The organism is Nocardia sp. NPDC058658 (assembly GCF_042716665.1).
GTDB lineage: Bacteria > Actinomycetota > Actinomycetes > Mycobacteriales > Mycobacteriaceae > Nocardia.
This window is the reverse complement of sequence record NZ_JBHXRR010000008.1, coordinates 1-115,343: the sequence shown is the minus strand read 5'-3', so window position 1 is coordinate 115,343 and position 115,343 is coordinate 1. Positions and strand designations below refer to the sequence as shown.

At 67.0% G+C, this 115,343-nt stretch carries 102 protein-coding genes and 2 pseudogenes (1 of these 104 running past the window's edge); 63 read left to right on the top strand and 41 right to left on the bottom strand.

The genetic code is table 11. The features are described 5' to 3' along the window. The 3 genes from car to ACFWUP_RS14750 form a co-directional block, all read left to right on the top strand. Positions 1-808, top strand: the final stretch of a protein-coding gene (gene car / locus ACFWUP_RS14760; RefSeq protein WP_379234409.1) for a carboxylic acid reductase. 2,633 nt of this gene lie to the left of the window's left edge; only the last 808 of its 3,441 coding nucleotides appear in the window; the start codon falls outside the window, past its left edge; its stop codon occupies positions 806-808. 501 nt (positions 809-1,309) lie between these two features. After that, complete coding sequence (locus tag ACFWUP_RS14755) at positions 1,310-1,789, top strand: DUF4334 domain-containing protein (protein ID WP_379234407.1); 480 nt, start codon at positions 1,310-1,312, stop codon at positions 1,787-1,789. After that, complete coding sequence (locus ACFWUP_RS14750; RefSeq protein WP_379234406.1) at positions 1,786-2,415, top strand: TetR/AcrR family transcriptional regulator; 630 nt, start codon at positions 1,786-1,788, stop codon at positions 2,413-2,415. Before ACFWUP_RS14755 ends, ACFWUP_RS14750 begins: the two co-directional genes overlap by 4 nt. A 58-nt stretch (positions 2,416-2,473) precedes the next feature. On the opposite strand, the gene ACFWUP_RS14745 is transcribed toward ACFWUP_RS14750, so the two are convergent. Beyond that, on the bottom strand, positions 2,474-3,139 hold the full coding sequence (locus ACFWUP_RS14745; protein WP_379234404.1) for a TetR/AcrR family transcriptional regulator: 666 nt from the start codon (positions 3,137-3,139) through the stop codon (positions 2,474-2,476). Positions 3,140-3,327: 188 nt separating this feature from the next. Here ACFWUP_RS14745 and ACFWUP_RS14740 point away from each other — a divergent pair, with 188 nt between their 5' ends. The 6 genes from ACFWUP_RS14740 (at position 3,328) to ACFWUP_RS14715 (ending at position 8,970) form a co-directional block, all read left to right on the top strand. Beyond that, a complete protein-coding gene (locus ACFWUP_RS14740) occupies positions 3,328-4,776 on the top strand; it encodes a flavin-containing monooxygenase (RefSeq protein ID WP_379234402.1) in 1,449 nt (482 codons plus the stop codon). After that, positions 4,773-6,446, top strand: coding sequence for a GMC oxidoreductase (locus tag ACFWUP_RS14735; protein WP_379234400.1), 1,674 nt, complete (start codon positions 4,773-4,775; stop codon positions 6,444-6,446). The genes ACFWUP_RS14740 and ACFWUP_RS14735 overlap by 4 nt, the downstream gene beginning before the upstream one ends. Then, positions 6,443-6,994: a DUF4334 domain-containing protein gene (locus tag ACFWUP_RS14730; protein WP_379234398.1), complete on the top strand. Its 552-nt coding sequence runs from the start codon at positions 6,443-6,445 to the stop codon at positions 6,992-6,994. The genes ACFWUP_RS14735 and ACFWUP_RS14730 overlap by 4 nt, the downstream gene beginning before the upstream one ends. A 52-nt stretch (positions 6,995-7,046) precedes the next feature. Beyond that, positions 7,047-7,349, top strand: a complete 303-nt coding sequence (locus ACFWUP_RS14725) for a hypothetical protein (RefSeq protein ID WP_379234396.1) — start codon at positions 7,047-7,049, stop codon at positions 7,347-7,349. An 8-nt stretch (positions 7,350-7,357) separates the two neighbouring features. Continuing rightward, complete coding sequence (locus ACFWUP_RS14720) at positions 7,358-7,636, top strand: hypothetical protein (RefSeq protein ID WP_379234394.1); 279 nt, start codon at positions 7,358-7,360, stop codon at positions 7,634-7,636. Between the two features lie 89 nt (positions 7,637-7,725). Further along, positions 7,726-8,970 (top strand): MFS transporter, encoded by a 1,245-nt coding sequence (locus ACFWUP_RS14715; RefSeq protein WP_379234393.1) that lies wholly within the window; start codon positions 7,726-7,728, stop codon positions 8,968-8,970. A gap of 264 nt (positions 8,971-9,234) precedes the next feature. On the opposite strand, the gene ACFWUP_RS14710 is transcribed toward ACFWUP_RS14715, so the two are convergent. Beyond that, the gene (locus ACFWUP_RS14710; RefSeq protein WP_379234391.1) at positions 9,235-9,618 is read right to left on the bottom strand and encodes a hypothetical protein; all 384 of its coding nucleotides are present in this window, start codon (positions 9,616-9,618) and stop codon (positions 9,235-9,237) included. A gap of 299 nt (positions 9,619-9,917) precedes the next feature. Here ACFWUP_RS14710 and ACFWUP_RS14705 point away from each other — a divergent pair, with 299 nt between their 5' ends. From ACFWUP_RS14705 to ACFWUP_RS14690, 4 genes are all read left to right on the top strand, one after another. Next, on the top strand, positions 9,918-10,466 hold the full coding sequence (locus ACFWUP_RS14705) for a DUF1062 domain-containing protein (RefSeq protein ID WP_379234389.1): 549 nt from the start codon (positions 9,918-9,920) through the stop codon (positions 10,464-10,466). Between the two features lie 129 nt (positions 10,467-10,595). Further along, complete coding sequence (locus tag ACFWUP_RS14700; protein WP_379234387.1) at positions 10,596-11,393, top strand: class I SAM-dependent methyltransferase; 798 nt, start codon at positions 10,596-10,598, stop codon at positions 11,391-11,393. A gap of 38 nt (positions 11,394-11,431) precedes the next feature. Beyond that, positions 11,432-11,908, top strand: coding sequence for an SRPBCC domain-containing protein (locus tag ACFWUP_RS14695; protein WP_379234385.1), 477 nt, complete (start codon positions 11,432-11,434; stop codon positions 11,906-11,908). Positions 11,909-11,980: 72 nt separating this feature from the next. Then, positions 11,981-12,670 (top strand): GNAT family N-acetyltransferase, encoded by a 690-nt coding sequence (locus ACFWUP_RS14690; RefSeq protein WP_379234383.1) that lies wholly within the window; start codon positions 11,981-11,983, stop codon positions 12,668-12,670. Here the strand turns inward: ACFWUP_RS14690 and ACFWUP_RS14685 are convergent, their stop codons facing one another. The 3 genes from ACFWUP_RS14685 to ACFWUP_RS14675 form a co-directional block, all read right to left on the bottom strand. After that, positions 12,671-13,777, bottom strand: coding sequence for a glycosyltransferase (locus ACFWUP_RS14685; protein WP_379234380.1), 1,107 nt, complete (start codon positions 13,775-13,777; stop codon positions 12,671-12,673). Positions 13,778-13,852: 75 nt separating this feature from the next. Beyond that, complete coding sequence (locus tag ACFWUP_RS14680; protein ID WP_379234378.1) at positions 13,853-14,509, bottom strand: CPBP family intramembrane glutamic endopeptidase; 657 nt, start codon at positions 14,507-14,509, stop codon at positions 13,853-13,855. A gap of 24 nt (positions 14,510-14,533) precedes the next feature. Further along, positions 14,534-15,277: an NAD-dependent deacetylase gene (locus ACFWUP_RS14675; protein WP_379234376.1), complete on the bottom strand. Its 744-nt coding sequence runs from the start codon at positions 15,275-15,277 to the stop codon at positions 14,534-14,536. A 133-nt stretch (positions 15,278-15,410) separates the two neighbouring features. Between ACFWUP_RS14675 and ACFWUP_RS14670 the strand changes: the two genes are divergently transcribed. Next, entirely contained in the window at positions 15,411-16,148 is a 738-nt protein-coding gene (locus ACFWUP_RS14670; protein WP_379234374.1) for a hypothetical protein, read from the top strand. 5 nt (positions 16,149-16,153) lie between these two features. Here the strand turns inward: ACFWUP_RS14670 and ppk2 are convergent, their stop codons facing one another. Continuing rightward, entirely contained in the window at positions 16,154-17,089 is a 936-nt protein-coding gene (gene ppk2 / locus ACFWUP_RS14665) for a polyphosphate kinase 2 (RefSeq protein ID WP_379234372.1), read from the bottom strand. A gap of 136 nt (positions 17,090-17,225) precedes the next feature. Between ppk2 and ACFWUP_RS14660 the strand changes: the two genes are divergently transcribed. The 8 genes from ACFWUP_RS14660 (at position 17,226) to ACFWUP_RS14625 (ending at position 26,665) form a co-directional block, all read left to right on the top strand. Beyond that, the gene (locus tag ACFWUP_RS14660) at positions 17,226-18,401 is read left to right on the top strand and encodes an ROK family protein (protein ID WP_379234370.1); all 1,176 of its coding nucleotides are present in this window, start codon (positions 17,226-17,228) and stop codon (positions 18,399-18,401) included. A gap of 131 nt (positions 18,402-18,532) precedes the next feature. Beyond that, positions 18,533-20,008, top strand: coding sequence for a sugar porter family MFS transporter (locus ACFWUP_RS14655; RefSeq protein WP_379234368.1), 1,476 nt, complete (start codon positions 18,533-18,535; stop codon positions 20,006-20,008). A 34-nt stretch (positions 20,009-20,042) separates the two neighbouring features. Beyond that, positions 20,043-21,062 carry a carbohydrate kinase family protein gene (locus ACFWUP_RS14650; RefSeq protein ID WP_379234366.1) on the top strand — a complete coding sequence of 340 codons (1,020 nt, stop codon included), beginning with the start codon at positions 20,043-20,045 and terminating at the stop codon, positions 21,060-21,062. Next, positions 21,059-23,383 carry a glycoside hydrolase family 65 protein gene (locus ACFWUP_RS14645; RefSeq protein WP_379234365.1) on the top strand — a complete coding sequence of 775 codons (2,325 nt, stop codon included), beginning with the start codon at positions 21,059-21,061 and terminating at the stop codon, positions 23,381-23,383. The genes ACFWUP_RS14650 and ACFWUP_RS14645 overlap by 4 nt, the downstream gene beginning before the upstream one ends. Continuing rightward, positions 23,380-24,111, top strand: coding sequence for an HAD family hydrolase (locus tag ACFWUP_RS14640; RefSeq protein ID WP_379234364.1), 732 nt, complete (start codon positions 23,380-23,382; stop codon positions 24,109-24,111). The genes ACFWUP_RS14645 and ACFWUP_RS14640 overlap by 4 nt, the downstream gene beginning before the upstream one ends. Positions 24,112-24,278: 167 nt before the next feature. After that, positions 24,279-25,349 carry a metallophosphoesterase gene (locus tag ACFWUP_RS14635; RefSeq protein WP_379234362.1) on the top strand — a complete coding sequence of 357 codons (1,071 nt, stop codon included), beginning with the start codon at positions 24,279-24,281 and terminating at the stop codon, positions 25,347-25,349. Positions 25,350-25,380: 31 nt separating this feature from the next. Continuing rightward, on the top strand, positions 25,381-25,998 hold the full coding sequence (locus ACFWUP_RS14630) for a class I SAM-dependent methyltransferase (RefSeq protein ID WP_379234360.1): 618 nt from the start codon (positions 25,381-25,383) through the stop codon (positions 25,996-25,998). 181 nt (positions 25,999-26,179) lie between these two features. Further along, a complete protein-coding gene (locus tag ACFWUP_RS14625) occupies positions 26,180-26,665 on the top strand; it encodes a hypothetical protein (RefSeq protein ID WP_379234358.1) in 486 nt (161 codons plus the stop codon). Between the two features lie 82 nt (positions 26,666-26,747). Here the strand turns inward: ACFWUP_RS14625 and ACFWUP_RS14620 are convergent, their stop codons facing one another. Continuing rightward, a complete protein-coding gene (locus ACFWUP_RS14620; protein WP_379234356.1) occupies positions 26,748-27,215 on the bottom strand; it encodes a hypothetical protein in 468 nt (155 codons plus the stop codon). Between the two features lie 443 nt (positions 27,216-27,658). Here ACFWUP_RS14620 and ACFWUP_RS14615 point away from each other — a divergent pair, with 443 nt between their 5' ends. Beyond that, positions 27,659-28,279: a DUF6461 domain-containing protein gene (locus ACFWUP_RS14615; protein ID WP_379234354.1), complete on the top strand. Its 621-nt coding sequence runs from the start codon at positions 27,659-27,661 to the stop codon at positions 28,277-28,279. A gap of 7 nt (positions 28,280-28,286) precedes the next feature. Here the strand turns inward: ACFWUP_RS14615 and ACFWUP_RS14610 are convergent, their stop codons facing one another. From ACFWUP_RS14610 to ACFWUP_RS14600, 3 genes are all read right to left on the bottom strand, one after another. Beyond that, positions 28,287-29,225: a sigma-70 family RNA polymerase sigma factor gene (locus ACFWUP_RS14610; RefSeq protein ID WP_379234352.1), complete on the bottom strand. Its 939-nt coding sequence runs from the start codon at positions 29,223-29,225 to the stop codon at positions 28,287-28,289. Positions 29,226-29,235: 10 nt separating this feature from the next. After that, entirely contained in the window at positions 29,236-30,420 is a 1,185-nt protein-coding gene (locus tag ACFWUP_RS14605; protein ID WP_379234350.1) for an NAD(P)/FAD-dependent oxidoreductase, read from the bottom strand. A 79-nt stretch (positions 30,421-30,499) separates the two neighbouring features. After that, positions 30,500-31,348 (bottom strand): alpha/beta fold hydrolase, encoded by an 849-nt coding sequence (locus tag ACFWUP_RS14600; protein WP_379234348.1) that lies wholly within the window; start codon positions 31,346-31,348, stop codon positions 30,500-30,502. A gap of 57 nt (positions 31,349-31,405) precedes the next feature. Here ACFWUP_RS14600 and ACFWUP_RS14595 point away from each other — a divergent pair, with 57 nt between their 5' ends. Further along, on the top strand, positions 31,406-32,011 hold the full coding sequence (locus tag ACFWUP_RS14595) for a TetR/AcrR family transcriptional regulator (RefSeq protein WP_379234346.1): 606 nt from the start codon (positions 31,406-31,408) through the stop codon (positions 32,009-32,011). Between the two features lie 66 nt (positions 32,012-32,077). Here the strand turns inward: ACFWUP_RS14595 and ACFWUP_RS14590 are convergent, their stop codons facing one another. Together ACFWUP_RS14590 and ACFWUP_RS14585 are read right to left on the bottom strand one after the other, a co-directional pair. Further along, a complete protein-coding gene (locus tag ACFWUP_RS14590; RefSeq protein ID WP_379234345.1) occupies positions 32,078-32,485 on the bottom strand; it encodes a hypothetical protein in 408 nt (135 codons plus the stop codon). Between the two features lie 39 nt (positions 32,486-32,524). Beyond that, on the bottom strand, positions 32,525-33,337 hold the full coding sequence (locus tag ACFWUP_RS14585) for an alpha/beta fold hydrolase (RefSeq protein WP_379234343.1): 813 nt from the start codon (positions 33,335-33,337) through the stop codon (positions 32,525-32,527). Positions 33,338-33,592: 255 nt separating this feature from the next. Between ACFWUP_RS14585 and ACFWUP_RS14580 the strand changes: the two genes are divergently transcribed. Beyond that, entirely contained in the window at positions 33,593-34,321 is a 729-nt protein-coding gene (locus tag ACFWUP_RS14580) for a helix-turn-helix domain-containing protein (RefSeq protein ID WP_379234341.1), read from the top strand. 24 nt (positions 34,322-34,345) lie between these two features. Here ACFWUP_RS14580 and ACFWUP_RS14575 read toward each other — a convergent pair whose 3' ends face one another. Then, positions 34,346-35,230 (bottom strand): alpha/beta fold hydrolase, encoded by an 885-nt coding sequence (locus tag ACFWUP_RS14575; protein ID WP_379234340.1) that lies wholly within the window; start codon positions 35,228-35,230, stop codon positions 34,346-34,348. 133 nt (positions 35,231-35,363) lie between these two features. Between ACFWUP_RS14575 and ACFWUP_RS14570 the strand changes: the two genes are divergently transcribed. Then, positions 35,364-36,014: a winged helix-turn-helix transcriptional regulator gene (locus ACFWUP_RS14570; RefSeq protein ID WP_379234338.1), complete on the top strand. Its 651-nt coding sequence runs from the start codon at positions 35,364-35,366 to the stop codon at positions 36,012-36,014. A 106-nt stretch (positions 36,015-36,120) separates the two neighbouring features. Here the strand turns inward: ACFWUP_RS14570 and ACFWUP_RS14565 are convergent, their stop codons facing one another. Then, positions 36,121-37,074 carry an endonuclease/exonuclease/phosphatase family protein gene (locus ACFWUP_RS14565; protein WP_379234336.1) on the bottom strand — a complete coding sequence of 318 codons (954 nt, stop codon included), beginning with the start codon at positions 37,072-37,074 and terminating at the stop codon, positions 36,121-36,123. Positions 37,075-37,217: 143 nt separating this feature from the next. Between ACFWUP_RS14565 and ACFWUP_RS14560 the strand changes: the two genes are divergently transcribed. Together ACFWUP_RS14560 and ACFWUP_RS14555 are read left to right on the top strand one after the other, a co-directional pair. Further along, entirely contained in the window at positions 37,218-38,579 is a 1,362-nt protein-coding gene (locus ACFWUP_RS14560) for a M20/M25/M40 family metallo-hydrolase (protein WP_379234334.1), read from the top strand. A gap of 10 nt (positions 38,580-38,589) precedes the next feature. Further along, positions 38,590-39,117: a YbhB/YbcL family Raf kinase inhibitor-like protein gene (locus ACFWUP_RS14555; RefSeq protein ID WP_379234332.1), complete on the top strand. Its 528-nt coding sequence runs from the start codon at positions 38,590-38,592 to the stop codon at positions 39,115-39,117. 50 nt (positions 39,118-39,167) lie between these two features. On the opposite strand, the gene ACFWUP_RS14550 is transcribed toward ACFWUP_RS14555, so the two are convergent. The 3 genes from ACFWUP_RS14550 to ACFWUP_RS14540 form a co-directional block, all read right to left on the bottom strand. Beyond that, positions 39,168-40,991 (bottom strand): AMP-dependent synthetase/ligase, encoded by a 1,824-nt coding sequence (locus ACFWUP_RS14550; RefSeq protein ID WP_379234330.1) that lies wholly within the window; start codon positions 40,989-40,991, stop codon positions 39,168-39,170. A 131-nt stretch (positions 40,992-41,122) separates the two neighbouring features. Further along, positions 41,123-41,809, bottom strand: a complete 687-nt coding sequence (ribA, locus tag ACFWUP_RS14545) for a GTP cyclohydrolase II RibA (RefSeq protein WP_379234328.1) — start codon at positions 41,807-41,809, stop codon at positions 41,123-41,125. A gap of 79 nt (positions 41,810-41,888) precedes the next feature. Next, positions 41,889-43,367, bottom strand: coding sequence for a PfkB family carbohydrate kinase (locus tag ACFWUP_RS14540; protein WP_379234326.1), 1,479 nt, complete (start codon positions 43,365-43,367; stop codon positions 41,889-41,891). A 306-nt stretch (positions 43,368-43,673) separates the two neighbouring features. On the opposite strand from ACFWUP_RS14540, the gene ACFWUP_RS14535 reads away from it, so the two are divergent. After that, positions 43,674-44,072, top strand: a complete 399-nt coding sequence (locus ACFWUP_RS14535) for a hypothetical protein (protein ID WP_379234324.1) — start codon at positions 43,674-43,676, stop codon at positions 44,070-44,072. Here the strand turns inward: ACFWUP_RS14535 and ACFWUP_RS14530 are convergent. From ACFWUP_RS14530 to ACFWUP_RS14520, 3 genes are read right to left on the bottom strand one after another with little or no spacing between them, the layout of a single operon-like run. Then, complete coding sequence (locus ACFWUP_RS14530; protein WP_379234323.1) at positions 44,060-45,214, bottom strand: quinone-dependent dihydroorotate dehydrogenase; 1,155 nt, start codon at positions 45,212-45,214, stop codon at positions 44,060-44,062. The two genes, ACFWUP_RS14535 and ACFWUP_RS14530, sit on opposite strands and share 13 nt — an antisense overlap. 7 nt (positions 45,215-45,221) lie before the next feature. After that, positions 45,222-45,473: a DUF5703 family protein gene (locus ACFWUP_RS14525; RefSeq protein WP_379234321.1), complete on the bottom strand. Its 252-nt coding sequence runs from the start codon at positions 45,471-45,473 to the stop codon at positions 45,222-45,224. Next, the gene (locus tag ACFWUP_RS14520) at positions 45,473-46,480 is read right to left on the bottom strand and encodes a hypothetical protein (RefSeq protein WP_379234319.1); all 1,008 of its coding nucleotides are present in this window, start codon (positions 46,478-46,480) and stop codon (positions 45,473-45,475) included. The genes ACFWUP_RS14525 and ACFWUP_RS14520 overlap by 1 nt, the downstream gene beginning before the upstream one ends. Positions 46,481-46,646: 166 nt before the next feature. On the opposite strand from ACFWUP_RS14520, the gene ACFWUP_RS14515 reads away from it, so the two are divergent. From ACFWUP_RS14515 to ACFWUP_RS14505, 3 genes are read left to right on the top strand one after another with little or no spacing between them, the layout of a single operon-like run. Continuing rightward, complete coding sequence (locus ACFWUP_RS14515; RefSeq protein ID WP_379234317.1) at positions 46,647-47,003, top strand: hypothetical protein; 357 nt, start codon at positions 46,647-46,649, stop codon at positions 47,001-47,003. Between the two features lie 6 nt (positions 47,004-47,009). Beyond that, complete coding sequence (locus ACFWUP_RS14510; protein ID WP_379234315.1) at positions 47,010-47,543, top strand: hypothetical protein; 534 nt, start codon at positions 47,010-47,012, stop codon at positions 47,541-47,543. 1 nt (position 47,544) lies between these two features. After that, positions 47,545-49,641 (top strand): MMPL family transporter, encoded by a 2,097-nt coding sequence (locus tag ACFWUP_RS14505; protein WP_379234313.1) that lies wholly within the window; start codon positions 47,545-47,547, stop codon positions 49,639-49,641. A gap of 13 nt (positions 49,642-49,654) precedes the next feature. Here the strand turns inward: ACFWUP_RS14505 and ACFWUP_RS14500 are convergent, their stop codons facing one another. Then, on the bottom strand, positions 49,655-50,230 hold the full coding sequence (locus ACFWUP_RS14500) for a TetR/AcrR family transcriptional regulator (protein WP_379234311.1): 576 nt from the start codon (positions 50,228-50,230) through the stop codon (positions 49,655-49,657). Positions 50,231-50,291: 61 nt separating this feature from the next. Beyond that, on the bottom strand, positions 50,292-51,017 hold the full coding sequence (locus ACFWUP_RS14495; protein ID WP_379234309.1) for an SDR family NAD(P)-dependent oxidoreductase: 726 nt from the start codon (positions 51,015-51,017) through the stop codon (positions 50,292-50,294). A 105-nt stretch (positions 51,018-51,122) separates the two neighbouring features. Here ACFWUP_RS14495 and ACFWUP_RS14490 point away from each other — a divergent pair, with 105 nt between their 5' ends. Continuing rightward, on the top strand, positions 51,123-51,962 hold the full coding sequence (locus ACFWUP_RS14490) for a LysR family transcriptional regulator (RefSeq protein WP_379234307.1): 840 nt from the start codon (positions 51,123-51,125) through the stop codon (positions 51,960-51,962). A 202-nt stretch (positions 51,963-52,164) separates the two neighbouring features. Here the strand turns inward: ACFWUP_RS14490 and ACFWUP_RS14485 are convergent, their stop codons facing one another. The 4 genes from ACFWUP_RS14485 to ACFWUP_RS14470 form a co-directional block, all read right to left on the bottom strand. After that, on the bottom strand, positions 52,165-53,043 hold the full coding sequence (locus ACFWUP_RS14485; protein ID WP_379234305.1) for a heme ABC transporter ATP-binding protein: 879 nt from the start codon (positions 53,041-53,043) through the stop codon (positions 52,165-52,167). A 133-nt stretch (positions 53,044-53,176) separates the two neighbouring features. Further along, positions 53,177-54,298, bottom strand: a complete 1,122-nt coding sequence (locus tag ACFWUP_RS14480; RefSeq protein WP_379234303.1) for a FecCD family ABC transporter permease — start codon at positions 54,296-54,298, stop codon at positions 53,177-53,179. 79 nt (positions 54,299-54,377) lie between these two features. Continuing rightward, a complete protein-coding gene (locus ACFWUP_RS14475) occupies positions 54,378-55,391 on the bottom strand; it encodes a hemin ABC transporter substrate-binding protein (RefSeq protein WP_379234301.1) in 1,014 nt (337 codons plus the stop codon). Between the two features lie 17 nt (positions 55,392-55,408). Continuing rightward, complete coding sequence (locus tag ACFWUP_RS14470; RefSeq protein WP_379234299.1) at positions 55,409-56,386, bottom strand: aldo/keto reductase; 978 nt, start codon at positions 56,384-56,386, stop codon at positions 55,409-55,411. A 295-nt stretch (positions 56,387-56,681) separates the two neighbouring features. Between ACFWUP_RS14470 and ACFWUP_RS14465 the strand changes: the two genes are divergently transcribed. From ACFWUP_RS14465 to ACFWUP_RS14430, 8 genes are all read left to right on the top strand, one after another. Then, the gene (locus ACFWUP_RS14465) at positions 56,682-57,611 is read left to right on the top strand and encodes an undecaprenyl-diphosphate phosphatase (protein WP_379234592.1); all 930 of its coding nucleotides are present in this window, start codon (positions 56,682-56,684) and stop codon (positions 57,609-57,611) included. A 96-nt stretch (positions 57,612-57,707) separates the two neighbouring features. Next, complete coding sequence (locus ACFWUP_RS14460) at positions 57,708-58,424, top strand: histidine phosphatase family protein (protein WP_379234297.1); 717 nt, start codon at positions 57,708-57,710, stop codon at positions 58,422-58,424. 50 nt (positions 58,425-58,474) lie between these two features. Further along, positions 58,475-59,062 carry a DUF3090 domain-containing protein gene (locus tag ACFWUP_RS14455; protein WP_379234295.1) on the top strand — a complete coding sequence of 196 codons (588 nt, stop codon included), beginning with the start codon at positions 58,475-58,477 and terminating at the stop codon, positions 59,060-59,062. 4 nt (positions 59,063-59,066) lie between these two features. Continuing rightward, entirely contained in the window at positions 59,067-59,864 is a 798-nt protein-coding gene (locus ACFWUP_RS14450; RefSeq protein WP_379234293.1) for an SCO1664 family protein, read from the top strand. Between the two features lie 361 nt (positions 59,865-60,225). Beyond that, complete coding sequence (locus tag ACFWUP_RS14445) at positions 60,226-60,531, top strand: alanine--tRNA ligase-related protein (protein WP_379234291.1); 306 nt, start codon at positions 60,226-60,228, stop codon at positions 60,529-60,531. Then, entirely contained in the window at positions 60,471-60,635 is a 165-nt protein-coding gene (locus ACFWUP_RS14440) for a hypothetical protein (protein ID WP_379234605.1), read from the top strand. Before ACFWUP_RS14445 ends, ACFWUP_RS14440 begins: the two co-directional genes overlap by 61 nt. A gap of 60 nt (positions 60,636-60,695) precedes the next feature. Continuing rightward, positions 60,696-61,247 carry a dihydrofolate reductase family protein gene (locus ACFWUP_RS14435; RefSeq protein WP_379234289.1) on the top strand — a complete coding sequence of 184 codons (552 nt, stop codon included), beginning with the start codon at positions 60,696-60,698 and terminating at the stop codon, positions 61,245-61,247. Between the two features lie 97 nt (positions 61,248-61,344). Continuing rightward, entirely contained in the window at positions 61,345-61,599 is a 255-nt protein-coding gene (locus ACFWUP_RS14430) for a hypothetical protein (protein WP_379234287.1), read from the top strand. A gap of 51 nt (positions 61,600-61,650) precedes the next feature. On the opposite strand, the gene ACFWUP_RS14425 is transcribed toward ACFWUP_RS14430, so the two are convergent. Both ACFWUP_RS14425 and ACFWUP_RS14420 read right to left on the bottom strand, forming a co-directional pair. After that, positions 61,651-62,493, bottom strand: coding sequence for an alpha/beta fold hydrolase (locus ACFWUP_RS14425; RefSeq protein ID WP_379234285.1), 843 nt, complete (start codon positions 62,491-62,493; stop codon positions 61,651-61,653). Continuing rightward, on the bottom strand, positions 62,490-62,906 hold the full coding sequence (locus ACFWUP_RS14420) for a helix-turn-helix domain-containing protein (RefSeq protein WP_379234283.1): 417 nt from the start codon (positions 62,904-62,906) through the stop codon (positions 62,490-62,492). Before ACFWUP_RS14420 ends, ACFWUP_RS14425 begins: the two co-directional genes overlap by 4 nt. Before the next feature lie 295 nt (positions 62,907-63,201). Here ACFWUP_RS14420 and mshC point away from each other — a divergent pair, with 295 nt between their 5' ends. From mshC to ACFWUP_RS14390, 6 genes are all read left to right on the top strand, one after another. Continuing rightward, positions 63,202-64,440: a cysteine--1-D-myo-inosityl 2-amino-2-deoxy-alpha-D-glucopyranoside ligase gene (gene mshC / locus ACFWUP_RS14415; RefSeq protein ID WP_379234281.1), complete on the top strand. Its 1,239-nt coding sequence runs from the start codon at positions 63,202-63,204 to the stop codon at positions 64,438-64,440. Positions 64,441-64,568: 128 nt separating this feature from the next. Then, entirely contained in the window at positions 64,569-66,641 is a 2,073-nt protein-coding gene (locus tag ACFWUP_RS14410; protein WP_379234279.1) for a heavy metal translocating P-type ATPase, read from the top strand. 79 nt (positions 66,642-66,720) lie between these two features. Further along, a complete protein-coding gene (locus ACFWUP_RS14405; protein ID WP_379234277.1) occupies positions 66,721-67,497 on the top strand; it encodes a universal stress protein in 777 nt (258 codons plus the stop codon). Positions 67,498-67,566: 69 nt separating this feature from the next. Then, positions 67,567-69,015 carry a glucose-6-phosphate dehydrogenase gene (zwf, locus tag ACFWUP_RS14400; protein ID WP_379234275.1) on the top strand — a complete coding sequence of 483 codons (1,449 nt, stop codon included), beginning with the start codon at positions 67,567-67,569 and terminating at the stop codon, positions 69,013-69,015. A 114-nt stretch (positions 69,016-69,129) separates the two neighbouring features. Continuing rightward, entirely contained in the window at positions 69,130-70,548 is a 1,419-nt protein-coding gene (locus tag ACFWUP_RS14395; RefSeq protein ID WP_379234273.1) for a hypothetical protein, read from the top strand. Between the two features lie 2 nt (positions 70,549-70,550). Beyond that, on the top strand, positions 70,551-71,381 hold the full coding sequence (locus ACFWUP_RS14390) for an Abi-alpha family protein (RefSeq protein ID WP_379234271.1): 831 nt from the start codon (positions 70,551-70,553) through the stop codon (positions 71,379-71,381). A gap of 21 nt (positions 71,382-71,402) precedes the next feature. Here ACFWUP_RS14390 and ACFWUP_RS14385 read toward each other — a convergent pair whose 3' ends face one another. Together ACFWUP_RS14385 and ACFWUP_RS14380 are read right to left on the bottom strand one after the other, a co-directional pair. Beyond that, positions 71,403-72,059 (bottom strand): enoyl-CoA hydratase-related protein, encoded by a 657-nt coding sequence (locus ACFWUP_RS14385; protein ID WP_379234269.1) that lies wholly within the window; start codon positions 72,057-72,059, stop codon positions 71,403-71,405. A gap of 12 nt (positions 72,060-72,071) precedes the next feature. After that, the gene (locus tag ACFWUP_RS14380) at positions 72,072-72,680 is read right to left on the bottom strand and encodes a TetR family transcriptional regulator (RefSeq protein WP_379234267.1); all 609 of its coding nucleotides are present in this window, start codon (positions 72,678-72,680) and stop codon (positions 72,072-72,074) included. 214 nt (positions 72,681-72,894) lie between these two features. Here ACFWUP_RS14380 and ACFWUP_RS14375 point away from each other — a divergent pair, with 214 nt between their 5' ends. Then, the gene (locus ACFWUP_RS14375; RefSeq protein WP_379234265.1) at positions 72,895-73,440 is read left to right on the top strand and encodes a TetR/AcrR family transcriptional regulator; all 546 of its coding nucleotides are present in this window, start codon (positions 72,895-72,897) and stop codon (positions 73,438-73,440) included. A 4-nt stretch (positions 73,441-73,444) separates the two neighbouring features. On the opposite strand, the gene ACFWUP_RS14370 is transcribed toward ACFWUP_RS14375, so the two are convergent. The 3 genes from ACFWUP_RS14370 to ACFWUP_RS14360 are packed head-to-tail and all read right to left on the bottom strand — an operon-like array spanning position 73,445 to position 77,424. Further along, positions 73,445-75,304 (bottom strand): Na+/H+ antiporter, encoded by a 1,860-nt coding sequence (locus tag ACFWUP_RS14370; protein ID WP_379234263.1) that lies wholly within the window; start codon positions 75,302-75,304, stop codon positions 73,445-73,447. Positions 75,305-75,332: 28 nt separating this feature from the next. Next, positions 75,333-76,649, bottom strand: coding sequence for a threonine/serine exporter family protein (locus ACFWUP_RS14365; RefSeq protein ID WP_379234261.1), 1,317 nt, complete (start codon positions 76,647-76,649; stop codon positions 75,333-75,335). Between the two features lie 52 nt (positions 76,650-76,701). Next, on the bottom strand, positions 76,702-77,424 hold the full coding sequence (locus tag ACFWUP_RS14360) for a histidine phosphatase family protein (protein ID WP_379234259.1): 723 nt from the start codon (positions 77,422-77,424) through the stop codon (positions 76,702-76,704). A 183-nt stretch (positions 77,425-77,607) separates the two neighbouring features. Here ACFWUP_RS14360 and ACFWUP_RS14355 point away from each other — a divergent pair, with 183 nt between their 5' ends. Next, positions 77,608-78,339 carry a DsbA family oxidoreductase gene (locus tag ACFWUP_RS14355; protein WP_379234258.1) on the top strand — a complete coding sequence of 244 codons (732 nt, stop codon included), beginning with the start codon at positions 77,608-77,610 and terminating at the stop codon, positions 78,337-78,339. 24 nt (positions 78,340-78,363) lie between these two features. Here the strand turns inward: ACFWUP_RS14355 and ACFWUP_RS14350 are convergent, their stop codons facing one another. Beyond that, positions 78,364-79,389, bottom strand: a complete 1,026-nt coding sequence (locus ACFWUP_RS14350) for a glucose 1-dehydrogenase (RefSeq protein WP_379234256.1) — start codon at positions 79,387-79,389, stop codon at positions 78,364-78,366. A gap of 329 nt (positions 79,390-79,718) precedes the next feature. Here ACFWUP_RS14350 and ACFWUP_RS14345 point away from each other — a divergent pair, with 329 nt between their 5' ends. From ACFWUP_RS14345 to ACFWUP_RS14310, 8 genes are all read left to right on the top strand, one after another. Further along, positions 79,719-80,510 carry an N-acetylmuramoyl-L-alanine amidase-like domain-containing protein gene (locus ACFWUP_RS14345; RefSeq protein WP_379234254.1) on the top strand — a complete coding sequence of 264 codons (792 nt, stop codon included), beginning with the start codon at positions 79,719-79,721 and terminating at the stop codon, positions 80,508-80,510. 21 nt (positions 80,511-80,531) lie between these two features. After that, positions 80,532-81,089 carry an isochorismatase family protein gene (locus tag ACFWUP_RS14340; RefSeq protein WP_379234252.1) on the top strand — a complete coding sequence of 186 codons (558 nt, stop codon included), beginning with the start codon at positions 80,532-80,534 and terminating at the stop codon, positions 81,087-81,089. A gap of 17 nt (positions 81,090-81,106) precedes the next feature. Next, the gene (locus ACFWUP_RS14335; protein ID WP_379234250.1) at positions 81,107-81,652 is read left to right on the top strand and encodes a class I SAM-dependent methyltransferase; all 546 of its coding nucleotides are present in this window, start codon (positions 81,107-81,109) and stop codon (positions 81,650-81,652) included. Between the two features lie 9 nt (positions 81,653-81,661). After that, the gene (locus ACFWUP_RS14330) at positions 81,662-82,060 is read left to right on the top strand and encodes a MerR family transcriptional regulator (RefSeq protein ID WP_379234249.1); all 399 of its coding nucleotides are present in this window, start codon (positions 81,662-81,664) and stop codon (positions 82,058-82,060) included. A 39-nt stretch (positions 82,061-82,099) separates the two neighbouring features. Beyond that, a complete protein-coding gene (locus tag ACFWUP_RS14325; RefSeq protein ID WP_379234247.1) occupies positions 82,100-82,543 on the top strand; it encodes a helix-turn-helix transcriptional regulator in 444 nt (147 codons plus the stop codon). A gap of 10 nt (positions 82,544-82,553) precedes the next feature. Beyond that, positions 82,554-82,964 (top strand): VOC family protein, encoded by a 411-nt coding sequence (locus tag ACFWUP_RS14320; RefSeq protein WP_379234245.1) that lies wholly within the window; start codon positions 82,554-82,556, stop codon positions 82,962-82,964. A gap of 58 nt (positions 82,965-83,022) precedes the next feature. Next, complete coding sequence (locus ACFWUP_RS14315) at positions 83,023-85,395, top strand: ATP-binding cassette domain-containing protein (protein WP_379234243.1); 2,373 nt, start codon at positions 83,023-83,025, stop codon at positions 85,393-85,395. Positions 85,396-85,480: 85 nt separating this feature from the next. Then, positions 85,481-85,897, top strand: coding sequence for a GNAT family N-acetyltransferase (locus ACFWUP_RS14310; RefSeq protein WP_379234241.1), 417 nt, complete (start codon positions 85,481-85,483; stop codon positions 85,895-85,897). Between the two features lie 5 nt (positions 85,898-85,902). Here the strand turns inward: ACFWUP_RS14310 and ACFWUP_RS14305 are convergent, their stop codons facing one another. After that, a complete protein-coding gene (locus tag ACFWUP_RS14305; protein ID WP_379234239.1) occupies positions 85,903-86,841 on the bottom strand; it encodes an SMP-30/gluconolactonase/LRE family protein in 939 nt (312 codons plus the stop codon). 392 nt (positions 86,842-87,233) lie between these two features. Here ACFWUP_RS14305 and ACFWUP_RS14300 point away from each other — a divergent pair, with 392 nt between their 5' ends. After that, positions 87,234-88,034, top strand: coding sequence for a carbonic anhydrase (locus ACFWUP_RS14300; protein ID WP_379234237.1), 801 nt, complete (start codon positions 87,234-87,236; stop codon positions 88,032-88,034). A gap of 19 nt (positions 88,035-88,053) precedes the next feature. Here the strand turns inward: ACFWUP_RS14300 and ACFWUP_RS14295 are convergent, their stop codons facing one another. Both ACFWUP_RS14295 and ACFWUP_RS14290 read right to left on the bottom strand, forming a co-directional pair. Further along, the gene (locus ACFWUP_RS14295; RefSeq protein ID WP_379234235.1) at positions 88,054-88,434 is read right to left on the bottom strand and encodes a DUF4234 domain-containing protein; all 381 of its coding nucleotides are present in this window, start codon (positions 88,432-88,434) and stop codon (positions 88,054-88,056) included. A gap of 236 nt (positions 88,435-88,670) precedes the next feature. Further along, positions 88,671-89,261 (bottom strand): TetR/AcrR family transcriptional regulator, encoded by a 591-nt coding sequence (locus ACFWUP_RS14290; RefSeq protein WP_379234233.1) that lies wholly within the window; start codon positions 89,259-89,261, stop codon positions 88,671-88,673. A gap of 79 nt (positions 89,262-89,340) precedes the next feature. Between ACFWUP_RS14290 and ACFWUP_RS14285 the strand changes: the two genes are divergently transcribed. The 3 genes from ACFWUP_RS14285 (at position 89,341) to ACFWUP_RS14275 (ending at position 93,746) form a co-directional block, all read left to right on the top strand. Then, entirely contained in the window at positions 89,341-90,621 is a 1,281-nt protein-coding gene (locus ACFWUP_RS14285) for a YhgE/Pip domain-containing protein (RefSeq protein WP_379234231.1), read from the top strand. Between the two features lie 19 nt (positions 90,622-90,640). After that, positions 90,641-92,455, top strand: a complete 1,815-nt coding sequence (locus tag ACFWUP_RS14280) for an AMP-dependent synthetase/ligase (RefSeq protein WP_379234229.1) — start codon at positions 90,641-90,643, stop codon at positions 92,453-92,455. A 133-nt stretch (positions 92,456-92,588) separates the two neighbouring features. Further along, positions 92,589-93,746, top strand: a complete 1,158-nt coding sequence (locus ACFWUP_RS14275) for a fatty acid desaturase family protein (protein ID WP_379234227.1) — start codon at positions 92,589-92,591, stop codon at positions 93,744-93,746. A gap of 52 nt (positions 93,747-93,798) precedes the next feature. Here the strand turns inward: ACFWUP_RS14275 and ACFWUP_RS14270 are convergent, their stop codons facing one another. The 3 genes and pseudogenes from ACFWUP_RS14270 to ACFWUP_RS14260 form a co-directional block, all read right to left on the bottom strand. After that, entirely contained in the window at positions 93,799-95,598 is a 1,800-nt protein-coding gene (locus ACFWUP_RS14270) for an acyl-CoA dehydrogenase (protein ID WP_379234225.1), read from the bottom strand. A 508-nt stretch (positions 95,599-96,106) separates the two neighbouring features. After that, on the bottom strand, positions 96,107-96,412 hold the full coding sequence (locus ACFWUP_RS14265) for a hypothetical protein (RefSeq protein ID WP_379234223.1): 306 nt from the start codon (positions 96,410-96,412) through the stop codon (positions 96,107-96,109). A gap of 47 nt (positions 96,413-96,459) precedes the next feature. Beyond that, positions 96,460-97,080 (bottom strand): annotated as a pseudogene (locus ACFWUP_RS14260) (epoxide hydrolase); the annotation flags it as partial. Position 97,081: 1 nt separating this feature from the next. Between ACFWUP_RS14260 and ACFWUP_RS14255 the strand changes: the two are divergent. Next, positions 97,082-97,246: pseudogene (locus tag ACFWUP_RS14255) on the top strand (CGNR zinc finger domain-containing protein); the annotation flags it as partial. Positions 97,247-97,354: 108 nt separating this feature from the next. Here the strand turns inward: ACFWUP_RS14255 and ACFWUP_RS14250 are convergent. Continuing rightward, positions 97,355-98,554, bottom strand: coding sequence for a PucR family transcriptional regulator (locus ACFWUP_RS14250; protein ID WP_379234221.1), 1,200 nt, complete (start codon positions 98,552-98,554; stop codon positions 97,355-97,357). Positions 98,555-98,846: 292 nt separating this feature from the next. On the opposite strand from ACFWUP_RS14250, the gene ACFWUP_RS14245 reads away from it, so the two are divergent. Continuing rightward, on the top strand, positions 98,847-115,208 hold the full coding sequence (locus ACFWUP_RS14245; RefSeq protein ID WP_379234219.1) for an amino acid adenylation domain-containing protein: 16,362 nt from the start codon (positions 98,847-98,849) through the stop codon (positions 115,206-115,208). The last annotated feature ends 135 nt before the right edge of the window (positions 115,209-115,343 follow it).

The following is a 115,343-nucleotide window of genomic DNA, read 5'->3' as shown; positions in this document are numbered from 1 at the left end:
TCGCCTGGCGCTGACAACCACCCGCAAGCCGGTGAGTTACCTGTCGACGGTGGCCGTCGCGGCGCAGGGGGAGTCCTTCGCCGAGGACGGTGACGTGCGAACCATGAGCCCGGTTCGCCGACTGGACGACAACTACGCCAACGGTTACGGCAACAGCAAGTGGGCGGGCGAAGTTCTGCTGCGTGAGGCAGCCGAGCGCTTCGGGCTACCCGTCACGGTCTTCCGCTCCGACATGATCCTGGCGCACAGCCACTTCCGTGGCCAGCTCAACGTCCCCGACGTCTTCACCCGGCTCCTGCTCAGCCTGCTCGTCACCGGGCTAGCTCCGAAGTCGTTCTACCGCACCGATTCCCACGGACAACGTCAACGTGCCCACTACGACGGCCTACCAGCCGACTTCGTCGCCACCGCGATCACCGAACTCGGCGCCGCCGCGACAAGCGGCTACCGCACCTACGACGTCCTCAACCCCCACGACGACAACATCTCCCTCGACGTCTTCGTCGACTGGCTGACCGAAGCAGGCCACCACATCGACCGCATCGACAACTACGACGAGTGGTTCACCCGCTTCGAAACCGCCCTGCGCACCCTCCCCGAACCCCAACGCAAAAACACCCTCCTCCCCGTCCTGGCGGCCTATCGCCACCCCGGCCGCCCCCTACCCGGCTCGGCGCTCCCCGCCGACAACTTCCGAACCGCCGTCCGCGCCGCACAACTCGGCCTCGACCACGACATCCCGCACCTACCAGCAGATCTGATCACCAAATACGTCCGCGACCTCACCGACCTGGGGCTCCTCGAGTAGCCCACGGGACTGGCTGAGCGACAGCCGACGAGGATCAGCCCAGCCAGCCGCGCACGACTCTCTGGCGCTCGCTGTCGGGTAGGGGAGGTGCTTTACCCAGCGGGTGAGTAGAGCTCGTAGGTGGGGGAGCGGGGCTTGTCGGTTGCGCCGGTGGCGGAGGGGAGACCAAGGGGCGCTGGGACTTTGATTCGTGCTCATGATGAGGACAGGGGGTGGATCTGGGGTGGTCATTGCAAGAAATTAATCATGATACGTACATATGCGCATCAAAACATGAATCTCACCCTGGTCTTGAGGCCAAGCATCAGCACACAATCAACTCCTAAAGAAGCATCGAGGCCAGGGGTGGGGCTCGTCGCTGGAGAAGTGCCGGCATGTGTGCGATGGGGGCCGGGGTATAGGCGGGTGTCGCGGCCGCGATGCGGTTGATGAACTGTCGGGTTCGGAACTATGGTCGAATGCGGAACCGGATGGTTCTGGAATATGTGAGACGAGGGCTTGATGAGCGCGGACAAACCACGGTGGCAGCAGCTCAGGGAGCAAGCCGACGTCACGACCGCCGATCTGGATCAGCTGTGGACCCGGCTACGCCCGGCCCGTGCCGAGGACATCCTCGGTGAATGGCGTGGCGATGCCTTCCAGACCGGTCACCCGCTGTGCCGCGCGCTGCCCGCCAGCCGCTGGTACGGAAAGAATTTCCTCGCCCTCGACGACGCGAAGCCGCTGATCTGTCGGGACGAGGACGGTGGCCTGTTCTCGAATATCGAACTGGGGCAGGGCGAAGCGACCCTGTGGAACATCGAGTTCCGCGGCGAGATCACCGCGACCATGGTCTACGACGGCCGCCCGGTGTTCGACCACTTCAAGTGGCTCGACGACACCACCCTGATGGGCATCATGAACGGACGCCCCGACGTGGTCCTCGCCGAGGGCGAATATTTCTACTTCCTGCTCGAGCGGGTCTCTTCGGATATCTCATGACACTTCTCTACAACGACGTCGAGGGCGCCGAGACGCCGGCCCGAACCCAGCGACGACTCACGGTGCTCGGTGCCGCGCGTGCGGTCTTCGTCGTCCAGGGCTACCACGGTGCGAGCATGGACGACATCAGCGTCCGGGCCGGCATGAGCAAGCCCGTGCTGTACACGCACTACGCGAGCAAGCTCGACCTGTACCTGGCTGTGCTGCAGGGCTATCTGGATCGAATGGTCGACGGCATCCGCGATGCGCTGGCCGACGCACACGGGCAGGAGGACAAGGTGCGCCGCGCGGTGCTGGCCTACTTCGACTTCGTCGACGAGGACGCAGGCGGGCACACCCTGGTCTTCGAGTCGCCGGTACCGAGCGAACCGTGTGTGCGGTGGCGGGTGCGCGATGCCATGGGTGAATGCGCGGTGCTGGTCAGCGCCGAGCTCCGCGCGGCGGGCATGGATGACGTTCGCGCGTACGCATGCGCGTTCGGTGTGGTCGGTGCCAGCCACCTCGCGGCCAGGCATTGGCTCGACGCGGGTCGTCCGATCCCGAAGGGGGAAGCCGTCGACACCGTCGTCGCTTTGTGCTGGAACGGCTTGTCCGGGGTGCAGACCAACGAAAGTAATCCGGCGTAATCGTACAATCCGCCTCCGAATAGTCAGATAACTGATTTTCGGACGTCGTTTTGGGTGATTACGCCGGGTCTGCCGCTGCCGGCAGCGGGCTTCCGTCGAGCAGTTCATCGCTCGGTAGCTGTCCGACGAGTACGGCCAGCGCCCGCTTCCATCGGCGCAGCACCGCTTCGCGTTCACCGAGTGTGCCGGTGAGCATGGCGGTCATCGACAGCCCGGTGAGCAGGTCGATGGTGAACTCGACCAGGACTTCGGCGCGGGGATCCGAGGCGTACGGTTCGCCGAGCACTTCGAGGTAGAGCCTGCGCATTTCGGTGAATACGCGACGTTCCTCGGTGACGAGTCGGTCGCGGAGTTCGGTGTCGGTGCGCGCGGCGACCCACAGGTCGAGCGCGGTGTAGAAGGTGGGGCTGTTGAGGTCGCGCCAGGCCAGGTCGACGACCGATTGCAGGCGGTCGCGGCCGGGTGGGAGGAGTTCGGCTTCGCGCCGGAACTGTTCGAGCCGGGTGTCGACGACCTGGGTGGTGGCGGCGATGAGCAGTTCGGCCCTGGTGGGGAAGTGGTGCTGCACGGTGCCGCGGGCGAGTCCGGCGCGTTCCTGGACCGCGCTCACGGTGGTTGCCGCGTAGCCGCGTTCGAGCAGGCATTCGGCGGTGCAGGCCAGGATTCGCGCGCGGGTGGTTGCCCGGCGTTGCGCCTGGGTGCGGCGTGGTGGTTGCACGGTCACCTGAGAAATCGTACGTGCTGCCGACAAGATTCGGCGGAATTAGTAAAATGTGTCGGCAGTCACCTCTTGACGGTGGTGGATCGAGCTGATGCAATCAAGAAACCGTACGCAGTAACTGTTTATTGCGGGCACCTACCGTTCAGCGACGACACCGACAGCTGTGCCCGTCTCGTTCTAGAAGGGATCGCATGACCCCGTCCATCGCAGTGATCGGCAGCGGATTCGGCGGCCTCGCAGCCGTGATCGAACTGAAGAAGCGCGGCTTCGACGACATCGTCGTGTTCGAGAAGGCCGACGATGTCGGTGGTGTCTGGCGGGAGAACACCTATCCCGGTGCCGCCTGTGATGTGCCGTCGCCGTTCTACTCGTACTCCTTCGAGCCGAATCCGCGCTGGCCGCACCGTTTCTCGCGCCAGCCCGCGATTCTCGACTACATCAGGCATGTCGCCGAGAAATACGATGTGCGCCGCCATATCCGCTTCGGTACCGAAGTGCTGGGCGCCGCGTTCGATGACGAGACCGGGAAGTGGACGGTCCGGCTCGGCGGCGGGGATGTGGTGGTGGTCGACGTGCTGGTGTCGGCGGTGGGTCAGCTGTCGCGGCCCGCGCTGCCGTCGATCCCGGGACGGGACACTTTCGCAGGCAACAGTTTTCACTCCGCCGAGTGGGACCATGACGTCGATCTGACGGGCAAGCGGGTTGCCGTCGTCGGCACCGGGGCGAGTGCGATCCAGTTCGTCCCCGAGATCCAACCGCAGGTCGAGAAGCTGACGCTGTTCCAGCGCAGTGCGCCCTACATCGTTCCGCGCATGGATCGTGAGTTCTCCGCGCGGCATCAGCGGGTCTTCGAGAAGCTGCCGGTGACCGAGCTCGCCGAACGCGGTACCTGGTACGGCGTGGTCGAAGGTCTCAGCGTCGCCTGGGTTTACGCCGAACCGCTCGCCGCCGCGATCAAGGCGATGTCGAAGTGGCATATGCGTAGGCAGACCAAGGCCAAGCCGGGTCTGTTCGAGAAGGTGTGGCCGGACTATCCGGTGGGTTGCAAGCGGATCCTGTTCTCCGGCAACTATCTTCCGGCGCTGGCTCAACCGAATGTGGAGGTGACCACCGACCGGATCGCCGAGATCACCGAGTCGGGGGTGCGTACTGCCGATGGACGCGACCATGAGGTCGACGTGATCATCTGGGGGACCGGTTTCAAGACCACCGAATTCCTGGCACCGATGACTATCACCGGTGCACAGGGCCGAGAACTCGCGCAGGAGTGGGACAGCGGTGCGCACGCCTACTTCGGCATGACCGTGCCGCGGTTTCCGAACCTGTTCGTCATGTACGGCCCCAACACCAATACCGGTGGTGGCTCGATCATCTACTTCCTCGAGGCGCAGGCGAAGTACCTCGGCGACTATGTCGCCCATCTCGCGGCGTCGGGTCGCGCGCTGACCGTGCGTCCGGATGTGGAGCGGGCCTACGACGATCGGATCCAGGCGCAGCTGACCGGCAGCGTGTGGAGTCGGTGCTCGTCGTGGTATCGCCAGGCGGACGGCCGGATCACGACCAACTGGCCACTGCTCGGCATCCAATACAAGCAGCAGGCGCGGTTCGACCCCGCCGACTATGAGGTGATGGCGCGGTGAGTGACTACGACTATGACGTGATCGTCGTCGGTTCCGGTTTCGGTGGGAGCGTGACCGCGCTGCGGTTGACCGAAAAGGGTTACCGGGTAGGTGTTCTCGAATCGGGCCGGCGCTGGAATGCCGAGGATTATCCGAAGACCAACTGGAACATTCCCAAGGCCATCTGGGCGCCGCGCCTCGGCCTCACCGGACCGCAGCGGATCAGCGCGCTCGGCAAGTGCCTGGTGTTCAGTGGTTCGGGTGTGGGCGGCGGGTCGCTGATCTATGGCAACACGCTCTACGAACCGTTGCCGGAGTTCTATCGCGACAAGGCGTGGGCGCACATCACCGATTGGAAGTCCGAGCTCGCCCCGTATTACGACCAGGCCGCGCGGATGCTGGGCGTGGTCGAGAATCCGCGGGTGGGGCCGAAGGACGATGTGTTGTTGCAGGTCGCGCGGGATCTGAAGGTCGCCGACACTTTTCATCGCACCCGGGTGGGTGTGTTCTTCAACGAGGGTTCCGAAGGCGTCGAGGTCGACGATCCGTATTTCGGTGGTGCGGGTCCGCGGCGGGCGGGCTGTATCCACTGCTCGGAGTGCTTCACCGGCTGCAAGCACAATGCCAAGAACACGACCACGCTGAATTACCTGCACCTGGCGGAAAGCAATAGCGCACAGGTACATCCGCTGACGACGGTGACCTCGGTGGCGCCCGATGGTGCGGGTGGTTATCGCGTCGAGACGGTGGCATCGAATGGTTTTGTGCGCAAACAGCGGCGCACGTTCTCCGCGCAGCAGGTGGTGTTCGCGGCGGCGGCGCTGGGCACGCAGAAGTTGCTGCACACGTTGCGTGGTGACGGCACGCTGCCCGAGCTGTCCTCGCGGGTCGGTGAGCTGACCCGCAGCAATTCCGAGGCGATCATCGGAGTCACCAGTAAGTCGCGGCGTGACTTCGCGCAGGGCGTGGCGATCACGTCCTCGATTCATCCGGAACCGCAGACGCACGTGGAGGTGTGCACCTACGGCAAGGGACAGAACGCGCTGTTCTTGCAGACGGTGCCGATGGTTGACGGTGGGGCGTTCCGGTTCCTGCGGTTGCTGCTGACGATGGTGTTGCACCCGATGCAATTCTTGCGTTCGCAGAACGCGCACGGTGCTTCGGAGCGGTCGGTGATCCTGCTGGTCATGCAGTCGCTCGACAATTCGCTGACCTCGTATATGAAGGGCAAGCGGTTGGTGACCAAACAGGGCAGCGGGCAGCCGAGTCCGGAGTGGATTCCGCTGGCTCACGACATCGCCCGCCGATACGCGGCCGAATCCGACGCCATCACCGGCAATATCGCCACCGACATCTTCAATATTCCCGCGACCGCGCACTACATCGGTGGTTGCACGATCGGTGACTCCCGTGAGACCGGCGTGATCGACCCGTACCAGCGCGTGTACGGCTATCCCGGCCTGCACATCGCCGACGGCAGTGCGATCACCGCCAACCTGGGGGTGAATCCGTCGCTCACCATCACCGCGCAGGCCGAGCGTGCGATGGCGTTCTGGCCGAACAAGGGTGAGCCGGATCCGCGACCTGACCTCGGTGCGGCCTACGAGCGGATCAACCCGGTCGTTCCTGTTCGTCCCGCTGTGCCCGCTTCCGCTCCCGGTGCGCTGCGACTGCCTGAAGGATTCGCATGACGGACGCACTCATCGCACTCGAACCCGCCTGCTCCAGGGAAGCGGCGCTGGCCCTGTTCGACAGCCTCGCTCCGGTGTCGGAGCTCAGCGGCCGGTGGCGTGGACGTGAGCTGTCCACCGGGCACCCAATGGATGGGCTGCTCGTGGCGTCCGGGTGGTACGGCAAGCAGTTCGACGGTGTCGACAGTGTGCATCCGCTGCTGTTTCGCGACAGCGCCGGTGATGTGTTCGCTGTCGATCCGCGACGAGTGCCGTTGGGCCTGGTCGGCAAGGTGCCGACCGCGGTGGTCGAGCGGGGTCGGGGATTGCTCGGGGTGTTGAAACCGGCGTTGCGCAGTCGCCGATACCGGGCCCGGCTGCGGGCGGTCGAACACCGTGGCGTGGTCACCACGGCGATGGTGTACGACCATCTGCCGATCATCGATGTGTTCCGGCGGGTCGATGACGACACCGTATTGGGCCTGATGGACTACCGGAACTTCCCGGATCCGTACTTCTTCGTGCTGGTTCGCGAGAACACGCAGGATGGAGCCCGTTTGCCCGAGTGAATCGGGGGTACGCGCCGGATGGGGAGGACCTTCGCTGAAAGGAGGACGTGCCATGACCGATTACGTCGACCCCCATCAACACAAGTTCCCCGATACCGAACGCACGACGCGCTCGCATGCGGGGGAGTTGGTTCAGGACTCCCTGAATTGGCCGGGACTGCTGCTCGTCGGCATCGGCATCGTGATGCTCGCGGCCACGCTGACAGCCGCCGGTTCCGGATTTGTCGGATGGGCGGTGATCGCCGGCATCCTCACCGGCGTGTGTTTGCTGTTCGGGGTGGGGATCGTCCTCGCTGAGCATCGCCGGATCAAGGTCGGTGAGGGTCTGCATCTGACCGATCCGTGTGGACACTGAGGCCGCCGATGGACGAGCCCGGACTGATCACCGTCGACCATTCGCATCTGTTTCCCGGTGTGGTGGTGCGTGCTGATCGAATGGCCGACGAGTTCGATGTGGTGTTCTCCGACGGGGTGCGCACCGAGGCGGGGATTCTGCGTGACGACAACGGGGGCGCGGCGCTCGATGTCGTCGGTTACGCGACCGCCGCGGGGACGATGCTGCCCGGCCGGATCTGGCCGATCACCTCGATGGAGGATGTCGGGTCCGCGGTGGACATCAAGCTCGGGCCCTACCTGCGCTAGCGAGGTGAACCAGGCCGGTTCGTCCTCGCTGGACCTTTCTGTGCCCGACAGCTGGACCGGCGTCCATCAATGGCGCACTGTTGGTTCTCATGAGCGAGCATCCCGCGCAACGGCGCATTCTGGCCGTGTTGGTCGCGGCGCAGATCTTCAGCGGGGCGGGGCTCGCCGCGGGTATCACCGTCGGTGCGTTGCTGGCGCAGGACATGCTCGGCTCCACCGGGTGGGCGGGTTTGCCCGCGGCGATGTTCACGGTGGGGTCCGCTGCGGCGGCGGTCGCGGTGGGGCGGATTTCGCAGCGGGCCGGGCGGCGGGCCGGGCTGACGTTCGGATACCTGACCGGTGCGCTCGGGAGTTTCGGGGTGGTGGCGGGTGCGGTGACCGAGAGCTTGCCGCTGCTGTTCGTCTCGATGGTCGTCTATGGAGCGGGCACGGCGACCAGTCTGCAAGCTCGCTATGCCGGTGCCGATCTGGCCCAACCCAAGCATCGGGCACGGGCGATCAGCACGGTGCTGGTGGCGACGACGGTCGGTGCGGTGGTCGGGCCCAATCTGACGACGCCGATGTCGGATCTTGCTGTGCGGTGGGGCATTCCGAGTTTGTCGGGGCCGTTCGTGCTGTCCGGGGTGGCCTATCTGCTCGCCGGGCTGGTGTTGTGGGTGCTGTTGCGGCCGGATCCGCTCGTGCTCGCCAAGGAAATCGCCGAGGAACCTACCGAGGTTGTCGCGACGGCCGTGACGGCGCGGTGGTCGGCGCCGATCGTGGCCGGGACGACGGTGATGGTGGTGACTCAGTTGGTGATGGCCGCGGTGATGACGATGACTCCTGTCCACATGCAGAATCACGGGCACGGCGTCGGCGCGGCGGGGTTCGTGATCGCGGTGCATGTGGCGGGGATGTATCTGCCGTCGTTGCTGTCGGGGATGCTCGTCGACCGGTTCGGGGCGGGGCTGGTCGCGGTGGTAGCGGCCGCGACGTTGGTTGCGGCCGGATTGGCGGCCGCCCTTGCTCCGCCGAGTTCGGTGGGAGCCCTGGCAGTGGCACTCGGGTTGCTGGGGGTCGGCTGGAATCTGGGGTTGGTCGCGGGGACGACGATGATCGCGGACGCGACGCCGGTCGCGACCCGCGCTCGTACGCAGGGCACGGTCGATGTGGGGATCGCGATCGCGGGTGCCGGAGGTGGGCTCGGGTCCGGGGTGATCGTGGCGTTCGCCGATTACCCCGGTCTGGCGTATCTCGGTGCGGGGATCGCACTGCTGATCGTGCCCGCGCTGGCCTGGGCGGCCCGTCGGCCTGCGGTGCGCGACGAGGGCCGGGTCGTGCCGGTAGAGAGCTGATGGCCGTCTGCCGAGCGGGACCGTTGTGCTGATCGCGGTACGCTCGCCGCGTCGGGCAGGTCGGACCGTGGGATGATCTGAAGATGCAAGGTCAGACGAGTACCGCCCGGTTGTTGACGCTGTTCGGCGGCGTCGCCATCGTGATGCTGATGGTCAACTGGAGTCTGCTGCGCGCCGTCGCGTTTGCGGCGATCTGGGCGGTGGCTGCGGGCGTGCTCGTCCTGCGCGACCGGCGCCGCGGGACCGCCGCGGGGGCCCGACAGTTCAGACTCCGGCGAGCGCTGACGCCAGATCCGGCACATCCAGAGCCTGCACGGCCTGCTGCCGCACGTCAGGACAGTGCTTCAGCGTCACCGTATCGATCACCGCGCGATTACGCGCCACCGCGACATTGATCCCCCCACTGCGCACCGCCCAGTTCTGCACCGTGCCATTGAACGAAACCCGCGCCACCGAGGCCCCTTGCGCCCGCCAAGTGTCCAGATCCGGCGCCATCATCTCGCACAGATGCACAGCGGCCGCATCGGAGATCTCTGGCGCGCTCGCGTCCGACGGCGGCAACCCGGGATCAGGCGCCTCGGTACTGGTAGCGCACCCGGCGACAACCAACAGCCCGATCAACGCGGCCCGTCGCAAATGTGTGAACACGGATTTGTCCCTCCGGTAAAGGTTGTTCTTGCTCAGTGCGAATGCCCGCCTCGACAAGGGTCAAACAGCGGACATCTGGAAACCGGTGGGGGAGGCGGAGTTTCGTGCTGACGATTGGCGCTCGAAAATCAGTGGCTCAGCGCCACTGTGCGCACCTACCATGCTGTCGAATCAGATCGTCGAGTCGAGGACGTGCCGTTGTACATCCTGTGAGACCTCCCGAGCAGTGAATTTCGCGCGTCGCGCATATGCGCCGCGCGCCTTCGCTGTGGACTTCTCACCGAAACGGGTGTACTTCTATGCTCAAAATCTGGGTGGTCGCGCCCACCTGCCTGCCGCTCGTCCACCGCCGTTGCCACGCGTGTGCGGCCGAGCGCTTCAGGGCAAGCAATAAAATTCGCATCAACGCCAACCACAAACTCATCGATGCCTGGCTGCTCGCGCACTGTATTTCCTGCGGGGACACGACAAAGCTCTCGGTGCTGGAGCGGGTGAATGTGCGGTCCATCCGACCTGAGTTATTGGGCCGGATGCATGACAACGACCCTGGTCTGACGGCTGAATTGCTGCAGAATCCGGTCGTGCAACGTCGCAACCGCATCGCTCTGGACTGGGGTGACGCCTGGAGTCTCGATACCGGCGGGTGGGAACACCTCGACCGAGAAGTGGTCGAGGTGTCGGTTCGCTTCGCGGCGCGAATCCCTGTCCGGCCGGTGCGGCTGATCGCTGACGGCTACGGGTTTTCGCGAGCCGAGGTCCAGAGGCTGATCGAGGAAGGAAGCCTTGTCTCAGCAATCCGGCTGAGCGGCAAGGTCTCCGGCGACTTCGACTTCACCTTCAAGGGCTGAGGCTCGAGGTCGATGAGACAACACTAGGGTGTCTCTAGCCGGGGCGAGAGGCGCTGCGACGGATTCGGTCCGCCACGCTCGACTTCGGTCAAGACGATCAAGGGCGCCTCCTGTATCGGGAGGTTGATAGTGAACAGTCCGGGGACGACGTGGGGTGTCGGTGAATACCCGTTGATGGGCCGGTTTCTCGAGCCCGTAGCCGTGGCGGCCGTCGATGCGGCGGCGGTCGTGCGCGGCGATCGGGTGGTCGATATCGCTACTGGTACAGGCAATGTGGCGCTGCTCGCGGCCGAGCGCGGGGGCAGAGTTGTCGGTGTGGATTTCGAAGCGGCACTGTTGCGGGTGGCGGAGGAACGAGCCGACGCCACGGGTGTTGAGATCGGATGGTTGTGTGGCGACCTGGAAGCTCTGCCGCTTCCTGGTCAGTCCGCCGATGTTGTCGTCTCGGTCTTCGGCGTGATGTATGCGACCGATCATGGGATCGCGGCCCGCGAACTTGCGAGAGTCGCCGCGCCAGGGGCCAGGGTCGTCCTCGCGTCGTGGGTGCCGGGCAGCGTGCTGCCTGCGATGGGGCAGATATTGAGCGGCTATCTGCCACCACCGCCTGCCAGCAGCGGACCGCCCAGCCGCTGGGGTGATCCCGTCGCGCTCACCGGCCTCCTCGAACCCCATGGACTTCGGCTCACCGCCACTTCGACCAGCCGAATTACGTTGCCGTTCACATCATCCGAAGACGCGGCCGATTTCCTGATTCGTACTGCCGGACACGTCGTGAGTGAGCAGGACAGACTGACTTCGGAGGGTCGTTGGGACGCGTTGCGCCAGGATCTGTGCGGATTCGTCGAGCAACGGGCAGAGTCGCGCTCCGATCATCTCAACCTGTCGCTGGATTACCTTCTCGCCTCGGCGATCAGAACATCGGACTAGCGTTGCGCAGGAGAAGATCGACACATGAAATCGGTCGGGTGGAAGGGGTGGAAGTGACGTCGGATGCGGAGTTGGATCCTGCTGCTATCGAGATCGGGAGCTTTTTTCCGCAGCCACCGGAGGTGGTGTGGCGGGCGTTGACCGACCCGCGGTTGCTCGAGCTGTGGTTGATGCGGTCGGTCGGGTTTTCGGCCACTGTGGGAACGCATTTCATTCTGGTGGTGCCCACGGAGCCGTCGGCGGAAATCGCTTGTGAGGTGTTGGCGGTGCGGGCGGGGGAGCAGTTGACGTTCAGTTGGGTTGATCTTCGGGCCGAGCGCCCTGCGCGGTGGGTGATGGATTGGACGATCAAGCCGCAGGGCAAGGGGACGCGGTTGTTGTTGTCGCAGACAGGGTTCGATATCGAGGACAAGCGGCAGAAGATGGCGCGTAATGCGTTGGAGCGGGGGTGGCGGCGGACGGTGATGAGGCGGTTGGGGGATGTGCTCGAGGTTGAGGCGTCGGAATCGTCGTGAGCGCAATCGGTGTCGGTGGTCGTGTGTTCGGCTAACGTTTTGGCCGAGGGTTCGGTGGTCAGGAGGGTGTTGGTGGCGGTCGAGATCGTGGTGCATCCGCTGGATGATCCGGTGCGGGCTTCGTTGCGGGGGGAGCATCGGCGGTTCGCGCAATGGGTGGGGCGGATCGGGCGGTATGAACCGGAGGTGGCTCGGTTCGTCGGGCATCCGCCGGTTTTGGATGATCAGGATTGGGTTGATCTGGGAGTCGCGCTCGGGTCGGGTGGTAGTGCGGGGATCCGCGGGGTAGGGCATGTGCCGCCTGCGGGGTGGACGGTGCTGGAGGAGTTCGACACGGTGCAGATGGAGGGGTCGGGGTTACGGGTTGCTGTCGATCCTGAGCTCGAAACGCTCACTGCTGCTGATGTTCCCGAGATTCTGGAGCTGATCACCCGAACCGAGCCGGGGCCGTTCGCGCCGAGGACCGTCGAGATGGGTACCTATCTGGGACTGCGGGTCGACGGTCGGTTGGTGGCGATGGCGGGGGAGCGAATGCACCCGCCGGGGTGGACCGAGATCAGTGCGGTGTGCACCGATGCCGAATTCCGGGGGCGCGGGATCGCGTCGCGGTTGATTCGGGCTGTCGGGGCGGGAATTCGGGCGCGAGGTGAGACGCCGTTTCTGCACGCGATCGCCCACAACACCTCGGCGGTCAGTTTGTACGAGACATTGGGCTTCACCGTGCGGAAGAAGTCGAAGCTGACGCTGGTGCAAGCACCGTGATCACTGTGCGGAGGCGGCCGATTCGGTCAGCTCGTCGGCGATATCGGTGACGCTGGGCATGGCGGCGATCTCGGCGGCAACAGCGCGAGCGTTGGCCGCCAGGTCGGGGTCGGCGATGAGTTGGTTGAGGTGGTCGGCGGTGATCGAGCGGGCCCGCACCGACAGTCCGGCACCGCGCCGCTGCACCGACACGGCGTTCCAGGCGCGGTCTCCCGGTGCGGGGGTGGCGATTTGGGGAACGCCTGCGTGTAGCGCCGCGTAGATCGATCCTGCGCCCGCGTGGTTGACCATGGCCGTGCAGTGGGGCAGGGCTTCGCGCAGGCCGAGCCAGCCGGTCGTACGGATATTGGCCGGTAATGATTTGCTGCGCAAGGTCTTTCGATCAGGCCGGACGATGACGATGTCGGCATCGACATACGGGGCCGCGCGCACGATGGCACGCAACATCGTGTCGGGACCGTCACCGAGCATGGTCGAACGGGTGACGAGGATGCGTCGACGACTCGTCGGTTTCCGCAGGAACACGGGTAGTTCCGCGCCGGGGGTCGAGTACGGGGTGTAGCGCAGTGGGCGACCGTCGACGCGGACGATGCTCGGTGGGGCGATGGACAGGGTGGTCGCGGGTGCGGGCAGGGCGGTGTCGGTGAGCAGGCGCAGCAGTTCGCGGCGGATGACGGTGCCGTTGTCGAGGGCGATGTTGTGCAGGATCGTCGGGACCCCGAGCCGGTCGGCCACGATCGCGGCCGCCGAAGCGAACGGTTCGTGCACGATCACGTCGGGCCGGAACTCCCTGGCCGCGCGCAGCAGCGGTTCGATCATCGGCCGATTGGTGACAGCGAAAACATGGGCGCCGCCGCGCGCATCCGCCATCCCGTGCCCCGACCGCAACGCCAGCACCGGATGCCTGCCCAGCCCGCGCACCGCGGCACGCAGGTAGTCGATCGGCGGGGCGACGTCGGCCACCGGCAGCTGCGTCCGCACCACCGCGGCAGCATCACCACCGGTGGCCACCATGACGTCGTGCCCGCGCTCGCGCAACTGCTCCACCAGCGGCATCATCGGGAAAAGGTGCCCGATCAACGGCATCGCCACGAACAACACTCGCATCCGGTCTCCGTCGTCGCTCCTCGGCCGCGTGCTCGGCCCACCCAGTGATACGGCGTCCCCGCGCCAACGGTTCAATTACCCCGCCGCGGCGCCGTGATAGAAGAAGTCGCCGAGACCGACGGTGAAGACCAGGATGCCGTACAGAGCATGTTCGACCGAGGTGGTGAGCAGCGATCGGGTGTGCCGGTATCGAATCGCGAACAGTGCGCCCGCCGCAGTACTCAGCAGCACCGAGACCCAGTTGCCGACGGTGAAGTGGGCGAAACCGAACGCGAGGGCGCTGGCGGCGATGATGCGTGGACCGTCGCCGAAGACGGGGGCGTAGCGGTGGAAGAGAAAAGCGCGGAAGAGCAGTTCCTGCGGATAGACGCTGACCAGCGGATAGAACACGAGGACCAGCACCCAGATCAGGGGCTGTTCGCGGGGCAGATCGAACACCGAGCCGGGCCGAAAGACAGCGACCGCGCCGACGAGGACCACCGCGGCGACTGCCCAGAGCGCGAGAATGCCCGGTAGCGCAGGCCGCAGCGCGTCGACCCGCCAGAACGAGCGCCGGTCGAAACCGGTGCGGCGCAGGTAGATCACGACGCCCACGGTGATCACCAGCAGGAACGGCAGCGGGCCGACACCGCGCAGGAACACCGCGTACAAACCGGTCAGACCGAAGAACAGAGTAACGAATTCGGCTGTGAGCCAGGCCTTCCGGCTGGTGAGGCCGGTGTCGACGGTCATGCGTCCGAGCCTAACGGGTGCCGGCTAGCGGTGCTCGGCGTCGGTCGCGCCCAGCGTCGCCAGCAGAGCGGGCAGTGCGGTGCCGATGGGTTCGCGCACGACCTCGTCGGCGAGGTCGTCGTACGGGGTGGGTTCGGCGTTGACGATGATCAGGCGGGCGCCGTGCTCGGCGGCGACACCGGCCAGCGACGCGGTGGGCTGGACCTGCAGGCTGGTGCCGACGGCGATGAACACCGTGCAGGCCTGCGCGATGGCCATCGCATGACCCAGCACCTCGGGGTCGAGTGCCTGCCCGAACATGACCGTCGCGGTTTTGAGGATCCCGCCGCAGCGCAGGCAGGCCGGGTCGGGTTCACCGGCGGCGACGCGGTCGAGGGCCTGCTCGGTGGTGGTGCGGTCGTCGCAGGACGTGCACAGCACCGTGCGCGCGTTGCCGTGCAGTTCGAGGACCTTACGGTCGGGCAGGCCCGCGAGCTGGTGTAGCCCGTCGACGTTCTGGGTGATCACGCGCACAGCCGTCCCGGTCGCGGCCAGCACGGTGACGGCCTGGTGTGCGGGGTTGGGGCGGGCGCGCCAGGCGGGGTGTTCGCCGCGCATGAGCCAGGATCGGCGGCGGATGTCGGGATCGGCCATGTAGTAGTCGTAGGTGACCAGTTTCTGGGCGTCGGGGTCGCGTTGCCACAGGCCCGCCGGGCCACGGTAGTCCGGGATGCCGCTGTCGGTGGAGACACCGGCGCCGGACAGGATCGCGACGAGCTGGTTGGTCATGGCTTCAGCGTAGGGCGCGACGATCCTTGTGGTCGACGGGATTTCGGTCGTTGTCTTCGCGAAGGGCTATCGCATCTGACTATGGAGCGCTAAAGTCTGCCTGGAGTGGACTACAGCGGAAGGTGGCAGGCGAATGACGTCGGCGGCGGTCAAACAGCAGGTGCTCGAACTCGGTGGGGCGTTCATGATCTCGCGCGAGGTCAGGGCGTTCGGGGAAACAACCGGAGTGTCCGGGTTCCACGGCGCCTACACGCGAGGACGCGGCGGCGTGCTCGGTGACGTCGACGCCGACGTGGTGACCGCGGCGTTCGGCTTCTTCGAACCCGAATGTGTGCGTGCCGCGTGGGAATCGGTGCCGATGCCCGCCGCCGATGCCGCCACGCAGTACATGCTCGCGTGTCGCGGTTTCGGAGAGCGCAAACTTGCCGCGTTCGACCGGGCCGACCGGCTCGCCGAACTACTGCGACGGGTTGTCGACGCCGCTCCGTCGGCCGGGCTGCCGCTGTTCGCCGGTTGGCGGGCGATGCCGGTGCCCGAGGATGGTCGGGCCGCGGCACTACAGCTGACGCACGTGCTGCGCGAACTGCGCGGCGGCCTGCACCTGATCGCGGTGCTGGCCAACGGCCTGACCCCACTGCAGGCGATCCTGGTCGCAGGCTCACCGATCTACGACGGCCCCGGCCACGCGAAGTTCCTCGGCTGGGCCGAACCGTTCGAGCCGGTCACCGACGACATCCGCACGCGCTGGGAAGCGGCCGAGAAACTGACCGACGAACTGATCGCACCCTGCTTCGACGTCCTCGACGACGCCGAGCGCGACGAACTCACCGCGCTCATGCTCGAAGCGCACCGAATCGCCTTGAGCCGCTAGAGCTTTCAGGAACCGATGACCTCGCGCCCGCGGCCCACGATCAGTGGGTCGGCGGTGCCGACGATCTCGACATCCTTGTTGTCGTAATCGAACCCGCTCAGCACGTGCCGCATCGCATTGAGCCTGGCGCGCTTCTTGTCGTTGCTCTTGACCACGATCCACGGCGCGTGGTCGGTGTCGGTGTGCTCGAAGTTCTCCTCCTTGGCCGCGGTGTAGGAGTCCCACTTGTCGAGGGAGGCCAGGTCCATCGGCGAGAGCTTCCAGTGCCGCACCGGATCGACCTGCCGGATCGCGAAGCGGGTGCGCTGCTCCAGCGGCGACACCGAGAACCAGAACTTGACCAGGTCGATGCCGTCGTCGACGAGCATCCGCTCGAACAGCGGCACCTGCGCCAGGAACCGTCGATGCTCTTCGGGTGTGCAGAAACCCATCACCCGCTCCACCCCGGCACGGTTGTACCAGGAACGGTCGAACAGCACGATCTCACCCGCGGCGGGCAGGTGCTCGACGTAGCGCTGGAAGTACCACTGCGTGGATTCGCGCGTGGACGGCTTCTCCAACGCCACCACCCGGGCGCCACGCGGATTGAGGTGTTCCATGAAACGTTTGATGGTGCCGCCTTTTCCCGCGGCGTCGCGACCCTCGAACACGATGACGATGCGGCGCCCGGTCGCCTTGACCCAGTTCTGCAGTTTCAGCAGTTCGATCTGCAGCAGCCGCTTGTCGAGGTCGTATTCCAGGCGCGAGAGGCGCTCGTCGTAGGGGTAGCCCTCACGCCAGGTGTCCACGACAAGGCCGCCGGGTTCGGTGAGCAGGATCGGGTCGTCGTCGTCGCTGTCGTCGACGGTGAATCCGCTGGTGTCGGCCAGGTTCACGGCGGTCGCGAGATCGGCGATCTCGCTGATATCACGGGGGATCGGACTGATCTCGACATCGGTCATCTCTCGGACGCTAAATGACGCACGTGTCGACCGGATGAACACCCGGTGCCCGGCCCCGCGCCAACCTGCCCGCACCACCAACGGGCAAGGTGCACAATCGGAAGATGCTCGACTCAGCAATACTCGCGGTGATCGGGTGACCGGGCGCAATGGTCGACGCCCCGGCTCACCGACCGCGCTGCGCGACCAGAACCGGGCGCGCGTGGTCGAAGAGCTGCGCCGGCAGGGCCAAGCCACCCAGGCCGACCTCGCCAGGGCGACCGGCCTGGCCCCGGCGACCATCTCCAACATCGTGCGCGATCTCGCGGGCGCGGGCAGCCTGCACATCGAAAAGCGCAGTGGCAAACGCAATTCCGTGCGACTGACCGGCGGAACGGGTTTCGTCGTCGGCGTGGATCTCGGGCACCGTCACCTCACCGTCGGCATCAGCGATCCGACCCACCACGTGGTGGCGCAAACCCGCACGGACCTGCCCGTCGGCCTGTCGGCGGAGGAGGCCATGGACCGCGCCCGTCGGCTGCTGGACACCGCGCTCGACGACGCGGGCATCGACCGTGGCGCGGTGGTCGGCGCCGCGATGGGACTGCCCGCCCCGATCGACCGCACGACGGGTCGGGTCGGTTCACCGTCGATCCTGCCCGGCTGGGTGGGCGTCGACGCGAGCGCGCTGGCCGCCACGGCGCTGGAATTGCCGGTGCGGGTCGTGGTCGACAACGACGCCAATCTCGGTGCGCTCGCCGAACATCAGTGGGGAGCCGGGGCCGGCACCACCGACATGGTCTATCTGAAGCTGTCCGAAGGGGTCGGTGCCGGGCTGATCGTGGGCGGGCGCCTGTATTCGGGGGTCGCGGGCACCGCGGGCGAGATCGGGCACACCACGGTCGACGAGTTCGGCGCGGTGTGCCGGTGCGGGAACCGTGGGTGTCTGGAAACGCTGGTCTCGGCGCGATCTGTGGTGTCGTTGCTGGCCCCGACCGCGGGTGAGTTGACGATCGAGGAGGTCGTGCGCCGGGCGATCGCCGGTGATCGCGCGTTCGTGCGGGTGCTCGACGACGTCGGCAGGCAGGTCGGCGCCGCCGTGGCGGGAGTGTGCAGTGTGCTCAATCCCGAGCTGCTGGTTCTGGGTGGCGAACTCGCGCAGGCTGCCCAGATCCTGATTCCGTCGATCCAGCAGGTGGTCGATCGTTGCGGGGTGCCCTCGGCGGCCGCCGCGTTGCGTATCCGTCCCGCGATGCTCGGCGCGCAGACCCATCTACTGGGTGCGATCGCGCGGGCGATCGCCGATGCAGACCACGCGGTGTTCATTTCCTGAACACAAAACACGGCGATTTGGGCTCGATTCGGCGAATTCCTGCATGTGTCATCGAATTCGGTGCACACTGTGATCTGATTCACACTGCTACTCGCGAGGCAATGACGCCCGCCGTGGAGAGGACGAAGCCGATGCACGATGGAGGCTCCTTCACCGACCGATCCGCTCTTCCCGACGGGGAGGGATCCGGCAACCGCGTGGTGCTGATCGCCTCCGTCGCGGCGCTGGGCGGGTTGCTGTTCGGCTTCGACAGCGCCGTGATCAATGGCGCTGTCTCGGCCATCCAAGACGAATTCGATGTCGCCGACGCCGTTCTCGGCTTCGCCGTCGCCTCGGCGCTGCTGGGTGCCGCGGCGGGCGCGATGACCGCGGGCCGGATCGCCGACCGCATCGGCAGGCTCAAGGTGATGAAGATCGCCGCGGTCCTGTTCTTCCTCAGCGCGATCGTCACCGCCTTCGCCCCCGACGTGTGGACCCTGGTCCTCGGCCGCATCATCGGCGGCGTCGGAGTCGGCGTCGCGTCGGTGATCGCGCCCGCCTACATCGCCGAAACCTCACCCGCGCGCATCCGCGGCAGGCTCGGTTCCCTGCAACAGCTCGCCATCGTGCTCGGCATCTTCCTGGCACTGCTGGTCGACTACGTGCTCGCCGAACTCGCCGGTGGCGCGAGCGAGACGCTGTGGTTCGGTCTGGAGGCCTGGCGCTGGATGTTCCTGTCGATGGCGATCCCCGCCGTGGTCTACGGCGTGCTGGCCTCGACGATTCCCGAATCGCCGCGCTATCTGGTCGCCACGCACAAGATCCCCGAGGCGCGACGCGTGCTGTCGATGCTGTTCGGTGAGAAGAACCTCGAGATCACCATCAACCGGATCGAGCACAGCCTGCAGAGCGACACCAAGCCGTCGTGGAAGGACCTGCGTCGTCCCGGCGGCGGGCTCTACCCGATCGTGTGGGTCGGATTGATGCTGTCGGTGTTCCAGCAGGCCGTCGGCATCAACGTGATCTTCTACTACTCGAACGTGCTGTGGGAGGCCGTCGGCTTCGAGGAATCGCAGTCGTTCCAGATCAGCGTGTTCACCTCCGTGGTCAATATCGCCACCACCATCGTCGCGATCATGCTCATCGACAAGGTCGGGCGCAGGCCGCTGCTGCTCACCGGGTCGATCGGCATGACCGTCACTCTGGCCACGATGGCGATCTGCTTCGGCGCCGCCGATCAGGTGCCCAACGCCGAGGGCGTGCTCGAACCGCACCTGAGCGGCGCGTGGGGTCCGATCGCCCTGGTCGCGGCGAATCTGTTCGTCGTGTTCTTCGGCATGAGCTGGGGCCCGGTCGTGTGGGTGCTGCTCGGGGAGATGTTCCCGAACCGGATCCGCGGTGCCGCGCTGTCGCTGGCCGCGGCAGGCCAGTGGGCGGCGAACTGGGCGATCACGGTCTCGTTCCCCAGCCTGAAGACGTTCTCGCTCGGTTTCGCCTACGGGATGTACGCGGTGTTCGCGCTGCTGTCGCTGGGGTTCGTCGCCAAGTTCGTGCCCGAGACCAAGGGGATGTCGCTCGAGGACATGGACGAGGCCGCCGGATACGAACACCCCACCGCCAAAGCCTGACCACTTTCCGCTCGATGAGTTCCGGAGCTCCGCCATGTCTTCTTCCGTGCCCTCTGCTGCCCGTTCCGGCCGAAAGATCGCTGTTCTCGGCCCGATTCCGTTCGACCACGTCGTCACCCATCGCGGCGAGGTCATCGACAAATACGGCTGCGCGCTCTACACCGTCGCCGCCCTGGCCTCGCTGCTCGGTCCCGATGACGTGGTCCGCCCGATCGTGCATGTGCGCGAACGGGATCTGGGGCCGATCACCGAGCAGCTGTCGCGGTTCGACAATGTCGACCTCACCGGCATCCGCTCGGCCAGCGACCGCGGTGACGTGGTGGAGCTCCGCTTCCGTGACCAGAACTTCCGCGACGAACGCCAAACCGGTTTCATGCACCCGATCTCGCCCGCCGACGTCGAATTCGCCTTGGACTCCGATGCTTTCGTGTGTGTGCCGATCACCGACTACGAGGTGGCCCAGCCGACGCTGGCCTATATCCGCGCCAACAGCGACGGCCTCATCCTGCTCGACTGCCACGGCCCCACCGTCGCGCTCACCGCCGCCGGGCACCGGGTGAGCAGGCTCTGGATCGACCGCGACGCCTGGCTGCCCACGATCGACATCATGAAGATGAATCTCGAAGAGGCGGGCCGGGCCTGGTTCCCGCCGCCCGGCGGTGACCCCGACGAATTCGGGAAACCGCTGCCCAAAGAGCAGTTGCCGGAGTTCGCCCTGCACTGTCTGCGCCGTGGCGTGAAGGCGGTGTGTGTCACCCTCGACGAGGAAGGCTGCGCGATGTATTTTCTCGGCCCCGACGGTGCGATGCGGGAGGAGATCGTGCCCCGCATCCACGTCGAGAACGTCATCGACACCACCGGCTGCGGTGACTCGTTCGCCGCCGGCATGGCCTACGGCTACCTGGCGTCCGGTGATTTCGTCACCGCCGCCCGCTACGGCAATGCGATGGGGGCGCAACGATGTTCGGGCAAGGACCTGGCGGTGTACCGGTCACTGGCCGAGACGAACAAGCAGTTGCGTGAGGCCTACGGCGCCGAGGCGGTGGGGCAGTGAACGCATCCACCCGCACCGCCACGACCTGGTCGGTGGTCGAGGACGGCTGGAATCCGCAGCGCGCCAACTACTTCGAGACGATTTTCACCGTCGGCAACGGGCGTCTCGGGACCAGAGGCTCGCTCGAGGAACGCCATACCGGGGCCTTGCCTGGCACGTTCATCGCCGGGGTGTACGACGCCTACGACTCGCCGGTGATCGACCTGGTGAACGTGCCGGACTGGCTCGACAGTGAGGTTTTCGTCGACGGGGTGCGGTTGGACACCGAGTCGGCGACGGTGGTCGAGCACCGTCGTGAACTGGATCTGCGGTGCGGAGTTCTGCACCGCGACACCGTGTTCGAGTTGCCGGACGGGTCGCGGACCCGGTTGCGCACGTCTCGGTTCGCGAGCACTGCTGACCGGGATCTGTGCTGTCTGCGGATCGAGGTGACCTGCCTGGATCGGGCGGGTGCGGTGACGGTGCGCACCGGTGTCGACGCGCATCGGCGCAATCTCGAACGGCTGCCGACCTATCGCGAGCAGACGGCCTTCGGGTACGAACGCAAGTGGGACAAGTGGGCCAAGTCCACGCATCTGGTGTCGGCCGGTGCGGGGTTCGAGGGGGAGGTCGGTGTCATCGCCAGCCGCACCATCGACAGCGGGATCGACCTCGCCTACGCCTTCACCTGCACGGGCGAGGGCGGGCGGCGTCAACAGCGTTCCCGGCACGACGCGATCGAGGTCGAATGGCAATTCGACTGCGGTGCAGGCGAATCGGTGCGCGTCGACAAACTTGTCGGGATCGCGACCAGTCGCGACTATCGGGCCGTCGACCCGCCGCGCGAGCGAGCGGTGGAGACGGTGGCGCGCGCCGTGAGCTTCGATGCCGCGGCCGAGGCGAACCGGGCGGCCTGGGATCGGGTGTGGGCCGACGCCGACTGCGAAGTGGTCGGCAACGACCGGGTGACCCAGGCGTTGCGGTTCGCGATCTATCACCTGCTCATCGCTGCCGACCCCGACGATCCGACCGTGAGCATCGGCGCGAAATCGCTGTCCGGCGAAGGGTATCGGGGTCATGTCTTCTGGGACACCGAGGTGATGCTGCTGCCGTTCTTCCTGTTCACCCAGCCGCGTGCGGCCCGCGCCCTGCTCGGCTACCGCCACCACACGCTGCCCGGTGCGCGGGAAGTGGCCGCCGACAACGGCACCGGCGGCGCCCGCTTCGCCTGGGAATCGGCCGACACCGGGCGGGAGGAATGCCCGCAATACACCCCCGACGGCAAGGATCGTTTCTACACCCGCGAGGAAGAACTGCACGTCACCGCCGATGTGGCCTACGCGATCATGCGCTACGCCTCGGTCACCGGCGATGACGATTACCTGTTCGGCGAGGGCGCGGAGATTCTGTTCGAGGGTGCCCGGTTCTGGGTGCAGCGGTGCGTGCCGGAGGGGGATTCGCTCGGCATCCGGATGGTGATGGGACCCGACGAATTCCATTCCCACGTCGACAACAACGCCTTCACCAACAAGCTCGTGCATTGGCACCTGCTGCAGGCAGCGGCGGTCTACGAGCGGATGTCGGCCGAACGACCCGAGCAACTCCGCGCCCTGATGGATTCGATCGGGCTCGATCCCGAGGAACCGGGCCGATGGCTCGCCGCCGCTGATCGCTTGCAGGCCCCCACCGATCCCGACTGTGGGGTGATCGAACAGTTCGACGGTTATTTCGAGCGCACCGTCGTGCCCATCGTCGAATGGGACGACAACGACATGCCGCGCTACCCCGAGGGCTACAACCATTTCAACTGCGAAACCACCTCGCTGCTCAAACAACCCGACGTGGTGATGCTGCTGCATCTGCTGCCCGACGAGTACTCGCTGGCCACCCGGCGGGCGAACTACGAATTCTATGAGCAGCGCACCCTGCACAAGTCGTCGCTGAGCCCGTCGATCCATGCGATCGTCGGACTGCAGGTGGGTGATTCCCGCACGGCCGAACGGTATTTCGGGCGGTCGGCGTTCGTCGACCTCGACGACAACCAGGGCAATACCGAAGAGGGCATTCACATCGCGTCCGCGGCGGGCACCTGGCAGGTCGCCACCCACGGGTTCGGTGGTTTCCGGGCCTCGGCCGACGGGTTGCATTTCTCGCCCGCGCTGCCGGAGTCGTGGCAGCGATTGCGGTTTTCGGTGCACTGGCGTGGGCGCACGGTACGGGCCGATCTCGGGCACGGTGACGCACGATTCACGCTGATCGGGGACGGACCGAGCGAGCAGATCAGCGTGTGGGGTCGGCCGGTGACCCTCGAACCCGGGGTGCCCGTCGAGGTCGCTGCGTGACGAACGTCTTGGCTTCGCAGGCAGTGCTTTTCGACCTCGACGGTGTGCTCACCGATACCGCGGCGGTGCACCGGCGGGCGTGGTCGGTGCTGTTCACCGAGTTCCTGCCGACCGTGGCACCCGACGCCGCGCCCTATACCGATGCCGACTACTTCGCGCTGGTGGACGGCAAGGCACGGTCGGCGGGGGTGCGGTCGGTGCTGGCCTCGCGCGGGGTGAGCGTGCCGGACGGGTCAGCCGACGACCCGCCCGACGCGCAGACCGTGCACGGTCTGGGCAACCGCAAGAACGTCCGGTTCACCGACATCATCCGAGGTGACGGGGTCGAGGTGTTCGAGGGGTCGCTGCGGGTGGTCGATCTTCTCGGGGCCGCTGGGATTCCGATGGCGGTGGTCTCGAGTTCGCGCAATGCGGTGCTCGTGCTCGAGACCGCCCGGTTGCTGGACCGGTTTCAGGTGGTCGTCGACGGTGTCACCGCCGAACGTGATCAGCTGGCCGGTAAACCGGCGCCGGACATGTTCCTCACGGCGGCGAAGGAATTGGGAGTGGAACCCGCGCGGACCGTGGTGATCGAGGACGCGGTGTCGGGGGTCGAGGCGGGTCATCGCGGTGGGTTCTGGGTGGTCGGAGTCGACCGGGGAACCGGGGTGGCGGCGTTGATCGAGGCCGGTGCGAACGAGGTGGTGACCGACCTGGCCAACCTTCTGGAAGGAGACAGTTCCAGGTAGGGTGCGTCGCAACTGAACAATCGACCAAGTTTGTTGTGTGTTCATGTTCGCGACATCGGCTGAAGCTAGGTTCGGATCGCATGATTCGACCCGGCCGTCTGGTCTAGGCTGCGACGTCGCGATCATGCCTCGAGCAGGCCGGTTGAGCCCCTACCCGGAAGGTGACCATGCACGATCAGTTCTCGAACGGAATCGGCCGTCGTGAAGTTCTGGCCGGCGCCGCGGGAGTGGTCGCCGGGCTGTCACTGGTAGGACTCACCCCCGCGGCGGCCGTCCCCGCCGAGGTGCCCAAGTTCGCCCCGAAGACCGGGCGCCACGTTCGAGTCCTGATCACCGGCGACGCGGGCACCGGCACCCGCCCGCAATGGGCCGTCGCCGACGCCGCCCGCGAATACCATGCGCGCCAACCGTTTTCCCTCGCCGTCGGCCTCGGCGACAACATCTACGACAGCGGCCCCAGCGGCCCCGACGACGAACAGTTCGCCACCAAATTCGAGAACCCCAACGCGGGCCTGGATTTCCCGTGGGCCATGGTGCTGGGCAACCACGACACCTCCGGGGTGTTCCCCGGCGATGGCGGTTGGCTCGCGCGCGGCAACCACGAGGTCGAGTACCACGCGAAGTCGTCGCGCTGGTGGATGCCGAGCCGCTACTACTCGGTGCGGGTGCCCGAACAGAACCCGGTCGTCGAGTTCTTCGTCCTCGACCTCAACCCGCTCGCCGCCTACATTCCGCCGCTGCTCGACCCCTACTGGGCCGTCGACGGCCCGTACATGAACGAACAGCGCGCCTGGCTCGACCGCGCACTCGCCGAATCGACCGCGCAGTGGAAGATCGCCTGCACCCACCACCCCTACCTGAGCAACGGTCCGCACGGCAACGCGGGCAGCTACGAAGGCCTGCCGATCGAACCGATCAACGGCGTGCACGCCAAGCGGTTCTTCGAAGACCATGTGCTGGGCAAGGTGTCGTTCGTGCTCTCGGGCCACGATCACACCCTGCAGGTACTCGAACCCACTCCGGCGACCAAGGGCACCCGCCAGATCGTCTCGGGTGCGGCAGGCAAAACCTCCAGCGGCCAGCCACGCACCGGCCCCAACCCGGCACTGTTCGAAACCCAGCACGAGCTGGGATTCATGGTCATGGACCTCACCGCGGACTCGGCGAACCTTCGCGTACTCACCGTCGACCCCGCCTCGGGTGCGAGCACCCAGGTCTTCAACCGCCGAATCGGCTGATCCGCGCCCCCGGCGGGAGGATGATCGAAGGATGGGCTTCTACACCGACCGGATCCTGCCGCACATCGTCGACAAGGTCTGCGGCGTCACCCAGAACGGGCCACTCCGCGAACGAACCTGCGCCGGGCTGCACGGCGCGGTCCTCGAAGTCGGCTTCGGATCGGGCAACAACATCGGCTTCTATCCCGCGACCGTCGACCGGGTCAGCGGAGTCGAGCCGGTGGACGTCGCATGGAAGATCGCATCCAAACGTGTTGCGGCAAGCACGATCCCGATCGACCGCGCCGGCCTCGACGGCCAATCCCTACCCTTCCCCGACGCCACCTTCGACACCGCCCTGTCCACCTTCACCCTGTGCACCATCCCCGACATCGCCTCCGCCCTCGCCGAAATCCGCCGAGTCCTCCGCCCCGGCGGCACCCTCCACTTCGTCGAACACGGCCTCGCCCCGGACGAATCGGTGCGAACCTGGCAGCACCGCCTCGACCCCATCCAGCAACAAGTCGCCGGCGGCTGCCACCTCAACCGCGACATCGCGAGCCTGATCACCGACGCGGGTTTCGAGATCACCGAACTCGACCGCTTCTACCAGCCCGGCGGGCCGAAAGCGTTGGCGGCGTTGTCACTTGGGGTCGCCAGGAGTCGGTGAGGGCCCTCGGCTACCAGAGGCGCCGCCGAAATCGGGCAGATATGGCGCAGCCCGTGTGAGCTGACATTTGGCAGCGCGTCCCCTTTGCGGGATCGGCAATCGCTGGATACGGTGGCGCCGTGACTCTTTCAACTGAGAAGGGCGTCGTACGCCTCAGCCGGTGATTCCCGCTCGGAGGCGCTTGCAGCGCAAGCGTTCGACTGCCACCAGCGAGATCGAGTTCGACTATCGACCATGGCCCGGCCGCATCGACGTCCACCGCATCGTGCCCCGCATCGACACCATTCCGCTGACCGATCTCATCGACACCTTCGAAATCTGCGCCGATATGCAGCCCGCAGGTGACGCCTACGGTGGGCTCGTACCCGAATTCGTCCGCTTCGAGTCGGCGACGGACCATTTCCACGGATTCTCTCGCCTCACCAGGAGGAAGAAGACCCCCGTACTTGCTTGCAGCTGCGGAGAAATGGACTGCTGGCCACTGCTGACCCGCATAACCCTGACCGGCGACCTGGTCGTATGGGACTGCTTCGAACAGCCCTACCGCCCCACTCGTGACTACACCGGATTCGGCCCGTTCCTGTTCGATCGCAACCAATACGACAATGCCGTCAGGGACTTGTCACCGCCATCGCCGCCCTCGAATGACACGGGCGTGGGACCGTGATCGCGCCCAGCAACAGCTCTATGCGCGCCGAGCGAGGACCGCTGGGGCCGCGGGGTGAATTCCGTGCAATCCGGGGTCGGTGTCAGTACACCTGGAAGTTGGTGATGCTCGGGGTGTGGGGGAGGTCGGTGGTGAGGGTGAACTCGACTTGTCCGGGGCCGGTTACGAGGCGGAGGTTGCCTACGACGGGGGCCGACCAGAAGAAGGGTTGCCAGGCGCCGAGGGAGGTGGAGGCTTGGCCGGTGGCGCCGGTGTCGAGGTTGCGCCACCAGACGGTGGGGGCCAGGGTGCACCAGGGGGCGGGTACGCCGAAGACCTTCAGCCAGCCTTTGAGCTGGATGTCCACAGTGCCGGGGACGTCGCCGTCGGGGTAGACGTTGCCCACTCCCCAGACGTCGCCGGAGCAGCCGAGGCCGTGGGCGCCCGTGGTGGTCATGGGGAGCTCGACGGGGATGTAGTTCGAGGCCGCGGCGGGCGCGCTGGTGGCGATGAGCGCGGCCACTACCGCGCCGCCTGCGAGGGAAATCCTGGCACTTCTCCGGTGCGACATTTCAGCCTTTCAACTGCGTTGCGGCAAGGGCGATGGCGTGATTTGGCTCGAATCAATTGTTACATCGGCTAGCGGAATTCCGTCGTTACCGCGGCGAACAAGATATCCACACATACCGCGATTCGAGCGAGGGAGGGCCGTTTCGCGCCGCTGGTTGAGGCGCCGACGGACCGGGAGGGGCGACCGCAGCCGGTTGGGTCAGCCATATGTCGCCAACCTTCGACGCTCCCCGGTCGCCTCCCGTGCCGGATGAGCCTATCTCGCGATAGACCGCCGCTGGCTTCTCCTGCGGGTAAAAGTGTCAGTGCTTCATGGGATTGTGCCGTTATGACTGTTTCAGCTGCTGACTGTGCCTGCCATGGCGGATGGTTTCGCAAGGCGTGCCGTCTCGCCCTGGTCGAGAATGCCGAGCGTGCAAGGAGTTTCGGGAAGCTCAGTGCGTCATGAGTGCGCAGACCGGTGGGCTGGGGTGGATGTATGGGCGCGATCTACCTTTGCTCAGCCTCACCTTCGCGCGTGACGTGACGGCCGAAGAGTTGTTGGAGCGGATGGGCGTCGATCAGGGCACGGTGGCGGTGCGTGAGCAGGACGACTTCCATGCCGAGTTCGGCGACCTGCTTTACGAATACCCCGCGTATGTGGTCACGGCGGGACAGTACGGCCGGTGGGCGTGGGCCTGGGAAAACGGCAGCATGAAGTGTGTCGAAGATCGAGACCTCGTCCGTCGGGCCTCAGCCGGAACCGCTGCTCTCGTACTGCACTACAACGAGAAGCCGATGGTGGAATTCCTTTACGCCGAGAACGGCGAGCTCGTCACCGGACTTCACACGTTGCGGAGTATGAACCTCGCTCCGCAAGACCGGACCGGCAGCGACCCGCACCGCTTCGATGTCGAGATGTACGCACACGGAGCGCGGCTCGACGACGACGATTATGAGTACGGACCGCTGGGATTGCGCGGCTTGTTCTACAAACTCGCCGAGAACCTCGGCGCCGGAGTCCCGTGGGATGACCTCATCCAACGGCCTGTCCTCAGCGGCCGACTCCGACCTCCATCCGCATAGACGACCCCTACCAGGTTCGGATCAGCGAGGTTTCGTGGTCGCTGTGGTGCCACTGCGCGGCGAAGCGGACGAGGCGGTGGGGGGCGGCGATACTGCGGGTTTCCGCGATCTTGCCGTTGCGGATCTCCAGGATCGCTACACCGAGGACGCGGTCCTCGACGGTGAAGACGATGGCCGGGCAGCCGTTGACCACCGCAGCGTGGATCGAGGGTGAACCGCCGGCGAGTTTGCGTTTGGCGGGGGTTGGTGTGAAACCTGCCTGCACCGCGCGGGCGAGGCGGCGCGGGTTCGAGTAGCGGATCAGTTTCGCGGACAGGCCGCCGAAGCCGTCGGAGACGCCGGTCGCATCGTCGGTCAGCAGCGCGATCAGGCGTTCGGTGTGGCCGGAGGAGGCGGCGTCGACGAAGGCCTCGACGATGCGGCGGGCTGACCGCTGGTCGATGTCAGTGTTGTTGCGGGCGACGGTGATTCGCGCGCGGGCGCGGTGGAGGTGTTGTTGACTGGCGGCGACCGTGAGGTCGAGGATGTCGGCGATTTCGGCGTGCCGGTAGGCGAAGGCCTCGTGCAGGACGTAGACGGCGCGTTCGACCGGTGACAGTCGTTCCATGAGCGCCAGCACGGCGAGGGTCACCGATTCGCGCTGTTCGACGGTGTCGGCAGGGCCGAGCATCGGGTCGCCGTCGAGCAGGGGTTCGGGCATCCAGGTGCCGACGGCGCGTTCGTGGCGTGCTTTCGCCGAACGGAGTCGGTCGAGTGCGAGATTGGTGACGATCTTGGTCAGCCAAGCCTCTGGCACTTCGACGTAGGTCCGGTCGGCGGCCTGCCACCGCAGGAACGCGTCCTGCACCGTGTCCTCGGCGTCGGCGGCCGAGCCGAGCAGGCGGTAGGCGATCGAGGCCAGCCTGTTGCGGCTGGCCTCGAAATGCGCCACGGTGGCGGTGTCCATGAGCACGACTTCAGGCGGCGATTGCGTCGTGATCTCGGGTAGTGGCCGCGCGGTATCGGCGACTGGGCAGTCCGAAGGTCGGGTGGCTCAGGCTCCACGGGTTGGCACCGAGGATCGCCGCTTTGACACGCGCGGCCGCCCGACCACGCAGGGCCCACGACTTCGATCGCACGTCACCGCCGACCACCTGGAAGAGCCCGTCCTTGCGGCCGAGGCTGATGTGGTTGCCCACGTACGGCAGCGTTTTCGTCGAGATCTTGCGTCCGGTGAGGTCTCCGACGATCGTGGCGGTGGCCTGCATGCCGGTGAAACCCGCCGAGGCGCACGACATCGGCAACGGTTGTCCGTTGTCGCCGATGACGAAAGCGCTGTCACCGGCGACGTAGACGTCGGGTTGCGAGACCGAACGCATCTGACGGTCGACGGTGATCTGACCGGTGGATTCCACAGTGAGACCGCTGGCCGCGGCGATCGGATGGGCGGCGAAACCGGCGGCCCACACCGTCGCGTCGGCTGCGAACACGGTGCCGTCGGCAGCCGCTGCGCCCCCTGCCTCGACCCGCTCGATGGCGGTGTTCTGGTGGACTGTGATGCCGAGCCGGTCGAAGGCGTCGAGCAGGTGACGGCGGGCCGTGGTGCCCAGCCAGCCGCCGAGCTCGCCGCGGGTGGTGAGGCTGACGCGCAGTTCCGGATGGGATTCGGCGATCTCGGTGGCGGCTTCGATCGCGGTCAGGTTGCCGCCGACAATCAGCACCTTTCCGTCCTCGCCGAGCGCGTTGAGATGGGCGCGCAGTCGCAGTGCGGCCGGGCGCGATGCCACGTGGAAAGCGTGCTCGTCGACACCGGGGACATCGTTGTCGTTCGCGGTACTGCCGAGTGTGTAGAGCAGGGTGTCGTAGTCGAGGCGGTCGATAGTGCGTCCGTCGGTGATCGTGACGGACTTCTGCTCGACATCGATCCCGGTCACCCGCGCCACGTGCAACCGGATACCGGTACCCGCGAACATCTCCGCCAACGGCAGATGCCGCAGATCCTGACCGGCGGCGAGCTGATGATTGCGCAACCGCTCGGCGAAATCGGGTTCGGCATTGACGACGGAGATCTCGAAGTCGTCGGAATGGAGTCGGCGGGCCAAGGCTCCGGCACAGAATGCTCCGGCGTATCCGGCCCCGAGGACGACGATGCGATGCTTCATGATTCGCTCCTGTCTGGTTCGCGTGCACCCTGAACGAGACAGCTCACGAATTCCTGACAGGACTGCTGAGTGATGTGGGTCACTCACTTCCGATATGGGAAGTGGTGAGGAAGTCGGTGATGGCGGTGACTACTGCGGTGGGTTGGTCGAGCATGGACAGGACGTAGGCGTTGTCGATTTCGATGAGGCGGGCGTGGGGGATAAGGGCGGCTAGACGGGGGCCGTGGGCTCGGGGCATGAGTTTGCCTGCTGAGGACCAGAGGATGAGGGCTTCGCCGGGGAAGTGCTGTAGGGCTTCGGTATTGGCGATGGTGGCGCGTTTGTCTACTCCGGAGCGGAGGTAGGCGATGACGTCGGCGCGGATACCGGCGTCGCGAAGGCCGGGTTCGGTCCAGGCATGGATGAGGGTGGCGGGGAGGTCGGATGTGGTCATCTGGCCGAACATCAGTGGGCTGCGGCGTAGCCAACCGATGCGCATCTGGCGCAGGGCCAGGGTGATGCCGCTGGGGAGTTTCGCGGCGAGGACGGCGAGTCTGCCGGGGAGGCCGGGAGGGAAGTTGTCGAAGGCTTCGCTGGGGAAAATGATCAGGCGGCCGACGCGCTGGTCGAGTCCGTAGGCGGTGAGGAAAAGTGCGCCGCCCCAGTCGGAGTGGACCAGGGTGACATCGTGCAGGTCAAGGGCGGTGAGGAAGTCGGCGACGAGGTGGTTGAGGCCGCGCAGGCTCAGGTCGGTGCCGGGGTTCATCGGTTCGGGGTGGGCGCCAAGGGGGAGGTCGGGCAGGACGTAGCGGAAGCCGGTGGGCAGGTCGTCGATGATCGTGTCCCAGACCGTGTGGTTCATCAGCAGTCCGTGTAGCAGGACCACCGGGGGGCCATCACCGCGTTCGCGGTAGTGGATACGGCCCGCGGCGAGTTCGACGGTCGGCATGACATCCTCCGTTCGACTAGAGCGTTCACTCTAGTGCGTTTGCTCTAGTCTGGTGGAGTGAGCGAGCAGATGTCAACGACTACCCGCGACCGGCTCGTGACTGCGGTCGCCGAGCTGATGCGGGTGCACGGGTACAGCGCGGTCACCGTCAAACAGATCACCGCCGCCGCCGGTGCGCCGATGGGGTCGCTGTATCACCACTTTCCGCAGGGCAAGGTGCAGATCGCGGCCGAGGCATTGCGCAGCACGGGAGCTGTCTACATCCAGTTGCTGCCGTTGCTGATGGACCCGCACGAGGATCTGCGGGTGGCCGTACCGGCCGTGTTCGATGACGCCGCGCGCACGCTCGAAGAATCCGAGTGGATGAACATGTGCCCCGTCGGCACCGTCGCGGGGGAGATCGCCGACAGCGAACCAGCCTTGCGGGAGGTCGCCGCCGAAGTGATGCGGGACTGGATCGACCAGGGCGCAACGTATTTCGGCAATCGCGGAGTGGCGGAATCCGCGGCGCGTGAGCTCATTCTGGCGATGTTGTCCGCGCTGGAAGGGGCGTTCATCCTGGGCCGCACATTGCGGTCGGCCGAGCCGTTGCGTGCGGCCGGTCGGGCGATGGCGGCGCGGGTGGAAAATGTGCTGGCCGAGGGCGCTGCCGTCGATCGTTGACACACCACAGTGGCCGTGTCACGGGCCCTGTGACACGGCTGTGGTTTTGTGTGAGTGGATGTTTCATCACGCGGCGGTGAGTGCTCCGGTGATCTTGTCGGTCATGTCGGCCATCGTCGGGTTCGGCTGCGTTTGGAAGAGCCGGGCGGTGTCGACGGCGACGGTGATGGTGTTGCGGAAGTTCTCGGCTTCGACCGGGTCGTGCTTGCCGAGCAGGCTCATCGCCGCCGTGAGAGCGGGTAGCACCTGATCGGCGAGTTCGGCGACGGACGAACCGCTCAGTGCGATGCGTCCGGACTTCTCGGCCAGGACGTGTCCGACCAGGCCGGTCGCCGACGACAGCGCGATGCTGCCGGATGTGGCGATCTTGTGCGGCTTGCTGGTGGACGCGCCGGCCGCGGCGAGGAGGGAGACGGCGCCGTACGCGGCGGTTCGCAGAGTGGCCTTTTCCTGGGCGGTGAGGGTGACAGACATGATGGTGATCTCCTTGAGTGTTGTTGCGAGGGAAGGGATTCAGTTGGTTGCCGACAATGTCGCTTCGACCTCGCGGACGGCGTCAGCGATGGCGCGGAAGTCCTTGCGCAGGATCGCGCCGTGGTTGCTGGGGACCTTCGCGCTGATGCGGATGTTCGGGTTGGTGGCGAGCACGGCGTCCAGGCCGGCGCGGATCTTTTCCTGCTCGTCGCCTTTGCTGCCGAACGAGGTTCCCGACGCGACCACGTAGCGGACCGGGACGGTGATGGCGTTGAGCACCGGGCTCAGCTGGTTCACGCCCGAGAGCTTGCCGAGTTCGATGTTGCTGTCGGCCTGCTGCTGGGCGGTCAGGCGGGGTGCGAGGCCGGTCGGTCGGGCCAGCGGCAGTACCCAGCTCAAGCGCTTGAACAGCTTGCGGATTCGCAGCTCCATGGCCTCGTCGAGCCAGTCGTAGGGGAACGCGCCGTCGACGAGGACCGCGCCGATGGCGGCGTCGGGGTTGCGGCTGGTCCAGTGCGCGCCGAGGTAGGCGCCGTAGGACCAGCCGACCACGATCGGCTTCTCGGTGATGCCCCTGGCGGCGAGGATCGCGTCGATATCGCGCACGCAGGTGTCGAAGGAGTAGTCGGCCGACTTCTTGGACTTGCCGCGGGCCCGCTCGTCGAAGGCGATGTGGCGGTAGCCGGGGCCGAGGTCGGCGATGACCCGGCGCCAGTAGCCCTGGGTGGCGAACTGGCCGTTGAGGTAGATCACCGGGGTTCCGGTGCCGCCGGTGTCGGTGACGGCCAGTTCGGTGTCGTCGATCGCGACCTTGCCGGTCCAGGGGGCGGTGGTGGTGTTCGAGGAAGTCATTGCCGTGTCCTTGCGTTGCGGTGTTCAGTATTTACTGATGACTAAAACATAGATTGCGTTCACCACTCTGTCAATACTTTGCTCCGGTTAAAAGGCTAGGTAGAGCATCAAATTGGGTTCCCATTGCAATGGTTATGAGAGTGAATGCAAAGGCTGGATCGCGTTGCGTATTGCAATGAGATGAGAGTGAATGCATACTGGTCGTGGTCCGGTGACGAGCTCCGTACCGGTCGACGAGAGAGGTGACCAGCAGCGATGCCAGGAGGCAGACTCACCGACGCGGACCGCGAGCACATCGCCGCGGGGCTCGCAGCAGGACTCGGCTACGCCGAGATCGGGCGAACGCTGGGCCGTCCCGCGTCGACCGTGATGCGCGAGGTCACCCGCAACGGCGGCCCCGACGACTACCGGGCCGAGCGCGCACAGGAAGCCACGCAGCGGCGCGCGCGCAGACGCAAGCAGTCCGAGCCCTCGGCGCCGCCGCTCGCCGACGGCAGTTACGGACGCGACCCCCAGGCCGTCGCCGACTTCGCCGAATCGTTCACCGCCCTGCTCATCGAACAGGGCCTACCGCGCATGGAAGCCCGAGTGCTGGCCTGCCTGCAGATCACCGACGCGGGCGCGCTCACCGCCGCCGAACTGGTCGAGCGACTGCGCGTGAGCCCCGCGTCGATCTCGAACGCGGTGGCCTTCCTCGAACAGCAGGGCATGCTTCGCCGCGAAATGGTGCCCGGCGCGCGGCGCGAACGCTATGTCATCGACGACGACATCTGGCTGCGCAATCTCGTTGCGTCGTTGCAGATGCAGAACGCCCTGGCCGCCATCACTCGGCGCGGCGTCGAAGTGCTCGGCCCCGACACCCCCGCGGGCGCGCGCTTCGAACTCTCCGGCGAGTTCGTCGTCATCGTGGGCGCGGCGCTGCGCCAGGCGATAGCGCAATGGCAAGAGCGACTGGCCGAACACGCAGCAGAACGGGAGTCGTGACACGGTCGCACTCGCCTACCGGCGCTATCTGGTTGCGTGTTGCCGCAGGAACTCGATGACCACATCGGACAGTGCGTCGGGTTGGTCTTCCTGCAGCAGCATGCGGGAGTCGTCGATGAGTACGAGAGTGGCGTTGGGCAGGTCGTTGGCGAGTCGTTGACCGTATTCGACTGGGACGAGTCGGTCTTCGCGTGCCCAAGCCACAAGGATCGGTTTGGTGATGGAGGCGAACTCGGGCACGACGTCGAGAGTGAATTTGTTGTTCACTCCCCGAGCGACGAACCGACTCAAATCGGCGCGGATCGCGGCGCTGTGACGGCTCGGCAGCAGGAAGCTGTCCATCACGTCATCAGGAATTGGTCGTTTCGTCGCGGGGCCGAAGGTGAACGGCAGTCGCTGCAAGGCGCGAACGCGAATGATCTCGGTGACTGCACGGGTGACTCCAGGGATCCTGATGGCTTTGGTCAGCCAGTTGTATCGCGTCGGAGGGAAGGCTTCGTAGCAGTCCACGGAGGCGAATACGACGCGGGCAACACGGTCAGGGTTTCGTGTCAACAGACACTGGGCGACGACGCCGCCGGAGTCGTTGGCGACAAGGGTGACGTCGGTGAGGTCGAGGTTGTCGAGCAGGTCGGCGAGCAGGTCGGCGACGCCGGGTGGGGTGAGGTCGGCCGCTGGAACGGGAATGCTGTGTGCCCCCAGGGGAAGGTCCGGTGCGATGCAGCGATGGCCGGCAGCCGCGACGTTGGGAACCACATTGCGCCATGTGTTGGCGTTCATCATGAACCCGTGAACGAAAACCACCGGTGGACCTTCACCGGTGTCGTAGTACCGGATCCTGCCGTGCGTGAGTTCGACCTCGTGGACTGATCCGAGGTTGGCGCTGTGACGTCGACCGATCTGTTTCATCTTCGAACGCTCCTCGCAGTTCCTTCTGCTGTGGAAAGTCCGGTGCCTCGGACTTCACCCTTCGACCTCATGATTGTGAAGTTAGCACATGTGAATATTGAAGTACAAGGTTCGGTGTTGATATGCTGCATGGGTGGCGAAGCGCTCTTACAACCAGTACTGCGGGCTCGCGGTGGCACTCGATCTGCTCGGTGAGCGTTGGTCGCTGTTGCTGCTGCGGAATCTGCTGCTCGGTCCGCAACGCTTCAAAGACCTTCTGGACGGTCTTCCCGGAATCGGGACCGGGCTGCTCACCGATCGGCTCAAACAGCTGGAAACGGCCGGGGTGATCACCCGAGTGACACTTCCTCCGCCCGCGGCCTCGACCGTCTATCAGCTCACTGCCGACGGGGAGGAGTTGCGCCCGGTTCTCGTCGGGCTCGCGCACTGGGGACTAGCCCGTCTCGGCGAGCCCACCGACCAGCAGTTCATCTCGCCGGACCTGCTCGCGCTCGGCTTGCAAGCGAGGTTCGATCCCGACGCCGCACGAGCCGCGAACGGCGTCTACGCGTTGCATATCGGCGAGCATGCGTACCGAGTCGACATCGATGGCGGGAATATCCGTGTCCGTGCGACGACAAGCGAGTCACCGCGAGTATCGATCGTTACCGACACATCGACTCTCGTCGGGATCAACAGCGGCACACTGTCATTGGCGGACGCCCTCGGCGCCGGGAAGCTAACGGTCACGGGCGAAGCCGAAGCGGTACCCGCTTTGGCTTCGGTGTTCGGATTATCGCTCTGACCTGATGCGAAGGATTCGGCCTGGGCAGTGGATTCGAATCACAGAGCCACTTCGCCGCCCACTCGTGGGAACCGCCTCTACTTGCAGTTCAGGTGGATGATTCGTTCTAGCGTGTCGGGGTGAGGACGACGTCGGCGACGAGGGCTCGGTGGTCGGCGCCGGGGAGGTCGACTGTTTCGACGGTGGTGGCGTGGGCGTCGGCCAACAGGAAATGGTCGATGCCGACCAGTGGGGGGATGCGCTTGTCGGTGGGGTAGGTGACGAGGTGGCCGGCACCAGCTTGGGCTGCGGCGTCGGCGAAGCGGCCGGTGGTCATGGCGCGGAAGCGGGCGTGGTCGTAGGTGGCGTTGAAGTCGCCGCCGACGATGGTGGGGCGGGTGGGGGAGCGGCGCAGGATTTCGTCGAGGCGGGCGAGTTCGTCGGCCCAGACTCCGGTGTCGTAGACGGGTGGGACGGGGTGGAAGGCGTAGATCGAGACCGGGCCCACCTCGGGGACGGTGGCGGTGGCCGAGATCTGGTTGAGGACGTAACCGTCGTATTCGACGGTGTCGGACAACGGGAATCGGCTCCAGATGCCGGTGCCGCTGGCGGTCTGGCCGGGGGCGAGGTAGCGGTGGGGTAAGAGCTGGTCGAGGCCGGCGCGGGCGAGGTCGTCGACGGCGGGGCGGGTGAGTTCGTTGACGGTGAGGATCGCGATGTCACGGGTGCGGACCTGGTCGACGAGCGCTGCAGGGTCGGCGCCGTCGAAGAGCAGGTTCGCCTGCATCGCCATGATCGGATGACCGTCACCGCCGGGCTCCGCGAAATACAGTGGCGCCTGGGTCGCGATCCCCGCGCCCACCACGACCACCGCCACACCGGTCGCGATCCACTGTTTGGTGGCCGCGAAACCGACGGCACCGATCACCGCACCGCCCATCAGATAGGGCGCCCCCGACGCTGCCAGCACGAGCGGTTCCAGCGGCCAACGGAGGAAATGCAACGGGACCCCAGCCGCCCCGGCCAAGGTCGCTGCCCCGGCCAGCACACCGACACCGACTCGGACTACCTGCGCTCGCATCCGGCCAGCCAAGCACGTGGCGAGAACGGACGCGAATTCGGGAGTTCTGCTCACGGCGAGTCTGTGGCGGCGAGCAGCGCCGCGAGGGCGGACCGACCGGGAGGTGGCGCGGCGGGTGTGGGAATGGTGGTAGGAAAGGGGGCGTGTCGGCATCTGGCGAGAAAACTGGTTTCAACGGGCGGTCGCGCGCGGAAGACGAGGTGGTGCAACTGGTCAGCGAGCTGATCCAGTTCGACACCTCCAACACCGGCGAGCTGGCCACCACCAAGGGTGAGCGGGAGTGCGCCGAGTGGGTGGCGCGGCAACTGCACGAAGTCGGCTACGAGACCGAATACGTCGAGTCGGGTGCGCCGGGGCGCGGGAATGTGTTCGCGCGGTTGAAGGGCGCCGATTCGAGTCGCGGTGCGCTGATGATCCACGGGCACCTCGACGTGGTCCCCGCCGAGGCCGCCGACTGGAGCGTGCACCCGTTCTCGGGCGCGGTGCAGGACGGGTACGTGTGGGGGCGCGGCGCGATCGACATGAAGGACATGGTCGGGATGAGCGTGGCCCTGGCCCGCCAGTTCAAAGCCGAAGGGACCGTGCCGCCGCGGGATCTGGTGTTCGCGTTTCTCGCCGACGAGGAGAACGGCGGCAAATGGGGCTCGCAGTGGCTGGTGGAGCACCGTCCCGACCTGTTCGACGGCGTCACCGAAGCCGTCGGTGAGGTCGGCGGGTTCTCGCTCACCGTGCCACGCCCCGACGGCACCGAACGCAGGCTCTACCTGGTCGAGACCGCGGAGAAGGGGCTGGGCTGGATGCGGTTGCGCGCCAAGGCCCGCGCCGGACACGGGTCGTTCCTGCACGACGACAACGCCGTCACCATCCTCGCCGAGGCAGTCGCGCGGCTGGGCCGCCACACCTTCCCGGTGGTGCTCTCGGATTCGGTGGCCGAATTCCTCGCCGCGGTGAGCGAGGAGAGCGGGCTGGCGTTCGACCCGCACGGTCCCGATATCGAAGGTCAGCTCGCCAAGTTGGGCACCATCTCCCGCATCATCGGCGCCACCCTGCGCGACACCGCGAATCCGACGATGCTGCAGGCCGGCTACAAGGCCAACGTCATCCCGCAGACCGCCGAAGCGGTGGTCGACTGCCGGGTGGTCCCGGGACGCCAAGCCGCGTTCGAACGCGAGGTCGACGAGCTGATCGGCCCCGACGTGGAGCGGGAATGGATCACCAAACTCGACTCCTACGAAACCACCTTCGACGGACACCTCGTCGACGCGATGAACGACGCGGTCCTGGCCCACGACGCCAACGGGCGCACGGTGCCCTACATGCTCTCCGGCGGCACCGACGCGAAAGCGTTCGCGCGGTTGGGGATTCGCTGCTTCGGCTTCGCACCACTGCAGTTGCCGCCGGAGCTGGACTTCACCGCCCTGTTCCACGGGGTGGACGAGCGGGTGCCGGTGGCATCACTGGAATTCGGCACCCGTGTCCTGGAACATTTCCTTCTGCACAGCTGAAAGGTATTGCATGACCTACAACCCGTATGACGCGCTGCCGCAGGTGCCGTCGTTCACTGTCACTTCCGCCGACATCGCCGAGGGTCAGCCGTTGCACAATGATCAGGTGTCGGGGGTGTTCGGGTCCGGCGGCAAGGACATCTCCCCGCAGCTGAGCTGGTCCGGATTCCCTGAGGGCACACAGAGTTTCGCGGTGACCGTGTTCGACCCGGACGCGCCGACCGCGTCGGGTTTCTGGCACTGGGCTGTCGCCAACATCCCCGCTTCGGTGACGAGTTTGGACGTCGGCGCAGGCAGTGAGGGTGGAACCCTGCCCACTGGTGCCGTGTCGCTGCGCAACGACGGCGGCTTTCCCGGCTTCGTCGGCGCATCCCCGCCGAAAGGTCATGGCCCCCACCGGTATTACGTGGTCGTGCACGCGGTCGACGTCCCCGAACTCGAGGTCGGACCGGACGCCACCCCCGCCTACCTCGGATTCAACCTGTTCTTCCACACCCTGGCCAGAGCCACCCTGATCGGCACCTACGAACAGAACTGAGACAAACAGCGGCGGCCCTGAAAGTTCCAGGGCCGCCGCTGTTTTCGCCGCTACTTCACGTTGACGACATGCTCCGGCGGGGTCGCCGCGTAGAGCTGGGAGATGGTCTCGGCGTACTTGTTCGCGATCGGGGTGCGCTTGAGCGACATCTTCGGGGTCAGCTCGTCACCGCCCGGCTCCCACAGGTTGTCCACGATCACGAAACGCTTGATCTGCTCCACCCGCGACAGTTTGCGGTTGCCCGCGAGCACCGCCTCCCTGACCTCGTCGACGATCTCCGAGCGCCGGGCCAGTTCCGCGTGGGTGGCGTCGGTGGCGCCGAAGTCCTTGGCGCGCAACGCCACAACGTCGGGGTCGAGCATGATCAGGGCGGTGATGTAGGCGCGAGCCTCACCGATCGCGACCGCCTGGCCGATCATCGACGAGGCCGCCTTCATGGCGTTCTCGATCGCGGACGGGGCGATGTTCTTGCCCGATTCGTTGATGATCAGTTCCTTCTTGCGATCCACGATGCGCAGGTAGCCGTCGGCGTCGAGGGTGCCGATGTCGCCGGTGTGCAGCCAGCCGTCGCCGTCGATCGCCTCGGCGGTCTTGTCGGGCATATTGCGGTAGCCGGGGGTGATGATCGGGCCACGCAGCAGCACCTCACCGTCGGCGTCCAGGCGCAACTCGCAGCCGTCCAACACCCGCCCGACCGAGCCGGGGCGCGGCTTGTCGATCTCGGTGAAGGTGCCGACACCCGCGGTTTCCGACATCCCCCACACCTCGGCGACGGCGAAGCCGAGGCCGAGGAAGTATTCGAGGGTCTCCGGCGGCACCGGTGCGGCACCGGACGCGGCGACCTTCAACTCGTCGAACCCGAGCGCCGCGCGCAGCTTCGACAACACCAGCGCGTCCGCGATCTTGTGCTGCAGGCCGAGCAGCAGCGAACTCTGTCCGGCCAGCTTCGCCCTCGCCTGCGCGACACCTACCCCGATCGCCCAATTGGCCAGCACCTTCTTGACCGGGCTCGGCTCGACGGCGAGCTTGTTCTCGATGCCGGTCTTGATCTTCTGCCACACCCGCGGCACCCCGAAGAACACCGTCGGGCGCGCATCGGGCAGGGCGGCGGCGATCTCGCGCGGATCGGGGACGGTGGTGATCTGGATGCCGGTGAGCAGGCTCATCGCGTGCGCGGAGATGCGGTCGGCGACGTGCGCGGCGGGCAGATACGACACGGCGCGGTCGTCGAAACCGACCGGCAGCGGACCCGAGACCAGGCCGGCGACCTGGGCGATCACATTGCTCTGGGTGAGCTCGACGCCCTTGGACGGTCCGGTGGTGCCGGAGGTGTAGATCAACGTGGCAAGGTCACCGGGCTGTACCGCCTGCCAGGCCGCGTCGAAATCGAAATCCGGTGCGGGATCGGCTTCCAGCTCGGCCAGGGTGATGGTGCCCTCGGCGGTGCCGTCGACGATGACCGTGTGCTCGACCTCGGCACCGGAGGCGCGGATGGTGTCGAGGAACGCCTGCTCGGTGACGACCACATTGTTGCCCGCATTGGCGAACACGTGCGCGATCTGGTCGGTGGAGCTGGTGTTGTACACCGAGAACGGGGTGGCGCCCAGGTGCAGGGCGGCGGTGTCGATCAGGTTGAACTCGGGTCGATTGGTGAGCATGATGCCGACCGCGTCGCCGTGGCGCACACCCAGTTTCGCCAATCCGGCCGCCAGCGCTTTCACCCTGCTCGCGTACTCGGACCAGGTGATCTCCTGGGTGCCACCGACCGTGCGCAAGGCGATCTGATCGGGCCGCAAGGCGGCAGTCTGCTGGAAGGCGGCGGGCACGGTGTGCACCGTGACCCCGGAGGCGTGCGCGAAACCGATGTCTGTCATATTCCTGTTCCCATAGGCCGAGCTGGATACCGAGCCAATGCGAGTGAAACTGTCTCGTTATCTCGAGACATGGGCGTCAGCAGTGGCGTAGCTCACTTATCGTAACCGGACATACGGGATTGCGAGGGAGGTTATCGGGGACCGCGTGACCGCCACCACGAGTACACCCGAGCTGATTGTTGCTCCTCTGGGAGTGAATCGGCGGGGATCGTGTGATGGCGGTGGAGGCGTTTGGCCTGCAGGTATTGCCTTCCTCTTGTCGACCGCAGCGCGATGGTGAGCGCCACGGGTTCGACGGCGATACCCGCCTCTGTCAGCGCACGGCACTTGTCCGGGTTGTTGGTGAGCAGCCGGACCCGAGCGAGACCGAGTTCGAGTAATGCGTGCGCGGCGCGGTGGTAGCGGCGGGCGTCTGCGTCGAGGCCGAGCCGTCGGTAGCTGTCGAAAGTGTCGGCTCCGGACTGTTCGCTTTCCCGGTAACCGCGTGCTTTCCAGATCAAACCTGCCCCACGGCCCTCCTGTTCCAGATAGACGAGCACCCCGACGCCCTCGGCCTGGATGCGGTTCATCGACTCGGTGAGTTCTAGGCCGCAGTCGCAATCGTCGGAGCCGAGGGCCTCGCCGTAGAGACACCGGGAATGCACCCGTACAAGGCAACCATCGTGGGGTTCACCGAAGACGAGCACGTGCCCACCGTCGAGGGGGTCAGGGATCTCGATGACGCGGATCGGGAGTTGTTTGCCCTTGCGACCCAGTCGGTGTGCGGTGTCGGCACCGGTTCGTCTGGTTCTGGCATCGCCGAATGACAGTATGGTCAACGATCCTCCGAACGTGGACAGCGCGGTCCGGCGCAAGGCCGGACAGGTGCGAGTTGATCGCCGCGACTCTACTCGCGGATCAGGGGGGCGGCGGATACAGGCGCACGACCCGGTTGATGTCCTCGACACTGGGCATCGACACCGCGACCGGGCTGATTTTCTGGGCGGGAATCATCGCCGCAGTCGCCCACGTGAAATCTGCTGCGGCGAGCGGGCCTTGCGCGTCGACGAGACGGTAGGCCAATGCGCCGGTGAATGCGGCTGCGGCACCGACGGAAGCCTTGAGCACCTGGGGAAAGTGATCGATGACTGTCTCGACGGTGTCCGAGGCGACGGCGCACCGGAAGCCCTCGACTGTGCAGACGGCGCCGACACCGAGCCCTCGCAGTAGTCGGGCGATATCGTCTGCCGAATCAGTGACAACGTCGGGGAGCAGGGCCGTGAGATCGGCCGCCGATCCGACGAGGTAGTCGACCACGCTCAAGTACTGGTAAAGGCTCTGCGGGACAGCAAGTGTCGGCGTCGGACAGACGATGACGGGCGGTTTGGGCTCCATCTGCGATACCAACGACAGCACCTGCTCGATCACCGCGGGGGGTTGCTCGAAGCTGAGGATCACGGCATCGGAGGCAGCCAGCGTGGCGCGCAGTTCGTGGCGGTGCAGGTCTTCGTCCTGGAGTTGGACGCGGGTGTCGCGGCAGCCGATGATCAGTGTCTCGCCGCTCGGAGTGATCACCACCGCGGTCACCAGTGACGGTGCGAAGGGGACGACCTTGACCAGGTCGGGGCTGACGCCCTCCGCCTCGATGAATTCGAGTATCCGGCGGCCATCATCGTCACCGCCGACGGCGCAGACGAGGTGCACCTCGATGGCGAGTCGGGACGCGGCGACGGCGCGGTTGAGCCCTTTACCACCGGGGTGTCCGATGAACTGGCCGCTCGCCGCGTCGTCTGTGGCAGGAAAAGCGTTCACCCGGTAGATGTGATCCATGACAGCATCACCGAAAATTGTGACGACACCGCGGCGTGCAGCTACCCCGGCAGCCTGGACGACCGGCGGTCCGGCCATCGGATAGCCCGACTCGGTGGCGAGCAGACCGGCGAGCGCGGTGAACGCGTTGTGCTCGGAAACGGTGCGCAACCGTTTGACGGTGGGCACCTCGGGAACCGGTTCGACGTCGAGCAGGGTGTGCAGGGCAACCCACTGTTCGGTCAAGGCCTCTCGACGTTCCCCGAGGTTGTCTGCATAAAGGCGTTCGGCATCGATACCGACGCCGTCGCGGTCCCGGAACAGTCCCAGCGACAGCACCGCATCCACGATCAGGCGATCCGTGGGCGGTAGCCACTGCGCGACTTCGGACACGACCGGCAGGATCGATTCCTCGACGGTGACCCCCGCGCGACGGGAGTATCGACGCACCGACAGCAGCTCTAGCAGCGGCGCAGCATCGATCTCGGTGTGGCGCAAGCGTTCTGCGCTCAGGCCCGCGTACTTTCCCAACCTCGCCAGGATGGAGCGGATCGCGGCGACGCGAGCATCCTGGGGAACCGTCGGCATGTTGCCTCCCGTGAACTTCTCGACGTACCGGCACCGGATCCGGGGCGGACGCCGGACTGCGATCGCCAGAATTCGGGTTTGCCACCCTCGGATTCTGGCAATTACCAACGTACAACGGCAATTGACCGCAGTGAAGGGCAAATGCCACACTGGAATTGGCGATACAGCGAGTTCACGCAGGATACGGCGAGCTCGAGGTGCAGTCGGCGCCACCGTCGATGCACGTGCCGAACGCGAGTTGAGGGGCGCGCCGGCATCTGGAGGAACTGGGAGCGCGAGCTCCCCTTCGTGGAATCGGAGCATCCGATGACCATTCACCTGACCCCGGACGACATGCGCAGCACCCGGAGCCCCGAATACGCGGTGCGGGTGGTCACCGACCCCGACATCTGGCAGCTGAGCTGGCTGCCCGAACGCAAACTCACCCGCGAACAGGCCTACGCGGGAATGCAACTCGACGAGTTGATCAGCGATCTGGCCGCCGCGCACGACCGGCTGGTGCACGCGCAGATCAGTGCCTACGCCGACGAACTCGGGATCGTCTGGGAACAGGCCATCATCCGGCTGTTCAAGCGAATGATCGAACGACTGGACAACGGTGACCCCGAGGAGGCGGCTTATCGAGCGGCGCCGTCGGGCTGCCCACGTACCGCGCCGCAGCTGTTCGGGCACGGTAACGCGAAGCGGCGCGTCTACTTCGGGTGATGCACACCGTGTTCGGCGCCGACCGCGTCCGACAGTGACGCGTAGCCACCGGCACGCAGTTTCGCGGCGATGCCGCGGTGGATGCGGGTGGTCCAGAAGGGGCCGCCGTAGATGAAGCCGGTGTAGCCCTGCAGCAGGGTCGCGCCGGCGAGGATGCGGGCCCAGGCCTGCTCGGGGGTTTCGATGCCGCCGACGGAGATCAGGACGACCTGGTCGCCGACGCGGGTGTAGAGGCGGCGCAGGACTTCCAAGGAACGGTCGGCAACCGGGGCGCCGGACAGGCCACCCGCGCCCATGGCCTCGACTTCGGCGGCGGGGGTGTTCAGGCCGTCGCGGCGGATGGTGGTGTTGGTGGCGACGATGCCTGCCAGGCCGAGTTCGACGGCGAGGTCGGCGACGGCGTCGATGTCGTCGTCGGACAGGTCGGGGGCGATCTTCACCAGCACCGGCACTGTTCGATTTCGCCGTCCGTGGGGCCCTGTGTGGTTACGCTGCGCTACCGCCTCCGGGCCCGTCACGGTCGGCGCGACACTGTCGAGCACGGCCTGCAGGATCGGACGCAGCGATTCGACGGCTTGCAGGTCACGCAGGCCGGGGGTGTTGGGGGAGGACACGTTGACCACGACGAAGTCCGCGAGCGGGCCGAGTAATCGGGCGCTGGTCGCGTAATCGCCGGCCGCGTCTTCGGGTTCGGTGACCTTGGTCTTGCCGATGTTGGCGCCGATCGGGACGGTGGGGTTGGCGCCGTGCAGGCGGGCGGCCGCGGCGGCGGCACCGTGGTTGTTGAAACCCATCCGGTTGATCAGGGCGTGGTCGGCGGGCAGCCGGAACAGGCGCGGCGCGGGGTTACCCGGCTGAGCGTGAGCGGTGACGGTACCGATCTCGGCGAAGCCGAAACCCAGTGTGCCCCAGGCATTCGCGCCGTCGGCGTTCTTGTCGAAACCGGCGGCCAGACCCAGCGGGGCGGGGAAATCGATACCGAACGCGGTGGTGGCCAGGATCGGGTCTTCCACCACGGTGAGCTTGCGGGCCAGCCAACGGGTCGGCGGGAACCAGGTGGCGCAACGCAGGGCGGCGAACACCAGGTGATGCACCCGCTCCGGCGGGATCAGGAACATCAGGCGTAACAGGAGGGCGTACATGGTCGGCTCACAATCCGGGTTCGGGCACAGGCAGGACGGCATTTTTGCGGCGGCGCAACAGCACCCGGCGACTGCCGTCGGTGTAGGCGCGTACCCGCGACAACTCCCAGCCACCGAATTCGGCCTGGATGGCCAGTCGCATCGAGGCGGTGACCCGGTTGACCTCGGGTGGCAGCCGCAGGGGCACGTATTCGTAGTCGTCGTTGCTGGTTTCCCAGCCCGGCGGTATCGCTGAACGCGAATTTCGAGGTTTGGCCATCACTGCCCTCTCTTCCGCTCGTCCGCGCCGATCCGCTGCACACCCTCGCCCGTGGCCGAGGCCACGTACAGGTCGCCGGTGCGTTCGTCGACGGTGATCGCGTCGGGTTGGCGTAGCGTCGCGAGCCTGGCCACCTCGACACCGATGCCGGTCGACAGGTCGTAGCCGACGACCTCGTTGCTCGACGTGGTGCTCACCCACACCGTGTCCGAGCGCGGGTCGTAAGCGAGCGCGTAAGGCGATGATGATACCGGGAATCGCTGCCGCAGCACGAGCGGACCGGCCGAATAAACGAGCAGTTCATCGCCCGCGGTGTCGGCCACGATGATGCGTCCGTGTGGGTCGGTGACGGCGTTGGTGGCGCCGTCGCCCGCGCGCAGCATCAGGCCGAGTGCCTGCTCGCCCACGGCGACGACTGCGGTTTGTTTGCGGTCTACGACGGTGATGTTCTCGCCGGTCAGCGCGAGGACGTCGGCCGAGACCAGGCCCGTGATGGTGCGGGTGACGGTGCCGTCGGTGGTGAGTTCACGAACCGTGCCGTCGGCGGTACCGACGACAAGGGTGCCGTCGGTGCGAGTTTGCACGCTGTGCACGTCACCGTCGACAGCGGTCTCGGTGAGCGATCCCGTGGTGGCGTCCACCCGCAAAACCCGGTTGAGGGCGGCGACGAGGACTTCTCCCTGCTTGCCCTGGGCCAGTGACACGCCGGGAGCGGGGAGGGTGATCGTGTGCGCGGCGGCCGGTGCGGCGGGGTCGATCAGGGTCAGTGCGGTGCCTGCGGTGTCGAGGGCGGCGAGTCGACCGGTCGAGCGTTCGGCGAGCAGTGCTCTGGTCGCGGGGGCGGGGAAGACCTGTCCGGCCGGATTCGCCGCGGCAGGGGAGACTGCCGCGGTCGCGGGCGCCCTGGTGGGAACGTCGGGACCGCCGTCTTCACCGCTGCAGCCGGTCAGTACCACCAAAACCACCGCGCCGACCAACGCAGAGGCGACCGAGCCACGAGGGCGCATGCACCGAACTCCTTCAATCCGCACGAGTGACTCCCTGGATCACCATCTGACCATGATGACTCACCAGTAGCTTCGACCGGGTAGCGCGCGTCGGAGGTGTCAGTGACGCACGTTACTGTTGACACGTCGACAATTGTTTGCCACTCAGCGGCAGGAGAAGCTCACGATGACCGACCGGACGCCGGCGGGTTTCGGCATCGATGACATATCCGTCGGTCCGTTCGCCCATGGCTTCGGCACCACCGACGACGGCCACCCGTTCGCCTTCCGGACCAACCACGCCACCCTGACCGTGCAGATCTACCGCGCCGACCTGGGCGAGGCGGTCCCCGACTCCGATGACGTGGTGGCCCAGGCGCAGGCGGCGGTGACCGATATCGACCTCGGTGACGCACGCAGTGTCAGTGCCTTCGTGCGCGATCTGATCCCCGACGCGACCCCTGTCGGGGTGCCCGCTTCCGGTGACATCTCCACAGTTCGCGCCATCCTGGGGCGGATCAGTGCCGTCATTGATGGTATGTAGATGGTGATGTCTTCCACACTTTCCGCCAGGGCCGCTGCGGCCACCGCCTGCCTCACGGCTCTCGTCTGTCTTACCGCGTGCGCGGGAAGCTCCGACGAGGCCTCGGTCGACGCCGCACGGTCCTCGGCCAACGCCTCCCTCTCCTCCTCCGTCGCCGTCTCGGCCAGCAAGGCCAACGTGCCGCTGCCGACCGCCCAAGAACTCGACGCGCAGATCAAACGCGCGCTCGACCCCGCCCTGCCCGATGTCGAACGCACCGAACTGATCGAGGACGGTGCCGCGTTCTCCGACGCCATCCCCGACATGTACAAGGCGCTGCGCGACAACCCCCACGCCGTGTACGGCGTCGTCGACCCGGTCTTCGACAACCGCGACGGCACCCTCACCGCCACCATGCGCCTGGACAAGGACGGTTCGGGCACCAACGTGCGCACCACCATCGTGCATTTCGTGCTGCTCGACGGTAAGTGGAAGATCTCGCGCACCGACCTCTGCGGCATCCTGCGCTCGGCCGACTACCGCACCGCCGCCTGCGGTTGAGATGAGCGAATCTCGATCCATGCGGTGGGGCAGGTTCGTCTACCGGCACCGGTTCCTCGTGCTCGGCTTCTTCGTCCTGGTCGTGCTGTTCTCGGGGTGGTTCGGTCGCGATCTGTCCGACCGCTACACCCAGGAGGGCTGGTTCGACGAGTCCAGCCAGTCGGTGGCGGCGTCGAAACTGGCCGACGACACGTTCGGCCGCGACACAGACGGGGACCTGATCGTCATCTACACCGCCCCGCCGGGCACCACCGTCGACGATGCCGCCGTGCGCGGACCGGTGACGAAAGCGCTGGCCGACCTGCGTAAAGAGCACGGCGACCGGATCCACAAGATCGACAGCTACTGGGACAGCCCGTTCTCGGCCAACGCCTCCGATCCGACGAAGCAGCACGCGTTCGCCAGTATCGGGCTCGCCGGTGGCGGTGGGACCGCGACGGTCAACAACTATCTCGCGCTGAAACCACACCTGGATGCCGGTGTGGACGGTGCCGGGCCCGGCGGGACGACGGTGCAGCTGGCCGGGCTGCAGCCGGTGGTCGAGGGCATCAATATCGGGATGCAGCACGACATCAAGCGCGCCGAGATCATCGCGTTGCCGATCGTGGCGATCCTGCTGTACTTCGTGTTCGGCGGGGTGATCGGCGCGCTGCTGCCGGTGCTGATCGGTGGGCTCACCATCCTCGGCACCTCCGGGATCCTGCGGGTCCTCACCGCCCACATCGAGGTCAATGTGTTCGCCAGCGCGGTGATGACCTTGGTGGCGCTCGGGTTGGCGATCGACTACGGACTGTTCACCGTGACCCGGTTCCGGGAGGAACTGGCCGCGGGACGCTCGGTCGAGGACGCGACCGCCCGGACCGTCGCCACGGCGGGGCGCACCGTGCTGTTCTCCGCGGCGATCATCGCGGTGAGTCTCGGGGCGCTGTTCATCTTCCCGAACGGTGTGTTGCGGTCGGTGCCCTACGGTGGCATCTCCGCGGTGATGCTGGCGGCGCTGCTGTCGGTGACCGCGCTGCCCGCCGCGTTGGGTATCGCCGGGCACCGGATCGACTGGTTGGGCTGGAAACGGTTCTCGCGCAGCAAGACCGAAGCAGAGATCGACGCCGGGTTCTTCTCCCGGCTGGCCCAGTGGGCGATGCGACGGCCGTGGGCGGTGGTCATCCCGATCGTGCTCGGTCTGCTGGCGTTGAGTATTCCGTTGCGCCACATCGAGTTCGGTGGGATCAGCGAGAAATACCTGGCCGCCGACAACCCGGCGCGAGTCGCCCAGGAAGACTTCGATCACCTGTTTCCCGGCTTCCGCACCGAACCGTTGAAACTGATCGTGGTCGGTGCCTCGCCCCAGCAGTTGAGCGATATCCGGTTCGAGGCCAATCAGGTTCCCGGGCTGACCGGGCGGTTCGAACCGGCGGCGGCGACCAAGGACAACGTCAACGTGCTCTCGGCCGGGCTCGGTGACAAACGCGACGCCGACCGGGTGATCGACACGCTGCGTGCGCTGCCCGCGCCACCGGGCGTGGAGGTGATGGTCGCCGGAATCCCCGCGCTCGAACGCGACAGCATCAACGGGTTGATCGACGGGCTACCACTGCTGTTGGCGATCCTGATCGCGGCGGCATTGGCGTTGATGATCGCGGCATTCCGATCGGTGATCCTGGCGGTGAAAGCCGTCGCGATGAGCGCGCTCAGTCTGTTCTCGACGCTGGGTGTGTTGACGTGGATCTTCGTGGAAGGGCACGGGTCCGAGGCCTTCCAGTTCACGCCGGGGCCGTTGATGTTCGCGGTGGTGGCATTGATCGTGACGGTGATCTTCGGCCTGTCCACCGACTACGAAGTCTTCCTGCTGTCACGCATCGCCGAGAAGCGCGCCGCGGGCGCCGATGCCGAAGAATCGATCCGCTACGGCGTGGCCCACACCGGCGGCGTCATCACCTCGGCCGCCGCGATCCTGATCGTGGTGACCGGAGCCTTCGGATTCTCCGATCTGGTGCTGATGAAATACATCGCCTACGGGATGATCGTGGCGCTGATCATCGACGCCACGATCATCCGCATGGTGCTCACCCCCGCCCTGCTGAAGATCATCTGGAAGTAGCGGCGCCAGGGTTTCAGAGGACGGTCAGTAGTACGTCGATGAGGTGGTAGAGCCTGGGGGTGTCGTTGGTCTTGGCCATGACGCGTAGGCCGTTGCTGGTGGTGACCAGCAGGGCCGCAATAGAATTCGGGTCGAGGCCCTGATCGACATCGCCGTCGCGGCGCCCCTGATCGATGCGGGCGGCCAGAGCGGCGACGACGCCGTGTTCGATGCGACGCAACGTCTGGGTGATCGCCGCGTCGTGGCCGGCGAGCTCGGCGGCGGTGTTGGCGGCGAGGCAGCCGCGTCGAACCGGCGAAGCCATGTCGAGATCGACTGCCGCGCGCAGATATTCGCGCAGACACTCCCGGGTGGTGCCGGGACGGGACATGTAGTCCTCGGCCATGGCCACCCCGAGGCGGCCGTAGCGGTCGAGGACCATGTCGAACAGGGCGCGTTTGCTGCCGAAAGTGTTGTACAGGCTGCCTTTTCCGATGCCGGTGGCCTCGGCGAGCTGCGCGGGGGAGGTGTTGGCGTAGCCGTGGGTCCAGAACTGGTCCATCGCACGGTCGAGGACCGTGTCTGTGTCGAAGTTCTGAGGTCTGGCCACAGGCTCACGGTATCGGTTCTTTACCTGAAGGCCAATAACGGGACACCGTTACCGTGGCTCGTCACCAAGGCACTGTTCCGGCATCGTCGAAGAATCCACCGGTCGGGCCGTCGTCGGGCAGAGTCGCGAGGTGGATCGCGATCGCCGCTCCCTGTTGTGGTGTGCGGAGGCCTTGGAAACCGTTGAGGTCGGTGGCGGTGTAACCGGGGCAGGCGGCGTTGATCAGGATGTCGGTGTCGCGCAGTTGCTCGGCGTATTGGACGGTGACGGCGTTGAGGAAGGTCTTGGACGCCGAGTACGCGGTGAGGATCGGGCCCAGGTCGATGTCGGGCGTGGTCTGGAGGGCGAGCGAACCGACGCTGCTGGACATGTTGACGATGCGTGGTGATGCCGAGCGGTACAGCATGGGCAGCATCGCGTTGGTGACCCGGATGACGCCGATCACGTTGGTTTCCACGACAGTTCGCACGGTAGCGGGATCGACCGTGGTGGGTGCCTGTGGCATGCCGCCGGTAATCGCGGCATTGTTGACCAGGACGTCGAGGCCGCCTGCCTGGTCGGCGATCAGCTCGGCAGCTGCGGCGGCGCTCGCGTCGTCGTCCACGTCGAGCGGCACGCCGAACGCATCGGCCCCGGCCGCGCGCAGCTTCTCCACCGCAGTCTCGCGGCGTTGCCGATCCCTCGCGCCCACCCCGATTCGCCAGCCGAGGGTGCCGAGGCCCGCCGCGATCTCGTAGCCGATGCCTTTGTTCGCGCCGGTCACCAGCGCGATCTTCGGTTCACTCATGCCGTTGATCATGTTGCGGACCCAGGTGGGGCGTCCAAGACCGATCGGGTGGTCGGCGATACCGCACGGGTATCGGTCGTGGTGAGCGATGGATACGATGACCCGGTGGAGATTCGGGAGTTGCGGTACTTCGTCGCCGTGGCCGAGGAGTTGCACTTCGGGCGGGCGGCACAGCGGCTCGCGATGGCGCAACCTCCACTGTCGCGGGCGATCCAGCAGTTGGAACGACGGCTAGGTGTCGTTCTGCTGCAACGCAATTCACGGGCGATCACGCTGACCGAGGCGGGGTCGGTTCTTCTGCGGGAGGCTCGGTTCACGCTCGAAGCAGTCGAGGCCGCTGAGCGACGCACTCGTCGTGCCGGTGCCGAGCGGTCCGGTGTGGTGCTGGCGACCAAGGCAGGCGCGTCGAGCGAACTGTTGTCGAAGCTGTTGGACGCCTACGCCGCCGAGCCCGACGCTGTCGCCGTCGAGGTGGTGCTGTGCGGGCCGGGCGAATCGGAGGGCCTGCTCCGCGACGGGCGCGCCGATGTCGCGCTGCTGCACCGGCCCTATGACGCGACGACCGGATTCGACACCGAGGACCTGCACAGCGAAACACAGGTCGTGGTCCTGCCCGCGGGGCACGTCCTCGCGAACCGACCCCACGTGTCGATGGCCGAGGTCATGGCCCTGACCGACCTGCCCTTGCCGAGGTGGCCTCGACGGGATGGAAGCTATCCGGACGGCCCAGGGCCGCGGGTTCGCGACCATACCCAGTTGACGCAGTTGATCACGCTCGGACGGGCCTGCGCGGTGGTGCCGGAGTCGCTGCGAGCTCAGCTCCGCGACGATCACGCTGTCGTGCCGGTGTCGGACGCTCCGATCGTCACGACTGTTATCGCCTGGCCACCACACAGCAGATCCAGAGCGGTCGCCGACCTCGTTCGTACAGCTACACGCCTTTAGCCGCGTAGCTGTCGGTGATCTCTCTGCATGCCTCTGGCCGCGCAATAGGAGGGGCTGTGGCATCAGAAGGGCTGAGGGGCGTGCACGAAAGTCCGTCTCGACCAACGTGTTAGGCCCGATCTTTGGTGGTCCCTTCAACTTGGGCGAAGGGTTTGTGAGCATGCCGCAAGTCAGAGAGCTACTTGCGACGCGGGCGGGTTTGTCAGCGGTGGCCGCGTTCGGGGAGGACTAGTTGGGCGCCGGTGTGGGGGTGGTCGAAGACGTCGACGGGGTGACGGTAGACCGAGGTGAGCAGATCGCTGGTGAGGATTTCGCGTGGGGGGCCGACAGCGGCGACGCGGCCTGCGTCGAGGACCGTCACGCGGTCGGCATAGGCGGCGGCTACGCCGAGGTCGTGGACGACGACGACCACGGCGGTGCCCTCGGCGGCGCGGGTGGCGGCCAGGCGGAGGACGGCTTCCTGGTGGCCGAGGTCGAGGGCGGCGGTCGGTTCGTCCAGCAGGAGGGTGGCGGTGTCCTGGGCCAGGACGCGGGCCAGGGCTACGCGGGCTCGTTCGCCGCCGGACAGGGACGGGAAGGCGCGGGTGGCGAGGTGGGTGACGTCGGTGGCGGCCAGGGCGGCGGCGATGAGGGTGTCGTCGTTGTCGGCGGCGGGGGTGTGCAACCAGGGCGCGCGGCCCATCGCGACGACTTCGCGGGCGGTGAAGGGGAATCCGACGGCGTGGGATTGGGGGAGGACCGCGCGGCGGCGGGCCATGTCGGCGGGCGTCCAGTGGGAGAGCGCATGGCCTTCGAGCTTCACGGTGCCGGCGCTCGGGTCCAGCTCACCGGCGAGGGCGGCGAGCAGGCTGGACTTGCCCGCACCGTTCGGGCCGACGAGCGCGACGATTTCACCGGCCGCTACCTGGAAGTCGACGTCGTCGAGGACCGTTCGGGTGCCGCGCTGGACGGTGAGTCCGGTGGCGCGCAGGGTGACGGTGCCGGGTTCGGGCCGCGCGGGCACGTCGGGGGTTCGTGCGAACAGGGACCGCAGAGAAGGTCGGCGTCGGAGGGCGGACTCGGCGGCAGGCGTGACGGTCATCGACAGCCTCCAGTACTGGCTCGGCACGGGGTTTCGATGGCTCGCGTGTGGGCTGTCGCCTGCATACCGCCGATGCCCCGGGCTGTGTTTGCCCTGTGGTGGGGAGCGCGGATCCGATGGCGCAGGGTTTCGGTCATCCCCAACCTCCCGCTCGGGCCCTGGTGCGGCGCAGCAGCCAGAAGAAGAACGGGCCGCCGATCAGGGAGGTGAGCATGCCAAGGGGTAGGTCCGCGTTGTGGACCAGGGTGCGGGCGAGGACGTCGGCGCCGAGCAGCACCACCGCACCCACGATCGCACTGAGCGGGACCAGCACCCGGTGGCCGGGGCCGACCATCATGCGCACCAGGTGCGGCACGATCAAGCCGACGAACAAGATGATGCCGCTGAACGCCACACCGGCGGCGGTGAGCACCGCGACCACCACGATCACCTGCCTGCGCAGCCGCTCTACATCGACACCGAGGTGACGCGCTGCCGAATCGCCGAGGGCGAGCAGATCCAGGCGTGGTGCGATGAGGATCGCAGCCAGGATGCCGACCGAGGCCAGCACCGCCACGACTGCAACCGACGGCCAGGTGGCGCCGTTGAGGCTGCCGAGCTGCCAGAACACGATCTGATCGCGGGCGGCGGGGGTGGCGACGAACAGCAGCAGCGCGATCAGGCCGCCTGCGAAGGCGTTGATCGCGACACCGGTGAGGATCAGGGTCACCACTTCGGTGCGGCCGTTCGATCTCGACAGCACGTAGACCAGCGCGGTGGTGATCAGGCCCGCGACGAACGCGGCGGCCGCGACCGACCAGGCGGCCACGAACGCGCCACCGACCACGATGACGGTGCCCGCGCCCACCGCGGCACCCGCCGATACCCCGATCACGCCGGGTTCGGCGAGCGGATTGGCGAACACACCCTGCAACAACGCACCCGCTGTCGCGAGTGCCGCGCCGACCAGGATCGCCAGGGCCACACGCGGGAACCGCACCTCCCAGAGCGTCACCTCACCGGCCGGGTGCGCGGGCATCGGCCCGATATCGAGGCCGATCCGGTGCGCCACACTGCCCAGCACCTCGGCGGCCGTCGTCGGTACCTGCCCGAGCACCGACGACACGATGGCCAGTACCACCAGGGCCAGCAGCGCGACGGCGAATACCACGGTCACGCGCGCGCCCCGGTGCGTCGACGGCGGTAGTGGGTCGGGAGTGGCATCGGTGATCCGCGCGGTGACAGTGGATTTCGTCAGGTCGGGTGCATCATTCATGCGATGTCCGTTCGGCCCACTGCGAGACGAGCACGCGATGGCGACGACGCCCGGACCGACGTCGGCGACGACTGATCGCTCATGCCGCTTGACCGTAGATGGCGTCGGACAGCGCCGAGACGACGCGGCCGGTGTTGGGGCCGAAGCTCAGGACCACCGCGTCGGACATGTCGACCACCCGCCGGTTACGGCCCGCCGGGGTCTGCGCGATACCGGGCACCTTCTCCAGGCCCTCGACGCCGCCGACCGATTTCAGCCCGTCCGACATCACCAGCAGCACGTCCGGCGCGGCGGCGATCATCGCCTCGCTGGTGATGGTGACGAACGGTTCGTTCACCCCGGCGGCGGTGCCCGCGTCGACGCCGCCGACCGCGGTGATCAGCGAATCGGCGCCCGAACCCCGGCCCGCGATCATGGTGATCGCCGCGCTGCGCAGGTACAAGAAGGCGATCTTGGGCTGCGGATCCAGCTTCGGCACGCGGGCTGTCGCGGTGGCGATCTCGTCGCGGGTGCGGGCGCCGAGCTGCTTGCCCGCCTCGGGCACACCGAGCGCGTTGGCCACTGCCTCGATCTGTGGGACGACACCGTCCATGCTGCGATCAGGGTCGAAATAGACGACCGTCACCCCGGCGGCTCGCAACTGCTCACGTACCGCAGGTGCTGCGCTGGTCGTATCGGTGAGGAACACCGACGGGCGCAGATTCAGGACGGCTTCGACGCTGAGGCTGCCGTTGCCGCCCGCCACATTGGGCACGCCGGCGACGGCGGGAAACGAGGCGGAGGTGCTGCGGCCGACGAGGTTCGCGCCCAGACCCAGCGCCCACACGGTTTGGGCGAGCGTGCCGTACCGGTCGACGGCGATGATCCGCGAGGTGTCGGCGATCGTCGCGTCGCTACCGTCATGGGACTTCACTGTCACCGGCAATTGCGGCGTCGGTGACGGCACGAGGGGGACCGGGTCCAGGTCGGCGAGCTGAGCCGTCACCGGCCCACCCGAATTGGCAGTCGATGCAGGTTTGCTCGAGGTGCAAGCGACGGCGCCGGTCAGCACCGTCGCCGCGAGCATCGCCGTCAGCACACCACGCAGTTTCATGTAGGTGAGGCTAGCCATCATTCGGAACGGGCGCTCACATCGTCCAGTGCCGCCGCGATCGCGCGCGGTAATTCGAGGGTCTCGGCGGCCAGCACGCCGGTGAGCTGACCGATATCGCGAGCACCCACGATCATGCTCGCGATGCCAGGCCGGTCGCGAATCCAGGCCAGCGCCACCGCTAGCGGCGAGGTACCGAGGCCGTCGGCGGCGGTGACCAGCGCGTCGACCACTCTGGTCGCGCGGTCGTCGTCGAGCCTGCGCCGGATCTCGGCTGCGGTCGCCTCGTCGGCACCGCGCGAATCGGCGGGGACACCGTCGCGGTACTTGCCGGTCAGGATTCCCCCAGCCAGTGGCGCCGAGGCGATGATGCCGACCCCGTGGTGGCGGGCGGCGGGAATCACATCGTTCTCGGTGCCGCGCGCGAGCAGCGAGTACGGCGTCTGCGCGGCGGTGATCGGTGCGATCGCGGCCAGACTGGCCAGCTGCCACGCCGCGAAGCCGCGCACCCCCGCGTACCGGGTGCGGCCGGTGCGGACCGCGGTTTCCAGGGTGGCCGCGACCTCGTCGAGTGGCGTGTACGGGTCCCAGGCGGCGATGTTCCAGATGTCGAGATGGTCGGTGCCCAATTCGAGCAGCGTGCGGTCGAGTTGTTTGAGCAGCGTGCGCCGCGACGAGTCGACCACCGGGCCCACCGCCGCCGGTGCGGGCACCGAATCGCCGACACCGGCGCCGGGCGCGTGCATCACCACCCCGGCACTGCCGCTGAGGACCAATTCGTCACGCGACACCAAGTCGCCGAGCAGATCCGCCAGGATCCGCTGCGCCGCCCCTTCGCCGTAGACGGGCGAGATGTCGACGAGCGTGCCACCGGCCTCGGTGAACGCCGCTAACTGCACCGATGCCTCGTCGGCGTCGGTATGGGTACCCCAGGTATGGGTCGCCAACCCGATTCGCGACACCCGAAGTCCGCTGCGTCCCACCGTTCGCTGTTCCATCACCGCGCCCGCGCATTCGTCACGGCGACAGCGTAATGCGCGCAGCCGCGAAGCGGTCGTCAGCCGCGCACGGCTGGAGCGAATGCGGAGGTACGCCGGCCGGCACAACCTCGCTCGGCGGCCCACATCCCCGCGCGGCAGAACCCGATCTCGGCGACCGGCGGGCGACGACCTAGTGCGTCGACGGGTAGGGTCGCTGCGAGATCGTGGCCGTGATGGCCGGATGTGAAGCAAAAGCCCAGGAGGACGCGGTCTTTCGGGCGTGAGTCAGCAGGAGGACGTGGTGGGCGAGTCGATGACCTGGTTCCAGGCATTGGTACTCGGATTGGTGCAGGGACTCACCGAGTTCCTGCCGATCTCCTCCTCCGGACACCTCCGGATCGTCTCGGGCGTGTTCTTCGGCGACGATGCGGGTGCCTCGTTCACCGCCGTCACCCAGCTCGGCACCGAACTCGCGGTCCTGGTGTATTTCGCCAAGGACATCTGGCGCATCATCATCGCTTGGTTCACCACGCTCGGAATGCGCTGGCGGGAACGATCACAGCGCGAGGTCGCGGTGGGGGACCGGGTCACCACGAAACTGCCGGTGATGGACCGCAGCGCCCGCGAGGCGCACGACCGCGACACCCAGCGCGAACTCGACTACCGCATCGGCTGGTACGTGATCATCGCCACCATCCCGATCGGCGTGCTGGGGTACCTGTTCAAGGACGAGATCCGCACCGGTGCCCGCAATCTGTGGCTGGTGTCGTTCATGCTGATCGCGTTCGCGCTGGTCATCGCCGCCGGTGAGTACTTCGGTAAGAAGGAACGCTCGATCGAACAGCTCACCACCCGCGACGGCATCATCATGGGCCTTGCGCAGTGCCTGGCGCTGATCCCCGGTGTCTCGCGCTCGGGCGCCACCTCCACCGCGGGCCTGTTCCTCGGCTTGAAGCGTGAGGCGGCGGTGCGGTTCTCGTTCCTGCTGGCCATTCCGGCGGTGACCGCCTCCGGGCTGTTCAGCCTGCCCGATGCGTTCGAACCGGCCGGTGAGGGTCTCAATGCCAGTGGGCCGCAGTTGCTGGTCGCGACCATTCTGGCGTTCTTCGTCGGGTACGCCTCGGTGGCCTGGCTGTTGAAGTTCGTCGGCAACCACTCGCTGTACTGGTTCGTCGGCTACCGGATCATCGTCGGCCTCGCTGTGATGGGCCTGCTGGCCGCCGGCGTCGTCTCCGCCACCTGATCATGACGTCGTTCAATGGTTAGGCGTACCTCCGCATTCGCTCCGGCCGTGCGCAGCTGAGGAACGCTCCGCGACTGCGCACATTAGGCTGGTCCCATGACGGTGATCCTGCTCCGGCACGGAGTGTCCACCTCCAACACCGCGGGCACCCTCGCGGGCCGCGCACCCGGCGTCGAACTCACCGAGCGCGGCACCGAACAGGCCGCGGCGGTGGCCGATCGGCTCGCGATGCTGCCGATCGAACACATCGCCAGCTCACCGCTGCTGCGCTGTCAGCGCACGGTGGCGCCGCTGGCGGACAAACTCGGTCTCGAACCCGAGCACGATGAACGGCTGATCGAGGTCGACTACGGCGACTGGACCGGGCGCCCGATCGCCGAACTGGTCACCGAACCGCTGTGGCGGGTCGTGCAAGGCCACGCTTCGGGGGCGGTGTTCCCCGGTGGCGAAGGGCTGGCGCAGGTGCAGCAGCGTGCGGTGGCCGCGATTCGCGATATCGAACGCACGCTGGCCGAAAAAGCGGGCCGGGATGTGTTGTGGGTGGCGTGCGCGCACGGTGACGTCATCAAATCGATCCTGGCCGACGCACTGGGCCTGCACCTGGACAGTTTTCAGCGGATCGCGGTGGAACCGGCCTCGATCAGCGTGGTCCGCTACAGCCCGCACGGGCCGTCGGTGTGGAAGTTCAACGACACCGGCTCAGACCTTTCCGCGCTGGCGACCAGTCAACCGCCGACACCGACACCCGGTGGAGAGGTGCCGACGGACACAAGCGCGGATAATGGGAATGCGGGGCACCGCGATTCTCCTTGACGGAGTTGTGTTCGTGAGTGTCGATCAGGGTCACGTATCAGGAGGTGCATGTGTCACGCGCAATCCATGTATTTCGCACCCCCGATCGTTTCGTCGCCGGGACCGTCGGTGAACCGGGCGATCGTTCGTTCTACCTGCAGGCCGTGCAGGATCCGCTCGTTGTGAGCGTGCTGCTGGAGAAGCAGCAGGTGAAGGTGCTCGCCGACCGGATGGGTCTGCTGCTCGACGAGGTCGCGCGCCGCTTCGGCGCGGAGGTGCCACCGGAGGGGGAGGACGTGCGCGATGTCGCGCCGCTGGTCACCCCCATCGACACCGAATTCCGGGTCGGCACCATGGGTCTGGGCTGGGACTCCGACGCCAACGCCGTGGTGGTCGAGTTGCTGGCGATCACCGAAACCGAGGTCGACGAATCGGTGGTGCTCGACGACACCGAGGAAGGCCCCGATGCGGTGCGGGTGTTCTTGACACCGATCCAGGCGCGCGAGTTCGCGTTGCGTTCGGCGCGGGTGATCGCGGCGGGTCGGCCGCCGTGCCCGCTGTGCGGGGAACCGCTGTCCTCGCGTGGGCACATGTGCGTGCGCACCAACGGGTACAAGCGTGGCGAGATCTTCGGCGCCGCCGAGCTCGAAGAGGAGTGAACGCGTGCCGGTGATCACCGAAGGTGAACTGGACATCGTCGGGCGGGTCGGCGTGGCCAGCAATCTCACGCTGGTGTGTGAGATCGCCGCACCCGAACCCGACGGTGCCCCGCTGCGGGTGGTCTACAAGCCGGTACGCGGTGAACGGCCGCTGTGGGACTTCCCCGACGGCACCCTCGCGGGCCGCGAGGTGGCGTCGTACCTGATCTCCGAACACCTCGGCTGGGGTGTCATCCCCGAAACAGTGCTGCGCGACGGGCCTTTGGGTGTCGGCATGGTGCAGCGCTGGGTGACCTCGGTCGACAATCGCACCGACACCCGCCAGCGCCTCGACCTGGTCGACCTGTGCACACCGGGGACCGTGCCCGACGGGTTCTGTGAAGTGTTGCGCGCCCTCGACGAACAGGGCAACGAGGTCTCACTCATCCACGCCGACGACCCGCGCCTGCAACGGATGGCGGTGCTGGATCTGTTGCTCAACAACGCCGATCGCAAAGGCGGGCACGCGCTCGAAGGTGTCGACGGTCAGGTCTACGGCGTCGACCACGGCATCTGCCTGCACGCCGAACCGAAGCTGCGCACCGTGCTGTGGGGCTGGGCGGGTCGCCCGGTGCACGAATCACTGATCCCCGACATCACCACCTTCGCCGCGAATCTGCCCGGTGCCGTGGCCGATTCGCTGGCCCCGCACATCACCGACGCCGAGATCACCGCGCTCACCGAACGCGCCAAAGCCCTACTCGACGACCCCGTGATGCCGATCCCCAACTCCTCGCGCCCGATTCCCTGGCCCGCGTTCTGACGGCCGATAAATCGGTCGTGCTCCACCAGGCCCGGTTATTACCGTTGCCGCTATGAAGGTCACTTCACGTAGCGCCGCCGCAACCGCACGAGCTCTCAGCTCGCCGGTCGCTGCCGCCTGACTACTTTCGCGAACACGGGCACCGACTCACACCAGACGGATCGCTCATTCCGTCGCCGGAGGATCCGGTGCTGTTCACCAGCTCCGGGATGCATCCGTTGACCCCGTACCTGAGGGGTCGGCCGCATCCACTGGGTCGACGGCTCACCGGCCTACAGCGCTCGGTGACTATCGCGGTCCGCAGAGCCTGCGGTGGGGATTCGAACTGCTGCGCGACGGCTTCGGCATCGACCCGAACCGGATGCACGTCACGGTGTTCGGCGGTGACGAGCGCGTCGAGCCCGACCACGAGTCGTGGCGCACCTGGGACGAGCTGGGCCTACCCGTCGAACCGACCACCGACGACATACCGCAGGGCACACCGACATCCGACGACCGATGGGTGGAGGTCTGGAATCACGTGATGATGCGCTACGAGCGCCATCCCGACGGCAGCCTGGAACCGATGCACCGGCCCTGCGTCGACACCGGCATGGGCCTGGAACGGTGCGAATCCTGCAGAACACGCCGTCCGTCTTCATCTTCGCCGTCTTCGAACCCTGGCTGACCACCCTGCCCCGCATCTGGGGTCAGCTCGACGAACGATCACTGCGACTGCTGTCGGACCATCTGCGATCGAGCATCGTCGTCGTCGCGGACACCTTCCCGTAGTTTGTCGATGCGTCGAGGGCTGTCCGATGAATTTCGCGTGCGAAGGAGGTCTACACAGACATGAGGAAACTGATCTACGGGTTCGGTGTGTCGGTGGACGGATACGTCAACGATCGCGAGGGCAGCATCGACTGGACTGAGCCGGACGACGAGCTGCACCAGTTCCACAATGACCGGTTCCGTGGGCTGGAGCTGATCTTGAACGGGCGCAGGCTGTACGAGCTGATGGCCGAGTACTGGCCGCACGTGCCCGCGGACGCGCCAACCGTTCAGCGCGAGTTCGGCGAGCTCTGGACGGCAGTACCGAAGATTGTGTTCTCCCGGACCCTCGAGGAAGTGCAGTGGAACAGCACCCTGGTGAGGGGGAACGCGGTCGAGGAGGTCCGCAGGCTCAAGGCCGAAGGCGTCGGCGTCATGGAAGTCGGCGGTGCGAGCCTGGCCGCCGCGTTGATGCCGCACGGGCTCATCGACGAATACCAGATGTTCGTCTCACCGGTGGTGCTCGGCGGCGGCACACCGATGTTCCCGGCACTCGACGAACGCATCGGGCTCCGGCTGGTCGAGACCAGGCGTTTCGACACCGTGGTGCTGCTGCGTTACCTCGCCGAATGAGGTCTACTCGCGGGCGCTGAGCCTTTGTGGCCTGGTCAGCGCCGGTGCTAGTGTGCTCCAAGCACTTTCGCTATCCCCGTGAGATCTGAGGAACCCTATGTCGACCCGTTCCATTGTCACCACCACCGCCGCACTGCTGCTCGCCGGTGCCGCCGTCGCCGCGCCCGCGCAGGCGTTCCCGAGCAGCTGGTGGGCCGAGGAAACCTACGTCTGCTCCGCCGCCGATCGCTTCGGCACCCCGGTGCCCGACGTGACTGTGGAGGCCGCCGATCCGGTCGCCGCCTCGTTCGAAGCGATGATGCAGTACGGCCCCGAGGTCAACACCGCGAACGTGCAGTGCCGCCAGCAGTGATGTGAACCGGATCGGTGTCACCGCACGTCGGGGAGCGGTGACACCGGCCGATCAACCGGTGTGGGTGTGCACGAATTCCCGTACTGCCACAGTCTGATTCAGCAGGCCGTGACCGACGCCGGGCAGTAGACGTACCTCGCCGCGCGGGAAGGTAGCGCGGGCGCGTTCGGCGGTGCTCGCCGAATCGAATAGAGCGTCGCGTTCGCCGACGATTACCAGGACCGGGATGTCCACCGTGCGTAGTTGTTCGTCGCGGAAGCGGGGCAGACCTGCGGGCCGCGGCGTGAAATGCGAGAACGTGAGTTCCACATCATCGAGGATCGGGTCGACTTCCGGTCCGTCGAGGCCGAGAACGATCCGTGCCATGTCACGCACGCTGTGCCTGCCGATCATGCGCAGCCCGATCGCCTTCACCAGCCAGCCGTAGCGAGCCTTTCCCAGCCCGCCCGGGCACAGCAAGACCAGTGTTTCGACCCGGCCGGGCTTGCGCAGCACGTAGTCGAGGGCGGTCCAGCCGCCCAGTGACATGCCGACCAGCGCCACGGTGTCGCGGCCGAGTCCGTCGATGACCTCGTCGAGCCAGTTCGCGGTCGCATCGCTGTCCAGGGCCAACCTAGTGGGTGCGCTCAATCCGGGTTCGCCGGGCAGATCCACCGCGTACACGCGGAAATGGCTCGACCAGTCCGCGACGTCGCCGCGCCAGGTACTGGCATTGGCTCCGGAGCCGTGCAGCACGACCAGCGGCGGTGCGTCCACGGGACCCGACGCCACGACGAACGTCTCGCCGATACCGGTGTCGATCCGCAATTCCTCGCGCGGGACCGGCCAGGCGTCGAGGCGCTCGCGGTAACGCTGGTGGATGAGCCGTCGGCCTTCGTCGGACTTGTAGATCATGAGCTGAGGATTCCGTCCAGATAGTCGAGCAGGCGGGCGCTGTCGGGCAGGCTGCCGAGCAGGATCACTTTCAAGCGATGCCGGGCCGGGTCGTAGCTGGTTTCCACGCGCATGCGCTGACCGCCTCGGGTGCCCGCGGTGGCGGTGAGCAGGGTGGTGATCCGGTCGACGGTGACGCGGTCGACGTCGTCGATCTCGACGATGCAGGAGGACTCGGCGTGCCTGGGCACCGAGGTCTGCGGGGTGGTGATCGGCAATCCGGTGAACGCCTCGAGGTCGTCGCGGGTGATGCGGTACTGCTTTCCGATGCGGGCGGCGGGGAGTTTGCCGTCGCGCACATAGCTGCGCACGGTGCGCACATGCAGTCCGAGCAGTTCGGCGACCTGCTCCACCGAATAGAGACCATCTGTCATAAAACAACCGTAAACGAATGTATCTATAGGGAGCAATAGGTATGTTCAGGGAATTGTGGACTGTGACAATGATCGCGATGGCAACCGTTCGCCCGGCACGCGCCGCACACTGGGCGCGACACACCCGATCTACCCCGTTACCCCCGTGACCAGCGAATCTGCTCGAGCGCAACCCTTGACGCCGACGCCACAACACGTTTGTGTGCAGGTAGCGGGCCGTGCCACGACACCGCGAGCAACCCCATGAGCCGGGCCGCGAGCCGCGCCCGTCGGCGGGGGCTCTACCCTCGAAGACATGCAGTCCTGGTCCGATATCGCCCTGCCGACCGTCCCCGGAACAGGGCCGCCGTTGCGTTTGTACGACACCGCCGATCGACAGATCCGCCCGGTCAGCCCCGGCGCGACCGCGAAGATGTACGTCTGCGGCATCACCCCCTACGACGCCACCCACCTCGGGCACGCCGCCACCTACCTCACGTTCGACCTGGTCAACCGGATCTGGCGCGACGCGGGCCACGACGTGCACTACGTGCAGAACGTCACCGACGTCGACGACCCGCTGTTCGAACGCGCCGACCGCGACGGCATCGACTGGCGCGACCTCGGCACCCGCGAGATCGAGCTGTTCCGCGAGGACATGACCGCCCTGCAGGTGATCCCGCCACGCCAGTACATCGGCGCGATCGAATCGGTCGACGAGGTCGTGGAAGTGGTGCAGAAACTCCTCGCCGCCGGCGCCGCCTACATCGTCGACGACGCCGAGTACCCCGACATCTACTTCCGCACCGATGCCACCGAGCAGTTCGGGTACGAATCCGGCTACGACCGCGCCACCATGGAGAAGCTGTTCGCCGAGCGCGGCGGCGACCCCGACCGGGCCGGTAAGCGCGACACCATCGACGCGCTGCTGTGGCGGGCCGAACGACCGGGCGAACCGTCCTGGCCCGCGCCCTTCGGTGCCGGTCGGCCCGGCTGGCACATCGAGTGTGCGGCGATCGCGCTCAACCGCATCGGCGCCGAATTCGATGTCCAGGGCGGTGGCTCGGACCTGATGTACCCGCACCACGAATATTCCGCCGCGCACGCCGAAGCGATCACCGGCACCCGCCGCTTCGCCCGCCACTACGTGCACGCCGGGCTGATCGGTCTGGACGGCGAGAAGATGTCGAAGTCCAAAGGCAACCTCGTGCTGGTGTCGAAACTGCGCCGCGCCGGAGTGGACCCCGCCGCGATCCGGCTCGGCCTCCTCGCCGGGCACTACCGGTCCGACCGCATGTGGACCGACGAGGTGCTCGCCGCCGCGCAGACCCGCCTGGACCGCTGGCGCGAAGCGGTCTCGCTGACTGCGGGCCCGTCGGCCACCGACACCGTCGCCCGGTTGCGTCAGCACCTGGCCGACGACCTCGACACCCCGAAGGCACTCGACGCGATCGACAACTGGGCCGAGCAGGCCATCGCCTACGGCGGCACCGACACCGAAGCTCCTGCCCTGATTCGCGCCGCTGTCGACGCCCTCCTCGGCGTCAGCCTCTGAGCTGATCGCGCTCGCCGCGGCGAGCACCCGCGCCTGTCCCGACCTGTGACAACTCGTCGGTAGAGTCACCCGCAAGTGAGGCGCGGGGCGCTGTCGCGTCGTGCGGACGACCGGCGACAGGAGCGGCGATGCCCGACCCGAAGGATCGACCGAGTTCCGTCACGACGACCTCGGTGCACGCCGACGCCATGCCCGATCACCGCGGCCATGCCTCGATGTCGATGGACAGCATGGCCCGCGACATGCGGAACCGGTTCCTCGTCGCGCTCGTGTTCTCCACCCTGGTGATGCTCTGGTCGCCGATGGCCACGCACATGTTCGGCCTGCATCTGCCCACACCGTTCGGGATGCGCGCCGATATCTGGATGCTGATCCTGAGCCTGCCGGTGATCTTCTACTCCGCCACCATCTTCTTCACCGGGGCCTGGGCGGCGTTGAAGGCGCACACCCTGGACATGATGGTGCTGGTCGCGGTGGGGATCGGGACGGGCTGGCTGTATTCGCTCTACATCACGTGCACCGGAGGCGGTGAGGTGTTCTACGAGTCCTCCACCATGCTGGCGTCGTTCGTGTTGCTGGGGCACTGGTTGGAGATGCGGGCGCGTAGCGGTGCGGGGGACGCGGTGACGACCCTGCTCGACCTCTCACCACCGAAAGCTGTTGTGCTCCACGACGGTAAGGAGACTGAGGTGCCGACCGCCGAGGTGCGGGTCGGTGACGTGCTGGTGGTGCGGCCGGGTTCGAAGATCGCCGTTGACGGCACGGTTCTCGACGGGTCCAGCGATGTCGACGAGTCGATGGTGACCGGTGAGAGTCTGCCGGTGCACAAGAAGCCGGGTTCGGCGGTGATCGGCGCGACCATCAACACCACCGGCAGTCTGCGGGTGACGGCCACCAAGGTGGGGTCCGACACCGCGCTGGCGCAGATCGTCGAATTGGTGCGGCAGGCACAGAGTTCGAAGGCGCCGGGCCAGCGGTTGGCCGATCGGGCCGCGTTCTGGCTGACCCTGGTCGCACTGCTGGGCAGCCTGACCACGCTGGTGGTGTGGTTGCTCGTCGGGGCACCGTTGAGCAAGGCCTTGCTGTTCGCGATCACTGTCGTCGTGGTGACCTGTCCGGATGCGCTGGGTTTGGCGACGCCGACCGCGATCATGGTCGGCACCGGGCTCGGCGCGAAACGTGGTGTGCTGTTCAAGAACGCGACGGCGCTCGAGGACGCGGCGCGCATCGACGTGGTGGTGATGGACAAGACCGGCACCCTCACCAAGGGCAAACCCGAAGTCACCGAGGTGGTCACCGTGCACGGCGTCGACACCGACCGGATGCTGGCGTTGGTGGCAGCCGTCGAAGGCGAATCAGAGCATCCCCTGGCCAAGGCGATCGTCGACTATGCCGAAGACCATGGCGCGCACACATTTTCGGTCAACGACTTCCAGAGCGTGGCTGGCCGCGGCGCGACAGGCACTGTCGACGGGCGCCACGTCCTCGTCGGCAATCGCGGCCTCCTCGACACCGAACACATCGACCTCGGCGACCTGGCGAAACAGCGCGACGACCTCGCCGTATCGGGTCACACCGCGGTCCTGGTCGCCGTCGACGGTCGCGCCGAAGCAGTGATCGCCCTCGCCGACGCCCCACGCCCGACCTCCGCCGCAGCGGTGAAAGCCTTGCACGACCTCGGCGTCGACGTGGTCATGCTGACCGGCGACAACAAGGGTACCGCCGAACGCATCGCCCACGACCTCGGCATCGACACCGTGATCGCCGACGTGCTGCCCGAGGACAAAGCCGACCGGATCGCCGACCTGCAACACTCCGGTAAGAAGGTCGCGATGGTCGGCGACGGGGTCAACGACGCGCCCGCCCTGGCTCGCGCCGACCTCGGCATCGCTATCGGCGCGGGCACCGACGTCGCCATCCAAACCGCCGACGTCGTACTCATGCGCTCGGACCCCTTCGCGGTCTCGACCGCCCTGCGCATCGGCCGCGGCACCGTCCACAAGGAACACCAGAACCTGGGCTGGGCAGTGGGTTACAACGGCATCGCCCTGCCGATCGCCGCCGGCGTCTTCGCCCACTGGGGCCTGACGATGCGCCCGGAGGTCGCCGCGATGGCCATGTCGGGTTCGAGTCTGATCGTCGCGCTCAACGCCCTGCACCTCGAACGTCTGTCGTTGCCCGCCGGACCACCACAGCGCTGATGCCCGGTTGCCCACCGTGTGCTGCGCTTATACTGTGGGCCACAGCGCAGCTGACCTGCCGTCGATCGGAGAGCGTCACATGGGGTGCTACCAGCGCATCATCGTGGGAACCAACGGGTCGGAGTCCGCGCAGACGGCGGTAGCGGTGGCGGGGGAGTTCGCGGTGCGCCTCGATGTCGGGGTCAGCGCGGTGAGTGTGTGGAAGGAAGCCGGACGCAAAGGCACCGATGCCGCCTGGGCCGAACAGAACACCGTCGCGGCCGCCGACGTGCTGCTCGGCGCCGGCGTCACCGAGGTCACCCGCATCGAGCTCGAGGGCACCCCGGGCGCGTTGCTGCTCGAAGCCGCCGAACCCGGCACCCTGTTGATCATCGGCGGCGGCAGTCTGGGCAGTTCCAAAGCGCGTCTGCTCGGCTCGACGGCCAATCACGTGTCCCACCACAGCCAGACCGATGTGGTGTTCACCCACAAGATCCCCAAGCGCTGGACCACCGTGGGCCTCACCACCGACGGTTCGGCGAGTTCGCTGACCGCCGTGCGCCGCGGCTACGACCTCGCCCTCGCGTTGGGTGCGCGCCCGTTCCTGGTGACCTCGGCCAAAACCGACGACGACGGCGCCACCACGCTGATCGACGTGGAAGGCGAGATCGCGGTGGACGACCCGGAACTGTTCGGCCGTGACGTGCTCACCGGTGTCCCTGCGGCGGAGGCGATCTGCAACGCGGGCTGGAAGTACGATCTCGTCGTCATCGGCAATCGTGGAATGAGCGGGCCCGCAAGGCTTTTGGGCTCGGTGGCGAACAAGGTCACCCACGACATCGACACCAACCTGCTGCTGGTCAACACCACGCACTGAACGTCGACACGCCAGGACCGCCGACGATTCACCGTGTCCGGTCGACGTGGACGCCGTAATCTGGGTGGGGTGTCGGCCACAGGTTCGGAAACCGCCCCGCACGTCGTCGTCTTGTTCGGCGCCACCGGCGATCTCGCTCGCCGCAAACTCCTGCCGGGGCTGTTGCACCTGTCCCGATCACACCTGGCGCCCGACCTGCGCATCATCGGCGTCTCCCTCGACGACCTCGACGACGAGTCGTTCCGCGCCCTCGCCCACACCGCCTGCGAAGCGTCCTCGCGCCGTGGCGTGCTCGAGGACTGGAACGAATTCGCCGAAACCCTCACCTACGTGCCCCTTACCGCAGGTCCCGCGGCTCTGCGCCGCGCCGTCGACACCCAGCGCGCCGCCCTCGGCCCCGACACCCAGGTGCTGGCCTACCTGTCGGTCCCACCCAAAGCCGCACCCGCGGTGATCGCGCTGCTCGCCGAAGCGGGCCTCACCGACGATGCCCGAGTGGTGATGGAGAAACCGTTCGGCGTCGACCTCGACAGCGCCCGCACCCTCAACGCCGCCATCCACGAGGTCTTCGACGAATCCCAGATCTTTCGCATCGACCACTTCCTCGGCAAGGAATCCGCACTCAACATCCTGGCGTTCCGGTTCGCCAACGGCTTGTTCGAACCGATCTGGAACCGCAATTTCATCGACCACATCCAGATCGATGTCCCCGAAAAGCTCAGTCTCGAAGGACGTTCGGAGTTCTACGACGCCACCGGGGCGTTTCGCGACATGGTGGTGACCCACCTGTTCCAGATCCTGGCGTTCGTCGCGATGGAACCGCCGACGGCCCTGGATTCGGAGGCGATCACCATCGAGAAGAACAAGGTCTTCCGGTCGATGCTGCCCCTGGATCCGCGCAAAGTGGTGCGTGGGCAGGTGCGTGGCTATCACGACGAACCCGGTGTGGACCCCGATTCCGACACCGAGACCTTTGTGGCGCTGGCCTGCGGGATCGATAACTGGCGGTGGGCGGATGTGCCGTTCTATCTGCGCACCGGCAAGTACCTGGCCCAGGGGCAGCGGATCATCTCGATCGCCTTCCGTGAACCGCCGCAGTCGATGTTCCCGCCCGGTTCCGGCGTCGGCGCGCACGGACCCGACCACCTGACCTTCGATCTGGCCGATTCGTCGAAGGTGTCGTTGTCGTTCTACGGCAAACGCCCCGGTGTCGGCATGAAACTCGACAAGCTCAGCCTGCAGTTCGCGCTCGAGGAAACCGACCGCGCCGGTGACGTTCTCGAGGCCTACGAACGCCTGATCCTGGACGCGATGCGCAACGACCACACCCTGTTCACCACCGCCGAGGGCATCGAACGACTCTGGGAGATCTCGGCGCCACTGCTCGACGATCCGCCCCCGGTGCGCAACTACGACACCGGTTCCTGGGGCCCCAACGCCATCCACCAGCTCGTGACGCCGCGTTCGTGGCGGCTGCCGTTCGAACGGGCCTGGCGCGAACGCCGCGTCTGGACCTGACACCGGGTTTGCTCCGATATAGCGGAGAACCGCAGAATTGCCCGGAACCTCCCGATTTCTCACCTATGATGACCGAACGCACGATGTTTGCGAACACGACGGAGTGGACGCCGGATGAATGCTGGGATCGAGGCGGCGGGCTTCTTCGGCCTGCTGGACTGGGAGAAGACCACCGGCCTGAGCAAATTCTGGGTCGACATGATCACCATCCCGATCTTCAGTGCGATGGCCGGTCTGATCACCAACTGGACCGGGGTGATCATGCTGTTCGCGCCGGTGCGCTTCACCGGTTTCTACGTGCCGGGCCTGAAGACGATCTTTCCGTTGCTGCCACGCAAAGTGCAGATCCTGCCGACGTTCGCCCCCGGCGGCATTCTCGGCTTCCAGGGGTTCATCCCGGCCCGCTCGGAGAAGATGGCGAGCCTGATGGTCGACAACGCCGTCGCCAAGATCGGCACCGCCAAGGACTTCTTCGACCAGATGGACCCGCGCAAGATCTCCGCCCAGGTCGCGCACGCGGCGCTGCCGAATGTGCGCTCGATGGTCGACTCGATCATGACCACCGAGCACCCGCAGCTGTGGGCCGACATGCCCCCGCGCGCCCGCGAAGCCGTCTACAGCCGGGTGGAATACGAGCTGCCCGCGATCACCGACCGCGCGTTCGATTTCATCGGCGAGAACATCGACCAGCTCCTCGACGTGAAGCTGATGGTGGTCGGCTACCTGCGCCGGCGCCCCGAACTGCTCAAGGACGTCATCTACGGGCTCGGCGCACCGGAGTTGCGGTTCATGACACGCAGTGGGGTGCTGGGGTTTCCGTTCGGGGTGATCGTGGCGCTGTGGTTGTCGCTGCTGCACTACAGCACCCCGCACGGTGACACCCCCGCGCTGATCTCGCTGCCCGGCTGGCTCTACAGCATCCTGCATTTCCTGCCCGCGTGGGCGTGGGTGCTCGCCGGCGGCGCGGTGGTGGGTGTGCTGGTCAACATCATCGCGATCAAGGTGGTGTTCGAGCCCGCCGTGCCGCAACCGCGCTACAAATACCCGTGGCGGGTCGCGAAATTCGCGAAACGCCAGCATCAGGCGGCGGCGGATCTGGGGCATGCGATCGGCTATCAGATCGTCACCCTCGACGTGGTGACCGAGCAACTCCTGGATGGGCCCAGCGGTGACAAGACCCGCGCGGTGATCGCCCATTTCCTCAAGCTCGAGATCGACCGGGTGCTCGGTCCACTGCGTTCGGTGACCCGGCTCGCGGTCGGCGCACGCCAGTTCGACGCCATCCAGGCCACCGCGGGCGCCAACCTGGCCACCGAGATGAAGCCGTGGCTGGTCGACGACGTCGAGTTCTCGCAGACGACCGCGGCCAGCGTGGACCGGCTGGCCACCGAGAAACTGCGCGAACTGCCGCCGGAGGAGTTCGTCGAAATGCTCTACACCGCCATCGAACAGGACGCCTGGCTGCTGTATCTGCACGGCGGCATCCTCGGCGCCTGCATCGGCGCCCTGCACCTGCTGATCTTCGGAGCGTGAGCATGGACGACAACCTGCCCGAACGCGACCAGGGGATCCCGACCGACCTGCTCGGTTTGGCCCGCATCGCCGGATTGTCGTTGCGCCACATCGTGGGTGCGGTGACCAAGGGCGCGGTACACACCGCCACCGACCTCGTCGACGACGTCCGCGCGGGCGAACCGATGTCGCAGATCTTCGACGAACGCGTCGACCTGCTGCGCCGCACGGCATTGAGCGCACTGGGCCTGTCCGCCACCCCTACCGGTCTCTACGGGCCCGCCGAGAACGCCGTCGACGCCGACGATCTCAAGGCGATGGGCGACGCGATGATCACCGAGGGCTGGGATTGCGCGCAGCAACCGCGTGACCTGCACCCCTCGTTCGTGCCGATCCTGCACGACCTGACCCCCGACGAAGCCCGCATCCTGCGGTTCCTCGCCGTCGCCGGAGCACAACCCGCGATCGACATCCGCACCAAGGCGCCGTTCGGGATCGGCTCGCAACGCCTCGCCGACGGCATCAACATGATCGCCGCCATGGCCGGGTGCGCGCTGCCCGACCGCGACCACCACTACCTGGGGAACCTGAGTCGGCTAGGGCTGGTTCGCTTTTCGACCGAACCGGTCGCCGACTTCCGCCGCTACGCGTTCCTCGAAGCCCAACCACCGGCCCAAGCCGCGTACAAGTCGGTGAAGATGCGGGCGATCAGCTCCTACCGCAGCATCTACCTCACGGTGTTCGGAAAGCAGTTCTGCGACGCCTGTTTCGTGCTCGGCGACTACACCGGGGGCGGCTGGGCAGGCGATGATCGCGGTGACATCTACCTGGGCAAGGGCCCCCGGCTGCCGTGACTCGGCCCCGGCTGCGATGACTCAGTCGCGGGTGCGCAGCGCGTCGAGGACGTCGGCGAACATCACCGATTTGATGGCCGTCATCGTGGGCTGATCCTTGCCGCCCAGCGGGGCGACCAATGCCAGTGCGGCGTCGAGGACTTCGCCTTCGGCGGCGGTGGCGTCGACCAGATCCACGGCCAAGGCATCGGGCCCGCCGAAACGGCGACCCGTGGTCATGGCGGCGATGGCGGTCTTCGGGGTCACCTTCGCCTGGATGAGCGCGGCCATGCCGTTGGTGAACGGGATGCGGATATCGGCCTCGGGGAAGCAGAAGTAGCCGCGGTCGGCGCGCATCACCCGGTAGTCGTGGGCCATCGCCACCATCGCACCCGCCCCGAACGCGTGTCCGCTGATCGCGGCGACCGTCGGCATGGGCAGGGTGAGGACCCGGGCGAACAGGGTGTGGATCGAGGCGACGTACTCGGCGGCCCGGTCACCGTTGGCCGCGAGCCAGTCCAGGTCGAGGCCGTTGGAGTAGATCTTGCCGGTCGCGGTGGTCACCAGGGCGTGGGCGCCCTCGGCGACGACGGTGTCGAGGTGGGTGTGCAGTTCGGCGAGATAGTCGGGGGAGAAGCGGTTCTCGCCCTCGCCCAGGTCGAGGACGGCGATCGAATCATGGTGGCGCAGTGTGGGCACGGGGTTTCCTTTTCAGTGGGGACCGAGGTCGAGGACGGCACGCACGGCAGCACGCAGCTGGGCACGAGCCAGGGGGTCGGTGAGCCGGTCGCGGCGCAGCAGCAGCGCGGTGGGCAGGTCTACCAGGCAGGTGGTGACGGTGGCGACGCCGCGCCGGTCGGCTCGACCCCACAGGGTGCGCGCGAGCCGGTTGAGGGCCGCGACAAGGGCCTTCTCGGTGTCGGCGATCTCCTGCGCGAGTGCGGGTGGGATGTCACCGGCGAGGAGTTCGGCGCGGTCGACGAGCAGCAGCAGGCGCGCGGAGTCGGGGTGCTTGTCGGCCAGTCTCGCGGGTGCTTCGGCGGCGTCGAGGACCGCCTCGATGCGGGTGTCGTGGTCGGCGGCGGTGACGGCGCGGTCGATGTCGGCGGTCTGGAGGTCGAGAAATCGGTGCGCGGCGCGTAACCAGGTGCGCCCCAGCACAACCTGTCGGGACTGAAATGTGTGATAGAGCGCGCCGTTGGATACTCCAGTCGCGGCGGCGACTGCGCGCACCGTCACCGCGGCGGGTCCGGAACGGGCCGCGAGGTTCTCGGCGGCGTCCAGAACCGTCTGCGGGTCGTGCGTGCGCGGTCTCGGCATGAACAATAGTTTACAGAGCGTCTGCTCTGCTATTCCATCCGGATGGGATTTTCCGCCTCTGTGCACGGATTTCGTTCCGCCACTTGGTATTTCGTGGTCGGGTAGGCCGATCGGAGCGCAACGTAGACAACGTTACGTAGACGCGGGGGCTCGATACGATGGGGTACTGTTCGCATTCTTCGGCCCCTGCCCGCACGAACAGAACGGCATCGCGATGTCCCGAGTGGTCACCAAGGAGCAGTACTTCGACACCGCGGTGGTGGTGCTCGCAGAGTTCGGTTTCAAAGGTCTCAACATCGGCGTGCTGTGCCGTCGGCTCGGCGTCACCAGCGGCTCGTTCTATCACCACTTCGGTTCCTGGCAGGGCTTTGTCGACACCCTGCTCGAACACTGGGAGAACCGTCAGATGGTCGAGCTACGCGCGCTCGACGTCGGCCACGGTGACGCCGACGCCGACGTGCGCGCCATGTCGGTGCTCGCCAGCGGACTCGAACACGGCGCCGAGGCGGCACTGCGTGCCTGGGCGGCCAACGACGAATCGGTACACGTCACCGTCAAGCGGGTCGACGAGTCACGCAGGCGCACCGTGCATCGCGTGATCGACGGCGTGGTCGGCGACACCGACACCGCCACTGTCGTCACCGAATTCGGGATGGCGATGATCATCGGCTACCAACAGCTCGCTGCCGCAGGCGAATCCACCGAACTAGACCATTTGCTCGCCGAGTACGCCCGCTTGATCTACTCCCACCGCGCCTGATCCTCTAGCCGAGCAGGTGGTCGACGTAGCACCAGCGCCACTGCTCGCCGGGTTCCACACTGCGCATCACCGGATGTTCCGAAGACCGGTAGTGGGCGTCAGCGTGGTTGCCGATCGAGGACTCGCAGCAGCCGATGTTGCCGCAGGCGGTGCACATTCGCAGATGCACCCACTGCAAACCCTCGTCGAGACAGTGCCTGCACACCAGTTCGCCTGCGGGTGGTTGGGCCAGTAGCGGCGCCTCGTCCAGGTGCACGCAGCCCTGCGCTCCTGCCGCGGTCGACAGCGGTTCCGCGCGGCGCTCGTCATCGTTTTCGTCGAAGCGGTCGATGATCGATTCCTCGAGGTCGAGCTGGGCGAAGACGTGTTGCAGCACTTCGTAATCGGCGGCGCCCTTGTCGCGCACCTCGAGCACCGCGTCGCGTTCGGCGCGCAGCATCGCCAGGCGTAGCCGCCGGTATTCCGCGGTCGGTGTCACCAGTTCGGCTTCGGGGCGGCCCAGTCGTTCCCAGGCGGCGTTGGAACGCCAGGTGAGTCGTTGGCGCAGCGACTCGATCACCGGTTCCGGGGTGTTCGGCCCGATCTGGCGGTTCAGTTCGGCCAAGCCCGCGGTCGAAGCCTGTTGCAGCAGATCGGCTTTCGCGAGCGCGTCCTCCTCGCGGCTTGGCCCGCGCAAGCGCAGCAATCGGACCAGCCACGGCAACGAGCTGCCCTGGACCAGCAGGGTGCCGCCGACCACCACCAGGGCCAGCAGTTCCAGCACCGGCAGTTGCGGTGTCGAATCAGGGAGCAGCAGCACCGCGGCCAAGGTCACCACGCCACGCATCCCCGCCCAGGACACCACCGCCGCATGACTCAACGGCTCGGTGGTGCGCCCGAAGAGTCTGGCCACCAGTACCGGCGTGAACACCCAGATCGGCCGGGCCAGCATCACCGCGGCCAATACCGCGAGCGCGGTGACGACGAGGGTGGTGTGGTCAAGTCCGCTGTGCCAGGCACCGTCGACGATCCAGCGGACCTGCAACCCGATGATCAGGAACACCGCGCTCTCCAGAATGAACTGGATGGTGCGCCAGTTGGTGGTCTCGGCGATCCGTGAGGCCGCGCCCTGCCAGCGTTGCGCACCGTGGCCCAGGATCATCCCGCAGGTCACCACGGCGATCACGCCCGAGGCGTGAAAGTGCTCGGCGGGCAGGTACGCCACGAACGGGGCCAGCAGCGACACCGACGTATCGAGGACCGGATCGGTGATCCGCCTGCGCAGCATCGCCAACACGGCTGCCACGACTGCTCCGATGACCGCGCCGCCGACGGCCGCGATCAGGAAATCGCCGCCGATCTGCCAGGCCGTCACCGCACCGGCCATCGCCGCGATCGCCGACCGCAACGCCACCAGCGCGGTCGCGTCGTTGAACAGTGACTCGTCCTCGAGCACCGTCACGATGCTGCGTGGCATGCCGGTGCGCCGTGCCACCGCGGTCGCGGCGACGGCGTCCGGGGGAGCGACCACCGCACCGAGGGCGACGGCGGCCGCGAACGGTACCGGCAGCAACCACCACACCACCAGCGCCACCGCGAACGTGCTGAACAGCACCAACCCCACCGACAGCGAGGCGATGGTGCGCAGGTTGTCCTTGAAATCGACCAGTGAGGTGCGCAGGGCGGCGGTGTAGAGCAGCGGCGGCAGCAGGCCCAGCAGCACCACTTCCGGTTCCAGGTGCACCTGCGGGACCATCGGCAGATAGGAGGCGGCGACCCCGGCCAAGGTCAGGACCAGCGGCTCGGACACCCCGAATCTGCGCGCCAGCGCCGCCAGCGCGGTCGCCGAGCCGAGCAGGACCACCAGACCGATCGCGACATCCACGCGTGCATTCTCCCACTCACGGGACCGATCAGTCGGTCGTCGCCGCCCACGGTCGCCGCGCCAGCACCGACCACAGGTACACCCCGAAACTCGCACCGAGCCCCAGCGCCACGCACACCGCCGCCGCCTGCACGAAATACCCGACCCCCGACACCTTGTACACCGACAGGATCAATCCCTGGCACACGATCAGACCGGGCAGCAACGCGCCGGTGATCCCGACCAGCGCCAATGCCGACATCGGCAACCGCAGTCGGTCCGCCGAGGCCGCGGCGATCATCCCGAGCACGATCGCCGCGATCGGGCCCGCCCATGCCGAGGGCATGTGCCCGACGTGGATCAAGGTCTGGTTCACCGACGCCGTGATCAGCCCGACCCCCGCGGCGGGCAGCAGCAGGTTGCGCCCGCCCACGTTGAACAGCGCGTTGCCGATCGCGCCGAGGATCGCGAAGATGATGCCCAGCCAGACCGGCAACACCGGCAGGGTGGCGTCATTGGCGACGCCGAGATCGAAACGCCATGCCAAGGCCAGGGTGATCAAGCCGCCGAGCACGATCCCGCCGATGATCAACGCCGCGCCGAGAGCTCGCGCCAACGCCGTCAGGCTGTCGGCACTGACCACATCGATCGCGGTCGAGATCAATTGCGGCAGTGGCGCTATCAGGACCCAGGTGGTCGCGATCACCGTCGCGGCCTGTGCCACCGACAGCCAGCCGACCAGGTGGAACGTCCCACCGATCGCGCCCGCCATCAGCGCCTGCACCGCCACGGCGACGAACTTGGGCACGTGGTGGGCACCGAATCCGCGCCCGCTCAGGTTCACCACCAACTGTGTGCCCGCCGCCAGCGCCGCGGCGAGCGCGCTGCCACCGATCTGCAGACAGATGCAGAACGCCAGCAGCACCCCGCCCGCCTGCACCGACCACCACGGAAACGGTTGCGGACCGATATCGGCCTTCTTCAGCAGATCGCAGGCGTCGACCGGGGAGAGATCGTCGGTAACTGTCTGTCGGGCAACGTCTTTCAAGCGACGCATCCGGTCGCAGTCGTAGGCGTCCAGTGACGATGCCTCGGCCACACGCGACAGCACGCGCCCCTCGCCCGCGGCGCACTGGATGATCACCATCCGGCCGAGACTGCTCACCGTCACATCGTGCAGTCCCCACCGCGCGGCGCACGACTTCACCATCAGGATCGACGCTTCGGTGGCGTAACCGGATTCCAGTGTCGAGGTGGCCAATTCGGTGAGGAACTCGAGTGCGGCCTCGATCCGGCGGTCGTCGCCGTCGGATCCCGCCGCGGCCTGGTTCGACGCGCTGTCGTTGTCTCCGCTGAGGTTCGACATCTGGCCAATGTATCGGCCCCCGCCTGCCTGATCGGGCGACACGCACGACGCCTCAACCTGCCTGTTCGTCGGCTGTGAGGTGATCCACCGACCCCCACACCCGCAGCGCCAACCGCGCACCCTCACGCCGCCACTGCGACACCGACGCGTTGGGCACCGGCTCGAGCGAATCCGGTACCGGCGCACCGAGTCCGTCGAGGATGTAGCGCAACGACAGCACCACCGCGTCGTGGGTCACCACCAGCACCTGCTCGCCCGCGGCCACCAGTTCCAGCTCGTCGACGAAGCTGCGCACCCGCATCGCCACATCGGCCAGCGATTCGCCACCCGGCGGGCGATACACCCAGTTGCCGACCTTTTCCCGGCGCGCGCCTTCCTCGGGGGCGCGTCGCCGGATCGCCCGGTACGGGTGCAGTTCGAACACCCCCATCTCCCGATCGCGCAACCGTTCGTCGACCAGGGTGCGGATCGGGTGCAGGTGCCGGTTGCGGGCGGCGGCGGCCTCGGCCATCACCGCCCAGGTGACCCGGGTGCGCAGGTAGGGGGAGCAGACCACGAGCGTGGGCCGCTGCACACCGGCCAACCCCGCCAGCCAGTCACCGAGTCGGTGCGCCTGCCACTGCCCGTACTCGGTCAACTCCACGCCCGCGTCGGTGCCGGGCATGGGTCGCTGACCGGTCGCAGGATCGGCGAACCACACATTGGCCTCGCTCTGCGCGTGCCGCACCGCCCACAAACCGCCCAGCGCGCGCGGCACCACCAATCCTTCGGGCATCTGCACCCACCCCTTTCGCTGATCGAACCCCATCGAAATCCTTCGTGCTCGCCGGCGTCGTGCCCGGGCGCGCCGGGGAATAGCGGCATCGTTGCCGACGTTGTATTCCCCGAATCGAAACGCCTGTCCTACAACTGTGCGACGGACCCCGCCGCATACGTCGATGCGCCGCAGGAGGCCCGCTTGAGCACCACAGTAGAGATCTGGACCGACATCAACTGCCCGTTCTGCTACCTGGGCAAGGCCCGCTTCGACGAGGCACTGGCCGACTTCGCCCACCGTGACGACGTCGATGTGGTGCACCGCTCCTTCGAACTCGATCCGACGCTGCCCGCCGGATCCACCCGCCCGGTCATTCCGGCGATCGCCGCCAAGTACGGCATCACCGTCGACCAGGCCGCCGCCAACGAACGCGGTATCGGCGCCCAGGCCGCGGCCATGGGCCTGCCCTACCAAACCTCCGGCCGCGACTCCGGCAACAGCTTCGACATGCACCGGCTCCTGCACTACGCCCTCGACCAGGGCAAGCAGGAGGCCATGCTCGACGCGCTGTACGCGGGCAATTTCGCCGAACCCGAACCGGTCTTCGGCGACACCGAACGCCTTGTCGCGCTGGCGGTGCGCGCCGGACTCGACGAGAACTCGGTGCGCGCGGTGCTGGCAGACCCCGACGCCTACGCCGACGCGGTTCGCCGCGACGAGGCCGAGGCGGCCGCGCTCGGTGCGACCGGTGTGCCGTTCTTCGTCTTCGACGGCAAGTACGCGGTCTCGGGTGCACAGCCGGCCGAAACCTTCACTCGCGCACTGAATACCGCGTGGAACGATCGACCCTCCCCGCAGGTCATCGCCGACGGTGACACCTGCGGCCCTGATGGTTGCGCGGTCCCGCAGACCGGGTCCGCGGCGGTCGACTGACCACCGCGGACCTCGTCGGGGTGGTCAGGCCAGGTCGATGACGACCTTGATGTCGTCGCCGCCGGGACCGAACGCGTCGAGGGCCTTCTCCAACGGCAGCCGCCGGGTGATGAGCCGTGCCAGCCACGACTCGTCGGCCTTGGCGAGAGCTTGCGCGCCCTGCTCGTAGTGGTGGCGGTTGGCGTTGACCGAACCGAACACCACCGCGTTGTCGAGCACGATATTGCGGTTCAGGCCGCCCACGTCGACCTCACTGTCGACACCTGGCGTCGACACCCCGGTCAGGCAGATGATCACGCCGGGGTTGTTGATCTCCATCGCCTGCAACGCCACCGCGGGCGCACCGGTTGCCTCGATGACGATGTCGGGCTGGATCGCTTCGGCCACCGCGGCCGCGGTCCCCGTGTGGAAGGTGGCGCCCAACGCCTCCACGAGTTCCTCTTTCACCCCACCGGTTGTGCGGTCGAGCACGTGGACCTCGAGCCCTCGCTCGGCGCCGAGCAGCGCCGCGAGCAACCCGATGGGCCCGGCGCCGGTGACCAGCACCTTGCGCGGGTCGAACCAGGCCCGGTTGTTGATCTTCTCGATCTGGTCCCACGCCTTGGCCACCACTGTCGTCGGTTCCAGCAGCACCCCGACCTTCTCCAGCTTCGGATCGAGCTTCACCGCGAAGTCCTCGCGCACGGTCCAGGCGGTCGACCCGTATCCGTCGATCTCCTTGATTCCGCGCTCGACATACATTCCGTTGCGGCACATGTCCCATTCGCCGCGCGCGCACGCACCGCAGGGCACCGGGTCCGGTCTGCGCACGATCCCGACCACCAGATCACCCGCAGCGAACTTGCTGCCAGCGGGCGCGGTCTTGACCCGGCCCAGCGATTCGTGGCCGAGGACCATCCGTGACTTGCCGGGGGGCAGCCACCCGTAGTTGCCCTGCGCGATATCGCGGTCGGTGCCGCAGATCCCCAGCGAGATCCCGTCGACGAGTAGTTCGCCGGGGCCGACGACCGGGTCGGGCACATCCTCCACTTTCAGTGATTGCTTCTGCATGGGAACCACTGTCAACGCACGCATTTCGGCATCCCTTCCGCCCGGACGGGCCAATGGTCGACGTCTGCACGAACCACATCCACGACACCAGGGGGAGCAACCCCATCGCGAACTCGCCGCGAACACGGACTACCTGCGAAAACGATACGCGAACACGGTCATAAAAGGCCGTTACGTTACCGTTCGCGAATATTCGGCATCGTCGCTGTCCGGGTCCGTTGTGCTCCACCTTCGTCGTGGCTGCCCGGCCTGACAAGGCAAACGTGTCGGTGGTGTCGGTTACGGTGGACAACGCTCGCACCGATCGACCGTGGCCAGCTGGAGGCGTCTTGCGCATCATCGTCCGGATACTGCTCGTGCTCGCCGCACTGCTGTGCGCGGGTGCGCCTGCACTGGCCTACCCTGCCGTCATCGACGAGACCTCCGTGCGCAAGATCGACGAATTGCTCGCCGTGCGCGCCGAAACGGGCAGCAGCAACAGACCCGAGCTGATCGAAAGACTCTCGGCTCGCTTACTCGGCACCCCCTACGGGGCGAACATGCTGGTCGGCTCCGCGACGCAACGCGAACAACTGGTCGTCGACCTGCGCCGCGTGGACTGCTTCACCTTCCTCGACTACATCGACGCCGCTTCCCGCGCCGCCGACCGCGACCAGTTCGTCAACGAACTCGTCGCCGACCGCTACATCGATGGCCAGGTCGAATTCGCCCAGCGCAAGCACTTTTTCACCGACTGGGCCACCCGCGAACGCCGCGCCGCCACCGACATCACCGCGAGTCTGAGCCCCGCCGCAATCACCACGACCAAGCACCTCAACGCGAAGGCCGACGGAGGGTTGTACCTGCCTGGCGTTCCCGTGGTGGACCGGGCCATCACACAGATTCCCTCGGGTTCCGTCGATGGGGGAGTACAGGCGGCCCTGCGCACGGGCGACTATCTCGGTGCCTACACCCCCGAAGCCGGGCTCGACGTCACTCACGTCGGCATCATCGTCCAAACCCCCACCGGTCCCGTCTTCCGCAACGCCTCCTCCCTCGCCGCGAACTACCAGGTCGTCGACACCCCGTTGTCAGACTACCTCGCTACCGTCCCCGGCATCGTCGTCCTGCGCCCACTCTGACCCGTCTTCCGAGGATTGCCCATGACCACGCTGCCCGATCGCCCGAACACCGCACTGCTCGTCGTCGACGTCCAGAACGGCGTCGTCGACGAAGCACCCCGCCGGGACGAGGTCGTCGCCAATATCGCCGCCCTCGTCGACCGGGCACGCCTGGCCGAGGTCCCGGTCATCTGGATCCAGCACTCGTCCGAAGACCTGGTCGAAGGGACCGAGCCGTGGCGCTACGTCCCCGAGCTCAACCGCACGGATGCCGAAGCGCTGGTCCCCAAGCATTACAGCGATTCGTTCGAGGACACCGCCCTCGAGGACGTACTCGCCGCCGCGCGAGCCGGCCACCTGGTGGTCACGGGCGCGGAATCCGACGCCTGCATCCGATCCACCATCCACGGAGCGTTCGTGCGCGGCTACGACGTCACCCTCGTCGCCGACGCCCACACCGCGGGCGACAAAACCCGGTGGGGCGCACCGAAACCCGAAGAAGTCATCGCCCACACCAACCTGTACTGGCAGTTCCAGCAGGCTCCCGGCCGCACCGCCGCAGTCCGCCCGACAGAAGAGCTTGACTTCAAGTCGACCTGAACAGCCATCGTGGTCCTATGACCACCTTCGGATACGAACAGAGCCTCGGCTACGACCGCCGCGCCACCCGCCTTCTCACCGGCCTGTACCGGCGGATAGCTACCGACATCGACACCCGCACCGCCCACTCGACCACCGTCATCGACCTCGGCACCGGCCCGGGAAAGCTGCTGTCCCACTTGGCAGCCCGACGCCCCGATCTGCGACTGCACGGCATCGATCTGTCCCCACACATGATCGATATCGCCCGCCGCACCCTCGCCGATCACGCGGTCGATTTGGCGGTGGCCGACGTCGCCGATCTCCCGCATCCCGACGCGAGCATCGATGTCGCTGTCTCGAGCCTGAGCATGCACGAATGGCCGGATCTGTCCGCCGCCGTCACCGAACTGCGTCGAGTACTGCGCCCCGCGGGCATCGCCGCGCTCTATGACTTCCGGTTCACCCGAACCCACGAAATCCGGCGCGCCCTCAGTACGGTCTTCGGTGCGGTGGAGACCGAAACCATCCGCCTGCCTTGGCATCCCGTCGCGGTGATCACCTGCTACCGCGTCAGCGCATAGGCTCGGGCAATGGCCGAGGAACACGCCACGATCGGCGCGCTGGCGGCACGGTTCGGGCTCGCGACCCACGTCCTGCGCCACTGGGAGGACTGCGGACTGCTCTGTCCACCCCGTGATGCGGCCGGACGCCGCCACTACCGCGACACCGACATCGACACGATCGCGATGATCGTCCTCGGCAAGAAAGCCGGGTTATCGCTTGACGATCTCGCCGTCCTGTTCCTGCGCGCCCCGGACCGCACCACCCGGCGCGAGGTACTCGAGTCACACCGCGACCGCCTCGCCGACCAGATCGCGCGCACCCGCGCCGCCCTCGACGCGGTCACCCACGTCCTCGACTGTGACGCCGAGGACTTCCGCACCTGCCCCCATTTCCGTGCCGAACTCGACCGAGTTCTCGACACCTGACCTGATCCGCACACCGCCCGACGTGGGAGGATCGCGTAGGTGACCGGAACACCCGCGAAACCACAGCACCTGCGCGACCTCGCGCTGTTGCGTCGCGTGCGTGACCGCATCGACCGTGAATACGCCCAACCGCTCGATGTCGAGGCCCTCGCTCGCGGCGTCCACATGTCCGCCGGGCATCTCAGTCGCCAGTTCCGCCTCGCCTACGGGGAATCGCCGTACTCCTATCTGATGACCCGCCGCATCGAACGAGCGATGGCGCTGCTGCGTCGCGGCGACCTCAGTGTCACCGAGGTGTGTTTTGCCGTCGGTTCGTCGTCGCTCGGCACCTTCAGTACCCGCTTCACCGAACTCGTCGGCGTGCCGCCCAGCGTCTACAAACAGCAGCAGGACCAGCAGACCGCGGGCATGCCGTCGTGCGTGGTCAAGAAGGTGACCAGACCGATCAGGAATCGAGAAGCTTCGGCTCCGAGGGGCAATTAGCGTGGTCGCCATGAACCTCACCATCGCCCAGACCTACCTGCCCCAGGACGACCCCGACGCCGCCCTCGCCTTCTACCGCGACGCGCTCGGCTTCGAGGTCCGCAACGATGTCGGCTACAACGGGATGCGCTGGATCACCGTCGGCCCGGCCAACCAGCCCGACACCTCCATCGTGCTGCACCCACCGGCCGCCGACCCCGGCATCACCGACGAAGAACGCCGCGTCATCAGCGAGATGATGGCCAAGGGCACCTACGCCGCGATCAACCTCGCCACCGAAGACCTCGACGGCCTGTTCGAGAAACTGCAGGCAGACAGCAATATCGAGGTCGTGCAGGAACCCACCGATCAGCCCTACGGCATCCGCGACTGCGCCTTCCGCGACCCCGCCGGAAACATGGTCCGCATCCAGCAGGCCTAGTAGGCCACCGCGCCGGTAGATTCGTACTTCGGCGATGTCGACTGATCGAGGGAGACCCATGAGCACGGCCAAGAAGACCATCGAGCCCGCGGACAGCCATGATCTGATCCGCGTGCACGGCGCGCGGGTCAACAACCTGCGTGATGTGAGTATCGAGATCCCCAAGCGCAGGCTCACCGTCTTCACCGGTGTGTCCGGGTCGGGCAAGAGCTCGCTGGTCTTCGGCACCATCGCCGCCGAGTCACAGCGCCTGATCAACGAGACCTACAGCGCGTTCGTGCAGGGTTTCATGCCCAGCCAGTCCCGCCCCGACGTCGACGTGCTCGAAGGTTTGACCACCGCGATCCTCGTCGACCAGTCCCGCCTCGGCGCCAACCCGCGCTCCACCGTCGGCACCGTCACCGATGCCAACGCCATGCTGCGCATCCTGTTCAGCCGCCTCGGCGACCCGCACATCGGTTCCTCGCAGGCCTTCTCGTTCAATGTGGCCTCGATCAGCGGTGCGGGCGCGGTCGAGGTGGAGAAGAACGGGGTCACCGTCAAGGAACGGCGCAGCTTCTCCATCACCGGCGGCATGTGTCCCACCTGTGAGGGCAAGGGTCTGATCAACGACATCGACCTCACCGAGCTCTACGACGAGAACCTGTCCCTCGACGACGGCCCGTTCAAGATCCCCGGCTACAGCATGGACGGCTGGATGGGGCGCATCTTCAAGGGTTCCGGCTTCTTCGATCCGGCCAAGCCGATCAAGAAGTACACCAAAAAGCAGCTCGCCGACCTGCTGTACAAGGAGCCGACCAAGGTCAAGGTCGAAGGCATCAACCTCACCTACGAAGGTCTCATTCCCAAGCTGCGAAAGTCGATGCTGTCCAAGGACATTGATTCCTTGCAGCCGCATGTGCGCGCATTCGTCGAGCGCGCGGTCACCTTCGGCACCTGCCCGGACTGCGACGGCACCCGCCTGTCCGAGGCCGCGCGCTCGTCGAAGATCAAGGGCCTGAGCATCGCCGACGCGTGCGCCATGCAGATCACCGACCTGGCCGAATGGGTCAAAGACATCGAAGACCCCTCGGTCGCCCCGCTGCTCGAGTCGCTGCGCCAAACCCTCGATTCCTTCGTCGAGATCGGCCTCGGGTACCTGTCGCTGTCGCGCCCGTCGGGCACGCTGTCCGGTGGTGAAGCCCAGCGCGTCAAGATGATTCGCCACCTGGGTTCCTCGCTCACCGACGTCACCTACGTGTTCGACGAGCCGACCGCGGGCCTGCACCCGCACGACATCCAGCGCATGAACGGCCTGCTGCTGCGCCTGCGCGACAAGGGCAACACGGTACTGGTGGTCGAACACAAGCCCGAGACCATCGCCATCGCCGACCACATCGTCGACATCGGCCCCGCGGCCGGTTCCAAGGGTGGCACCATCTGCTTCGAAGGCACCGTCGACGGCCTGCGTAAGAGCGACACCGTGACCGGCCGCCACTTCGACGACCGGGCCGCAGTCAAGGATTCTGTGCGCAAGCCGAACGGCGCCTTGAAGATTCGCGGTGCGGTCGCCAACAACCTGAACAAGGTCGACGTCGACATCCCCCTCGGCGTCCTGGTCGCGATCACCGGCGTCGCGGGTTCGGGCAAGAGCTCCCTGGTCCACGGCTCCATCCCTGTCGACGAGGGTGTCATCTCCATCGACCAAGCCCCGATCAAGGGTTCGCGCCGCTCCAACCCCGCCACCTACACCGGCCTGCTCGACCACATCCGCAAAGCCTTCGCCAAGGCCACCGGCGCCAAACCCGCCCTGTTCAGCGCCAATTCCGAAGGTGCGTGCCCCAACTGCAACGGTGCGGGCGTGGTCTACACCGACCTGGCGATGATGGCGGGCGTCTCGACCAGGTGCGAGGTGTGTGAGGGCAAGCGTTTCCAAGCCGACGTGCTCGAACTGCGGTTCGCGGGCAAGAACATCAGCGACGTGCTGTCCATGCCGGTGGAGGAAGCACGCGACTTCTTCGGCGAAGGCGAAGCCCGCACCCCCGCCGCCCACAAGATCCTCACCCATCTCAGCGAAGTGGGTCTCGGCTACCTCACCATCGGCCAGCCACTGACCACCCTGTCCGGCGGTGAACGTCAGCGCCTGAAGCTTGCCACGCACATGTCCGACAAGGGCGGCACCTACATCCTCGACGAACCCACCACCGGACTGCACCTGGCCGACGTCGAACAGCTCCTCGGCTTGCTCGACCGCCTCGTCGAAGCGGGCAAGTCCGTCATCGTCGTCGAACACCACCAGGCCGTGATGGCCCACGCCGACTGGATCATCGACCTGGGCCCCGGCGCGGGCCACGACGGCGGCCAGATCGTCTTCGAAGGCACCCCCGCCGACCTCGTCGAAGCCCGCTCCACCCTCACCGGCCAGCACCTCGCCGAGTACGTCGGAGCCTGAAAGACGTTCGGCCGGGCTCGGACTGAGCCCGGCCGAACGATTCCCGCGCCCAGGCAGGGGATGTACGGCTGACTATTCTGGACCGATGCTCGAGATCTCCACCGATCCAGGCGCCGTCGACCTCGACTGGCTCCATCACCGCCTGTCCACCGACGCCTACTGGGCACTCGGCCGCAGCCGCGAACGCATCGAACGTCTGGTGGAGAATTCGCTGCCCTACAGCGTGTTCGACGACGGCACCCAGATCGCCTTCGCCCGCCTGATCACCGACCGCACCACCTTCGCCTGGCTCTCCGACGTCTACGTCGACCGCCCTCACCGCGGCAAAGGCATCGGCAAACTCCTCCTCGACCGGATCATGGCCGACGCCGACACCTGGGGCCTACGCCGTATGCTCCTGGCAACCGCCGACGCCCACGAGCTCTACCGCCCCTACGGTTTCGCCCCGCACCCCAAACCCGACCAGTGGCTGGAGAAGAACTGGCCCGACAACCCCTCGTGAACGGGTCACGGTGTGGCGGTGAGGGCGTTCGGGTCGAAGGCGCCGGGGATCTCGTAGATCGCGCCGGTGAAGGTGGCGGCGAACAGTCGGCCGGCGGAGAAGCCGGTGGTACCGCGGCCGTAGGTGACGACGCTGGTCAGCGGGCCTGACGTGCCGAGGACGCAGTACTGGTTCGGTGCGTCGACGCGGATGATGCGGCCCGAGAGATTGAGGGGGACCACCGGGCGGTTCATGGAGTCCAACGTCAGGCCGTCGGGGGTGGCCGTGGCGTCGAGATTCAGCAGTGATTGTGGTGCGCCGGGTGAGGCGGTGGGAATCCGGCTGACTCCCGGATTGACAAAAGTGCGGGAGACATACAGGTATTCGTCGTCGGCGCCGAGCACGGCACCGTTGGCGCTGGGGAACTTCGCCCAATCGGCCCGCACCGTGCCGTCGGTACCGACGCGGCCGACGAGATTGCCGAAGTCGTTCGTGGCGTACACCGTGCCGTCGGCGGCAACGTCCATACCGTTGGCGGCACTGAGTCCGGCGGCGAACGGCGTCACCGCGCCGGTGTCGGGATCGACCTGCACGATGCCTGCCTGGCGCACCAAGTCACCGACCACAACCCGGGCGTCGGCTCCGTAACCGACGAGAAGCTTGTCGTCGCGCGTCCAAGCGAGCGCACCGGCGCCACCACTGGGCACGGTCGCGACGACGACGGCCCGGGAGCCGGGGGCGTCGATCCGATACACGCGTCCGGTCACGAGATCAGTGGTGTAGGCACGGCCTTCGGCATCGACCGTCAGCCCTTCCACGACACCCGGCACGGCAGCGACCTGCACCCCGGACTGACCCGCGCCGACACAGTTACCCCCGGCTTGCGCGGTCGGCGCGACGACGACGGCAGCAGCGATGAACGCCGATGTCGCGAGGGGGAGGACGATTCGATACTGGGCCTGCATTGGGCACCTCACTACAGGGGATGAGATTCGACCGGCATAAGAAGCCGATTTCCGGCCGAAGAGCCGCGGCAACGCCGCGATCATGCGCACGCTAGCCGAGTCCGCCCCCGACTTGGGTGGGAAGCGACTGAGTCGGTCACGACTGACGAGAAAAGTGAGCGACTACTTCAGAAAAACATCTCGGCCAGTGTGACCTATGTCGCCGCCTTCGGCTCTGGCCTCGGTGGTGACCACCGGCATAGCCTATGTCCTCATGACGAGGCGAAAACGATTGCACTAGAAGGATATTCGGTGCAAATCGGACACCGTCGAGTGATTGATTCGCTGATTGCGTGCCCTGCCATCCCGGACTCACCGGGCCGTCGGCAGAACCGTGGTAAGGAGCTGAGCCGGTGTCGGTTCTCGGTAGTGCGAGTCCCGTTCGATCCGTCGTGAACCGGCGCAGTGCTCTCGTCGCGCTGGCACTGCTCGCGGTGGCCGGTTGCGGGGGATCGGTGGTGGCCGGTGAACCGCACTGGGATTACGACGCCGAAGGTCCCGATCATTGGGCCGACCTCGACCGCGGGTATGCGACCTGCCGGGCCGGTCATGCCCAATCGCCGATCGCACTGGACAGCCCCACCGAAATTCACCCCACCGACCACATCGAGGTCGACTACCGCCCCGTCTCGGCAGTGACGCTGCTGAACAACGGTCACACCATCCAGGCGAGCGTTCCGGCCGAGTCCGGTAACGCCATCGTCGTCGACGGCACCCGATTCACCCTGACCCAGTTCCACTTCCACCTGCCGAGCGAACACACTGTCGACGGCGACGAGGCCGCCATGGAGCTACATCTCGTCCATACCGCACCGTCCGGCCGCCTGGCAGTTCTCGCGGTGCTGCTGCGCGCTGCCGACGATCCGACACCACTGAGCCGAGTGCTCGCCGCGTCGCCGGCCCATCCCGGCCGCACCGAAGCAGTCGCCGCCGTCGACCCCCGCGAATTCCTGCCGGTCGATCTCGCCCAATTCCGCTACCAGGGCTCCCTCACCACACCACCCTGCACCGAGGGCGTCGAGTGGACCGTCTTGCGCCACTCGACCGCAGTCTCCGTCACCGACATCGACAATTACCGCGCCATGTTCCCCCACAGCAACCGCCCGACCCAACCGCGCTACGGACGCCCGGTGGTCCTCGCTGGAGGTAACTGAAACCGGGCGTCGTTCGCAGCTACTGGTGGTCGAGCGCGGCGATCTTGTTCAGCTCGACCTGGTAGTACAGGATGCCGAGGCCGAGGACGAAATTCAGCAGGAACGCGATGCCGGGGCTGCACGACGGTTCCAGGCCGGCGTTCTCCTGCGTCGCGCGGATGCGGCTACCGGTCCGCCAGAAACTGATGAGCGCGGCAATGCCGGTCCAGCCGAGGAAGATCATCACCAGCAGCGGGCCCGCGACCGGAGCCTCGGAATCACGACGCTGCTCGGCCATCTCCTTGTGGATCTTGTAGTACCAGACGAAGAAGTAGATCCCGAGCGTGATGATCGGAAAAACGATCCACACCAGCACCGGATTGCGCTTGAGAACCGGAGACTGGGTGAGGGTGGTGGTCATTGTCAGTGAAACCTATCTTCGTTCGGAACAGAGCCGCCCACAGGCAACAGGCAGGCGAGAATGGTCGCGAAGCGATATTCCCCCCGGCCTCGTGGGCGAAGCGAAACATACTGCACCACAGGTACTTCCGCCACCGCAGCGCCAGATGCTTGCGCAGGTCGAAACCTCGACTGGATATCTCACCGAAGAATCGTCGCGCGATTGTGGAAAGCACCGAATCGCGTCGACATGATTGGTCAGCTCGACCGGGGGAGTAAGCCAAGGGTCAGGTGGCTCACCAGATCGTCGAGTAGCTGTTCGGAGTCGAAGTCGGCGGTGTAGCCGGAGCCGATGAAGGTGGCCAAACCCTGTAGGGCTGCCAAGGCGGTGATCCCGAGGCGTCGTGGTTCACCCGCGACGATCTCGCCTGCGGCTTGGCCCTCGGCGATGAGCGCGATGGGGACGGCGAACGCGCGGTCAACGGCTTGCTGGATGTCGGCGGAGGAATTGTGCCTGCGCGCGAACATCAGCGGCAGGAGTTCGGGATTGTCGACGGCGAACCGCAGGTAGGCGTGGGCGACCGTTTGCAGGCGTTTCGTGATCGGTCCTTCGATCACCGCTTGCTCGAAACAGCCGCCGAGGCGGTGTAGTCCGACGACGGCCAGCGCGTCGAGTAGTGCTTGTTTGTCGCGAAAGTGTCGACTCGGGGCCGCATGGCTGACCCCGGTGTCGCGGGCCAGCTGACGTAGCGAAAGCCCGTCGACGCCTGCCGCGCGCAATGTCGCCTCGGCGCGGGTGAGCAGCGCGGCGCGGAGGTCTCCGTGGTGGTACGGGGTGTGCAGCGACATGGTAGGAGCAGGATATCTGACACAGCGCAGAATGTTTGCGTTGACTACTTTGTAGTCACTGACTACATTGGCAAACGCCATGACTGACAACACCGCGCCACCCCGCCAGCGCAGCATGCCGATCCGCGAATGGCTGGCCCCGATCACCCTGGTCACCATCCTCGCGGCGCTGCTGGGCACCATGTACCTCGGCTACACCGCCGATCCAGAGAAACACCTGCACGACTTCCCGATCGCGCTGGTCAACCAGGACGTCGGCGACACCGTCGCAGGCAAACCCACCAACATCGGCGAACAGATCACCGAGGCGCTGAGCGCGAACATCCCCGCCGACAAGATCGACCTGCGCGAAGTCGGCATCAACGAAGCCCAGCGACAACTGCGCAACGGCGAGGTCTACGGCGCCATCGTCATCCCCGGTGACTTCACCAAGCGCGTCGCCATCCTCGGCACCGCCTCGGTGGTCCCCGGCGAGATCGAACAGCCGATCATCTCCGTGCTCACCAACCCGCGCGCCGGAACCCTCGCCGCACAGATCATGCAAACCATCGCCGACCAGGCCATGACCCAGGTGAACACCACCGTCGGCACCCAGCTCGCCGACCAGGTCAAGGCCGCGATCGGCACCACCCCGCTCAGCGGCGCCGCCCAACTGCAGCTCAGCACGCCGATCGACGTTGTCGTCACGCCGTATCACCCGCTCCCCGAAGGCACCGGCCAAGGCCTGGCGGCGTTCTTCTACACCCTGGTCCTGCTGATCGTCGGTTTCAGCGGCGCCATGATGATCAACTCGCTGGTCGACGCCTCGCTCGGCTTCGTCCCCGCCGAATACGGCCCCTGGCACAAACCGGCCACGCGCGCCCCGATCAGCCGCTGGCGCACCCTGCTCATCAAATGGGGGATCGCCGCGATCAGCGCACCGATCGCCTCGGCGGTATTCCTCGGCATCGGTGCCCTGCTGAACATGTCGCTCGAACGGCCGCTGCTGCTGTTCCTCTACGGCGCACTGGCCATCGCCGCCATCGCCATCACCGGCCTGTCCGTCATGGCCGCGTTCGGCACGGCGGGGCTGATGATCAACCTCATCGTGTTCGTGGTGCTCGGCATCCCGTCGTCCTCGGGCACCATCCCCCTGGAAGCGACCCCGCGCTGGATCGCCGACATGGCCACCTTCGAACCCATGCACCAGATCTACCTGGCCGTGCGCGCCATCCTGTTCTTCGACGGACACATGGAAGCCGGTATGGCGCAGGGACTCTGGATGACCCTCGCCGGCCTGGCGATCGGCCTGGTCCTCGGTGCCGTCGCGACCAACACCTACGACCTGCGCGGGCTGCATCGCCTCGCGCCCGCGCAGTAACCCCGTGGAGGGCCCCGTAATGGAGGAGTTCGAAGCCCCGGCTTCCTACCTGATTCCCGAGCACGCGAACAACTCCGACAGCGTGTTCCGCCACGCCGAACAGTCACCGCACACAGTGCTGTTCAACGTTGCGAACGGCGGCGGTGAACTCGTCGATGTCACCGCCGCCGAATTCGCCCGAACAGTCACCGATGTGGCGAAGGGGCTCATCGCCACCGGCATCGAACTCGGTGACCGCGTCGCGATCATGGCCCCCACCCGGTACGAATGGGTCGTACTCGACCACGCGATCTGGGCCACCGGCGGCTGCACGGTCGCCATCTACGACAGCTCCGCCGCCGAACAGGCGAAGTGGATCCTGCAGGATTCCGCGACGAAACTGCTCATCGTCGACAGCGACAAACACCGCAACGTCATCGAGCAGATCGACCCCGCCGCCCTGCCCGCGCTGCGTGAAACCCTGCAGATCGACCACGGCCTCGTCGACGAACTGACCGGTCGCGGCGCCCACCTCGACGACCAGGCCGTCCACACCCGCCGCGCCCAGGTCGGAGCGTCCTCGCCCGCCACCCTGATCTACACCTCCGGCACCACCGGCCGCCCCAAGGGCGTGATCCTCACGCACGCCAACCTCTGGGCCGAGTCGAAAGCCGACCGTATCGCTCTGAGCGCGTTCGTCTGCGAAGGCAACAAGACGCTGATGTTCCTGCCGCTCGCCCACGTTTTCGCGCGTGCCGTGACGCTGGCAGGACTCGATGCGAAAGTGGTCGTCGCGTTCAGTTCCGACTGGTCCACGCTGGTCGAGCAGTTCGGCAGCTTCCGCCCGGACTTCATCCTCGCGGTGCCGCGGGTGTTCGAGAAGGTCTTCCACGGTGCGAAGCAGAAGGCGCACGCCGACGGCAAGGGCAAGATCTTCGACCTGGCCACCGAGACGGCAGTCGCCTGGAGCGAATCCCTGGATACCGGCGGCCCCGGTGTGCTCCTGCGGCTGAAGCACACCCTGTTCGACAAGCTCGTCTACCGCAAACTCCGCCTCGCACTCGGCGGACAGTGCGGTGCGGCGGTCTCCGGCGGCGGACCCCTCGGTGCCCGACTCGGCCACTTCTTCCGCGGCGCCGGCCTCCCCATCTACGAGGGCTACGGCCTCACCGAAACCACCGCCGCCATCACCGTGAACACCCCCGCGAACACCCGAATCGGCACCGTCGGCCGCCCGACCGAGGGCCACGGCGTCAAGATCGCCGCAGACGGCGAACTCCTGCTGCGCGGACCGGTCGTGTTCGGCGAGTATTGGGGCAACCCCGAAGCCACCGCCGACGCCTTCGACGACGGCTGGTTCCGCACCGGCGACCTCGGCACCATCGACCGCGACGGCTACCTCACCATCACCGGCCGCAAGAAGGAAATCATCGTCACCGCAGGCGGAAAGAACGTCTCGCCCGGATTACTCGAGGATTCACTGCGCGCCCACCCGCTGATCAGCCAGGCGATGGTGGTCGGTGATGGTCGCCCGTTCGTCGGTGCCCTGATCACCCTCGACCCCGAAGCGCTCCCCGCGTGGAAGAACAGCCACAACCTGCCCGCCGACACCACCACCGAAGCTTTGATCGCGAACCCGGATCTCACCGCCGAGATCGATGCGGCGATAGCCGACACCAATAAGAACGTGTCCAAGGCCGAGGCGATCAAGAAGATCCGCATTCTGCCCGTCGACTGGACCGAGACGACCGGCGAACTGACGCCGAAGATGTCGCTCAAGCGCGCAGAGGTCATGCGGAAGTACGCCACTGACGTCGAGAAGATCTACGGCCCCGCCACCGACGACAGTCGATGACACCAAATCCGGTCCATCAGTCTGTTACGTCTCCTTAATTACTTACTTCCGGTCCGCAACGGCCCCTGAGTTCGTACTCTCACCTGGACCGCGCCCGGCGCGGCGGCACCAGAACAGGGGTTGAAGACAGCGAATGGCTATATCTGACGTCGAGGCGTACACGCACCTCTCGCCGACCGACATCGAAGAGTTCGGGCAGCGACTGGACGCACTGCGCGAGCAGATCGAATCCAGCTTGGGCGAGCGCGACGCGAAATACATCAAGACCGTCATCGGTGTGCAGCGGGCCTGCGAGATCGCCGCCCGGCTGGTGCTGCTCGACTCGGGTCGCAAACGTAGTTGGTGGTGGGGGACAGGGCTGCTCACCCTGTCCAAGGTGCTCGAGAACATGGAGATCGGGCACAACGTCATGCACGGCCAGTGGGACTGGATGAACGACCCGGAAATCCACTCCACCACCTGGGAATGGGACCACTCCATGCCCGCCGCGCACTGGAAAGAAGCGCACAACTACCGCCACCACGTCTTCACCAACGTGCTCGGCCTCGACCCTGACGAGGGCTACGGACTGCTGCGCATCACCCGCGACCGCCGCTGGCGTCCCTACCACCTCGGCAACTTCGTCTACCTCATCCCGGTGTCGCTGCTGTACGAGCTGGGAATGTGCGTGTACCACTTGGAGATTCCGCGCGTCCTGGCAGGTAAGAAGGACAAGAAGAGCTTCCTGAAAGCCCGCGACGAGATCGTCCACAAGGCAGGAAAACAGCTGCTAAAGGACTACGTCATCTTCCCCGCGATGACCGGGCGCAACTGGAAATCGACGATCCGCGCCAACATCACCGCCAACCTGACCAAGAACGTCTGGGAGCAGATCGTCACCTTCTGCGGACATTTCCCGGACGGTGCCGAGAAGTTCACCAAACGCGATATCGAGAACGAGACCCGCGGCGAATGGTATCTGCGCCAGTACCTGGGCAGCGCCAATATCGAGGTCGGCCCCGTGATGCGCATCATGACCGGCACCCTCAGCCACCAGATCGAACATCACCTGTTCCCGGACCTGCCGAGCAACCGGCTCCCGGAAATTCAGCGTGAGGTGCGCAAACTCGCTGCCGAATACCGTCTTCCGTACACGACCGGCAGTCTGGTCCGTCAGTACGCGTTGACCCTGCGCACCATCGCCAAACTGTCGCTGCCCGACAAATACCTCACCGCCGACGCCGACGAAGCCCCCGAAACGAGCTCCGAAAAGGCCACCGAATCCCGGCGCCTCACGCCCGTTCCGGCCTGATTCCGACGAACCGCGATGCCCCCGATACTCGCTATCGGGGGCATCGGTCGTCTCAGAAGCAGTTCGGGTCGGTGTCCAGCAAGAGGGTGTCCAGGCTCGCGAGAGTGGTGAGCTGCTGGGCGACCTTCGGCAGTTCGAAGGTGTAGAAGAAGCGCGCGGCGGCGCGTTTGCCGTCGTAGAACGCCCCTTCCTTGTCTCCCGCGGCCACGAGCTGCTCGAGCCAGATCCATGCGATCACGACGTGGCCGAAGGACTCCAGATAGAGCGAAGAATTGGCGAGCGCGACGGCGGGGTCGCCAGTCGACCACAACCGCATCGTGGTCTCGACGACCTGGGTCCACGCGGCCCCGAGTTCCTCGGCATGGGCTGCGGCCTGACCGCCCAGCTCGCGCCCACGCCCGACGGTCTTCTCGATCTCCGCGCCGAGTAGCGCCATTCCGGCACCGCCCTGCATCACGACCTTGCGGCCGAGCAGGTCCAAGCCCTGCACGCCGTGGGTTCCTTCGTGGATGGGGTTGAGGCGGTTGTCGCGGTAGTGCTGTTCGACGTCGTAGTCGGTGGTGTAGCCGTAACCGCCGTGCACCTGGATCGCGAGACTGTTCGCTTCCAGACACCACTGCGACGGCCAGCTCTTGGCGATCGGAGTCAGCACGTCGAGCAACAACGCGGCGGCGTCACGTGCATCAGGCTCCGGCGCAGTGGCCGCGTCGTCGACCAATCGCGCGCAGTACAGGTTCAACGCCATCGCGCCCTCGACATAGGACTTCTGGGCCAACAGCATCCGCCGCACATCGGGATGCTCGATGATCGGAACAGGCGGTGACAGCGGATCTTTGACCCCGACGAGCCGACCCTGCGCGCGCACCTTCGCGTAGGCGAGAGACTTGCGGTAACCGGTGTAGCCGAGCACCGTGGCCAGCATCCCGACGCCGACCCTGGCCTCGTTCATCATGTGGAACATGTACGACAGACCACGCCCTTCCTCGCCGACGAGGAACCCGACCGCACCGGCCTTCCCACGCGGGGAATGGGTGCCGTCACCGAAGGCGAGGTGGGTGTTGGTGGTGCCGCGGTTGCCCATCTTGTGGTTGAGACCGATCAGCGTGACGTCATTGCGTTCCCCGCTCGAGCCGTCGGCCTCGGGCAGATACTTCGGCACGATGAACAGCGAAATGCCCTTGATCCCGGGTGGACCGTCGGGGGTTTTCGCCAGTACGAGATGCACGATGTTGTCGGAAAGTTCGTGATCGCCGCCCGAGATCCACATCTTGGTCCCGCTCACGCGATAGGTTCCGTCGTCCTGGCGGGTGGCCCGGGTGGTGATATCGGCGAGCGAAGACCCTGCCTGCGGTTCCGACAGACACATCGTCCCGAAATAGCGTCCCTCGAGCATCGGCCGCACGTACTCGTCGATCTGGCTCGCGGTGCCGTATTCGGCGAGCAGATTGGCATTGGCCATGGTGAGCAACGGGTAGGACGCGGTGCTGGCATTCGCGGCTTGCAGCCAGGCCATCGCGGCGCGCGCGACTGTCGCGGGCAGTTGCATGCCGCCGAGTTCCTCGTCGAACTGACCTGACATGAGCCCGGCTTTGGCGAAGATCTCGAGCGCATGGCCGACCTCGTCGATCATCTCCACGGTGCCGTCGGGGCGCATCACCGGCTGGTTCTGGTCAGCCTTCTTGTTGTGCGGGGCGAATTCCTTGATCGCGATGTCGGCGCTGAGCTCCAGCACCGCGTCGAACGTCTCCCTCGAATGCTCCGCGAACCGATCACGGCTGGTCAGCGCGCTGATGTCGAGCCACTCGTAGAGCAGGAATTCGAGATCGCGCTGGCAGAGTACGTCGTCGGTCACGGTGCATCCGTTCTCAGGTAGGCGGAATTAAGCGCTTGCTTAGTTCATTCTGGACCCACCGGCGACCTGTCGTCAAAAATGCAACGAGATTCTCCATCCAGGCGCATTACATAGTTTCGTCACTGTGACGAATTAAGGGCGGGGAAGTGGAGAGGGGGAGTGTCACCCTTCGTCTGGCTGATTCGAATTGCCGAGGTCACAGTACTCAGATTCGCCGATCGGTGCATTCAGCGCGATTGGTCATCAATCGGGAAAACCCATGAATTGCCAGATTTCCGTCGAATTCTCGTCCCGCATGCTGGACGCACGATAACGCGGCGGAAGTATTCGCACGAGATAAACGGACGAGGCTCAGCAAGGCGCCGTTCAATAGAACAGGCAGTGCGGCCCGGCATGCACTGCAAACATCCGCGAAACCCCCTCCTGGCAGGCCGCCTTCAAACGCCGATAATGCACATTATGTCAAGTAACGGAGCTACAGCCGCTCGCCCACCTGGTGATCAATCGGTCAGCGGGGCGTCAGCGTGATGGAGCCGATCACCACTCCACCCAGGTACGCCGGCCCGCTGTACCCGCCGTGCCCATCACTGATCAGTTCCACTCGGTGGCCGGGAAACAGATCCACATAACCCCCGTTGGGCGTCGAATGAATCGGATACCGCCCGATCAACACCAGGTCCCCACCCTCGACACGCCCCTCACGTTGCAGCAGCACGATCCCGGACGACCACGTCGTGGACGTATAAGTGCCGGGTTCGACTTCGGCGACCGCTTGACCGCCCGCGCCGAACAGCGTGCCAACACCCACGCCCACGGCGATCACAGCAGTTCGGACTATCGCCGGCCTGGTACGTGCGGACATCATCGACTCCTGTTGCCTCGGGACACCAACTCTACGCCCGCCAGTACTGCCGCGAGACCGTCTTGTAGGTCCTTCACGAAGTACTCGGGAACCTCCAGTGATGGGAAGTGTCCCCCGGCTTCGGGTGTGTTCCAGCGGACGATCCGGCGGTATCGCTGCTGTGCCCAAGGGCGCGGGTACTTTTCGATGTCGCGGGGATAGATCGTGATCGCGGAGGGGACGTCGACTCGGAGTTCGGGGTCGAGTGAGTTGTGGCTCTCGTAGTAGATGCGGGCGGCTGAAGCGCCGGATCGGGTCAGCCAGTACAGGGTGACGTTGTCGAGAATGCGGTCTCTGGAGATCGTTTCGAAGGGGCTGTCTGCGGTGTCGGACCATTCGGCGAACTTGTCGAGGATCCAGGCGAGCAGACCGACCGGTGAGTCGACGAGTGCGTAGCCGATGGTCTGCGGGCGGGTTGCCTGCTGTTTCGCGTAGGCCGCGCGGTGGTGCCAGAAGTCGTGGGTTTCCTCGGTCCATGCGCGCTCGAGCGGTGTCAGCCCTTCCGTGGTCAGCCCGGGCAGCCCCTCCGCGAATGTTGTGTGGATGCCGAGGGCGTGCTCCGGAAACCTGCCTGCGAGGACCGCCGGTGAACGAGACGGCAGGTTGGCCTTGTGTGCGTCGCTGACCTGCCGCGCGGCCTTCTTCGACACCAGCCGGAGTCGCACCCGCAAATGGTGTGACATGAACACGTGCGGGAACCGTCAGAAGAAGGCGCGCTTCATCGCCAATCAGGTTAAGAACCCGTAACCGGCGGAGTTCGCCGGCGCCGGAAAGACTCCCGTGCGGTCCATGAGCCAGACGAGTCAGTCACCTTGCTGCCTTGCACGCTGTGCGGGACGCACAAACCAGCGGGGCTCAGATTGTCCGGGTCAGGATGTGTCGGTACCAGCGGCAGATCCCGAGGGCGAAACGGAGTTCGAAGGTGTCGGTGTCGACTGCGATGCCGTAACGGCCGGTGACCTGCTGGATGCGGTATTGGACGGTGTTGCGGTGGACGCCGAGGACGCGGGCGGTGCGGGAGAAGCTGGCGCCTTCGGCGAGGAAGACGTCGAGGGTGTTGCGCAGCAGTTCCACCTTGGCGCCCTCGCCTGCGAGCGGGCCGAGGACGCGGTGGACGAGGTCGGCCAGTTCGTCCGGGTCGTCGGACAGCAGCGCGAACGGCGCGATCGCGTGGTAGGCGACGACGGCGGGCGCGGTCTCCCCTGCTGAGACGGCCAGCGCCTTGGCTCGTGCCGCGCTGCGGGCCGACCGCCGGAACCCGGACAGTCCATCGCAGGCCCGGCCGAGGGCGACGTGCACAGGCAAGCCGGCGGCCTCGAGCTGCGCGGTGAGATCGGAGACCGCGCACGGCTGCGAAGCGGCGAACCAGATACACATGGCCCGATCCCCCGACGCCGCGACCAGTTCGTTGCCGTCGGTCCGCATCGCCGCGGACAGCAGTTGCCGAGCCTGCTCGAGCGCGCGCACAGCGTCGGCGCCGGTCACCGTCGACCACACTTCGGCCGCATGGTGGCGCTGGTCGAGCCGGTAGCCCAGTACTTCCTCGGTGGCCGCGACGTCGACGTCGTCGCTGTCGAGCAGTCGCGCGATCCACTGCTGCCTGGCGGCTTGGCGGCTGCTGACCCAGCGGTCCCGTTCCTCTTCGTAGATTCGCCCCATCGACGAGTTGAGCCGGTCCAGGTAGGTCCCGGCGAATTTGAGCAGTTCGGCGATGCGGGCGGGTTGGTCGGGGCCGGGCACCGCGAGGATCAGGCCGATCGCCGCGTCGAGGATGCGGTACTGGCCGAGTCCGTAGGCGCGCAGCAGAATCGTCAACGGCACGCCGCGTCTGGCCAGTCGCTGGGCGTAGGCGGCGGCACCGGCGGGTGGGCTGATGGTGGCGGGGTCGATGTTGTTGGCGAGCACGTACTGCACCGCGGCGATGTTTTCCGCGATGCTGGCGGCTCGCATCTCGGCGAGGTCGGCGGCGATGTCGTTGAGCGGGATCATCTGCTCGGTGACCCGGATGAGGTCGTCGGTGATGGCGTCGACGCGGGGGCCGAGTGCCTGTCCCACCCACACCAGGGATCCGTATGCCGCCAAGGCCGCTTCCGTCCGTTGAACAAAAACCGTCCACGAGATTGTGCCATCAGCACAAATTTCGGACTGATTCGGTCTTGACGTCGGGAAACAAACCGGTCGTGTGGTCGTGACAGCGTGACATGTGGTGTCATGGTCGCCGAACGCCCCGATATCGACTCCTTTCTCGCTTGTTCGACACTGGTCCGCCCCCGGTAGACCGAATCCGACAGGGTTCGTGGGTCATCGCAGAGCTGTGGGCCGGATAGATGAAGGATGTTGTACTCGAATGCGTGAACCCCGTGAAGCTCGTCGTGCGCCGCGCGGTCGAGGCACTCGGAAGTCGAGTACTCCCCTCTTCACTCAGCTGCTGACGGCGGCGGTCGACACCGCGGGCCATGCCGTCGCCGTGTCCTACTCCCCCGTCGACGGCGCCCGTCGCGAGCTCACCTACACCCAGCTCGACGAGTATTCCTCGCAGCTGGCCAGAGTTCTGCTCGAGCGTGGCATCGGCCCTGGCGATGTCGTTGCGCTCGGTTTCACCCGTTCGATCGAGTCGGTGGCGGCGGTGTGGGCCGTGGCGAAGACCGGCGCCGCGTATGTGCCGGTCGATCCGACGCTGCCCGCGGAGCGGATCGCCTATCTCCTCGAAGATTCCGGCGCGATCCTCGGCCTCACTGCGGCAGCGCACCGCGAGAAGCTGGGCGAGTCCGTCGAGTGGTTCGACGTAGACGCCAACCATGACAGCATCGCGGCGCGCCCCACCCACCCGATCTCCTACCTGGACCGTGTCCGTCCGCTGACCGATCAGCACCCGGCGTATGTCATCTACACCTCGGGCTCGACCGGCCGCCCCAAAGGCGTGGTCGTCACCCATCCCGGGCTCGGCGCCCTCGTCGCGGTGGCCAGGGAACGCTACTCGGTCGGCGCCGGTGACCGCGTCCTGCACGTGTGCTCACCGAACTTCGACGTCTCGGTGCTCGAGCTGCTGCTCACTTTCAATGCCGGTGCCACGCTGGTGATTTCGCCCTCGACAATTTTCGGTGGCCACGAGCTCGCCGAGTTGTTGCGCCGCGAGCGGGTGACCCACATGCTGATCACCCCGGCGGCGTTGGAATCTGTCGACGCGAACGACCTCGACGCATTGCGGGTCGTCGTCGTGGCAGGCGACGCGTTCGGCGCGACCCTCGTCGACCGCTGGGCAGTCAAACGCGCCTTCTTCAACGGCTACGGCCCGACCGAGTCCACCATCCTCGCCACCGGCACCACCGAACTGCTGCCCGGTCAGCCCATCACCATCGGTGCGGCCTTCGCCGGAGTCGGTGCGGCAGTGCTGGATTCGCGTTTGCGTCCGGTTCCCGCTGGTGTGGCGGGTGAGCTGTATCTGTCCGGTCCCGCGCTGGCCCAGGGCTATCAGGGCAGGCCCGCGCTCACCGCCGAACGGTTCATCGCCTCGCCGTTCACCAGTGGCCGCATGTACCGCACCGGTGACCTGGTCCGGCGCACCGCCGACGGCGATTTCGAGTATCTCGGCCGCTCCGATTTCCAGGTGAAGATCCGCGGTTTCCGCGTCGAACTCGGCGAGATCGACGCCGCCCTCACCGCCCACCCGGCTATCGAATACGCGGTCACCCTCGGCACGAAAGCCGACTCGGGTGCGACCGTGTTGGTGTCGTATGTGCTGCCCCGGCAAGGCATGTCGATCGACACCGACGACGTGACCCGTTTCGTCGGCACGTCGCTGCCCGGTCACATGGTGCCGACCGTGCTGATGACCCTCGACGAGATCCCGCTGACCCCCAACGGCAAGCTCGACCGAAACGCCCTGCCCACACCGGTTTTCGGACAGGTCGGTTCCCGTGCGCCCGAGGGTCCGGTCGAGACCGCCATCGCCGAACTGTTCGTGCAGATCCTGGGTCTGGAGCAGATCGGCGCCGAGGACTCGTTCTTCGCCGCCGGTGGCGACAGCATTCTGTCCATCCAGCTCGTGTCGCGGGCGCGGGCCGCGGGTATCTCGTTCACGCCGCAGGCGGTGTTCGAGCATCGGACCGTCGCGGGATTGGCGCGGGTGGCGGTTCTCGGCACGGAATCTGTGCCGACCTTGGCCGAACTGCCCGGTGGCGGTGTGGGCGAGATGCCGGTGACGCCGGTGCTGGCCGCCTGGCTGGCCGGTGGGCGGGTGTTCGGCCGGTTCACCCAGCAGATGGTGCTTGCCCTGCCCACGGGTATCGATCGACATGCCCTGGTGGACACCCTCACCGCCGTGATCGATCACCACGACATGTTGCGTGCCGGTCTGCGCCAGGTCGACGGACAGTGGCAGCTGCACACGCTCCCGCCGGGCGCGGTGGCTGTGAACGACCTGCTCACTCGCGTCGATGTCCCGGTGGGCGCCGACCTCGGTGGCATCGCCGATGCCGCGATGGACACCGTGCTGGCCTCGCTGGATCCGCAGGCGTACCGGATGATCGGCTTCGCCTGGCTGGCCCGCGAGGACGGCCCGGACGGGCTGGTCGTCGCGGTCAACCACGCGGCGATCGATGGCGTTTCGTGGCGAATCCTGTTGTCGGACTTGGTCGCCGCGTGGGCCCAGTCGGGTCGACGAGTGGTCCTGCCCCCGGTCGGTACGTCGTTCCGTCGGTGGGCGCACGGCCTGACCGACGGCGCGCAGACCAGGCGCGAGGAGTTGGGCTACTGGCAGCAGACCTTGTCGGTGCCCGATCCACTGCTTGGCGATCGCCCGCTCGGCCCCGTCGACACCGCGTCCACGGTGCGTACCGTCAGTGTCGAGGTGCCCGCCGACGTCACCCAGGCCATCCTGACCGACCTGCCGACCCTGTACCGCGCGGGCGCCGAGGACGGTCTGCTCGCCGCCCTGGCGATGGCCGTGCGCACGTGGCGATCTCGCCGTGGCGTCGACGCCCCCGCGACCCAGGTCCGCCTGGAGGGCCACGGCCGCGAGGAGTCCGCGCTCGACGGCGCCGATCTGACCCGCACGGTCGGCTGGTTCACCAGCATGTACCCGGTCGCCCTCGACCTGAGCGAGGTCGACAACGACGCCGCATGGCACGGTGGCAGCGCCACGGCCGCCGTGGTGAAGGCGATCAAGGAACAGCTGCGCGCGGTGCCGGACAAGGGCATCGGTTTCGGCATGCTCCGCTTCCTCGACCCGGAATCGGCGCCCCAGCTCGAAGGGCCTTTGGGCCAGGTCGGTTTCAACTATCTGGGCCGTCTCTCCGCAGGCGACGCCACCGACCACAGCTGGCTGCCCACCGCCGACTGGGGCGAGCCCGCCGCGGCGCAGGACCCCGCGCTGCCCGCCGCCGCCGTCATCGACATCAACGCCCTGGCCACCAGCACCGACGCCGGTCTGCGACTGCGTGCGTCGTTCTCCTACGCCTCCGCGATCATCGACGAGGATTCGGTCCGCGAACTGGCCGACGACTGGACCGCGGCCCTGACGATCCTGGCCGACCACCTGCGTGACCCCGCAGTGGGCGGCCTCTCCCCCGCGGACGTCCCGCTGGTCACCGTCACCCAGACCGAACTCGACCACTGGCATCGCGAACGTCCGCGCCTGACCGATGTGCTGCCGCTGGCACCGTTGCAGCTCGGTTTGATGTTCCTGGCCCAGATGTCGCCGACCGACCCGTACCTGGTCCAGTTGGCTGTGGAGCTGGCCGGCGAGGTCGACACCGATCGCCTGCGCCGCGCAGCCCAGGCGGTGCTGGACCGGCACGCGATCCTGCGCACCGCCTTCGGCTCGTCTGCGGCGGGCACCCCGGTCGGTTTCGTGGCCGAGGGTGTGACCGTGCCGTGGCACATCGTCGACACCGAGGACACCGACACCGACCACTTCCTGGCCACCGAGGCACAGATCGGTTTCGACCTGTCGACCGCGCCGCTGCTGCGCTTCACCCTGTTCCGCCGCACCGACGGCATGCACCTGGTGTTGACCGCGCACCACCTGCTGGTCGACGGCTGGTCGATGCCGGTACTGATGCGCGAACTGCTGCTCTTCTACGCCACCGACGGCGCCCCCACCGTGCTTGCGCCCGTGCGCCCCTACCGTGACTACCTCGCCTGGCTCGCCGACCAGGACCGCTCCGCCACCCTGCAGAACTGGCGCGAAGCGCTGTCGGGCCACCAGCCGACCTTGCTCACCGCCGCGGTCGCACCCCCGACCGAGCAGGCCGACGGCCACGGCACGTGCGTAATCGACCTGTCACCGGCACAGGCCCGAGACCTGGCGACCTGCGCCGCGGCCAATGACGTCACGGTCAACACCCTGTTCCAAGCGGCGTGGGGTCTGGTGCTCGCGGGTGCTGTCGGCCGCGCCGACGTCGTGTTCGGCGCCGTGGTGTCCGGACGCCCGCCGCAGCTGGACGGTGTCGACGGCATGGTCGGCCTTTTCGCGAACACCATCCCCGTGCGGGTCCGCTACAACCCGGCCGCACCGCTGCGAAACCTGTTGGCGCAGCTGCAGTCCGAACAGGTCGCTCTCCTCGACGGCCACCACTTGGGTCTGGCCGACATCCAGCGGGCCGCAGGCGCGGGCGAACTGTTCGACACGCTCATGGCGTACGAGTCCTACCCGGTCGACACCGAGGGATTGCAGCGCGCCCACGGCTCGATCGACGGCCTCGAGATCGTCGACGTCCAGGCCGCCAATGCCACGCACTACCCGGTGGCGGTCGCCGTCGAGATGGGCGAGGGGATCCACGTCGGTATCCAGTACCGCCTCGACCTGATCGACCCGACCATCGCCGAAGCCCTGGCCCAGCGCCTGCGCACCACCCTCGACACCCTGGTCCGCACCCCGGACCACACCCCCGCCCAACTCCAGAGCGCCCTGGACGAGCGCAACGACCCGATCGCGGAGTCCGCCTACTGGCGCAGCGTCCTCACCGACCTGCCCCAGGACCTGACCCTCCCGACCGACCGCGCCCGCCCCACAACGCCCGTAATTGCCGACGCCACTGTCGATTTCGAGATCCCCGCCGATCTGCACCAGCGAATGCGCGACTTCGCCCGGTCTCACGAGACAACGGTCTTCAGCCTGGTGCACGTGGCCTTCTCGGTGCTACTCGCCCGGCTGTCCGGCACCGACGACATCGCCATCGACACCCCGTGCGCGCAGTCTCCCGACACAGATCTGCTGCTGCGGCTCGACGTCAGCGGTGAGGTCGACGAACTGATCGCCGACGCCACCGCGGCCGCACGCCGGGCGTTCGCGCGAAATGGCTCGTCCCGCCACACATTCACCGCGCCGAGCACGGCAACTGCGCACAATCCGGTGCGATTCGCGCTGGTGACCCCGGAACGTCCGGACGCGGACCCGATCGCACGCGACCTCGTTCTGTCGCTGCGCATCCCGGACCACTCGCCGTCCGATGCAGTCGTCGGTGCGCCCCGCCAGCCACGCGATGACTCCGGCGAGCCACTCCGGGCCGAATTCGCTTACGCCACTGCTTTGTTCGACGAGGAGACCGTGGCGGTCTTCGTGGAACGCCTGATTCGCCTGCTCACCGCAGCGATCGATCACCCCCACACCCACGTCGCCGACCTCCCGATTCTCAGCGCGGCCGAGGAAGCCACCCTGACAGCGCACCCCGCGCGCCCCGACCTCGACACCGCACTGTTCCCCGACCTGGTCGCGCTCGGTAGCGCCGTCGGCCCCGATCGCATCGCCGTCCGTCACGAGGGACGCTCGATCACCTACGGCGAACTCACCGAGCAAACCGCCCGATTCGCCCGCGAACTCATCGCCCGCGGAGTCGGCCCCGAAGTCGCTGTCGCCGTTGCTCTCCCGCGATCCGCCGACATGGTCGTCGCCGCCCTGGCCATCGCCGCCGCAGGTGGCGTGTACGTGCCGATGGACCCGCGCAACCCCGCACACCGCCTCCAACACCTGGTCTCCGACTCGGGCGCCGCACTGGGCATCACCGCCCCCGCCCACCTCGACGACCTCCCCGACGCCCTGACCTGGCTGACCCTCGACGACCTAGCCCGCACCACCCACCCCACCACCCCGATCACCGACGCGGACCGCCTGAACCCACTGCGTGTCGAGCACCCCGCGTACATCATCTACACCTCCGGCTCCACGGGCCTGCCCAAGGGTGTCACCGTGACCCACGCCGGCCTGACCCCGCTCGTCGACGAAGCCGTCCGCCGCTACCGCCTCGAGTCGCACCACCGTTTCCTGCACATCTGTTCCCCTTGGTTCGACCCGTCGGTCCTCGAATGGCTGTGCGCCTTCTCCACCGGCGCGACCCTGGTCGTGGTCCCCGCCGACGTGGCAGGCGGCGTCGAACTCGCGGACCTGCTGGCCGCCGAGTCGGTCACCCACGCCATCATCACCCCCGCAGTCCTGGGCACCCTGGACCCCACCGGCCTGGACGCCCTGGAATCGCTGTCCGTCGGCGGCGACGTGACAACACCGGAGCTGCTGGCGAAGTGGCAGCCCGGCCGCCGATACCTCAACGGTTACGGCCCCACCGAAACCACCATCATCTCGTCCTACGCCGAACTGACTGCCGGACAGCCCATTTCGATCGGCAACCCGGTCCAGGGCACGCACGCGCTGATCCTGGACGCCCGCCTGAACCCGGTCCCGCCGGGCGTCACCGGCGAGCTCTACCTGACCGGTGACGCCATGGCCCGCGGCTACCGAAACCAGCCGACCACCACCGCGGCCCGCTTCGTCGCCGACCTGTGGGGCGCGCCCGGCACCCGCATGTACCGCACCGGCGACCTCGTGCGTCTGCGCGAATCCGGCGACATCGACTACCTCGGCCGCGCGGACACACAGCTCAAGGTCCGTGGTTTCCGTATCGAGCCGGGCGAGATCGACGCCGTCCTCGTCAGCCACGAATCCGTCGACTTCGCGGTGACGGTGGGCCGCAAGACCGCCGCCGGTTCGACGACCTTGGTGTCGTATGTACTTGCCGCGCACCAGCGAACACCCGACCCTGTCGTGCTCACCGAGTACGCCACCGAACGCCTGGCCGCCCACGCGGTTCCGTCCGCGATCGTGGTCCTGGACGAGCTCCCGCTGACCTCCAACGGCAAGCTCGACCGCAACGCCCTCCCCGAACCCGTCACCGCGACCGCCGCCGCCCCGACGAGCGCGATGCAAACCCGCCTGGCCGACCTGTTCGCCCGCGTCCTCGGCGTGGAGTCGGTCGGCGTGAACGACTCCTTCTTCGCCATCGGTGGCGACAGCATCCTGTCGATCCAGTTGGTCTCGCTCGCCCGCGCCACAGGCATCGTCTTCACCACCCGCGACGTCTTCGAACACCGCACCGTGGCACGACTGTCCGAGATCGCCGCCGTGGACAGCCCGAACACCCCCGTCCTGGCCGAACTCCCCGGCGGCGGCATCGGCGAGGTCGCCTCGACCCCGATCCTGGCCGACTTCCTGACCACCGGCTCCAGCGACCGCTTCGCCCAGACGATGGTCCTGGCCCTCCCCGACAACATCGACCGCCCCGGCCTGATCACCACCCTCACCGCCGTCCTGCGCCACCACGACATGCTGCGCTCCCGCCTGCGTCGCGACGGCGACGAATGGCAGCTCGAGGTCCTGCCGCCGCACGCCATCGACGTGGACTCGCTGATCACCGAGATCGACGCGAACACCGCTGCCGACGATGACCTGACCCGAATCGGCAGCGCCGCAATGGATTCGGCTCTCGCGACCCTGAATCCTGCCGAAGCCCGCATGATCGCCTTCACCTGGATCCGCAGGCCGCACGCCCGCGACGTCCTCGCGGTCGCCGCCCACCACTACGTCATCGACGGCGTCTCCTGGCGAATCCTGCTCCCCGACCTCATCATCGCCTGGTCCCAGCACGCCGCGGGCCAGCCGATCGCCCTGCCCCCGACCGGCACCTCGTTCCGTCGCTGGGCCCACGGCCTGGCCACCGCCGACCGCACCGCCGAACTGGCCCACTGGCAGCAGGTCCTCGCCACCCCCGACGCACTCCTGGGCGACCGCCCGCTCGACAGTTCCCTCGACACCGAGGCAACGATGCGGTCGATCACGGTGCAGATCCCCGCCGACCTCACCGAACCCCTGCTCACCACCCTGCCCGCCCAATACCGAGCAGGCGCCGACCACCCCTTGCTCGCAGCGCTGGCTCTGGCTGTGCGCGTGTGGCGTGCCCGCCGCGGCATCGACGCCCCGACACTGCGCCTGCGCCTGGAAGGCCACGGCCGCCAGGAAGACGCGGTCCCCGGCGCCGACCTGACCCGCACGGTCGGCTGGTTCACCACCGTCTACCCCGTCGCCCTAGACCTGTCCGCCATCGCCCCGACCACTTTCGACGACGAAGCGCTCGCCACCACAGTGCGCACGGTCAAGGAACAGCTCCTCGCAGTCCCCGACAACGGCATCGGTTTCGGCCTGCTGCGAAGCAACCCGGACACCCGAAACCTGTTGTCCGGCAATGTTGGTCAAATCGGTTTCAACTACCTGGGCCGCGCGACCACCGCGACCGGCCCCACCGACGATGCCGCCTGGCTGCCCACCGCCGACCTCGGCGATATCGAGGTCGACTACGACCCCACCCTGCCCGCGCACACCGTCCTCGACATCAACGCGATCGCCGTCACCACCGACGCCGGTCTGCAACTGCAGGCGAACTTCCGCTACGCCACCGGCATCCTCACCGAGTCCGACGTGCAGGAACTGGCCGACGACTGGACGAGCTGGCTCACCGCCCTCGCCGACCACACCCTGCACCCGTCGGCGGGCGGTCTGACCCCGTCCGACGTTGCCCTGGTCCAGGTTTCGCAAACCGACCTCGACACCTGGCGCGACACCCACCCGGGACTCTCGGACGTCCTACCGCTGTCCCCTCTGCAGCATTCCCTGCTCGCACTGGGCGACATGCTCGACGAATCGGTTCACGCCTACGTCATCCAGCTCATGGTCGAAATGACCGGCGACCTCGACACCGAGCGCCTGCGCCGAGCCGCCGCGACCGCCCTCGACCGCCACGCCAACCTGCGCGCGGCCTTCGTCAACACCCCCGACGGCACCCCCGTCCAGCTGGTCGCCGACGCCGTCGAAGCCCCGTTCCGCGTTGTCGAAGCCGCCGACGAAGACCTCCCCGCCCTGCTCGCCGCCGACCAGCAAGCCGGCTTCGACCCCACGATCGCGCCGCTGCTGCGATTCACCGTCTACATCACCGGAACCGGGCGCAGCCACCTCGTCCTGACCGGCCACCACATCCTGCTCGACGGCTGGTCCATGCCGCTGCTGATGAAGGAACTGCTCGTCCTCTACGCCACCCACGGCGACGCGACCCCGCTCCCGCCGGTGCGCCCCTACCGCGACTACCTCGAGTGGCTGACCCGCCAGGACCGCACCGCCGCCGAGCGCGCCTGGTCGGAGGTCCTTTCCGGGGTGCGCACGACCATGCTCGCCCCCGAGCTGACCTGGCCGCCCGCGACCGACACCGGTTACGGCCTGTGCGAGTTCGAACTCGACGCCGCCCGCACCACCGAGCTGACCACCTTCGCCGCGGTCACCGAGGTCACCCCGAACACCGTGTTCCAAACGGCCTGGGGCCTGGTCGTGGCCGCGAGCACCGGCCGCGACGACATCGTCTTCGGCGCGACCGTGTCCGGACGTCCGCCGCAACTCGACGGTGTCGGCGACATGATCGGCCTGTTCGTCGACGCGGTCCCCGTGCGCGTGCGCATCGATCCCACCGCCGCTGTCGGTGACCTGATCCGGTCCGTCCAGGCCGAGCAGGCGTCCATGCTCGATCATCATCACCTCGGTCTCGGCGCGATCCAGCGGGTCGCGGGCCTGGGCGAACTGTTCGACACCATGCTCGCGTTCGAGTCCTACCCCGTCGACGTCGAAGGCCTCCAGCAGGCTGGCGGCGCGCTCGACAACCTGAGCATCGACGACCTCCAGGGCGCCGACCACACCCACTACCCGGTCACCGTCCTGGTCTTCCTCGGTACCCGCACCCAGGTCCAGCTCAAATACCGGCGCGACCTCGTCTCCGACGCGGTGGCCGAAGCGGTGACCAACCGGCTGCGCACGGCCCTCGACGCCCTGGTCGCCACCCCGAACGCCCTCGCGCACAGCATCGCCGACCAGTTGTCCACCGACCCGACCGATCCGCTCACCCGGTCGCGCTACTGGCGTCAAACCTTGGCAGACCTGCCCGCTCGCCTGGTGCTGCCCACCGACCACCTCGTCCCCCCGACGACCGGCGATCACCACACCGACAGCAAGAACCAGCAAGCAGGCACCCACGGTCGCACCCGATTCACGATCCCGCCGACCGTGCACCGCGACCTGCGCCACCTCGCCGACACCACGAACGTGAACGTGGCGACCCTGGTCCGCACAGCCCTGTCCGCACTCCTCGCACGACTCACCGGATCCGACGACATCGTGGTCGCCACGTCGAACCCGGACCTGGTGCTACGCACGGCAATCCATGCAGGCACACCGTTCGCCGAGCTGCTGTCGCACGCCCACCTCACCGAGACCCAGGCTGTCGCGCACGCGGGCATCCCCAGCACCGACCTGCCCGGTCTGCTCGACGTCGACCCGAGTTCCCTGCGACAGGTCTGCCTCACGTTCCCGGCGGCCCAGGTCGACCTGCCATCGGCGATCGCCGCCGATTCCGGCACCGAGCTCGCCTTCTCGGTCACCGAGGCCAAGCCCGGCATGTCGATCGAAATGTCGTTCGCCCGAACCCTTTTCGACTACCACGAAGCCGAAACCTTCGGCCGACGCTTCCGCCGATTCCTCACAGCGATCACCGACCGACCCCACACCCCGACCGGTGACCTCCCCCTGTCCGACCACGCCGAACACACCTTCCTGACCCGCCTCGGCGACGGCCCGACCCCCGCCACGACCGGCACCCTGCCCGCCCTCCTGGTCCGCGGCACCGGTTTCGGCCAGCACCGAATCGCCGTGCGCGACAACGGCACCGACCACACCTACGGCACCCTCGACGCGGACTCCTCCCGCCTGTCGCGCCTTCTCATCGCCGAGGGAATCGGCCCGGAAACGGTCGTGGCCTGCGCGATCCCGCGTTCCTACGAGTCGATCCTGACCCTGTGGGCGATCGCCAAAGCGGGCGGTGTCTACCTCCCGGTCGACCCGAACTACCCCGCCGACCGTGTCCGCCACATGCTCGCCGACTCCGGCGCGACCATCGGCCTCACCGTCGCCGCCCGCGCGAACGTTCTCCCCGCAGCCGTGCGCTGGCTCGTCCTCGACGACCCGGCAGTCCGGACCCGCATCGCCGCGAACCTCTCGACCCCCGTCCGCGACCGAGACCGCCGATCCCCCCTGCGCCGCGCCAACACCGCGTACATGATCTACACCTCCGGCACCACCGGCGTCCCCAAGGGCGTCACCCTCACCCACGCGGGCCTCGGCGCCCTGGTCGCCCACTCCGCGGCACTGATGCGCCTGCGCCACGACCACCGCATGCTGCACGTGTGCTCCCCGAGCTTCGACCAGTCGATCGAGGAGATCTGCACCGCCTTCCACCAGGGCGCCACCCTGGTCATCGCCCCACCGGACACCCTCGGTGGCACCGACCTCGACGACCTGCTGCGCACCGAGCAGGTCACCCACACGATCATCACCCCCGCCCTGCTGAGCACCCTCGATCCCGCAGCCCTGCCCGACCTGCAGTGCGTGTCGGCGGGCGGTGAAGCCACCACCCCCGACCTGCTGACCACCTGGCAACCCGGCCGCAGCTTCCTCAACGGCTACGGCCCCACCGAGGCCACCATCGGCGCGACCTACGCCTCCCTGAGCGCAGGCGACCACGTCACCATCGGTCGCCCCGTCCCCGGCGTGCGCGCGGTCGTCCTCGACGCGCGCCTGCACCCGGTCCCCGTCGGCGCCAGCGGCGAGCTCTACCTGGCGGGCCCCGCACTGGCCCGTGGTTACCGTGGCCGCGCCGCCGCCACCGCCGACCGTTTCGTCGCCTGCCCGTGGGCCGAACCCGGCGAACGCATGTACCGCACCGGCGACCTCGTGCGCTGGGTCCATGGCGACACCTACGAACTGGAATACCTGGGCCGCACCGACTTCCAGATCAAGGTCCGTGGTTTCCGTATCGAACCGGGGGAGATCGACGCCGTCCTGCTGCGCCACCCCCAGGTGAGTTTCGCGCTCACCCTCGGCATCGAGAACCCCGCCGGGGAAACGAGCCTGGTCGCGTATGTGACCGGCCGCGACATCGATCCCGGCGCCATCACACGCTGGTCGTCGTCGATGCTGCCCGCCCACATGGTTCCCGCGGCCGTGGTGGTCCTGGACCGCGTCCCGCTGTCGGCGACCGGCAAGATCGACCGAAACGCCCTTCCCGCACCGGAATTCGCGACCCGCACCTACCGTGAAGCCGGTCCCGGCCTGGAACGAACGGTCGCCGAGATCTTCGCCGACGTACTCGGCGCGGACCGCGTGGGCGCCGACGACAACTTCTTCGACCTGGGCGGCAACTCCCTGCTCGCCACCCGCCTGACCGCACGCCTGAGCGCCGCCGTCGACATCCGGGTGCCGGTGCGTGTGCTGTTCGCCGCACCGACGGTCGCCGAATGCGCCACCGAGATCGCCGGCCTGACCCGCGCAGCCGGCCGTCCCGCCTTGCAGGCCCAGCCGCGCCCCGACCCCATCCCGCTCTCGCCCGCCCAGCAGCGCATGTGGTTCCTCAACCGCTTCGACACCGGCACCGCCGCCTACAACATCCCCGTCGTCCTTCGCCTGACCGGCTCCCTCGACACCACCGCGATGCAGCAGGCGTTCGCCGATCTGCTCGCCCGCCACGAGATCCTGCGCACGGTCTACCCGTCCACCGACCACAGCCCGGCCCAGGTCGTCCTGCCCCCGGACCACCCGGACGTGCCACGCCTGGCCGTCACCACTCTGAACGCAACCCAGAGCGCGAGCGACACCACGGCGATGTGGCACGACATCTCCCCACGGGACCTCCCGCCCACCGTCGACGTGACAACCGCAGTGACACAACTGGTTTCGACCGCGTTCGACGTCACCGCCGAAGTCCCCCTGCGCGCCACCCTGTTCGAACTCGCCCCCGACGACTACGTGCTGGCCATGGCGGTCCACCACATCGCCGGTGACGGTTTCTCCGGCGGTCCCCTCACTCGAGACCTGGTCGTCGCCTACACCGCCCGCGCCCGAGGACATGCCCCCACCTGGGCACCGCTGCCCGTCCAGTACGCCGACTACGCCCTCTGGCAGCAAACCCTGCTCGGCGAGGAAACCGACCCCACCTCGATGGCCGCCGCCCAACTCGCCTACTGGCAGCAAGCCCTGGCAGGGCTGCCCGACCAGCTCGAACTGCCCCGCGACCGCCCACGCCCCGCGATCCAGTCCTACGCGGGCGGCCGAGTGCCGTTCACCATCGACACCCCCACCCACGCCGCCCTCACCGAACTGTCGCGCACCCACGGCGCGACCCTGTTCATGGCCGTCCACACCGCCCTGGCCGTGGTGCTGGCCGAACTATCGGGCAGCACCGACATCGCCATCGGCACCCCCGTCGCGGGCCGCGGCGACGCCGTCCTCGACGACCTGATCGGCATGTTCGTCAACACCCTGGTCTTCCGCACCCGAGTCGACCCCGGCGCGAGCTTCGCCGAACAGCTCACCCGCCAACGCGACACCGACCTGGCGGCCTTCGCCAACGCCGATATCCCCTTCGAACGCCTGGTAGAAGTCCTCAATCCTGCCCGCTCGACTGCCCGCCACCCCTTGTTCCAGGTCGGCCTGTCCTTCCAGAACCTGGGCGAAGTGCGGATGGATCTGCCGGGCATGAGCGTGTCGTCGGTGGAGCTGGAGCGCGAACTGTCCCAGTTCGACCTGCACCTGACCCTGGCCGACCGCTACACCGCCGAGGGTGCCCCCACCGGCATCACCGGCTACTGCACCTACGCCGCCGACCTGTTCGACGCCGCCACCGTGCAGGGCTTCCTGACCAGGCTCACCCGCCTGATCACCGCCGTGGTCACCGACCCCGGCGCCCCCCTGCACACCATCGACCTGCTCGCCCCCGCCGAACGAACCCGCATCCTCGACACCTGGAATCAGACTGCGCGCCAAGCGGATCCGACGTCGACCCTCGTGTCCCTGTTCGACGCCACCGTCTCCCGCACCCCCGACGCGGTAGCGCTCGTCGCCGACGACGCCCGCCTCACCTACGCCGAATTCGACGCCCGCGTCAACCGCCTGGCCCGGTACCTCATCGCGGCAGGCGTGGGCCCGGAAACCCGGGTGGCACTGGCGATGCGACGATCGATCGACCTGGTGGTGGCGATGTACGCGGTCAGCACCGCGGGCGGCGCCTACGTCCCGATCGATCCCGATCAACCCGCCGCGCGCACCGAGTACATCCTCGACACAGCCGCGCCTCTGCTCGTCCTCGCCACTGCCGACGTCGACGTCGCGGCAACGATCCCGGTCCTGCCCGTCGACCGACTGGACCTGACCCAGCACAGCCCCGCCCCGATCACCGACCGCGACCGCCGCACACCATTGCGCCCGGCGAACACCGCCTACGTGATCTTCACGTCGGGCTCGACGGGCCGCCCGAAGGGTGTGGCCGTCTCGCACGCCGCGATCGTCAACCAGATGCGCTGGCGGGCACACGAATTCGAGCTCACCGCCACCGATTCGACGATCCTGAAGACGCCCGCGACCTTCGACGTCTCGGTCTGGGAGTTCTGGTCCCCGGCGATCTCGGGTGGTCGCCTGGTCATCGCCGCCCCCGACGGCCACCGCGACCCGGCCTACCTGACCGACCTGATGCGCCGCGAAGAAGTGACCACCCTGCACGTGGTTCCCTCCATGCTCGACGCCTTGCTGATCGAGGAGCTGCCCTCGTCGTTGCGTCGGGTCCTTGCCATCGGTGAAGCGTTGCCGGTCGCGCTGGCCCGCCGTTTCGAGGCCGCGGCCCCGAACACCCCGCTGTTCAATGTCTACGGCCCCACCGAAGCCGCGGTGTCGATCACCAACCACCGGGTGAGCCCCACCGACACCACCACCGTCCCGATCGGCGCCCCGGTCTGGAACAGTCAGGTCTACGTACTCGACGCGCGACTGCGCCCGGTCCCCGCCGGTGTTCCCGGCGAGCTGTACCTGGCGGGCAGCCAGCTGGCCACCGGCTACCTCGCTCGCCCCGAACTCACCGCCGACCGCTTCGTCGCCAACCCGTTCGACCCCGGCACCCGGATGTACCGCACCGGCGACCTCGCCGTCTGGAACGGCGACGGCGAACTCGAATACCGCGGCCGCACCGACTTCCAGCTCAAGATCCGCGGTCACCGGATCGAACTCGAGGAAATCGATGCCGTCCTCGCCTCGCACCCCGATGTCGGCTTCGCCGTCACCGTCGGCCGCGAAAACCAGGCGGGGGCAACGGTATTGGTGGCCTATCTGGTCGCCGAGCACGGTCACCAGGTGAGCGTGGACAAGGTCGGCCACCTGGCCGCCCAGGCACTGCCCGCCTACATGGTCCCGACCACGATGATGGTTCTCGACGAAATCCCGCTGACGAGTTCCGGCAAACTCGACCGTGCCGCCCTGCCCGCCCCCGACCTGGCCACCCGCACCTACCGCGCCCCCGGCACCGCCATCGAACACACGGTCTGCGATGTCTTCGCCGACGTCCTGCACCTGGACCGCGTCGGCATGGACGACCACTTCTTCGAACTCGGCGGCACCTCCCTGAGCGCCACTCGCCTGGCCGCCCAGCTCAGCACCGCGACCGCCGCGACCATCCCGGTCACCTGGATCTTCACCACCCCCACCCCCGCCGGCATCGTCGCCGCACTGCGCGCCAACGGTGCCGCCAGCGCGGGCACCGACGCCGCCTTCGACATCCTGCTACCCCTGCGCACCGAAGGCGCCCGCGAACCCCTGTTCTGCATCCACCCGATCAGCGGCATCGCCTGGTCGTTCAGCGGCCTGGCCGCCCACCTCGACCGCCCCCTCTACGGACTGCAGTCCCCGGCACTGAGTTCGACCGAGCCCCTGCCGGATTCGATCGAAGAGTGGGCCCTGCTCTACCTCAAGCACCTGCGCGCCGTCCAACCCGAAGGCCCCTACCACCTGCTGGGCTGGTCGCTGGGCGGTGTCATCGCCCACGCCATGGCGGTCCAACTGCAGGAGGACGGCGAGGAAGTAGCGGTCCTGGCGATGCTCGACAGCACGTTGTCGTCGGTGGCCACCGCACCCACCGCCGACACCGCCGTGACCACCGCCGACCTGCTCGGCGGATTCGCGAACACCGACTCCGACGACCCGGTCGATCCTCACCGACTCGCCCGAACTCTGTGCGAACTCTCCGCGCCCGGAGTCTCCCTCGACCCCTCCCGTATCGACCGCATCGTCGACGCCGCCATCACCTCGGTAGCCCTCGACGCCGCCTACCGTCCCCGCCCCTTCGACGGCACCCTCACCTACTTCACCGCTGACCGAGACGACCCGACCGGCACCACCGGCGCATCCTCCTGGGCCGAAGCAGTCACCGGTTCCGTCGACAACCACGCCGTCGACGCCACCCACTGGCGCATGACCGAGGACAGAGCCCTCGCCGTCATCGCCGACACCTTGCGACAGAAGTTGGAGTGACCCAGATCACTCTTGCGGTTGACCCGAGGTCAAGGTGGACGCTCACTAGGGCACCATCCTTTCCGCAGCCCTAACAGTTAGGGTTGTGACCTCTCGGTCTCGGCGGGTGCATGGCCTGTAGCGCGAGCCACTCGA

Excerpts from the sequence above, each read along its gene's own strand:
- ACFWUP_RS14755 (WP_379234407.1), top strand. The coding sequence starts at position 1,310 with ATGAGCGCGGACAAACCACGGTGGCAGCAGCTCAGGGAGCAAGCCGAC.
- ACFWUP_RS14750 (WP_379234406.1), top strand. The coding sequence starts at position 1,786 with ATGACACTTCTCTACAACGACGTCGAGGGCGCCGAGACGCCGGCCCGA.
- ACFWUP_RS14740 (WP_379234402.1), top strand. The coding sequence starts at position 3,328 with ATGACCCCGTCCATCGCAGTGATCGGCAGCGGATTCGGCGGCCTCGCA.
- ACFWUP_RS14730 (WP_379234398.1), top strand. The coding sequence starts at position 6,443 with ATGACGGACGCACTCATCGCACTCGAACCCGCCTGCTCCAGGGAAGCG.
- ACFWUP_RS14725 (WP_379234396.1), top strand. The coding sequence starts at position 7,047 with ATGACCGATTACGTCGACCCCCATCAACACAAGTTCCCCGATACCGAA.
- ACFWUP_RS14720 (WP_379234394.1), top strand. The coding sequence starts at position 7,358 with ATGGACGAGCCCGGACTGATCACCGTCGACCATTCGCATCTGTTTCCC.
- ACFWUP_RS14715 (WP_379234393.1), top strand. The coding sequence starts at position 7,726 with ATGAGCGAGCATCCCGCGCAACGGCGCATTCTGGCCGTGTTGGTCGCG.
- ACFWUP_RS14705 (WP_379234389.1), top strand. The coding sequence starts at position 9,918 with ATGCTCAAAATCTGGGTGGTCGCGCCCACCTGCCTGCCGCTCGTCCAC.
- ACFWUP_RS14685 (WP_379234380.1), bottom strand. The coding sequence starts at position 13,777 with ATGCGAGTGTTGTTCGTGGCGATGCCGTTGATCGGGCACCTTTTCCCG.
- ACFWUP_RS14680 (WP_379234378.1), bottom strand. The coding sequence starts at position 14,509 with ATGACCGTCGACACCGGCCTCACCAGCCGGAAGGCCTGGCTCACAGCC.
- ACFWUP_RS14675 (WP_379234376.1), bottom strand. The coding sequence starts at position 15,277 with ATGACCAACCAGCTCGTCGCGATCCTGTCCGGCGCCGGTGTCTCCACC.
- ACFWUP_RS14670 (WP_379234374.1), top strand. The coding sequence starts at position 15,411 with ATGACGTCGGCGGCGGTCAAACAGCAGGTGCTCGAACTCGGTGGGGCG.
- ppk2 (WP_379234372.1), bottom strand. The coding sequence starts at position 17,089 with ATGACCGATGTCGAGATCAGTCCGATCCCCCGTGATATCAGCGAGATC.
- ACFWUP_RS14655 (WP_379234368.1), top strand. The coding sequence starts at position 18,533 with ATGCACGATGGAGGCTCCTTCACCGACCGATCCGCTCTTCCCGACGGG.
- ACFWUP_RS14650 (WP_379234366.1), top strand. The coding sequence starts at position 20,043 with ATGTCTTCTTCCGTGCCCTCTGCTGCCCGTTCCGGCCGAAAGATCGCT.
- ACFWUP_RS14635 (WP_379234362.1), top strand. The coding sequence starts at position 24,279 with ATGCACGATCAGTTCTCGAACGGAATCGGCCGTCGTGAAGTTCTGGCC.
- ACFWUP_RS14630 (WP_379234360.1), top strand. The coding sequence starts at position 25,381 with ATGGGCTTCTACACCGACCGGATCCTGCCGCACATCGTCGACAAGGTC.
- ACFWUP_RS14620 (WP_379234356.1), bottom strand. The coding sequence starts at position 27,215 with ATGTCGCACCGGAGAAGTGCCAGGATTTCCCTCGCAGGCGGCGCGGTA.
- ACFWUP_RS14615 (WP_379234354.1), top strand. The coding sequence starts at position 27,659 with ATGAGTGCGCAGACCGGTGGGCTGGGGTGGATGTATGGGCGCGATCTA.
- ACFWUP_RS14610 (WP_379234352.1), bottom strand. The coding sequence starts at position 29,225 with ATGGACACCGCCACCGTGGCGCATTTCGAGGCCAGCCGCAACAGGCTG.
- ACFWUP_RS14605 (WP_379234350.1), bottom strand. The coding sequence starts at position 30,420 with ATGAAGCATCGCATCGTCGTCCTCGGGGCCGGATACGCCGGAGCATTC.
- ACFWUP_RS14600 (WP_379234348.1), bottom strand. The coding sequence starts at position 31,348 with ATGCCGACCGTCGAACTCGCCGCGGGCCGTATCCACTACCGCGAACGC.
- ACFWUP_RS14590 (WP_379234345.1), bottom strand. The coding sequence starts at position 32,485 with ATGTCTGTCACCCTCACCGCCCAGGAAAAGGCCACTCTGCGAACCGCC.
- ACFWUP_RS14585 (WP_379234343.1), bottom strand. The coding sequence starts at position 33,337 with ATGACTTCCTCGAACACCACCACCGCCCCCTGGACCGGCAAGGTCGCG.
- ACFWUP_RS14580 (WP_379234341.1), top strand. The coding sequence starts at position 33,593 with ATGCCAGGAGGCAGACTCACCGACGCGGACCGCGAGCACATCGCCGCG.
- ACFWUP_RS14575 (WP_379234340.1), bottom strand. The coding sequence starts at position 35,230 with ATGAAACAGATCGGTCGACGTCACAGCGCCAACCTCGGATCAGTCCAC.
- ACFWUP_RS14565 (WP_379234336.1), bottom strand. The coding sequence starts at position 37,074 with ATGCGAGCGCAGGTAGTCCGAGTCGGTGTCGGTGTGCTGGCCGGGGCA.
- ACFWUP_RS14555 (WP_379234332.1), top strand. The coding sequence starts at position 38,590 with ATGACCTACAACCCGTATGACGCGCTGCCGCAGGTGCCGTCGTTCACT.
- ACFWUP_RS14550 (WP_379234330.1), bottom strand. The coding sequence starts at position 40,991 with ATGACAGACATCGGTTTCGCGCACGCCTCCGGGGTCACGGTGCACACC.
- ACFWUP_RS14540 (WP_379234326.1), bottom strand. The coding sequence starts at position 43,367 with ATGCCGACGGTTCCCCAGGATGCTCGCGTCGCCGCGATCCGCTCCATC.
- ACFWUP_RS14535 (WP_379234324.1), top strand. The coding sequence starts at position 43,674 with ATGACCATTCACCTGACCCCGGACGACATGCGCAGCACCCGGAGCCCC.
- ACFWUP_RS14530 (WP_379234323.1), bottom strand. The coding sequence starts at position 45,214 with ATGTACGCCCTCCTGTTACGCCTGATGTTCCTGATCCCGCCGGAGCGG.
- ACFWUP_RS14525 (WP_379234321.1), bottom strand. The coding sequence starts at position 45,473 with ATGGCCAAACCTCGAAATTCGCGTTCAGCGATACCGCCGGGCTGGGAA.
- ACFWUP_RS14520 (WP_379234319.1), bottom strand. The coding sequence starts at position 46,480 with ATGCGCCCTCGTGGCTCGGTCGCCTCTGCGTTGGTCGGCGCGGTGGTT.
- ACFWUP_RS14515 (WP_379234317.1), top strand. The coding sequence starts at position 46,647 with ATGACCGACCGGACGCCGGCGGGTTTCGGCATCGATGACATATCCGTC.
- ACFWUP_RS14510 (WP_379234315.1), top strand. The coding sequence starts at position 47,010 with ATGTCTTCCACACTTTCCGCCAGGGCCGCTGCGGCCACCGCCTGCCTC.
- ACFWUP_RS14505 (WP_379234313.1), top strand. The coding sequence starts at position 47,545 with ATGAGCGAATCTCGATCCATGCGGTGGGGCAGGTTCGTCTACCGGCAC.
- ACFWUP_RS14495 (WP_379234309.1), bottom strand. The coding sequence starts at position 51,017 with ATGAGTGAACCGAAGATCGCGCTGGTGACCGGCGCGAACAAAGGCATC.
- ACFWUP_RS14485 (WP_379234305.1), bottom strand. The coding sequence starts at position 53,043 with ATGACCGTCACGCCTGCCGCCGAGTCCGCCCTCCGACGCCGACCTTCT.
- ACFWUP_RS14480 (WP_379234303.1), bottom strand. The coding sequence starts at position 54,298 with ATGAATGATGCACCCGACCTGACGAAATCCACTGTCACCGCGCGGATC.
- ACFWUP_RS14475 (WP_379234301.1), bottom strand. The coding sequence starts at position 55,391 with ATGAAACTGCGTGGTGTGCTGACGGCGATGCTCGCGGCGACGGTGCTG.
- ACFWUP_RS14470 (WP_379234299.1), bottom strand. The coding sequence starts at position 56,386 with ATGGAACAGCGAACGGTGGGACGCAGCGGACTTCGGGTGTCGCGAATC.
- ACFWUP_RS14465 (WP_379234592.1), top strand. The coding sequence starts at position 56,682 with ATGACCTGGTTCCAGGCATTGGTACTCGGATTGGTGCAGGGACTCACC.
- ACFWUP_RS14460 (WP_379234297.1), top strand. The coding sequence starts at position 57,708 with ATGACGGTGATCCTGCTCCGGCACGGAGTGTCCACCTCCAACACCGCG.
- ACFWUP_RS14445 (WP_379234291.1), top strand. The coding sequence starts at position 60,226 with ATGCACGTCACGGTGTTCGGCGGTGACGAGCGCGTCGAGCCCGACCAC.
- ACFWUP_RS14435 (WP_379234289.1), top strand. The coding sequence starts at position 60,696 with ATGAGGAAACTGATCTACGGGTTCGGTGTGTCGGTGGACGGATACGTC.
- ACFWUP_RS14430 (WP_379234287.1), top strand. The coding sequence starts at position 61,345 with ATGTCGACCCGTTCCATTGTCACCACCACCGCCGCACTGCTGCTCGCC.
- ACFWUP_RS14425 (WP_379234285.1), bottom strand. The coding sequence starts at position 62,493 with ATGATCTACAAGTCCGACGAAGGCCGACGGCTCATCCACCAGCGTTAC.
- ACFWUP_RS14420 (WP_379234283.1), bottom strand. The coding sequence starts at position 62,906 with ATGACAGATGGTCTCTATTCGGTGGAGCAGGTCGCCGAACTGCTCGGA.
- mshC (WP_379234281.1), top strand. The coding sequence starts at position 63,202 with ATGCAGTCCTGGTCCGATATCGCCCTGCCGACCGTCCCCGGAACAGGG.
- ACFWUP_RS14410 (WP_379234279.1), top strand. The coding sequence starts at position 64,569 with ATGCCCGACCCGAAGGATCGACCGAGTTCCGTCACGACGACCTCGGTG.
- ACFWUP_RS14405 (WP_379234277.1), top strand. The coding sequence starts at position 66,721 with ATGGGGTGCTACCAGCGCATCATCGTGGGAACCAACGGGTCGGAGTCC.
- ACFWUP_RS14395 (WP_379234273.1), top strand. The coding sequence starts at position 69,130 with ATGAATGCTGGGATCGAGGCGGCGGGCTTCTTCGGCCTGCTGGACTGG.
- ACFWUP_RS14390 (WP_379234271.1), top strand. The coding sequence starts at position 70,551 with ATGGACGACAACCTGCCCGAACGCGACCAGGGGATCCCGACCGACCTG.
- ACFWUP_RS14380 (WP_379234267.1), bottom strand. The coding sequence starts at position 72,680 with ATGCCGAGACCGCGCACGCACGACCCGCAGACGGTTCTGGACGCCGCC.
- ACFWUP_RS14375 (WP_379234265.1), top strand. The coding sequence starts at position 72,895 with ATGTCCCGAGTGGTCACCAAGGAGCAGTACTTCGACACCGCGGTGGTG.
- ACFWUP_RS14365 (WP_379234261.1), bottom strand. The coding sequence starts at position 76,649 with ATGTCGAACCTCAGCGGAGACAACGACAGCGCGTCGAACCAGGCCGCG.
- ACFWUP_RS14360 (WP_379234259.1), bottom strand. The coding sequence starts at position 77,424 with ATGCCCGAAGGATTGGTGGTGCCGCGCGCGCTGGGCGGTTTGTGGGCG.
- ACFWUP_RS14350 (WP_379234256.1), bottom strand. The coding sequence starts at position 79,389 with ATGCAGAAGCAATCACTGAAAGTGGAGGATGTGCCCGACCCGGTCGTC.
- ACFWUP_RS14340 (WP_379234252.1), top strand. The coding sequence starts at position 80,532 with ATGACCACGCTGCCCGATCGCCCGAACACCGCACTGCTCGTCGTCGAC.
- ACFWUP_RS14335 (WP_379234250.1), top strand. The coding sequence starts at position 81,107 with ATGACCACCTTCGGATACGAACAGAGCCTCGGCTACGACCGCCGCGCC.
- ACFWUP_RS14330 (WP_379234249.1), top strand. The coding sequence starts at position 81,662 with ATGGCCGAGGAACACGCCACGATCGGCGCGCTGGCGGCACGGTTCGGG.
- ACFWUP_RS14320 (WP_379234245.1), top strand. The coding sequence starts at position 82,554 with ATGAACCTCACCATCGCCCAGACCTACCTGCCCCAGGACGACCCCGAC.
- ACFWUP_RS14315 (WP_379234243.1), top strand. The coding sequence starts at position 83,023 with ATGAGCACGGCCAAGAAGACCATCGAGCCCGCGGACAGCCATGATCTG.
- ACFWUP_RS14310 (WP_379234241.1), top strand. The coding sequence starts at position 85,481 with ATGCTCGAGATCTCCACCGATCCAGGCGCCGTCGACCTCGACTGGCTC.
- ACFWUP_RS14305 (WP_379234239.1), bottom strand. The coding sequence starts at position 86,841 with ATGCAGGCCCAGTATCGAATCGTCCTCCCCCTCGCGACATCGGCGTTC.
- ACFWUP_RS14295 (WP_379234235.1), bottom strand. The coding sequence starts at position 88,434 with ATGACCACCACCCTCACCCAGTCTCCGGTTCTCAAGCGCAATCCGGTG.
- ACFWUP_RS14290 (WP_379234233.1), bottom strand. The coding sequence starts at position 89,261 with ATGTCGCTGCACACCCCGTACCACCACGGAGACCTCCGCGCCGCGCTG.
- ACFWUP_RS14285 (WP_379234231.1), top strand. The coding sequence starts at position 89,341 with ATGACTGACAACACCGCGCCACCCCGCCAGCGCAGCATGCCGATCCGC.
- ACFWUP_RS14280 (WP_379234229.1), top strand. The coding sequence starts at position 90,641 with ATGGAGGAGTTCGAAGCCCCGGCTTCCTACCTGATTCCCGAGCACGCG.
- ACFWUP_RS14275 (WP_379234227.1), top strand. The coding sequence starts at position 92,589 with ATGGCTATATCTGACGTCGAGGCGTACACGCACCTCTCGCCGACCGAC.
- ACFWUP_RS14245 (WP_379234219.1), top strand. The coding sequence starts at position 98,847 with ATGCGTGAACCCCGTGAAGCTCGTCGTGCGCCGCGCGGTCGAGGCACT.